This window comes from Streptomyces sp. NPDC031100 (genome assembly GCF_055570785.1).
In genome coordinates, this window is sequence record NZ_JBVIGN010000019.1 from 1 (window position 1) to 111,136 (window position 111,136).

General features: G+C 71.5%; 103 protein-coding genes and 2 pseudogenes (1 of these 105 cut by a window edge). 47 read left to right on the plus strand and 58 right to left on the minus strand.

Going from position 1 to position 111,136, the window contains the following annotated elements; translation table 11 throughout:
- Nucleotides 1-98: 98 nt before the first annotated feature.
- The 5 genes from ACZ5DS_RS38240 to ACZ5DS_RS38260 form a co-directional block, all read right to left on the minus strand.
- The gene (locus ACZ5DS_RS38240; protein ID WP_468248007.1) at nt 99-2,306 is read right to left on the minus strand and encodes a serine/threonine-protein kinase; all 2,208 of its coding nucleotides are present in this window, start codon (nt 2,304-2,306) and stop codon (nt 99-101) included.
- 121 nt (nt 2,307-2,427) lie between these two features.
- Nucleotides 2,428-3,276 (minus strand): oxygenase MpaB family protein, encoded by an 849-nt coding sequence (locus ACZ5DS_RS38245; protein ID WP_468248008.1) that lies wholly within the window; start codon nt 3,274-3,276, stop codon nt 2,428-2,430.
- Nucleotides 3,273-3,782 (minus strand): hypothetical protein, encoded by a 510-nt coding sequence (locus tag ACZ5DS_RS38250; RefSeq protein ID WP_468248009.1) that lies wholly within the window; start codon nt 3,780-3,782, stop codon nt 3,273-3,275. The genes ACZ5DS_RS38245 and ACZ5DS_RS38250 overlap by 4 nt, the downstream gene beginning before the upstream one ends.
- Before the next feature lie 312 nt (nt 3,783-4,094).
- The gene (locus tag ACZ5DS_RS38255) at nt 4,095-4,310 is read right to left on the minus strand and encodes a hypothetical protein (RefSeq protein WP_468248010.1); all 216 of its coding nucleotides are present in this window, start codon (nt 4,308-4,310) and stop codon (nt 4,095-4,097) included.
- Nucleotides 4,311-4,416: 106 nt separating this feature from the next.
- Entirely contained in the window at nt 4,417-5,595 is a 1,179-nt protein-coding gene (locus tag ACZ5DS_RS38260; RefSeq protein ID WP_468248013.1) for an acyl-CoA dehydrogenase family protein, read from the minus strand.
- Between the two features lie 194 nt (nt 5,596-5,789).
- Between ACZ5DS_RS38260 and ACZ5DS_RS38265 the strand changes: the two genes are divergently transcribed.
- Complete coding sequence (locus ACZ5DS_RS38265) at nt 5,790-6,155, plus strand: DUF6479 family protein (protein ID WP_468248015.1); 366 nt, start codon at nt 5,790-5,792, stop codon at nt 6,153-6,155.
- 99 nt (nt 6,156-6,254) lie between these two features.
- On the opposite strand, the gene ACZ5DS_RS38270 is transcribed toward ACZ5DS_RS38265, so the two are convergent.
- Together ACZ5DS_RS38270 and ACZ5DS_RS38275 are read right to left on the minus strand one after the other, a co-directional pair.
- Nucleotides 6,255-6,710, minus strand: coding sequence for an RpiB/LacA/LacB family sugar-phosphate isomerase (locus ACZ5DS_RS38270; RefSeq protein WP_468248016.1), 456 nt, complete (start codon nt 6,708-6,710; stop codon nt 6,255-6,257).
- 153 nt (nt 6,711-6,863) lie between these two features.
- Nucleotides 6,864-7,469 (minus strand): hypothetical protein, encoded by a 606-nt coding sequence (locus ACZ5DS_RS38275; protein WP_468248019.1) that lies wholly within the window; start codon nt 7,467-7,469, stop codon nt 6,864-6,866.
- 735 nt (nt 7,470-8,204) lie between these two features.
- On the opposite strand from ACZ5DS_RS38275, the gene ACZ5DS_RS38280 reads away from it, so the two are divergent.
- The 5 genes from ACZ5DS_RS38280 to ACZ5DS_RS38300 are packed head-to-tail and all read left to right on the plus strand — an operon-like array spanning nt 8,205 to nt 12,759.
- On the plus strand, nt 8,205-8,315 hold the full coding sequence (locus tag ACZ5DS_RS38280; protein WP_107407388.1) for a keywimysin-related RiPP: 111 nt from the start codon (nt 8,205-8,207) through the stop codon (nt 8,313-8,315).
- Between the two features lie 25 nt (nt 8,316-8,340).
- Complete coding sequence (locus ACZ5DS_RS38285) at nt 8,341-10,191, plus strand: lasso peptide isopeptide bond-forming cyclase (RefSeq protein WP_468248022.1); 1,851 nt, start codon at nt 8,341-8,343, stop codon at nt 10,189-10,191.
- Nucleotides 10,192-10,220: 29 nt separating this feature from the next.
- Nucleotides 10,221-10,475: a lasso peptide biosynthesis PqqD family chaperone gene (locus ACZ5DS_RS38290; RefSeq protein ID WP_468248024.1), complete on the plus strand. Its 255-nt coding sequence runs from the start codon at nt 10,221-10,223 to the stop codon at nt 10,473-10,475.
- A complete protein-coding gene (locus tag ACZ5DS_RS38295; RefSeq protein WP_468248026.1) occupies nt 10,472-10,909 on the plus strand; it encodes a lasso peptide biosynthesis B2 protein in 438 nt (145 codons plus the stop codon). The genes ACZ5DS_RS38290 and ACZ5DS_RS38295 overlap by 4 nt, the downstream gene beginning before the upstream one ends.
- Nucleotides 10,906-12,759, plus strand: coding sequence for an ABC transporter ATP-binding protein (locus ACZ5DS_RS38300; protein ID WP_468248028.1), 1,854 nt, complete (start codon nt 10,906-10,908; stop codon nt 12,757-12,759). The genes ACZ5DS_RS38295 and ACZ5DS_RS38300 overlap by 4 nt, the downstream gene beginning before the upstream one ends.
- Before the next feature lie 6 nt (nt 12,760-12,765).
- On the opposite strand, the gene ACZ5DS_RS38305 is transcribed toward ACZ5DS_RS38300, so the two are convergent.
- Both ACZ5DS_RS38305 and ACZ5DS_RS38310 read right to left on the minus strand, forming a co-directional pair.
- Nucleotides 12,766-13,743: a hypothetical protein gene (locus ACZ5DS_RS38305; protein WP_468248031.1), complete on the minus strand. Its 978-nt coding sequence runs from the start codon at nt 13,741-13,743 to the stop codon at nt 12,766-12,768.
- Nucleotides 13,744-14,182: 439 nt separating this feature from the next.
- Nucleotides 14,183-14,950, minus strand: a complete 768-nt coding sequence (locus ACZ5DS_RS38310) for a glucose 1-dehydrogenase (protein WP_468248033.1) — start codon at nt 14,948-14,950, stop codon at nt 14,183-14,185.
- Between the two features lie 183 nt (nt 14,951-15,133).
- On the opposite strand from ACZ5DS_RS38310, the gene ACZ5DS_RS38315 reads away from it, so the two are divergent.
- From ACZ5DS_RS38315 to ACZ5DS_RS38325, 3 genes are read left to right on the plus strand one after another with little or no spacing between them, the layout of a single operon-like run.
- The gene (locus ACZ5DS_RS38315) at nt 15,134-16,273 is read left to right on the plus strand and encodes an LLM class flavin-dependent oxidoreductase (protein ID WP_468248035.1); all 1,140 of its coding nucleotides are present in this window, start codon (nt 15,134-15,136) and stop codon (nt 16,271-16,273) included.
- Nucleotides 16,273-17,019 (plus strand): glucose 1-dehydrogenase, encoded by a 747-nt coding sequence (locus tag ACZ5DS_RS38320; RefSeq protein WP_468248038.1) that lies wholly within the window; start codon nt 16,273-16,275, stop codon nt 17,017-17,019. The genes ACZ5DS_RS38315 and ACZ5DS_RS38320 overlap by 1 nt, the downstream gene beginning before the upstream one ends.
- Nucleotides 17,016-17,963 carry an alpha/beta hydrolase gene (locus ACZ5DS_RS38325; RefSeq protein ID WP_468248040.1) on the plus strand — a complete coding sequence of 316 codons (948 nt, stop codon included), beginning with the start codon at nt 17,016-17,018 and terminating at the stop codon, nt 17,961-17,963. The genes ACZ5DS_RS38320 and ACZ5DS_RS38325 overlap by 4 nt, the downstream gene beginning before the upstream one ends.
- Nucleotides 17,964-18,028: 65 nt before the next feature.
- On the opposite strand, the gene ACZ5DS_RS38330 is transcribed toward ACZ5DS_RS38325, so the two are convergent.
- The 12 genes from ACZ5DS_RS38330 to hsaA (ACZ5DS_RS38385) form a co-directional block, all read right to left on the minus strand.
- Complete coding sequence (locus ACZ5DS_RS38330) at nt 18,029-18,838, minus strand: SDR family NAD(P)-dependent oxidoreductase (RefSeq protein ID WP_468248042.1); 810 nt, start codon at nt 18,836-18,838, stop codon at nt 18,029-18,031.
- Between the two features lie 69 nt (nt 18,839-18,907).
- Entirely contained in the window at nt 18,908-20,575 is a 1,668-nt protein-coding gene (locus tag ACZ5DS_RS38335) for an FAD-dependent oxidoreductase (protein ID WP_468248045.1), read from the minus strand.
- Nucleotides 20,576-20,581: 6 nt separating this feature from the next.
- The gene (locus ACZ5DS_RS38340) at nt 20,582-21,493 is read right to left on the minus strand and encodes a MaoC/PaaZ C-terminal domain-containing protein (protein ID WP_468248047.1); all 912 of its coding nucleotides are present in this window, start codon (nt 21,491-21,493) and stop codon (nt 20,582-20,584) included.
- A 55-nt stretch (nt 21,494-21,548) separates the two neighbouring features.
- A complete protein-coding gene (locus tag ACZ5DS_RS38345) occupies nt 21,549-22,049 on the minus strand; it encodes a flavin reductase family protein (protein WP_468248049.1) in 501 nt (166 codons plus the stop codon).
- The gene (locus ACZ5DS_RS38350) at nt 22,037-22,930 is read right to left on the minus strand and encodes a VOC family protein (RefSeq protein ID WP_468248051.1); all 894 of its coding nucleotides are present in this window, start codon (nt 22,928-22,930) and stop codon (nt 22,037-22,039) included. Before ACZ5DS_RS38350 ends, ACZ5DS_RS38345 begins: the two co-directional genes overlap by 13 nt.
- Before the next feature lie 29 nt (nt 22,931-22,959).
- On the minus strand, nt 22,960-23,820 hold the full coding sequence (hsaD, locus tag ACZ5DS_RS38355) for a 4,5:9,10-diseco-3-hydroxy-5,9,17-trioxoandrosta-1(10),2-diene-4-oate hydrolase (protein ID WP_468248053.1): 861 nt from the start codon (nt 23,818-23,820) through the stop codon (nt 22,960-22,962).
- A gap of 12 nt (nt 23,821-23,832) precedes the next feature.
- Complete coding sequence (gene hsaA / locus ACZ5DS_RS38360; RefSeq protein ID WP_468248055.1) at nt 23,833-24,999, minus strand: 3-hydroxy-9,10-secoandrosta-1,3,5(10)-triene-9,17-dione monooxygenase oxygenase subunit; 1,167 nt, start codon at nt 24,997-24,999, stop codon at nt 23,833-23,835.
- 137 nt (nt 25,000-25,136) lie between these two features.
- Nucleotides 25,137-26,021 (minus strand): SDR family NAD(P)-dependent oxidoreductase, encoded by an 885-nt coding sequence (locus ACZ5DS_RS38365; RefSeq protein WP_468248057.1) that lies wholly within the window; start codon nt 26,019-26,021, stop codon nt 25,137-25,139.
- Nucleotides 26,018-26,902, minus strand: a complete 885-nt coding sequence (locus ACZ5DS_RS38370) for an LLM class F420-dependent oxidoreductase (protein ID WP_468248059.1) — start codon at nt 26,900-26,902, stop codon at nt 26,018-26,020. Before ACZ5DS_RS38370 ends, ACZ5DS_RS38365 begins: the two co-directional genes overlap by 4 nt.
- On the minus strand, nt 26,899-28,464 hold the full coding sequence (locus ACZ5DS_RS38375) for an FAD-binding protein (RefSeq protein ID WP_468248061.1): 1,566 nt from the start codon (nt 28,462-28,464) through the stop codon (nt 26,899-26,901). Before ACZ5DS_RS38375 ends, ACZ5DS_RS38370 begins: the two co-directional genes overlap by 4 nt.
- Before the next feature lie 204 nt (nt 28,465-28,668).
- Entirely contained in the window at nt 28,669-30,288 is a 1,620-nt protein-coding gene (locus tag ACZ5DS_RS38380) for a FadD3 family acyl-CoA ligase (protein WP_468248064.1), read from the minus strand.
- 64 nt (nt 30,289-30,352) lie between these two features.
- The gene (gene hsaA / locus ACZ5DS_RS38385) at nt 30,353-31,522 is read right to left on the minus strand and encodes a 3-hydroxy-9,10-secoandrosta-1,3,5(10)-triene-9,17-dione monooxygenase oxygenase subunit (RefSeq protein ID WP_468248066.1); all 1,170 of its coding nucleotides are present in this window, start codon (nt 31,520-31,522) and stop codon (nt 30,353-30,355) included.
- Between the two features lie 178 nt (nt 31,523-31,700).
- Between hsaA (ACZ5DS_RS38385) and ACZ5DS_RS38390 the strand changes: the two genes are divergently transcribed.
- The gene (locus tag ACZ5DS_RS38390; protein ID WP_468248068.1) at nt 31,701-32,573 is read left to right on the plus strand and encodes an IclR family transcriptional regulator; all 873 of its coding nucleotides are present in this window, start codon (nt 31,701-31,703) and stop codon (nt 32,571-32,573) included.
- Nucleotides 32,574-32,629: 56 nt separating this feature from the next.
- Here ACZ5DS_RS38390 and ACZ5DS_RS38395 read toward each other — a convergent pair whose 3' ends face one another.
- From ACZ5DS_RS38395 to ACZ5DS_RS38435, 9 genes are all read right to left on the minus strand, one after another.
- Nucleotides 32,630-33,406: an SDR family oxidoreductase gene (locus tag ACZ5DS_RS38395; RefSeq protein ID WP_468248070.1), complete on the minus strand. Its 777-nt coding sequence runs from the start codon at nt 33,404-33,406 to the stop codon at nt 32,630-32,632.
- A 13-nt stretch (nt 33,407-33,419) separates the two neighbouring features.
- Nucleotides 33,420-34,490: a 2Fe-2S iron-sulfur cluster-binding protein gene (locus ACZ5DS_RS38400; RefSeq protein WP_468248072.1), complete on the minus strand. Its 1,071-nt coding sequence runs from the start codon at nt 34,488-34,490 to the stop codon at nt 33,420-33,422.
- Complete coding sequence (locus ACZ5DS_RS38405; protein WP_468248074.1) at nt 34,483-34,710, minus strand: hypothetical protein; 228 nt, start codon at nt 34,708-34,710, stop codon at nt 34,483-34,485. The genes ACZ5DS_RS38400 and ACZ5DS_RS38405 overlap by 8 nt, the downstream gene beginning before the upstream one ends.
- A 1-nt stretch (nt 34,711) precedes the next feature.
- Nucleotides 34,712-35,866, minus strand: coding sequence for a Rieske 2Fe-2S domain-containing protein (locus ACZ5DS_RS38410; RefSeq protein ID WP_468248076.1), 1,155 nt, complete (start codon nt 35,864-35,866; stop codon nt 34,712-34,714).
- Between the two features lie 40 nt (nt 35,867-35,906).
- Nucleotides 35,907-36,929 (minus strand): 4-hydroxy-2-oxovalerate aldolase, encoded by a 1,023-nt coding sequence (dmpG, locus tag ACZ5DS_RS38415; RefSeq protein ID WP_468248079.1) that lies wholly within the window; start codon nt 36,927-36,929, stop codon nt 35,907-35,909.
- 12 nt (nt 36,930-36,941) lie between these two features.
- Nucleotides 36,942-37,856 carry an acetaldehyde dehydrogenase (acetylating) gene (locus ACZ5DS_RS38420; RefSeq protein WP_468248080.1) on the minus strand — a complete coding sequence of 305 codons (915 nt, stop codon included), beginning with the start codon at nt 37,854-37,856 and terminating at the stop codon, nt 36,942-36,944.
- 14 nt (nt 37,857-37,870) lie between these two features.
- Nucleotides 37,871-38,653: a 2-keto-4-pentenoate hydratase gene (locus ACZ5DS_RS38425; RefSeq protein ID WP_468248082.1), complete on the minus strand. Its 783-nt coding sequence runs from the start codon at nt 38,651-38,653 to the stop codon at nt 37,871-37,873.
- A gap of 147 nt (nt 38,654-38,800) precedes the next feature.
- Nucleotides 38,801-39,715, minus strand: a complete 915-nt coding sequence (locus tag ACZ5DS_RS38430) for an SDR family oxidoreductase (RefSeq protein WP_468248084.1) — start codon at nt 39,713-39,715, stop codon at nt 38,801-38,803.
- Complete coding sequence (locus tag ACZ5DS_RS38435) at nt 39,712-40,509, minus strand: SDR family oxidoreductase (protein WP_468248086.1); 798 nt, start codon at nt 40,507-40,509, stop codon at nt 39,712-39,714. The genes ACZ5DS_RS38430 and ACZ5DS_RS38435 overlap by 4 nt, the downstream gene beginning before the upstream one ends.
- A 79-nt stretch (nt 40,510-40,588) precedes the next feature.
- Here ACZ5DS_RS38435 and ACZ5DS_RS38440 point away from each other — a divergent pair, with 79 nt between their 5' ends.
- From ACZ5DS_RS38440 to ACZ5DS_RS38455, 4 genes are read left to right on the plus strand one after another with little or no spacing between them, the layout of a single operon-like run.
- Nucleotides 40,589-41,344 carry an enoyl-CoA hydratase family protein gene (locus ACZ5DS_RS38440; protein ID WP_468248089.1) on the plus strand — a complete coding sequence of 252 codons (756 nt, stop codon included), beginning with the start codon at nt 40,589-40,591 and terminating at the stop codon, nt 41,342-41,344.
- Nucleotides 41,341-42,204, plus strand: a complete 864-nt coding sequence (locus tag ACZ5DS_RS38445) for a CoA transferase subunit A (protein ID WP_468248091.1) — start codon at nt 41,341-41,343, stop codon at nt 42,202-42,204. The genes ACZ5DS_RS38440 and ACZ5DS_RS38445 overlap by 4 nt, the downstream gene beginning before the upstream one ends.
- Nucleotides 42,201-42,965 (plus strand): CoA-transferase subunit beta, encoded by a 765-nt coding sequence (locus ACZ5DS_RS38450; RefSeq protein ID WP_468248093.1) that lies wholly within the window; start codon nt 42,201-42,203, stop codon nt 42,963-42,965. The genes ACZ5DS_RS38445 and ACZ5DS_RS38450 overlap by 4 nt, the downstream gene beginning before the upstream one ends.
- An 11-nt stretch (nt 42,966-42,976) precedes the next feature.
- Nucleotides 42,977-44,026 (plus strand): NAD(P)H-dependent flavin oxidoreductase, encoded by a 1,050-nt coding sequence (locus ACZ5DS_RS38455; protein ID WP_468248323.1) that lies wholly within the window; start codon nt 42,977-42,979, stop codon nt 44,024-44,026.
- A gap of 342 nt (nt 44,027-44,368) precedes the next feature.
- Here the strand turns inward: ACZ5DS_RS38455 and ACZ5DS_RS38460 are convergent, their stop codons facing one another.
- The 4 genes from ACZ5DS_RS38460 to ACZ5DS_RS38475 are packed head-to-tail and all read right to left on the minus strand — an operon-like array spanning nt 44,369 to nt 48,145.
- Nucleotides 44,369-45,526: an acetyl-CoA C-acetyltransferase gene (locus tag ACZ5DS_RS38460; RefSeq protein WP_468248096.1), complete on the minus strand. Its 1,158-nt coding sequence runs from the start codon at nt 45,524-45,526 to the stop codon at nt 44,369-44,371.
- A 31-nt stretch (nt 45,527-45,557) separates the two neighbouring features.
- A complete protein-coding gene (locus ACZ5DS_RS38465; RefSeq protein WP_468248326.1) occupies nt 45,558-46,148 on the minus strand; it encodes a TetR/AcrR family transcriptional regulator in 591 nt (196 codons plus the stop codon).
- A gap of 39 nt (nt 46,149-46,187) precedes the next feature.
- Nucleotides 46,188-46,982: an SDR family oxidoreductase gene (locus ACZ5DS_RS38470; RefSeq protein ID WP_468248097.1), complete on the minus strand. Its 795-nt coding sequence runs from the start codon at nt 46,980-46,982 to the stop codon at nt 46,188-46,190.
- Nucleotides 46,979-48,145: an acyl-CoA dehydrogenase family protein gene (locus ACZ5DS_RS38475; protein ID WP_468248100.1), complete on the minus strand. Its 1,167-nt coding sequence runs from the start codon at nt 48,143-48,145 to the stop codon at nt 46,979-46,981. Before ACZ5DS_RS38475 ends, ACZ5DS_RS38470 begins: the two co-directional genes overlap by 4 nt.
- Nucleotides 48,146-48,191: 46 nt before the next feature.
- On the opposite strand from ACZ5DS_RS38475, the gene ACZ5DS_RS38480 reads away from it, so the two are divergent.
- The 5 genes from ACZ5DS_RS38480 to ACZ5DS_RS38500 are packed head-to-tail and all read left to right on the plus strand — an operon-like array spanning nt 48,192 to nt 52,980.
- A complete protein-coding gene (locus ACZ5DS_RS38480) occupies nt 48,192-49,070 on the plus strand; it encodes an enoyl-CoA hydratase (RefSeq protein ID WP_468248102.1) in 879 nt (292 codons plus the stop codon).
- Entirely contained in the window at nt 49,070-50,239 is a 1,170-nt protein-coding gene (locus ACZ5DS_RS38485) for an acyl-CoA dehydrogenase family protein (protein ID WP_468248104.1), read from the plus strand. Before ACZ5DS_RS38480 ends, ACZ5DS_RS38485 begins: the two co-directional genes overlap by 1 nt.
- Nucleotides 50,239-51,228, plus strand: coding sequence for an acyl-CoA dehydrogenase family protein (locus ACZ5DS_RS38490; RefSeq protein WP_468248107.1), 990 nt, complete (start codon nt 50,239-50,241; stop codon nt 51,226-51,228). Before ACZ5DS_RS38485 ends, ACZ5DS_RS38490 begins: the two co-directional genes overlap by 1 nt.
- Before the next feature lie 55 nt (nt 51,229-51,283).
- A complete protein-coding gene (locus tag ACZ5DS_RS38495) occupies nt 51,284-52,357 on the plus strand; it encodes an acyl-CoA dehydrogenase family protein (protein ID WP_468248109.1) in 1,074 nt (357 codons plus the stop codon).
- 44 nt (nt 52,358-52,401) lie between these two features.
- Nucleotides 52,402-52,980 (plus strand): flavin reductase family protein, encoded by a 579-nt coding sequence (locus ACZ5DS_RS38500; protein WP_468248111.1) that lies wholly within the window; start codon nt 52,402-52,404, stop codon nt 52,978-52,980.
- Here ACZ5DS_RS38500 and ACZ5DS_RS38505 read toward each other — a convergent pair.
- The 13 genes from ACZ5DS_RS38505 to ACZ5DS_RS38565 form a co-directional block, all read right to left on the minus strand.
- On the minus strand, nt 52,908-53,501 hold the full coding sequence (locus tag ACZ5DS_RS38505) for a PadR family transcriptional regulator (RefSeq protein ID WP_468248328.1): 594 nt from the start codon (nt 53,499-53,501) through the stop codon (nt 52,908-52,910). The genes ACZ5DS_RS38500 and ACZ5DS_RS38505 overlap by 73 nt on opposite strands.
- Before the next feature lie 247 nt (nt 53,502-53,748).
- Nucleotides 53,749-54,018 carry a 4Fe-4S dicluster domain-containing protein gene (locus ACZ5DS_RS38510; protein WP_468248114.1) on the minus strand — a complete coding sequence of 90 codons (270 nt, stop codon included), beginning with the start codon at nt 54,016-54,018 and terminating at the stop codon, nt 53,749-53,751.
- Between the two features lie 69 nt (nt 54,019-54,087).
- On the minus strand, nt 54,088-55,347 hold the full coding sequence (locus ACZ5DS_RS38515) for an NAD(P)/FAD-dependent oxidoreductase (protein ID WP_468248116.1): 1,260 nt from the start codon (nt 55,345-55,347) through the stop codon (nt 54,088-54,090).
- Between the two features lie 42 nt (nt 55,348-55,389).
- On the minus strand, nt 55,390-56,352 hold the full coding sequence (locus tag ACZ5DS_RS38520; protein ID WP_468248118.1) for a DUF1702 family protein: 963 nt from the start codon (nt 56,350-56,352) through the stop codon (nt 55,390-55,392).
- Nucleotides 56,349-57,356: a DUF1702 family protein gene (locus ACZ5DS_RS38525; RefSeq protein ID WP_468248120.1), complete on the minus strand. Its 1,008-nt coding sequence runs from the start codon at nt 57,354-57,356 to the stop codon at nt 56,349-56,351. The genes ACZ5DS_RS38520 and ACZ5DS_RS38525 overlap by 4 nt, the downstream gene beginning before the upstream one ends.
- A complete protein-coding gene (locus tag ACZ5DS_RS38530; protein ID WP_468248123.1) occupies nt 57,356-58,663 on the minus strand; it encodes a cation:proton antiporter in 1,308 nt (435 codons plus the stop codon). The genes ACZ5DS_RS38525 and ACZ5DS_RS38530 overlap by 1 nt, the downstream gene beginning before the upstream one ends.
- Nucleotides 58,664-58,700: 37 nt before the next feature.
- Entirely contained in the window at nt 58,701-59,624 is a 924-nt protein-coding gene (locus ACZ5DS_RS38535; protein ID WP_468248126.1) for a DUF1702 family protein, read from the minus strand.
- Nucleotides 59,621-60,577, minus strand: coding sequence for a DUF1702 family protein (locus tag ACZ5DS_RS38540; RefSeq protein ID WP_468248128.1), 957 nt, complete (start codon nt 60,575-60,577; stop codon nt 59,621-59,623). The genes ACZ5DS_RS38535 and ACZ5DS_RS38540 overlap by 4 nt, the downstream gene beginning before the upstream one ends.
- 3 nt (nt 60,578-60,580) lie before the next feature.
- A complete protein-coding gene (locus tag ACZ5DS_RS38545) occupies nt 60,581-66,193 on the minus strand; it encodes a type I polyketide synthase (RefSeq protein ID WP_468248130.1) in 5,613 nt (1,870 codons plus the stop codon).
- Nucleotides 66,186-67,070: a thioesterase II family protein gene (locus ACZ5DS_RS38550; protein WP_468248133.1), complete on the minus strand. Its 885-nt coding sequence runs from the start codon at nt 67,068-67,070 to the stop codon at nt 66,186-66,188. Before ACZ5DS_RS38550 ends, ACZ5DS_RS38545 begins: the two co-directional genes overlap by 8 nt.
- Entirely contained in the window at nt 67,067-68,821 is a 1,755-nt protein-coding gene (locus ACZ5DS_RS38555) for an NAD(P)/FAD-dependent oxidoreductase (protein ID WP_468248135.1), read from the minus strand. The genes ACZ5DS_RS38550 and ACZ5DS_RS38555 overlap by 4 nt, the downstream gene beginning before the upstream one ends.
- Nucleotides 68,818-70,512 (minus strand): NAD(P)/FAD-dependent oxidoreductase, encoded by a 1,695-nt coding sequence (locus tag ACZ5DS_RS38560; RefSeq protein WP_468248137.1) that lies wholly within the window; start codon nt 70,510-70,512, stop codon nt 68,818-68,820. The genes ACZ5DS_RS38555 and ACZ5DS_RS38560 overlap by 4 nt, the downstream gene beginning before the upstream one ends.
- Nucleotides 70,505-72,355: an NAD(P)/FAD-dependent oxidoreductase gene (locus ACZ5DS_RS38565; RefSeq protein ID WP_468248139.1), complete on the minus strand. Its 1,851-nt coding sequence runs from the start codon at nt 72,353-72,355 to the stop codon at nt 70,505-70,507. Before ACZ5DS_RS38565 ends, ACZ5DS_RS38560 begins: the two co-directional genes overlap by 8 nt.
- A 258-nt stretch (nt 72,356-72,613) precedes the next feature.
- On the opposite strand from ACZ5DS_RS38565, the gene ACZ5DS_RS38570 reads away from it, so the two are divergent.
- Complete coding sequence (locus ACZ5DS_RS38570) at nt 72,614-72,991, plus strand: nuclear transport factor 2 family protein (protein WP_468248142.1); 378 nt, start codon at nt 72,614-72,616, stop codon at nt 72,989-72,991.
- Nucleotides 72,992-73,038: 47 nt separating this feature from the next.
- Here the strand turns inward: ACZ5DS_RS38570 and ACZ5DS_RS38575 are convergent, their stop codons facing one another.
- The gene (locus ACZ5DS_RS38575; protein WP_468248144.1) at nt 73,039-73,902 is read right to left on the minus strand and encodes an AfsR/SARP family transcriptional regulator; all 864 of its coding nucleotides are present in this window, start codon (nt 73,900-73,902) and stop codon (nt 73,039-73,041) included.
- A 201-nt stretch (nt 73,903-74,103) separates the two neighbouring features.
- On the opposite strand from ACZ5DS_RS38575, the gene ACZ5DS_RS38580 reads away from it, so the two are divergent.
- Nucleotides 74,104-74,949, plus strand: a complete 846-nt coding sequence (locus tag ACZ5DS_RS38580) for a TetR/AcrR family transcriptional regulator (RefSeq protein WP_468248145.1) — start codon at nt 74,104-74,106, stop codon at nt 74,947-74,949.
- A 70-nt stretch (nt 74,950-75,019) separates the two neighbouring features.
- Here ACZ5DS_RS38580 and ACZ5DS_RS38585 read toward each other — a convergent pair whose 3' ends face one another.
- Nucleotides 75,020-75,589, minus strand: coding sequence for an AfsR/SARP family transcriptional regulator (locus tag ACZ5DS_RS38585; RefSeq protein WP_468248148.1), 570 nt, complete (start codon nt 75,587-75,589; stop codon nt 75,020-75,022).
- Nucleotides 75,590-76,274: 685 nt separating this feature from the next.
- Here ACZ5DS_RS38585 and ACZ5DS_RS38590 point away from each other — a divergent pair.
- The 8 genes from ACZ5DS_RS38590 (at nt 76,275) to asnB (ending at nt 83,734) form a co-directional block, all read left to right on the plus strand.
- On the plus strand, nt 76,275-76,703 hold the full coding sequence (locus ACZ5DS_RS38590; protein WP_468248149.1) for a VOC family protein: 429 nt from the start codon (nt 76,275-76,277) through the stop codon (nt 76,701-76,703).
- Nucleotides 76,704-76,720: 17 nt separating this feature from the next.
- On the plus strand, nt 76,721-77,050 hold the full coding sequence (locus ACZ5DS_RS38595) for an SCP2 sterol-binding domain-containing protein (protein ID WP_468248151.1): 330 nt from the start codon (nt 76,721-76,723) through the stop codon (nt 77,048-77,050).
- Between the two features lie 23 nt (nt 77,051-77,073).
- A complete protein-coding gene (locus tag ACZ5DS_RS38600) occupies nt 77,074-77,856 on the plus strand; it encodes a class I SAM-dependent methyltransferase (protein WP_468248153.1) in 783 nt (260 codons plus the stop codon).
- Nucleotides 77,857-77,893: 37 nt separating this feature from the next.
- Nucleotides 77,894-78,226, plus strand: coding sequence for a YciI family protein (locus ACZ5DS_RS38605; protein WP_468248155.1), 333 nt, complete (start codon nt 77,894-77,896; stop codon nt 78,224-78,226).
- A 38-nt stretch (nt 78,227-78,264) separates the two neighbouring features.
- Complete coding sequence (locus tag ACZ5DS_RS38610; protein ID WP_468248157.1) at nt 78,265-80,760, plus strand: DHA2 family efflux MFS transporter permease subunit; 2,496 nt, start codon at nt 78,265-78,267, stop codon at nt 80,758-80,760.
- Nucleotides 80,761-80,774: 14 nt separating this feature from the next.
- Complete coding sequence (locus ACZ5DS_RS38615) at nt 80,775-81,116, plus strand: TfoX/Sxy family protein (protein ID WP_468248160.1); 342 nt, start codon at nt 80,775-80,777, stop codon at nt 81,114-81,116.
- Nucleotides 81,106-81,804, plus strand: coding sequence for a DUF2461 domain-containing protein (locus tag ACZ5DS_RS38620; RefSeq protein WP_468248162.1), 699 nt, complete (start codon nt 81,106-81,108; stop codon nt 81,802-81,804). The genes ACZ5DS_RS38615 and ACZ5DS_RS38620 overlap by 11 nt, the downstream gene beginning before the upstream one ends.
- A gap of 76 nt (nt 81,805-81,880) precedes the next feature.
- A complete protein-coding gene (gene asnB, locus ACZ5DS_RS38625; protein ID WP_468248163.1) occupies nt 81,881-83,734 on the plus strand; it encodes an asparagine synthase (glutamine-hydrolyzing) in 1,854 nt (617 codons plus the stop codon).
- 330 nt (nt 83,735-84,064) lie between these two features.
- Here the strand turns inward: asnB and sigJ are convergent, their stop codons facing one another.
- Nucleotides 84,065-85,015 carry an RNA polymerase sigma factor SigJ gene (gene sigJ, locus ACZ5DS_RS38630; protein ID WP_468248166.1) on the minus strand — a complete coding sequence of 317 codons (951 nt, stop codon included), beginning with the start codon at nt 85,013-85,015 and terminating at the stop codon, nt 84,065-84,067.
- Nucleotides 85,016-85,860: 845 nt separating this feature from the next.
- Between sigJ and ACZ5DS_RS38635 the strand changes: the two genes are divergently transcribed.
- The 3 genes from ACZ5DS_RS38635 to ACZ5DS_RS38645 all read left to right on the plus strand — a co-directional run bounded on the left by ACZ5DS_RS38635 (nt 85,861) and on the right by ACZ5DS_RS38645 (nt 89,859).
- Entirely contained in the window at nt 85,861-86,556 is a 696-nt protein-coding gene (locus ACZ5DS_RS38635; protein WP_468248168.1) for a response regulator, read from the plus strand.
- Nucleotides 86,553-87,827: a sensor histidine kinase gene (locus ACZ5DS_RS38640; protein WP_468248170.1), complete on the plus strand. Its 1,275-nt coding sequence runs from the start codon at nt 86,553-86,555 to the stop codon at nt 87,825-87,827. The genes ACZ5DS_RS38635 and ACZ5DS_RS38640 overlap by 4 nt, the downstream gene beginning before the upstream one ends.
- Before the next feature lie 100 nt (nt 87,828-87,927).
- Entirely contained in the window at nt 87,928-89,859 is a 1,932-nt protein-coding gene (locus tag ACZ5DS_RS38645; RefSeq protein ID WP_468248172.1) for a glycoside hydrolase family 9 protein, read from the plus strand.
- 257 nt (nt 89,860-90,116) lie between these two features.
- On the opposite strand, the gene ACZ5DS_RS38650 is transcribed toward ACZ5DS_RS38645, so the two are convergent.
- The gene (locus ACZ5DS_RS38650) at nt 90,117-90,752 is read right to left on the minus strand and encodes a LysE family translocator (RefSeq protein ID WP_468248330.1); all 636 of its coding nucleotides are present in this window, start codon (nt 90,750-90,752) and stop codon (nt 90,117-90,119) included.
- 165 nt (nt 90,753-90,917) lie between these two features.
- A pseudogene (locus tag ACZ5DS_RS38655) lies at nt 90,918-91,445 on the minus strand (YbaK/EbsC family protein); the annotation flags it as partial.
- Here ACZ5DS_RS38655 and ACZ5DS_RS38660 point away from each other — a divergent pair.
- The 8 genes and pseudogenes from ACZ5DS_RS38660 to ACZ5DS_RS38695 all read left to right on the plus strand — a co-directional run.
- Nucleotides 91,344-91,916: pseudogene (locus tag ACZ5DS_RS38660) on the plus strand (DUF5937 family protein); the annotation flags it as partial. The pseudogenes ACZ5DS_RS38655 and ACZ5DS_RS38660 overlap by 102 nt on opposite strands.
- Before the next feature lie 115 nt (nt 91,917-92,031).
- Nucleotides 92,032-92,430: an ArsR/SmtB family transcription factor gene (locus ACZ5DS_RS38665; RefSeq protein WP_468248174.1), complete on the plus strand. Its 399-nt coding sequence runs from the start codon at nt 92,032-92,034 to the stop codon at nt 92,428-92,430.
- Between the two features lie 17 nt (nt 92,431-92,447).
- Nucleotides 92,448-92,825: a putative quinol monooxygenase gene (locus ACZ5DS_RS38670; RefSeq protein WP_468248176.1), complete on the plus strand. Its 378-nt coding sequence runs from the start codon at nt 92,448-92,450 to the stop codon at nt 92,823-92,825.
- Between the two features lie 117 nt (nt 92,826-92,942).
- Nucleotides 92,943-93,191 carry a SpoIIE family protein phosphatase gene (locus tag ACZ5DS_RS38675; protein WP_468248177.1) on the plus strand — a complete coding sequence of 83 codons (249 nt, stop codon included), beginning with the start codon at nt 92,943-92,945 and terminating at the stop codon, nt 93,189-93,191.
- Complete coding sequence (locus ACZ5DS_RS38680; RefSeq protein ID WP_468248180.1) at nt 93,166-93,591, plus strand: hypothetical protein; 426 nt, start codon at nt 93,166-93,168, stop codon at nt 93,589-93,591. The genes ACZ5DS_RS38675 and ACZ5DS_RS38680 overlap by 26 nt, the downstream gene beginning before the upstream one ends.
- A 350-nt stretch (nt 93,592-93,941) precedes the next feature.
- On the plus strand, nt 93,942-94,934 hold the full coding sequence (gene dhaK / locus ACZ5DS_RS38685) for a dihydroxyacetone kinase subunit DhaK (protein WP_468248182.1): 993 nt from the start codon (nt 93,942-93,944) through the stop codon (nt 94,932-94,934).
- Between the two features lie 46 nt (nt 94,935-94,980).
- Nucleotides 94,981-95,583 (plus strand): dihydroxyacetone kinase subunit DhaL, encoded by a 603-nt coding sequence (gene dhaL / locus ACZ5DS_RS38690; RefSeq protein ID WP_468248184.1) that lies wholly within the window; start codon nt 94,981-94,983, stop codon nt 95,581-95,583.
- 1 nt (nt 95,584) lies between these two features.
- Nucleotides 95,585-95,995, plus strand: a complete 411-nt coding sequence (locus ACZ5DS_RS38695) for a PTS-dependent dihydroxyacetone kinase phosphotransferase subunit DhaM (protein ID WP_468248187.1) — start codon at nt 95,585-95,587, stop codon at nt 95,993-95,995.
- Nucleotides 95,996-96,065: 70 nt separating this feature from the next.
- Here ACZ5DS_RS38695 and ACZ5DS_RS38700 read toward each other — a convergent pair whose 3' ends face one another.
- Nucleotides 96,066-96,761 carry a glycoside hydrolase family 75 protein gene (locus ACZ5DS_RS38700; protein WP_468248189.1) on the minus strand — a complete coding sequence of 232 codons (696 nt, stop codon included), beginning with the start codon at nt 96,759-96,761 and terminating at the stop codon, nt 96,066-96,068.
- Between the two features lie 378 nt (nt 96,762-97,139).
- Between ACZ5DS_RS38700 and ACZ5DS_RS38705 the strand changes: the two genes are divergently transcribed.
- Both ACZ5DS_RS38705 and ACZ5DS_RS38710 read left to right on the plus strand, forming a co-directional pair.
- Nucleotides 97,140-98,120, plus strand: a complete 981-nt coding sequence (locus ACZ5DS_RS38705) for a fibronectin type III domain-containing protein (protein ID WP_468248191.1) — start codon at nt 97,140-97,142, stop codon at nt 98,118-98,120.
- A 195-nt stretch (nt 98,121-98,315) separates the two neighbouring features.
- Entirely contained in the window at nt 98,316-98,855 is a 540-nt protein-coding gene (locus tag ACZ5DS_RS38710; RefSeq protein ID WP_468248194.1) for a hypothetical protein, read from the plus strand.
- 39 nt (nt 98,856-98,894) lie between these two features.
- Here the strand turns inward: ACZ5DS_RS38710 and ACZ5DS_RS38715 are convergent, their stop codons facing one another.
- The 4 genes from ACZ5DS_RS38715 to ACZ5DS_RS38730 form a co-directional block, all read right to left on the minus strand.
- Nucleotides 98,895-99,482 (minus strand): PadR family transcriptional regulator, encoded by a 588-nt coding sequence (locus ACZ5DS_RS38715; protein WP_468248196.1) that lies wholly within the window; start codon nt 99,480-99,482, stop codon nt 98,895-98,897.
- Between the two features lie 30 nt (nt 99,483-99,512).
- Nucleotides 99,513-101,528: an FAD-dependent oxidoreductase gene (locus ACZ5DS_RS38720; RefSeq protein WP_468248199.1), complete on the minus strand. Its 2,016-nt coding sequence runs from the start codon at nt 101,526-101,528 to the stop codon at nt 99,513-99,515.
- A 115-nt stretch (nt 101,529-101,643) separates the two neighbouring features.
- Nucleotides 101,644-102,012 (minus strand): hypothetical protein, encoded by a 369-nt coding sequence (locus ACZ5DS_RS38725; RefSeq protein WP_468248201.1) that lies wholly within the window; start codon nt 102,010-102,012, stop codon nt 101,644-101,646.
- A 125-nt stretch (nt 102,013-102,137) separates the two neighbouring features.
- Nucleotides 102,138-103,025 (minus strand): hypothetical protein, encoded by an 888-nt coding sequence (locus ACZ5DS_RS38730; RefSeq protein ID WP_468248203.1) that lies wholly within the window; start codon nt 103,023-103,025, stop codon nt 102,138-102,140.
- 330 nt (nt 103,026-103,355) lie between these two features.
- Here ACZ5DS_RS38730 and ACZ5DS_RS38735 point away from each other — a divergent pair, with 330 nt between their 5' ends.
- Nucleotides 103,356-105,434: a SpoIIE family protein phosphatase gene (locus ACZ5DS_RS38735; protein ID WP_468248206.1), complete on the plus strand. Its 2,079-nt coding sequence runs from the start codon at nt 103,356-103,358 to the stop codon at nt 105,432-105,434.
- A gap of 1 nt (nt 105,435) precedes the next feature.
- Here the strand turns inward: ACZ5DS_RS38735 and ACZ5DS_RS38740 are convergent, their stop codons facing one another.
- Nucleotides 105,436-106,224 (minus strand): putative protein N(5)-glutamine methyltransferase, encoded by a 789-nt coding sequence (locus ACZ5DS_RS38740; RefSeq protein WP_468248208.1) that lies wholly within the window; start codon nt 106,222-106,224, stop codon nt 105,436-105,438.
- A gap of 340 nt (nt 106,225-106,564) precedes the next feature.
- On the opposite strand from ACZ5DS_RS38740, the gene ACZ5DS_RS38745 reads away from it, so the two are divergent.
- The 4 genes from ACZ5DS_RS38745 to ACZ5DS_RS38760 form a co-directional block, all read left to right on the plus strand.
- A complete protein-coding gene (locus ACZ5DS_RS38745) occupies nt 106,565-107,950 on the plus strand; it encodes a hypothetical protein (RefSeq protein ID WP_468248210.1) in 1,386 nt (461 codons plus the stop codon).
- A gap of 87 nt (nt 107,951-108,037) precedes the next feature.
- On the plus strand, nt 108,038-109,267 hold the full coding sequence (locus tag ACZ5DS_RS38750) for an AAA family ATPase (protein ID WP_468248213.1): 1,230 nt from the start codon (nt 108,038-108,040) through the stop codon (nt 109,265-109,267).
- Nucleotides 109,264-110,514 (plus strand): vWA domain-containing protein, encoded by a 1,251-nt coding sequence (locus ACZ5DS_RS38755; RefSeq protein ID WP_468248215.1) that lies wholly within the window; start codon nt 109,264-109,266, stop codon nt 110,512-110,514. Before ACZ5DS_RS38750 ends, ACZ5DS_RS38755 begins: the two co-directional genes overlap by 4 nt.
- Nucleotides 110,515-110,627: 113 nt before the next feature.
- Nucleotides 110,628-111,136 carry the 5' portion of a DUF6924 domain-containing protein gene (locus tag ACZ5DS_RS38760; protein ID WP_468248217.1) on the plus strand. It continues 310 nt past the right edge of the window, so 509 of the gene's 819 nt are visible here — the first part of the coding sequence; the start codon lies at nt 110,628-110,630; its stop codon lies off the right edge, out of view.

Genomic DNA, 111,136 nt, shown 5'->3' on the forward strand with positions numbered 1-111,136 from the left:
CAACGCGGCTGGGGGTCCCCCCACGCCCTTAAGGCAGTGGGGGAGTGCGTGCCAGACGCCGCGCGCCCGGCCGGGGATATGACACAGGCTCTCAGGGATCAGTGTCCGCCGGACGCCCGCTGCCGGCTCAGGACGGCGACCCTGCGGTACAGCTCCACGGCCTCGGCGCCGCGGCCGAGCTGTTCCAGGCAGTGGGCCTCGTCGTTGCGGCTGGCGAGGGTGTCCGGGTGGTCCAGGCCCAGAACCTGCTCACGCGCGCTCGCCACCCGCCGGTACTCCGTGAGCGCGTCCGTCCAGCGGCCCAGCCAGCCCAGGGCGACGGCGACCTCGCGGCGGCTGACCAGGGTGTCCGGGTGGTCGGGGCCGAGGACCCGCCGGCGCAGCGCGCACACGTCGCGGGCCTCGGCGAGGGCCTCCTCCCAGCGGCCGAGGCGGCCGAGGTTGACGCCGAGGCCGTGGCGGGCGCGCAGGGTCTCGGGGTGGGCGGCGCCCTGGGCGCGGGTGCGGTCCTCGATCAGGTCGCGGTAGAGGAGCAGGGCGTCCGCGCTGCGGCCGAGGCGGCCGAGGCTGATGCCGGCCTCGTAGCGGGCGGCGAGCGTGTCGGGGTGGTCCGGGCCGAGGGTCCGGGCGCGGGCCTCGGCGACCTCGCGGTAGCTGCGCAGCGCCTCCTCCCAGCGCCCCAACTGGCCGAGCGCGTAGGCGACTTCGTAGTGGGTGACCAGGGTGTCGGGGTGGTCGGGGCCGAGCACCCGGGCGCGGGCGGCGGCCACGTCGAGGGCCATGCGGTACGAGTCCTCCAGGCGGCCGAGCCGGCTGAGGTTGAAGGCGAGGTTGTGGCGACAGCGCAGGGTGTCGAGGTGGTCGGGGCCCATGCTGCGCATCCGGGCGGCCAGTACCGCGGTGTAGGCCTGGTGGGCCTCGAAGTGGCGGCCCAACTGCCCCAGTACGTAGGCCGTTTCCTGGCGGGCGGCCAGCGTGTCGGGGTGGTCGGGGCCGAGGACACGTGCTCTGGCCTCGGCGACGCCGGTGTAGGCGCGCAGTGCGTCGGCGGCCCGGCCGGTGCGGCTGAGGGTGAAGGCGGCCTCGTAGCGGCTGGCGAGGGTGTCGGGATGGTCGGGGCCGAGGAGGCCCGCTCGTTCGGCGGCGACGGCGAGATGGACCTCGCGCGCCTCGGCCCAGCGGCCGCGCCGGGCCAGGGCGAGGCCCTCGTGGTGCCGTGCTGCAAGGGCGGCGACGGCGTCGGGAGACGGCCGGGACAGGAGGGCCACCGGGGCGCCGACGGTCCAGGCGCCGGTGAGGGCCGCCCCGGGGTCCGGCGCTACGGTGCGCAGTGCGGAGCCGACCGCCTTGTGGCCGGTGGTCATGCCCCGGGTCCATGCCGGAAGGCGGGTGTCCTGCGGGACCGTCCCCGCGGTCTGCGGCCGCGCCGTCACGACGGTCGGCACGTACGCCGGTGCCCTGCGCCCCGCGGCCAGGCGATGCCCCACCTCGCGGGCATCGTACGGCCGTTCTTCGGGACGCTTGGCCAGCAGGTCGAGGACGATCCGCTCGAGGTGGGCGGGCAGGTCCGGGCGGTGGGTGCGCGGCGGGCGGGGCGGGGTGTCGCGGTGGCCGATGAGGATCGCCCAGGCGTCGTCCAGGTCGAACGGCGGTGCCCCGGTGGCGATCTCGTACAGGACGCAGCCCAGGGAGTACAGGTCGCTGCGCTGGTCGACCTCGGTGCCGCCGATCTGCTCAGGGGACATGTAGTGCGGGGTGCCCATGGCGATGCCGGTGCCGGTCAGCCGGGCGGTGAAGCCTATGTCGTGGCCGAGGCGGGCTATGCCGAAGTCGCAGATCTTCACCGTGCCATCGGTCAGCCGCACGATGTTGGCGGGCTTCAGGTCGCGGTGCACGATGCCCTGTCGGTGGGTGTAGGCGAGGGCGGCGGCGACCTGTTCCGCGATGTCGACCACGTCCTCCACGGGCAGCGGATGCCCCTTGTTGTCCTCCAGGAGCCGGCTCAGGTCGCGTCCGTCCAGCAGCTCCATGACCAGGTAGAGGACGCCGTCGTCCTCGCCGAAGTCGTGGACGACGGTCACGCCCCGGTGCGAGAGCGCGGCGGCCACTCTGGCCTCCCGGCGGAACCGTTCCCGCACGACGCGGGTGAAGGACGGGTCGTGGTGCGGGCCGAGCGGCTTGAGGCACTTGACGGCCACCTGCCGCCCGAGCGACTCGTCGCGGGCCCGCCACACCTCGCCCATCCCGCCCCGCCCGATCAGGTCGAGCAGCCGGTACCGGCTCTGAATCAGCCTGTTCTCCCCCATAGCGCGCCGTCGCCCCCGTCGCCGTCCGCCTCGCCCCCCGGGGGACCCGGCCACGGTGGCGCGGTCGCGCGGAACGCGGCCCGATCCGTGACACACCCCCCTGCTCGTCCAGTATGGCGGTCTATCGCCCCAGTTTGTACGGTGCCGGTCGTGCGCCCGGACCGAGCCTCGCCATGGCCCGCAGGATGTGTTTGGGCGGCAGCTGCCAGCGCAGACGTGCGGGAATGCGGCGCAGCACGGCACCCGTGGCCCGCAGCCGGCGGGTGACGACGGCGGGTGCGGGGGCCGGTCTGCCGTACAGCTCGTGGGCGTACGGAGGCAGGGAGGCGTACGCCAGCTGCGCCACGCGCCGCCACAGCACCTCGCGCGCCGGGACCAGGAGGGGATGCGTCGGCGGGCGGAGCAGGAAGTCGTCCACCGCGCGTGCCTCGGGCCCGGCGGCCAGCTCCGGCCGGACCTTCTCGAAGTACGCGTCCATCGCCCCCCGGTCGGCCGGTACGGCGTCCAGGTCGAGGCCCACCAGGCGGGCGCTGACGCGGTGTTCGGCGAGATACCGGTCGGCCTGGGCGTCGGTGAGGGGGAAGCCGGAGCGGCGCAGAACGTGCAGGTAGGAGTCGATCTCCGCGCAGTGCACCCACAGCAGCAGCTCGGGTTCGTCGATGCCGTAGCGCTCTCCGGTGTCCGGGTCGGTCGCGGTCAGCAGCCGGTGGATCCTCCGCACCCGGGCCCCCGCCCGCTCGGCCGACTCGGCGGTGCCGTACGTCGTCGTGCCGACGAAGTTCGCGGTGCGCAGCAGCCGGCCCCAGGCGTCGCGGCGGAAGTCGGAGTTCTGCAGGACGCCCCGGACGGCACGGGGGTGCAGGGCCTGGAGGTAGAGCGCACGGACGCCGGCGACCCACATCATCGGGTCGCCGTGCATCTGCCAGGTCACCGAGGAGGGGCCGAACAGCCCCGGGTCGGCATCGGTCATGGGGTCACCTCCGCCCTGCGACCACGATGCCACGGCCGCGGAGCGGAGCGATACCGCTTCTCCTTCGTCTTCTCGGCTGAGAAGTGCCGGTCCCTCAGCCGCCGACGAGGGCGACGAGCTTGATGAAGACGAGGTCCGGATCGACGGTGAGATCCACGACTTCGTCGAGGTCCTCGACCTGGCCGGACGGTCCGGCGCACGGTGCGGATCGCGGTCACCAGCTCGGGCGTCGGGAAGTCCTGTGCGGCGCGGACCACCTCGTACAGCAGGGCCTGCGAGGGAAGCGTCTTCGCGGTCGTCGGGGCGAGGGCGACGCCCGGCAGCAGCCGCTCGAACAGCTCCGGCAGCCAGGGCTCGTCGCGCAGCAGCGCCACCCGCAGGGCCTGTCCGAGTGAGGTGATCTCCCGGTCCGTGAACGCCTTGTCCGCCCGATAGGGGATCTCGCCGGCCCGGATCGCGTCGGTGCGGTCGGCCGCCGCTTCCAGCGCGCGGCGGGCGAACGCCACGTAGGCGGCGTTGTCGGCCGACCTGCGCCACGCGTCCGCGAGCGGCGAGACAAACCTGTGGTTCCGGTCGTCTCGAACAGCAGCGCCTGGTCGGCCGGGGTGAGGCCGGCGATGACGGCGATCTCGTCGGCGACGATGGGGCCCACATCAACTCGACGAGTGCCTGGAACATCCGGCGGCACGCGTCGGGCGTATAACGCGGCCGCCGTTCCCTGGCCGCGTCCTCGACCGCGAAGCGGACCGGGCGCCTGTCCCTTGCTTCGACTGTGAACTCTGGGTCGGTCAGCGCGCGCATCAGCCGGGCGGCGGGGTTCATCGGGCATTCCTCTTGATCTGGCGGCTCAGGATCGCGGCCCTGCCCTCCTCGTCCGCGCAGCCCGCGAGCCGCTCGTCGATCTCGGCCCGGGTCGCCGCGCCCGTCGCCCTGAATCGCCGGTGCTCGTGTCCCATGAACCGCCGGAACCCGGTCCGCTGACGTTCCAGAAGGTCGACGAGCCGGTGGACGTGGTCGAGCGCGGCGGACCTCACGTCGTCGAGCGAGTCGTTCCTGCCGGATGCGGCCGCCAAGGTGTCGTACAGCGCCTACGTATGCGGACTCGCCGTTCCTGTGCCACCGAATCGTCGTCGCGGAGGGTCACCGCCGTACGCGCGGCATCCCCAGCCCGATCCACGAGATGATCTCGCGCTGGATCTCGTTGTTGCCGCCGCCGAAGGTGAAGATCACCGCCGAGCGGTAGCCGCGCTCCAGTTCGCCGTGCAGGACGGCGCCCGCGGAGCCCTCCTTGAGCGGGCCGGCGGCGGCGACGGCCTCCATCAGCCAGGCGTAGGCGTCCCGGCGGGCCTCGGAGCCGTAGACCTTGACGGCGGAGGCGTCCTGCGGGGTGAGCGTGCCCTCCTGGACGGCCGTGACCATCTGCCAGTTGAGCAGCTTCATCGCGTCGAGGCGGGTGTGGGTCCGGGCGAGCAGGCGGCGCACCCAGGGCAGGTCGATGACCCGGCGGCCGTCGGCCAGCTTGGTCTCCATCGCCCAGCGCTGCACGTCGTGCAGGGCGCGGATGGCCATGGTGCCGTGGGCGGCCAGGGTGACGCGTTCGTGGTTGAGCTGGTTGGTGATCAGCCGCCAGCCCTGGTTCTCCTCGCCGACCCGGCGGGTGACGGGGACACGGATGTCCTCGTAGTAGCTGGCCGTGGTGTCGTGCGAGGCGAGGGTGTTGATGACGGTGCAGGAGTAGCCGGGGTCGGAGGTCGGCACCAGGAGCATGGTGATGCCCTTGTGGGGCGGGGCCCCGGGGTCCGTGCGCACGGCCAGCCACACCCAGTCCGCGGTGTCGCCGTTCGTGGTCCAGATCTTCTGCCCGTTCACGACGTACTGGTCGCCGTCCCGTACGGCACGTGTCTTCAGGGACGCGAGGTCGGTGCCGGCGTCGGGCTCGCTGTAGCCGATGGCGAAGTCGATCTCGCCGGAGAGGATGCGGGGCAGGAAGTACGCCTTCTGCTCCTCGGTGCCGAACCGCATGAGGGTCGGGCCGACCGTGTTCAGCGCCATCAGCGGCAGCGGTACGCCGGCCTGCGCGGCCTCGTCGAAGAAGATGAACTGCTCCATCGCCGTCATGCCGCGCCCGCCGTACTCCTTCGGCCAGCCCACCCCGAGCCAGCCGTCCGAGCCGAGCCGCCGGACGGTCTCGCGGTAGAACCGCTTCTGCGCGGCCGGGTCGGCGTACCGGGCGTAGGCGTTGTCGGGCACCAGCTCGGCGAAGTAGGCACGCAGTTCGCTGCGCAGTCGCTGCTGCTCGGGCGTGTGGTCGAGGTGCACGGCGCCTCCAGGGTCCCCAAGGGCGGTCCTGACGGCGCACACCGTAGAACGTGTTTCAGAAATAGGGAATGGCGCGTCTACGGGCACGGAAAAAATCCCGCTATTGCGCCACCGTCCGCAGGTGAGTGGTCACCCAGGGTTTCCCGATCTCCCCTGTCTGGTTCGTCCTGGTCTGGGTGGGGTATTCATGTGCCATGAGTACCGCACAGATGCAGCTGGCCGCTGCTAGCGGCCTGATGAGCCTTGTGCTCTTCCTGGTGGCCGTGGGCGTCCTGGCACTGCTCGCCGGCGGCTTCTGGATGAACTCCCGCATCAAGTACCGCGAACCCCCTCGGCCGCGCCCCGAGGAGCAGCCGCACCTGCCACCGGACGGCGCGGTGCACGAGATCCGGGAGAACAGGGAACCCGAGGAGATCCCGCACATTCCCAAGGGCAGTCGCCCGCTCACCCCGTACGAGCTGACCAACATGCACACCCGGCCGAGTGCCAAGAAGGAACGGCTGCGCTGGAGCAAGGGGTCGAGCGGCTCGTTCGGCGGCGGCGGACTGGGTGCCCACTGAGATCCGGCCGTACACCGATCAGCACACGAACACCGAACACCGGACAGACCACGGCGAGCGAACGACCGGACCTGGCCCGCGCCGGGTCGCCGAGCGCATCTAGGAGAGCTTCCTGGCGGCGTCGAGGCGGCCGACGCGGGCCACGTTCTGCACGTCCTCCGGGTCCCGGCTCGGCTCGGCCGCGAACCATGCGTCGAGGATCTCCGTCAGCAGCGGTCCGGAGGTGAGCCGCAGGCTCAGCGCCAGGACGTTGGCGTCGTTCCAGCGCCGCGCCCCCTCGGCCGTGCCGGCGTCCGTGCACAGGGCCGCGCGGACGCCCGGCACCTTGTTCGCGGCGATGGAGGCGCCGGTGCCGGTCCAGCAGCACACCACCGCCTGATCGGCCTCGTTCTCGGCCACGTCCCGGGCGGCCGCCTCCGAGCAGACCGCCCACTGCGGATCGTCACCGGCCCGCAGCGCGCCGTACGCACGCACCTCGTGACCTCGCCGCCGCAGCTCCTCGACGAGCAGCCGGGCCACGGGTTCGTCCATGTCGGAGGAGACGGAGATCCGCATACTTCGGAGCGTAGCGGGTCAGGCCCGTTCTGCGGTGTCCCGGCCACAACCAGGTCCGGAAGGCGACTCCGCCGCCCGAGGGCCGTGCTCTTCGCCGCCGCGGCCCTGACATGCCTGGTCGCGCCCACGAACTGCGGACCCAGTGGTGGTCGATCACCAGCGGTGGTGGTCGACCACCCGGAAACTGGCCAAAATGCCCGTAGGTGTCACGCCGAAGGCGTCCCTGTGGGGCCCTACCGTGGCGAGGGGAACACCGCTGTCGCAGACGGGTCCGTCGAACACGTCGACGGCCTGGCGGCTGTCGTTGCGGATGTTCAAGCTCGTGGCGCTCAGGAGGACCACGGTGATGCAGTCGCCCGGGTGGCTGGAGTATGTCCGCTCGTTGATCTGGATCCGTCCCTCCTCCTCTTCGTGGCCCCTCTCGTGGTGCGCGTTGCCGAAATTGCCGTTGCCCGCAGTGCCGGCAACACCGGCGATGCCCACGACGCCCTCGTTGCCCTTTCCGGGGATACCGGTACCGGTACCGGCGACACCGGTTCCGCCGATGATTCCGGTTCCGGTGCCGGTACCGCCGCCGATTCCGGCTCCGGCTCCGGGTCCGGTAGCGGTTCCGCCACCGATTCCGGCTCCGGTTCCAGAACCGCCGCCGGCACCGGGGAAAGACGGGTTGGGAGTATCCGTTTGCGGGGCGGCGGGCGCCTGGGCGTCCGGCGCGGAGGCGGCCGAAGCGTAGGTGATGCCGCCCGCGGCCAGGGCCACGACGGCCACGGCGGCCGCAGTGACAGCGGTGGACCGGGTCTGCCGCATGCAACTTCTCCCGTCTAAGAGGGGCCGGCCGGGGCAGCCGACGCGAGACTCGACGTACCAACCATCCTCAGAGTCGCCATATCTCGCATATCGGAAGGCTGCCTCCAGGGGGCCGAACGAGGGACCAGGCGCGCCCGCCCGCCCATTCGAATCCGCATCAAATTCCATAGGGAGAAGGAAAGTTACGCAGACGCCAGCCCTCAGACTGATTATCTGATAAATCGTCACCCGTTCGGCAGTGCACAGGTGCGCAAGGTGCTGAGCGGCCGTCAGAGGCGAGATGCCTGCCGGTGACATGTCCGCGGAAAGCTTCGGAGGGGGAGCGACAGGAAAGGGAGCACGCTCACGGGCACGGAGCGCGCCCGGCGGCTCCCACCCGCAGTCGTCGACAGGGGCGTCCGACAGGTGCGGCGAGCAGCTGGCGGGCGGCACGTCAAATCGTTCATTCGAGCGTGCGCCCACCCGGGTCGCAGACCATGCTGTGCTGACAACAGTCAAAACGCGACGGGGCGCACAACCCAAGCAGGTCAGATTGTGCCTATTATCCGACCTTCACCCATGCTCTTGCCTTGGTCTCACGCTCTGCAGCTAGCTAGGTGCTGCGGCCACTTCCTGGCCCAGGCTCCCGACGAGCCATGGCCGTAGGTCAGGGGAAGTGGTCGGGAAACCCGCATGTGAGGAGTAGTCATGAAGAAGGCCTACGAGGCGCCGACGCTCGTCCGGCTCGGTACGTTCCGGAAGGAGACGGGGCTCCTGCAGCGCCACGGCAACGACCGACTGATCCTGAGCAAGAACTGACGATCGACGGTCCCTGACCGACGTCATGACTGAACTGCACGAGAGTGCGGGGACGGGCCCCGGCGACGCGCACTTCGCGGTCTTCCCGGACCGCGCGGACGCGGCCGCCGTGGCCCGCTCCTTCGCCCGCCCCGGAAGCCGGACCCTCGCGCATGCGTCGGGCCGGCCCTGGCTGGTCGGCCACTGGCACGACGAGGACGTCCTCACGGCTGACGCCGGGGGCGCCCGCGTCGCCGTCGTCGGCTGCTGTCCGATCGACGCCGACGACCTGCGGCGCCGGGTCGCACGGCTGCGTGATCTCGCGGAGCTCGACGCCCTGGCCCCATCCCTCCCCGGCAGTTTCCACCTCGTCGGTGCCCTCGACGGGCAGGTCCGGGTCCAGGGCACCGCCTCCGGACTGCGACTCGTCTTCCACGCGGAGATCGACGGTGTGCGGGTGGCCGCGACCCGAGCCGACACGCTCGCCGCCGTCCTGGGCCTCGACCCCGACGTGGAGGAGCTGGCCGTAAGGCTGCTGTGGCCCGCCCCGTATCCGCTGTTCGAGACGTCGATGTGGCGTGCCGTCACCGCCGTTGCTCCGCAGGACGCCGTGGTCGTCGCCGCGGACGGATGTACCGTACGGCACACACGGTGGTGGACGCCGCCGGAGCCGGTCCGGCCGCTCGCCGAAGCGGCACCCCTGATCCGGCAGGCGCTGGAGGAGGCCGTCGGCGCGCGCACCCGTCGGGGCGGAGTGGTGAGCTGCGACCTGTCCGGCGGCCTGGACTCGACCTCCGTCTGCTTCCTCGCCGACCGCTCCCCCGCCCGCGTGGTGGCCAGTACGTGGCCGGGGCGCGATCCGGCGGACAGCGACCTGTCCTGGGCCGAGCGGGCGATGGGGTACCTCCCGGATGTCGAGCACGTGGTCTGGGACGCCGACGCCTCGCCGCTCGTTTACGAGGACCTGCTCGGTATCGACGACCTTCTCGACGAGCCCACCATCGGCGTCATGGACCGCTCCCGGGTCCTGCACCACCTGCCCGGCCTCGCCGCGCGCGGCAGCCGGTTGCACCTGACCGGCATCGGCGGCGACCACGTGGCCTGGTGCTCCGAGGCGTACTACCACCGACTGCTGCGCACCCGTCCGCTGTTCGCTCTGCGCCAGTTGCGTGGGTTCCGGGCGCTGTGGCAGTGGCCGCTCGGCGGCACGGTCCGCGCTCTCGCCGACTCCCGGCCGTACCGGAAGTGGCTCGCCGACAGCGCCGGCCGGCTGCGTGGCCCGTTGCCCCCGTCCGTCACCACGGGTCTCGGCTGGGGCATGGCCCCCCGGCTGTTCGGCTGGGTGACTCCCGAGGCCGAACGGATGGCCCGCCGGGCGCTGCTCCGTGCCGCGGCGACAGCCTCTCCGCTGCATCCGGACCGCGGGCTGCACGCCGACCTGGAGCAGATCCGCTCGTGCACCCGTGTCATCCGGCAGTGGGACCGGATGGCGGCCCGCGCCGGCCTGCCGATGGCCTCGCCCTTCCTCGACGACCGCGTCATCGAGGCGTGTCTCGCCGTACGTCCGGGCGAGCGCGTCACGCCCTGGCGGTACAAGCCCGTGCTGAGCGCCGCGATGCGCGGGATCGTGCCCGAGGACTGCCTGCGGCGGGCCAACAAGGCCTCGGCCGCCATGGACGCCGCCAACGGGCTGCGCGACCACCGCGCCGACCTGCTGGCCCTGTGGGAGGACGCACGGCTGGAGGAGCTGGGCCTGGTGGACGGCGCCGAGCTCCGCCGCCTCGCCCGGCGGCCCGCCTCCCCTGGGCTGTCCGACGCCATCCTGTACTCCACGATCGCCGCCGAGGTGTGGCTGCGCGGACTGGACCGCAGCCGCACCCGTGTCCCCCACCCCTGACCGCATCCCCGCATCAGAAAGGCCCTCACATGCCCCTGCGGTTCGGCGACAGCGTCTCCACGGCCCAGACCGACTACGGCACCGTGCTGCTGGACGAACGGGAAGGCACCTACTGGGAGTTGAACCCGACCGCCACCCTGGTGGTGCGGACACTGCTCGACGGCGGCGAGGAGGCGGACGCGGCCGCCGCCCTGGTCCAGGAGTTCGACATCGACGAGGCGCAGGCCCTGCAGGACGTCGAGGCGCTCGTACGGCAGCTGCGCAGCTCGGGGCTCGCCTCATGACGACGCCCAGCGCGCTGGAGCGGCCCACCGGTGTGCCCCTGGCCCGACGCCTGGGTGCCCGCCTCGTCCTGCTCCCCGCCGTCGCCTTGGCCCTGCTGCCGCCCCGCCGCATCCGCACCGTCCTCGGCCTCCTGCGGCGCGGTGCCGCACCCGCCACCACCGCGCAGGCGCAGAACGCGCGCGACGCCATGTGCGCTGCCAGCCTGCGCTGCGCCGGCCCGAAGGGGTGTCTGCCGCGCTCCCTGGGGGCTGCGCTGCTGTGCCGGCTCGGCGGAACCTGGCCGACCTGGTGCACCGGGGTGCGCGTCGTCCCGCCCTTCACCGCGCACGCCTGGATCGAGGCGGACGGCCGTCCGGTCGGCGAGGGTCTACCGGAGGGCTACTTCGCCCGGCTGGTGGCCGTCGACCCGCTGCCACGCCCGACGGACCGATGACCGACGCGCCGGCTGCGCACGGCGGCCGGACCCCGGTCGCCGAGGGTGACACGTCCACCCGGGTGGCGGTGGCCACGATGTACCGGCTCACCGCCGGGCACCGGAGCGCCATCGCCGTCGCCACCGTGCTGACCCTCGTCGGCTCCGCCCTGGGACTGGCCCAGCCGCTCGTCGCCAAGCACGTCGTGGACGCGAGCGCCCGAGGACAGGTCATCTGGCCGCTGCTGGGGCTCCTGGGCGCGCTGTTCGTCATCGAGGCGGCGACGGGAGCCGCGGGGCGCTTCCTTCTGGAACGGATGGGCGAAGGCGTCGTACGGCAGCTCCGTCACGGGCTGGTGGGACGGCTGCTCCGGCTGGAGATGAGGGAGTACGACCGCCACCGGGGCGGCGACCTCATCTCCCGGGTGACGGCCGACACCACCTTGCTCCGGGAGGTCGTGTCGCAGGCCCTGGTCGATCTGGTGACGGGGAGCCTGGTCGCCGCCGGAGCGATCGCCCTCATGGCGTGGCTCGACCCCCTGCTGCTGCTCCTGGTCGCCGTCACCGTGGCGGCGGCGGCCGTGGTCGTCGCCTCGCTGCTCACGGGTATCCGATCCGCGTCCGCACGCATGCAGGACTCGGTGGGTGCCATCGCCGCGGATCTGGAACGCGCCCTCGGTGCCCTGTCGATGGTCCGTGTGCACCGCGCCGAGGAGCGCGAGGCGGCCGGCATCGGCGCCCGCGTCGATGCCGCCTATGGTGCCGGGGTACGCGCCGCGAAGCTCGCCTCCGTGATGAGCTCCGCCGTCGAACTCGCCGTCCAGGGCTCCTTCCTCGTCGTCCTGGTCGTCGGCGGCCTGCGCGTGGGCGGCCACGCCGGATCCCTCGGTGATCTCGTCGCGTTCCTGCTGTACGCCTCGTACCTGGTCCTGCCGCTGTCCTCCGTCTTCCGTGCGGTGGGCCTCGTACAGCGCGGGATGGGCGCCTACCAGCGCATCGACGAGGCACTCTGCCTGCCTGTGGAGCCCACCGCGCCCCGGATCCCGGGAGACCGCGCACCCACACCGCGGCCGACCGGGCCGCCCGTCACCCGCGAACCGCCCGTCCTCGCCCTGCACGACGTCCGCTTCGGCTACGAGCCGCAGCGGCCGGTCCTCCACGGCGTTTCGTTCGCCGTCCCGCAACGTCGGCAGGTGGCCCTGGTAGGCCGGTCCGGAGCCGGCAAGAGCACGGTGTTCGCCCTGGTGGCGAGGTTCTACGAGCCGGACGCGGGCACGCTGCTCTTCGATGGGCGGCCCGCGGCCGAACTCACCCATGACGCATGCCGCCGGGGCATCGCCGTCGTCGACCAGAACACCCACGTCGTCCACGGCACCTTGCGCGACAACATCACCTACGCCGTGCCCGACGCCACGGAGGCGGAGATCCGGCGCGTCGTCGAACTCGCCCGGCTCGACGAGGTCGTCGACCGGCTGCCCGGCGGCCTGGCCGCTGTCATCGGCGAACGTGGCGGCAACCTCTCCGGCGGCGAACGCCAACGCGTCGCCCTCGCCCGCGCGTTGCTGGCCCGCCCCTCGCTGCTCCTGCTGGACGAACCCACCTCCCACCTCGACGCGATCAACGAAGCGGCGCTCACCACCGTCATGAAGGACGTCGCCCAGGAGTGCGCCCTGCTCGTCATCGCCCACCGGCTGTCCACCGTGCAGCACGCGGACCACATCGTGCTGCTGCAGGACGGCCGCATCGCCGCCGGCGGGCGCCACGAGGAGTTGCTCGCCGACAGTGACCTCTACCGCGAGCTGGCTGCGAGCCAGATGCTCCGGCCCGGCGGGGAGCCCGGAATCGGCAGCCGAGCGCCCACGGACGGTTGAAACGCTCTACGCGGGGCCCGCCATGCTGTCCTTGTCGAGGTGGGGGAGCCGCTCGTGGGCCTCGCGCAGGGCCCGCTCGCGCGCGTACTCCGCCCCCGACTCCACAGGCTTGCCCCAGGCTTCGGGGTGGAGATACGTACCACGCTCCTCCTCCGGCTTGGGCTCCTCCGCCGTGAAGGGGTTGGCCCGTACGAAGCGGTCCCGGCGAACGCCGGTGACCTGCCAGGAGACCTTCGTCTCGGGGCGGTCGGTGGCGATGGTGAAGCGGTTGTCGCGAACCTCTTCGGAGACCATCGCCTGGGCGAAGGCGCCGATGACCGTCAGCTGGTAGCGGAAGTCCTCGTTCAGCTCCTCGAAGTACTCGGGGAGTGGGACGACGGCCGAGCCGTCCGCGTCCGTCACCGCCGTACCGCTGTAGACGTTCAGTTGCTGGTCGGACTCCACGAAGGAATGGCGCAGGTAGCGGTTCTCCGGGTCGAGGGGGTGGTCGATCTGGAAGCCGCCGCCGGCCTTGGAGAGGTAGCCGCTGACGTAGACCGGGCCGCTGAAGTACCCGGCGTACCCCTGGGCCGCTTTGCCCCAGACCCCGATGGCGGCGGTGCCGACGTTCGCCTCCCCGAGGACGCCCACGTTGTCCGTGCCGGTGGCCGCCCCGCACACCGCGGTGACAGCGTGGCCGTCGCGGGTGGTCAGGCCGCGTACACCGAAGGGGCCCTTGGACCAGCCCTCCGTGCCGGTTCCCTCGTCGCTGCCCCCGACCAGCCCGTGGCCGGCGTAACCCCACAGACCCACACAGTTCGGTCCCTGCGGGGCGATGCCGAACGCTCCGACCGCGGACACCCCGGTCGCGGTCGTCTCGGCCATGATCGCGATTTGGCCCGCGGCCGTCACGGCGAGCGTCTCCCTGGGCGCCGAGGACCGCAGCTCGGTCTTGTCCGTCCCGGCATCGTTGGTCGCGCCGAACTTCATGTGTCCTGTAGTCATCGCCGACTCCTCCGTAAGTCCTCCGTCCGCGTCGTCACAGCCATGGAACACGGCCACGCGGGCCGCGTCGCGTGGGAGCGGGCTGATCGGCGTAGGCCGCCGGCAGCCGAGACCGGCGGCGTTTTGAGTACCGCTCCCTCGCCGAACGAATCTGGCTCCGGGGCGTGCTGGTACATCATCTAGCCCGTTCGGACCGCACCGAGTCGCCCGCCTCCTGGCTCTCGCCTTTGCCGGTGGATTTGCGGCGGGCAGTCTCGGCCGTCCGAACGCGTTCGGCGGAGGCCGGGATCGTGCGGATGTCGGAAGCGGCGGCCCGGCTCGGCCAGCATCCGGTGCGTATCACTGGCGCCTCTCCGGAGGAGGGCACCATCTCATTGGGCCGCCCCCCGTGCTGCTCGACTGCATCGAAGTGCGCGCGGACGGCCCAGCGGTCAATCGGTCACCGGTCGAGGAGCCGTGGGACCGTCGGGCCGGTGGTCCATCCGCCGTCGACGGCCAGTTCGGCGCCGGTGATGTACGAGGCGGCGTCCGAGAGCAGAAAGGCGACCGCTTCCGCGATCTCGGGGGCTTCGCCGACGCGGCCCATGGGCGTGTTCGGGTACTTGCCCTCGCCCCGCTCGATGCCGACGTGGGCGGTCATAGGGGTGTAGATCATGCCCGGGTGCACGGAGTTGACGCGGATCTTCGCCGTGCCCAGCTCCACCGCACCCACCTTGGTGAGCCCGCGCACTCCCCACTTGGCTGCCCCGTACCCGGCGGTCATGGGCAGACCCATCAGGCCCGCCGCCGAGGAGACGTTGACGATCGAGCCGCTTCCGCGCTCTTTCATCAGCGGGATCACGGTCCGCATGCCGAGGAAGACACCGGTGAGGTTGATGTCGATCACCCGGCGGAATTCCTCGACCGACTGCTCTTCGAGCAGGTGGGAGCCGCCTGAGATGCCCGCGTTGTTGACCAGCCCGTCGACTCTGCCGAACTCGGCGACCGTGAAGGCCACCACCCGTCGCCAGTCCCGCTCGGAGGTGACGTCGTGCCGGACGAACCGGGCGGCGTCCCCGAGCTTTTCGACGGTGAGCCGGCCTTCGTCCTCCCGCACATCGGCGAGCACCACCCGGGCGCCGGCTTCGACGGCCACCCGGCCGGCCTCCGCGCCGAGCCCCCGCGCCCCACCGGTGATGAGCACCGTCTTGCCCTGAAGATCCGTCATCGACGTCCTCTTCCCTTCTCCTGCAGCCGCTGAGCAATCGGCGCGCGTCGGCTGGAGGACCGTACGTTTCCCCACCCCGGAACGGAACGCCGCTCTCCCACTGAGTGGGAGCGAGGCCCCTTTCCCCACAAGGTATTCCTGCTAGAAGTATTTCTAACCGAAATACGGACCAGGGAGCCCGCCGTGAAGTTTTCGATGATCTTCGAGGCGCAGATCGCCGACCCCACCCCCGAGCGGGAGCGCCGCATACTCCACGACTGCGTCGAACAGGCCGTCCTCGCCGAGGAGATGGGCTTCGACCGGATCTGGGCGGTGGAGCACCACGCGCTGACCCAGTACGCGCACATGAGCGCCTCGGAGGTCTTCCTCACCTGGGTGGCGGCGAAGACCTCCCGCATCCGCATCGGCCATGGCGTGGTCACCCTGCCCTTCGGCTACCAGCACCCCGTCCGGGTCGCCGAACGCGCCGCCATGCTCGACGTGCTGTCCGGCGGCCGCGTCGACATCGGTGCCGGCCGCGGCGCCACCCGGCAGGAGATGTCCATGTACGGGGTCCGGCCCGAGGACACCTACCCGCAGATGGAGGAGGCGCTGCGGATCTTCAGCAACGCCTGGCGCAAGGAGCAGTTCGAGTGGCACGGGTCGATCGACATCGGCCCGGGCGCGATCCTGCCCCGCCCGGTCCAGGACCCGCACCCGCCGCTGTTCATGGCCTGCAGCAAGCACGACACACTCAAGCTCGCCGCCGAACTGGGCGTCGGCGCCCTGGTGCTGGGCTTCGCCGGGGCCGATGACGTGCGGGAGATGCGCAAGATCTACGACGAGTCCATCGCCGCCCGCGACGGCGACCGGTTCGTCTCCACCGAGGTCAACAACCACTTCTCCGCGCTGTGCCCGACCATCGTGCTGGACGACGCCGAGGCGGCGTACCGGATCGGCACGCGCGGACAGCGGTTCTTCGCCGAGTCCATCGCCCACTGGTACGGCAACGGGCCTGCCCCCACCGGATACGGCGAAGACGTCGAGGCAGCAGCCCACGTGGCCGCCATGGAGCGGGACCGCGAGGTCCTGGTCGCCAAGCTGCATGAGGCGGACATCCCTGTCCGGCCGGTCGACACAGGACAGTTCAACGCCCAGCACGCCTACGGCACCGCCGAGACCGCCATCGCCTACGTCGAGCAGCTGCGCCGGATCGGTGTCGACGAGGTCATGTGCCTGATCCAGATGGGCACCGTGCCGCAGGAAGCCTGCATGGAGACCATCCGGCAGTGGGGCGAGAAGGTCATCCCCCACTTCCGCGCTCTCGAGAAGGAGGCCCGGTGATGACCCGGCGCCTCGACGGCAGGACCGTCATCGTCACGGGAGCGGGCCGTGGCCAAGGGGCAGCCGAGGCACGGCTGTTCGTGGAGCACGGTGCACGCGTCGTGCTCACCGACGTGCGGGAGGAGGAGGGCCGCGCGGTCGTCAAGGACCTCGGCGGCCAAGGGGTGTTCGTCGCCCACGACGTGACCGACGCGGCGGGCTGGCGGCAGGTCGTCCAAGCCGGCCTGGAGGCGTTCGGCCGGATCGACGCCCTGGTCAACAACGCGGCGCTGTGGCGCACCGCCCCCATCGAGGAGGACACCGAGGAGAATCTGCGGCGGCTGCTCCAGGTGAACCTCGTCGGCCCGTTCCTGGGCATCCAGGCCGTCGTCCCGGCCTTGCGCGCCACCGGCGACGGCGGTTCGATCGTCAACATCTCCTCCACCGCCGGCCTGGTCGGCATCCCCGGCCACGCCTCCTACGGAGCGACGAAGTTCGGCTTGCGCGGGCTCACCAAGTCAGCGGCCCTGGACCTGGCCCGGTACGGCATCCGGGTCAACTCCGTCCACCCCGGTGCGATCGACACCCCCATGGTCGCGGGCGCGCTCGGCGCGGACGCCGGGGAGCGCGACTGGCCGAACGTGCCGCTGCGCCGGATGGGCCGCCCCGAGGAGGTCGCGGAGCTGGTGCTGTACCTGGTCTCAGACGCCTCGGCCTACGTCACCGGCGCCGAGTTCACCGTCGACGGCGGGCTGACGGCCAAGTGAACGACCCCCTCACCCCACGCGCCCGGAAGCTCGTCGACGCCTTGTCGGCGGGCTTCCCCGATCCCACCGTCGGTCCGATCGAGCCGGCAGCGATCCGGCAGGCCGCCCAGGCCGGCGCCCGGTCACGGCCGGTACGTGAGCTCCCCCGGGTCACCGACCGCTCCGTGCCCGGGCCGGTGGGCGCGCCCGACGTGCCGGTGCGGATCTACGAGCCGGTGGCGGACTCCGGTTCCCCGCTGCCGGTGGTGGTCTTCTTCCACGGCGGCGGCTGGGTGCTGTGCGACCTGGACACCCATGACGGCCTCTGCCGCGAACTGGCCCTCCGCACCGGCGCAGTGGTGGTCTCGGTGGACTACCGCCTCGCTCCGGAGCACCGCTTCCCGTCGGCGGCCCGGGACGCGTACGCCGTCACCGCCTGGGTGTCCGCGCACGCGGCCCGGCTGGGCTGCGATCCCGGCCGGCTGGCCGTCGCGGGCGACAGCAGCGGCGGCAACCTGGCGGCGGCCGTGGCCCTCATGGCACGGGACGGCGGCGGCCCGCGCATCGCGGCGCAACTGCTGGCGTACCCGGTCCTCGACCACCGGATGGAGACCCTCTCGTACACGACGTACGGCACGGGCTTCTTCCACACGACGGCGCACATGCGCTGGTACTGGGAGCAGTACCTGGGCCCTGGTGGGGACGGCTCGCACCCGCACGCCTCCCCCGGCCTCGCTCCCGATCTGGCCGGGCTGCCACCGGCGGTCCTGGTGCTGCCCGAGTGCGATCCGCTGCGCGACGACGCGCTCCGCTACGCACGGCGCCTCGAAGCGGCGGGCACCGCGGCGCGGTTGCGGCTGTGGCCCGGGATGTTCCACGGCTTCCTCGGCCTCGGTGGGCTGCTGCCGGAGGCCGACCAAGCGCTCACCGAGGCGGCACGCGGCCTTCGAGTCGCGCTCGGGTGAGCGGGAATGACGAAGGTCCCGGTCCGGCTCGGCGCCGGACCGGGACCCCCGTGCGTCCGGTGAGGTCACATGTGCGTGCCACCGTCGATGCGGATCTCGGTACCCGTGATGAAGGCGCCGTCCTCGGAGGCCAGCATCGCGACGACGCCCGCCACGGCAGCCGCGTCGGCGAAGCCCGTCCGCGGATCGGCGAAACCCTCCCCCACCAGGGCCGGCCGCAGCTTGGCCAACAGGTCCCAGTCGGTGTCCTCGGGCAGGCCCGGGCCGCGGTTCGGGCCGTCGGCAGCGGAGCCGTCGGTCATCCCGCCGGAGATGCTGCCCGGCGCCACGCACACCGCCCGCAGCCCCTGCCGGCTGTACTCCAGGGCGATGGCGTGCGTGAAGGACTGGATGCCGCCCTTCGTCGCCGCGTACGCCGCCATGTAGGGGTGGGCGAACGACGCCGACGTGGAGCTGAAGTTGACCACCACGCCCTTGCCCGTGGCCAGCAGCGCGGGCAGGGCCTCGCGGGTCACCAGGAAGGTGCCGGTGAGGTTCACCCCGACGATCCGGTTCCAGAACTCCAGCGTGGTCTCGTGGGTGTGCGAAGAGCGCAGGACGCCTGCCGAGTTGACCAGCGCGTCCAGCCCGCCGAGATCCGTCACCGCGGCGGCGACGCCCGCCCGCACCGAGGACTCGTCCGCCACGTCCACGGCCCGGGTGTGCAGCCGGTCCGCGTGGCCGGCGGCCGAGGCGGCCGTCTCCTTCAGCCCGGGCTCCGAGACGTCGACGGCCACGACCGTGCCGCCCTCCTGCAGGATGCGCAGGACGGTCGCCCGGCCGATGCCGGACCCGCCGCCCGTGACCAGAACCCGCCGTCCGTCAAAGCGCTGCATGGGACTTCTCCCTCTCATGAACTCTCATGAACTTTCTTGGACTCCCTTGAACTGCTACGTGCCGCGGGGTCACGCACGTGCGATGTGGTTGACGGCGAGCCAGCTGAAGGTCATGGCGGGCCCGATGGTCGCGCCGGGCCCCGGGTAGGTCTCGCCCATGACCGCGGCCGAGACGTTGCCGGAGGCGTACAGGCCCTCGATCGCCGTCCCGTCCTCCCGCAGCACCCGGCCCGTGGCATCGGTGACCAGACCGCCCTTGGTGCCGATGTCGCCCGGGTGCACCGGGACGGCGTAGTAGGGGCCCTTCTCCAGCGGCGCCAGGTTGGGGTTGGGCAGCGTCGGGTCGCCGTAGTAGCGGTCGTAGACGCTCTCGCCGCGGTGGAAGTCCTCGTCGCGGCCGGCGCGGGCGAAGCCGTTGAAGCGGTTCACGGTGGCGCGCAGTCGCTCCGGCGGCGCGCCGATCCGCGTGGCCAGCTCCTCGATGGAACCCGCCTTCCTGACGAAGCCGCTCTCCAGCCACGGCTTGGGGAACGCCTGGCCCGGAAAGAGGCCCATGAAGAGGTAGCGGGCCTTGGAGGTGGCATCGAGGATCAGCCAGGACGGTACGGTGGTCGCCTCGGGCCTGTCGTGGGCGTACATGGCGTCGACGAACTGGTGGTACGGCGCGGCCTCGTTGACGTAGCGCTCGCCCGCCGAGTCGACGATCACCATGCCGGGGATGCCGCGGTCGGCGACGAGGAAGAACGGCTTGCCCCCGGGCTGCACCGCGGACGGTGCGCCCCACACCTTGTCCATCAGGTCTACGGCGGCGCCGGCGGCCGCACCCAGCTCCAGGGCGTCGCCGGTCTGGCCCTCGGGGGCGGCGCTCCACTCGGCGGAGGTCGGCGACGGCAGGTACTTCTCCCGCAGGTGCTGGTTGTGCGAGAAGCCGCCGGCGGCGAGGACCACGCCGCCGGTCGCCCGGATCGCGAGCTGCCTGCCGTCTCGGAGGACCCGGATGCCGGTGATCCGGCCGCGGTCCTCCACCAGCTCGGTGAGTGGCGTCGACAGCCACAGTTCGCCTCCACGGGCGTCCAGCGAGTGCCGCATCCGGGCGATCAGCGCCTCGCCTAGGGAGAGCAGCTTCTGGCCGGAGAGCAGGGCCTTGACCGCGCGGGCGCCGACCTTGACCGAGGTCCGCCTGCCGGCCCAGGTGCGCCCGACCATGTTCAGATGACGGAAGTCGTGGGAGGTGATGGTGAGCCCGTAGGTGGGCAGTCCGGCCCGGCGCATGGTGGCACGCTGCTCGGGCGGGAGCTTCTTGAAGTCGAAGATCTGCGGTTCGATCGAGCGGCCCTGCGGAAAGCCGCCGAGCGCCTCCGGAAAGTAGTCGGAATAGCCGGGGGTGTAGACGAACTTCACGTCCGTGCGGTCGTGGAACTCCCGTACCATCCGCGGTCCGTGCTCGATGTAGGCGTCCCTGCGGGCGGCGGCGACGCGGTCGCCGACGGTCGCTTGCAGGTAGGCGCGAGCCTTCTCGGGGGTGTCGCCGAGCCCGGCGGCGTCCAGGTGGAAGTTGTTGGGCACCCAGATCGCGCCGCCCGACAGGGCGGTCGTGCCGCCGTAGACGTCGGTCTTCTCCACTACGAGTGCGGTCAGTCCGCGCAGCCGGGCGGTGAGGGCCGCGGCCATCCCGGCGGCCCCGGAGCCGACCACCACCACGTCATACGTGTGGTCCCACCTGTTCGTGTCGTTCATCGCGTGCTACCTCGTCGTATCGTTCGGGCGGGTTCGGGTGGTGACTCGGGCGTCGGTGAGGACCGGTGCGTCGTCGCGTTCGGCGGCCGTGGCCGTCAGCCGGTAGGTGTCGCCGCCCTCGCCCTCGCCGGACGCGGCCCAGATGCGCAGCCGCAGGGTCTCACCGGGGTGGAACACGCCCGCGAAGCGCGTGCGGCATCCCGTGATGCGGGTGGCGTCCCCGCCCAGCAGGCGGTCGGTGACGGCCCTGACCGCCATGCCGAAGGAGCACAGCCCGTGCAGGACGGGGCGGTCGTAGCCTGCGCGGCGGGCGGTGGCGGGGTCGGCGTGCAGCGGGTTCCAGTCCCCGGCGAGCCGGTAGAGCAGCGCCTGTTGGCGGAGCGTCGGGACCTCCAGCACCAGGTCGGGCTCCCGGTCCGGAGCGGGGAGGCGCTCGGAGGGACCGCGGTCCCCGCCGAATCCGCCCTCGCCGTGGACGAAGATCTGGTTGCGCTGGGTGAGGAGCGGCTCGCCGTCCTCGCCGAGAAGGGTCGACTCCTGGACGATGACGGCGGCCTTGCCCTTGTCGTACACCGCGGGCACCCGGGTGACGGTGGTCGCCCGGGCGGCGGCGGGCAGCGGGCGGTGGACGGCGATCTCCTGGCCGCCGTGCAGCACCGCGGCCAGGTCGATGTCCACTCCCGGCATCGCGAAGACCTGGAATCCCACTCCCCCGGTGCCGCCGGCCACCACGCCGAACGTGGGCAGCACCTGCAGGCCCTGCTCGTGTCCTTCGTAGACGTAGCGCAGTTCACCGGGATCGGTCTCGGGGACACCCGCGCCCAGCGCCAGGTGGTACAGCCGCACCGCGCGGTCGTCCCAGACGGCCGGGGCGCGCACCGGCGGGGCGGAGGTCGCCTTCTCGACGTCGATCGGCATGGGGTGCGGGTTCCTTTGCGGTCGGTTCGAGGCTGCGCTCGGCTCGCGGCCGTCCTCAGGGCGCGAACGTGCCGGTGGCGTAGCCGCTGCGGAAGTAGAGCAGCGGCCGCCCGTTCTCCCGGGCGGCGAGGTCGGCCACTTCGCCGGTGACGATGTAGTGGTCGCCGGCCTCGCGGACGTCCGCCAGGCGGCAGTCCACGGTGGCCAGGGCTCCGTCGATCAGCACGGTGCCGTGCGGCGAGGTGCGCCAGGGCACGGCGGCGAACTTCCGCCCGCCGCGGGCGCCGAGCGCCGCGCAGATCTCCTGCTGGTCCTCGGCGAGGATGTTGACGCAGAAGCGGCCCGCCCGCTCGATCCTCGGCCAGCTGGTGGAGGTCCGGCCGACGCTCAGCATGACCAGCGGGGGGTCGAGGGAGAGGGAGGCGAAGGACTGGCAGGCGAACCCGACGGGCTCGTCGCCGTCGAGTGCCGCCACCACGGTGATGCCGCTGGCGAAGCGGCCGAGGACGTCCCGGAAGACAGCCGCGTCGATCCGGGGGCCGTTCAGCCGTTCCACCGGTGGCCCCAGAAACTGTCGGCGGTGATCTCCTTGGCCACCCAGGTGGCGGGGTCCACGAGCAGGCCGTCCCAGCCGTACTCGACCTGGAAGCCGCCGGGCGCCTGGGCGTAGAACGACACCATGCGGTCGTTGGTGTGGCGGCCGAGGGTGGAGGCGATCGGGATGCCCGCGGCGTTCATGCGGTCCAGGCCTCGGCCCACGTCGTCGAGGGTCTCCAGCTCCACCATGAAGTGCACGATGCCGGGGGGCAGCGCCCCGGGGTACAGGCCCAGGCTGTGGTGGCGGCGGTTGGGGCTCAGGAAGTGCATCCAGTGGACGTCCCGCTGTTCCTTGGCGGTCGGGACGGCCTGTGGCGGCAGCTTCATCGAGTCGCGCAGCTGGAAGCCGAGCAGGTTCTCGTAGAAGTCCAGCGCGGGCTCGATGTCCGGCGCCGGCAGCACGACGTGACCGAGGCCGAGGTCCCCGGTGACGAAGCGGTTGCCGTACGGGGTGCCGAGCGGGGTGTGGTCCTGTGCCTGGCCCCAGTAGATCTCCAGCGGGTTGCCGCAGGGGTCCGACACGTGGATCAGGCCCTGGACGCGGCGCTCGGAGAGTTCGGCGGCGTCGGCGGGCTTGACGGCGAAGCCCGCCGCCTCCAGCTCCTGGGCGGCCTGGGCGAGCGCGGCGGCGTTCGCCACCTCCCAGCCCGCCGCCAGCAGCCGGTCGCTCTCGCCCGCGTGGACGGCGATGCGGTACGAGCGGTCGTCCATGCGCAGGCAGAGGGTGTCCTCGGTGGTGCCGGAGGCCTCCACCATGCCGAGGACGTCGAGTGCGTAACGGCGCCAGTCGTCGAGCTTGGTGGTCTCCAGGCGCAGGTAGCCGAGAGCACGGATGTCCATGGTGGAGCACCTCACAGTGGGTGGGTCGGTCAGTGGGAGAAGAAGTCGACGGCGAGGCGGTTGAACTCGTCGGCCCGCTCGGTCTGGGCCCAGTGGCCGCAGTGCGGGAAGACGTGCAGGCGTGCGTTCGGGATGGTCCTGAGGGCGACCAGCGCGCCGTCGAGCGGGTTGACGCGGTCCTCGCGGCCCCAGGTGAGCAGCACCGGGTGGGTGATCCGGTGGGCGTCGCGCCAGAGCATCCAGTCCTCGGCCCAGGCCGGGTCGGCGAAGGAGGCCGCCATCCGGGCGCTGCCCAGGCGGTTGTCGGGGTCGGTGGCCGAGGCCCAGCGCTCCTCGACCAGTTCGTCGGTGACGATCGACTGGTCGTACGCCATGACGCTGAGGAAGGCGCGCAGTTGCTCCTTGGTCGGCTCGGGCGCGGTGTTGAACTCGAAGAGCCGCTTGATGCCCTCGGTGGGGTCCGGAGCGAAGAGGTTGACGGAGACTCCGCCGGGGCCCATCAGCACCAGCTTGGCGACCTTGCCCGGGTGGTTCAGGGCCATGCGGACGGCGGTTCCGCCGCCCAGCGAGTTGCCGATGACGTGGGCCTGGGCGATGCCCAGTTCGTCCATCAGCGCGGCGGTGGCGTCCGCGCTGTAGCTGAAGTAGTCCTTGTCGAGCTCCGGCCTGTCCGAGCGGCCGAAGCAGGGCTGATCGACGAGCAGGGTGCGGAAGTGCTCGGCGAATACGGGGAGGTTGCGGCCGAAGTTGCTCCAGGCGGAGGCGCCGGGACCGCCGCCGTGCAGCATGACGACGACGGGTGCGTCGGCCCGCCCGGCCTCGTGGTAATGCAGGGTGAGACCCGCCGCCTTGACGGTGCGGGAGGTCGACTCGTACGTGAACTCGGTCATCTGCGATGCCTTTCAGGCCATGGAGTCGTGGATGTCCATGCCGAGCGCGCACTGCCCGAACATCACCAGCGCCCGCTCCGGGTCGTTGGCGGCGTGGCCACGGCCGGTATGGGCGTCGCGCCAGGCGCGCTGGACCGGGCTGGGGCCGGTGCGCATGGCGTTGCCGCCGGCGTTCTCCATCAGCAGGTCGATCGCCGCGACCGCGCGCTCGGTGGCGATCACCTGGTCCCGGCGGGTGCGGGTGCGCTGCTCCATCGTGATCTCCTCGCCGCGCTGGGCGTGGGCGTACATCTCGCCGATGTTGCGGGTCAGCTGCAGCCAGCTCGCCTCGATGTCGCCGGCGGCGCGGGCGATGCGCACCTGCGCGAAGGGGTCCTCGGCGACCTTCTGCCCGTAGGAGACGCGGAACCGCTGCTTGGTGGCCTCGATGTAGGACTCGTAGGCGCCCTCGGCGATACCGACGATCGGGGTGGAGATGGTGGTGGTGAACACGCCGGCGTACGGCAGCCGGTACAGCGGCTCGTGGTTGAGCTCGTGTCCGGGCACCTTCAGGGCGGTGACCGGGCCGAAGCTCAGGGCGCGGTGGTCGGGGACGAAGACGTCTTCGACCACGACGTCGTTGCTGCCGGTGCCGCGCAGGCCGACGGTGTCCCAGACGTCGTCGATGCGGTACTCGGAGCGGGGGACGAGGAAGGTCCGCATGTCCACCGGGGTGCCCTCGGCGTCCGGGACGAGGCAGCCGAGCAGGGCCCACTGGGCGTGGTCGCAGCCGGAGGAGAAGTACCAGCGGCCGGAGAGACGGAAGCCGCCGTCGACCGTGGTCGCGGTGCCGGTGGGGGCGTACGAGGAGGCGATGCGGGTCTTGGGGTCCTGGCCCCACACCTCCTGCTGGGCCTGCGGGTCGAACAGGGCGACGTGCCAGGGGTGGACGCCGACCACGGAGGCGACCCACCCGGTGGAGCCGCACGCCTTGGCGATCTCCTTGACCGCCGTGTAGAAGACCAGGGGGTCGGCCGCCCGGCCGCCGAAGGCCTTGGGCTGCAGCAGCTGGAAGAAGCCGGTGTCCTCCAGTTCCTTGACGGAGGTGTCGGGCACGCGGCGCAGCGTCTCGGCCTCGGCCGCCCGCTCGCGGAGGCTGGGGGCGAGGGCGCGGATCGCTGCCAGCACGTCTTCGGCCATGGAGCATCCCCTCTCGGGTTGTGGTGGCGGCGGCGTTCAAGTGCGGCTCCGCCGCGTGGGGACAGGACCGTATGCCGGGCTGTTCCGAAACGAAATACGGTCCTCCCACTGAGCGGGAAGGAACGCGGTTCCCTGGATCAGCGCAGTGGACGGGGCATGTTGGTGAAGCGCTGTTCGTCGCGCCGGAACCAGCCGGGCGCAGCGAGGGTGCCGCCGTCCACCCGCAGGGTGGTGCCGGTGACGAACCTCGACTGCTCCGACAGCAGGAACACCACCGAGTCGCCGTGGTCGCAGGGGTGGCCGAAACGGCCGGCCGGCACCCAACGCCCCACCTGGTCGGCGTACTTCGCGGGTGTACCGGCCCACATCGGGGTCTGCGGGGTGTCCGTCAGGTCGGGCGCGACGGCGTTGACGCGGATGCCGTACTGGCCGGCCTCCGCCGCCAGCGAGGCGGTGAAGTTGATGACGGCGGCCTTGAAGGCGCCGTAGACGGCATTGCCCGGAATGCCGCGCATCCCCTCGACCGAGGTGAGGTTGACGATGCCGCCGCCTCTCCGTTCCGCCATCCCCGGCAGGAACGCCCGGGTCACCCGCAGGATGTGCAGCAGGTTCAGCTCGTACATCCGCTGCCAGTCGGCCTCGTCGCTGGTGAGGAAGGGCCCGGCGGGCCGGTGGTCCCCCACGTTGTTCACCAGGAAATCCGGCTGGCCGGCCGCCCGCTCGAGCCGAGTGACCGTGTCCGGGTCGCGGATGTCGCCGACCACGACGACCGGCTCGACGCCGCTCTCCTCGGCGGCCCGTTCGGCGGTGCGGCGGGCCGCCTCGGCGTCGGCGTCGGCCAGTACCACCTGTGCCCCGTGCCAGGCGAGGGCGCGGACGATGCCCGCCCCGATGCCGGCGCCGCCGCCGGTGACGACGGCCGTACGGCCCCCGAACAGCGGCCGGCCGGCGGCGCGCGGCAGCGCGGAGGGTGCGGGCGGCTCCGGCGGTGGCGGCAGCCCCTCGAACGGGAAAGGCGTCATGGCGTCAGCTCCAGCTTCCGCGCGGCCTCGGACATCTCCTCCAGCAGGGCGTCGACGGTGGTGGCGTGCCGGGAACCGGACAACAGCAGCCGGTGCGCGCCGAGTTCGTGCGCCCACTCGACCTTGTCGGCGGCACGCGGCAGGGTCGCGCCGAGGGTCAACTCCACCTCCGCCGGGTCGCGCCCGGCCGCCCGCGCCTCCTCGCGCATCAGGGAGACGGCGGCCTGAAGCTCCTCGCCGGCCAGCCCCAGTGGCTGGAACCCGTCCCCGCGCCGGCCCGCTCGCCGGGCCGCTGCGGCCGAATGCCCGCCGATGTGCAGCGGGACCCCACGGGCGCGGTGCGGCTTGGGGTAGCTGTGAGCGCCGCGGAGGGTGAAGAACTCCCCGTCGAACGCGACACCTTGGGGGTCCTGGCCGCGCCACAGCTCGCGCATCAGGTCGATCGCCTCGTCGGCGATCCGGCCGCGGCGGCGGAAGTCTCCGCCGCAGGCCTCGACCTCCTCGCGCATCCAGCCCAGGCCCAGGCAGATGCGCAGCCGGCCGCGGCTGAGCCGGTCCAGGGTCGCCAGCCGCTTGGCGAGCACCACCGGGTGGTGGTTGGGCAGGACCAGGACGCCGGTGGCGAGGCCGATGCGGTCGGTCGCGCCCGCCAGGAAGGCGAGCAGCTCCAGCGGGTCGGGGAACGGGCAGGTGTCGGGCAGGTGCAGCTTGCCGTCGGGGGCGTAGGGGTAGCGGCTCTCCGTGTCGCTGATGACCACGGCGTGTTCGACCGCGGTCACGGATTCAAGTCCCAGCTGCTCGGCGTGCCGGGCGATCCGGACCACCTCGTCGGGCTCGGCCGTGATGCCCGGCTCGACGGGGAGCACCAGGGCGAATTTCATCGGCCTCTCCTCTGTTCCGCCAGGTCGGCGGCGGCGAGGTGCCCGAAGACCATGGCGGAGCCGATCGGTACGCCCGGGCCCGGGTAGCAGGGGCCGGACACCGAGGCAGCGGTGTTGCCCGCTGCGTACAGGCCGGGGACCGGGGTGCCGTCCTCGCGCAGCACCCGGGCTCTGGTGTCGGTCCGTACGCCGCCCTTGGTGCCCAGGTCGCCGAGGACGATCTGCACGGCGTGGTACGGCCCCTCCTCGATCGGCACCAGGCAGGGATTGGCGCCCTCGCCCTGGGCGAAGAAGAGGTCGTACGGGTCCTCGCCGCGGTGGAAGTCGGCGTCCACGCCGTCCGCCGCGTAGCCGTTGAAGGTCGCCACCGTGCCGCGCAGCACCCCGGCGTCGACACCGATCCGCTCGGCGAGGCCGTAGAGGGTGTCGGCGGTGCGCCACAGCCCGGCCTCGGTGAGGGTCTTGCGGTCGGCGGGGACGACGGTGATGCCGGGCAGGTCGTCGCCGAACCGTCCGTCGAAGACCCACCAGACCGGGTTGTCGGGGGTGGTTCCCGCCTTGGCCGCGAGCATCTGACGGCCCATCCGGTCGTACGGCAGCGACTCGTTGGCGAACCGGCGGCCGGAGCCGTCGACGAAGATGCCGCCGTGCAGCCCGAGGGTGAAGGCGGCCGAACCGTCGGGGAAGCGTACCGAGGGGCACCACCAGGACTGGTCGAGCAGGCCGGTGACGGCTCCGGCCTCGACGGCGGCGAGCAGCGCCTGGCCGGTGTTGCCGCCGGGGGCGCCCATCGTCCAGTCCGCTCCCGGCAGGCCCTGCCAGTCGCGGCGCAGCTCGGCGTTGGCCTCGAAGCCGCCGGCGGCCAGCAGGACGCCGCGGCGGGCGCGGATCCGCAGGGTGCGGCCGTCGTGGGCGGCCTCGACGCCGACCACGCGACCCTCCTCGGTGACCAGCCGGGTGAGGGCGGTGTGCAGAAGGGTCCGGCCGTTGCCGGTGGATTCCAGTGCCAGCAGCAGCCGGCCGATCAGGGCGCGGCCGTCGGTGAGCGGCCCCTCGGGCGCGGGCAGACCGAGCCGTTCGGCCCACACCGGGGGGCGAACCGCCGCCAGCAGCGGGTGCGGCCCCTCGGGCGCGGGCAGCTCCACGGGGAAGACTCCTCGGCCGGCCTCGAACCGGCCGGGGGCGGCGAAGTAGTCGGGGAAGGGCCGGTGCTCGAAGCGGACGTGCGGGTTGGCCTCGAGGAAGGCGACGGTCTCCGCGGCGCCGTCGAGGTAGGCGTCCTGCAGCTCGTGGTCGGTGGCCTCGCCGACCACCGCGCGGAAGTAGGCGCGGCCGAGGTCGGCGGAGTCCGCCACACCGTCCCGTTCCTGGGCCTGGTTGCCGGGCAGCCACAGGCAGGCGCCGGCATAGGCGGTGGTGCCGCCGAAGTACCCGGTCTTCTCGATGACCAGGGTGTCCAGCCCGCGGGCCGCCGCACCGTACGCGCCGGTGAGCGCGCCGCCGCCGGAGCCGACCACCAGGACGTCGCACTCCTGGTCCCATCTGTTCGGTGTGTTCGCCATCGCGTCCCTCTGTGTGGTGGGGTGCCGGTGTGGGTCACGCGCCGACGCGAGCCCGTAGAACGCGGCCAGGCGCCGCAGGGCAAGGTGATCGTGCGTCGGCTCACCGCCTGCGCGCTGCCGGTCGGCGGGATGACGAGTATGCGCGGGGAGCAGGGGCGGCAACCATCGCGGTTTCCCGGTGAGCGGGATTGCCCCCGGCCGGCGTCAGGACGCCTTCCCCTCCCGTGCGGCCCGCCGCAGCTCCCCCTTGAGGATCTTTCCGCCGGCGTTGCGCGGCAGGTCCGGCACGGCGAGGAAGCGGCGCGGGACCTTGAAGTTGGCCAGCCGTTCCCGGGCCCACGCGGTCAGCTCCGCCGGGTCGGGCTCCGCTCCCAGCGCGGAGACGTAGAAGGCCACGCCGACCTCGCCGAGGCGCTCGTCGGGGGCGCCGACGACCGCGACGTCGGCGATCTGCGCATGGCCGCGGAGGACGTTCTCCACCTCCGCCGGGTAGGCGTTGAAGCCGCCGACGATGTACATGTCCTTCAGCCGGTCGGTGATGGACAGGTAGCCGCGCTCGTCGAGCACGCCGACATCACCGGTGTGCAGCCAGCCGTCCGCGTCGATGGTCGTGGCGGTCGCCTCCGGGTCGTCGAGGTAGCCGCGCATCACGTTGTACCCGCGCACCAGCACCTCGCCCGGTTCACCCGGCTTCCGCCCGGTGCCGTCCACGTCCACCACCCGCACCTCGGTGCCGGGCAGCGCCGGGCCGACGGTGGTGGCCACGGTCTCGGCGTCCGCGTCCGGCGGGCAGACGGCGACCACCCCCGTGGACTCGGTGAGGCCGTAGGCACTGAACACCCTGGAGATGCCCAGCCGTTCGCGGACCTGCCCGATCAGCTCCGGGTGGACGCCGGTGCCTCCGGCCCCGGCGAGACGCAGTGCCGTCAGGTCGTGCTCGCCGCGCCGTGGGTGGTCCAACAGGCCCTGGAAGACGGTGGGCGTGGCCAGCAGCACGCTGACCCGCTCCGTCGCCAGCAGGGGGAGGATCCGGTCGAGGTCGAAGACCGCCTCGGGGACCATGGTGACGCCCTTCAGCAGGCAGGCGATGACGCCTGCCTTGTAGCCGAAGACGTGGAAGAACGGGTTGACGAGCAGGTAGCGGTCCCCCGTGCGCAGGGTGACCGCGCGGGCCCACTCACCGAAGACCCGGATCGTCTGGCCGTGCGTCGTCATCACGCCCTTCGGGCGTCCGGTGGTGCCCGAGGTGAAGAGGATGTCCGCCAGGTCGTCGGGGCGGACCGCGGCGGTGCGGGCGGCCCGTTCGGACTCCGGCACGCGCTCGCCCGCCGCCAGGTAGTCGGCCCAGCCCAGTGTTCCCTCCCCGGGCTGTCCGCGCAGCACCACCGTGCCGCTCAGCCGCCCGAGGTCCTCGCCCGAGTCGCGCAGCATCGCCACGTAGTCGATGCCGAGGAAGCCCCGCTCGGTGAACAGCAGCCGGGCGCCGCTGCGCCGGATGATGTCGGCGGCCTCGGCGGCTTTGTAGCGGGTGTTGAGGGGGACGAGGACGGCTCCGACGGACACGGCGCCGAGCACGGCGGTGATCCACTGTCGGGTGTTCGGCGCCCAGACCGCCACTCGGTCGCCGGGGCCGATGCCGTGGGCGATGGCGGCCCGCGCGGAGGCGGCGATCTCGTCGCGCAGCCGGGCGAAGTTCCAGCGGACCTCACCGTCGACGAGCGCCTCCTGCCGTGCGTACGCCTCCGCGGCGTGGTCGGCGAGCTGGGCGAGGGTGGCGGGGGCCGGTGCGTGCGTCCCTGACGGGTTGTTGAACACGCTAGTCATGCCTCTTTCCGTTGTCCCTGGTCGGGGTTGATGACATGTGGAAGCGACCAGTGGTGAGGTTGAGTCACAGCATGGGGTCGTCGATGCCGATGCCGAGCGCGTCCTTGCCGAAGAGGATGAGCGCACGCTCCACGTCGCCCGCCGCCTGGCCGCGGCCGGTGTGCAGGTCCCGCCAGGCTCGCTGCAGGAGACCGCCGTCGGTGCGCAGGGGGCTGCCGCCGGCGTTCTCCATCAGCAGGTCCACGGCATGGACGGCGCGTTCGGTGGCGAGCACCTGGTCCCGGCGGGCCCGTGCACGCAGGGACGTCGACGGCTTGTGGCCGCTCTCGGCGACGGCGTACAGGTCCGCGATGTTGCGGGTCAGCTGCAGCCAGGCGGCGTCGATGTCGCTCGCGGCGCGGGCGATGCGCACCTGCGCGAACGGGTCCTCGGCGGCCTTCTGCCCGTAGGAGTCGTGCAACCGGTGCTTCGCTGCCTCGACGTAGGACTCGTACGCGCCTTCGGCGATGCCGACGAGCGAGGCCGAGATGGTGGTGGTGAACACGGCGGCGTACGGCAGCCGGTACAGCGGTTCGTCGTTGACCTCGTGGCCCGGGCACGTCAGCGTGGCCATGGGGCCGTAGCCGAGGGTGCGGTGCCCGGGGACGAAGGCGCCGTCGACGACGATGTCGTTGCTGCCGGTGCCCCGCAGGCCGACGGTGTCCCACACGGCGTCCATGCGGTACTCGGAGCGCGGGATCAGGAAGGTCCGCATGTCGACCGGCCGGCCCTCCTCGTCCGTGACGAGGCCGCCGAGCAGGGCCCAGTCGGCGTGGTCGCAGCCGGCGGAGTAGTGCCAGCGACCGGACAGCCGGAAGCCGCCGTCCACCGACGTGACCACCCCGGTGGGGGCGTACGAGGAGCAGATCCGCGCTGTGGGATCGTGACCCCACACCTCCTCCTGCGCCCGCGGATCGAACTGAGCCACATGCCAGGGATGCACGCCGACCACCGAGGCGACCCAGCCGGTCGAGCCGCAGGCCTTGGCGATCTCCTTCACCGCGCTGTAGAAGACGGCCGGATCGGCGGCGAGTCCGCCGTACGCCCTGGGCTGGAGCAGCCGGAAGAAGCCGGCCTCGGCGAGTTCCTCGACGGAGCGGTCGGGCACGCGGCGCAGCGTCTCGGCCTCGGCGGCACGCTTGCGCAGGGCGGGGGCGAGTTCGCGGACCGCTGCGAGCACGTCGTCATCGCGCATGCGCATCCCTCTCGAGTTCCTCCGGTCGTCCGGGCGGTGACGGAAGGGAACGTACGCGTTACTGTTCCGAAACGAAATACCCTCTTCCCAGCAGGTGGGATCCGCTGGCAATCTCCCCGCAATACCGGAGATTACGGCTGCGGCCCGGGGCTGCCGGCTGTCCGTGCGGGAGGTGCCGATGACGGCGCACGCTGTCGAGACGGATGACCCGCCGCTGTCCCTGCTGGAGAAGGCGGCGAAGGTGCTCAGCGCTTTCCAGGGCGCCCAGCCTCGGCTCACCCTGACCGAGGTCGTGCAGCGCTCCGGTCTCCCCCGGTCCTCCGCGCACCGCATTCTCGACCAGCTGGTGCAGTTGCGCTGGCTGGAGCGCGAGGGGCGCGACTACCGGCTGGGCATGGGCATGTTGGAGCTGGGCGCCCTGGCTGCGCACCACAACCGGCTGCGGCGGGCGGCGCTGCCGCATCTGCATGCGCTGCACGAGTCCACGGGCCACCTGGTGCACCTAACGGTGCTCGACGGCGCCGAGGTGGTGTACCTGGAACGGATCGGCGGGTCGGACGACTCCGGTGTGCCGTCGCGGGTGGGCGGGCGGCAGCCGGCGTACTGCACGGCGGCGGGCAAGGCGATCCTGGCCTTCAGCGACGGCGCGCTGGTGGAACAGGTGATCCGGCACGGACTGCGGCCCCGGACGCCGCGCACCCTCACCCGCCCCGAGTCCTTGCGCGGGGAGCTGGCGATGGTGCGGGAGCGCGGGGTCGCCTTCGACCACGAGGAGGGGTACCGGGGCGTCTCCTGCGTGGCCGCACCGCTGCGTGGTGCGGGCAGGGCGATCGCCGCGATCTCGGTGTGCGGCAACGGCGCCCACCGGGAGCTGGAGCGGATCGCACCCGCCGTGCGCGGTTGCGCGCGGTCGGTGTGGCAGGCGATGTTCGGGCCGGGGCAGCGGACGAGGAAGCAGGCGCAGCCGGCCGGGGCGGTCGCCTTGCCCGGTGTGCCGCAGCCCGCGATGGACAACATGATGGCCTGGCTGCGCTTCAGCGAGTGGATGTGACGCCGTCGGCGACCTCGTCCACGCCGGAGCCCGGCGCGTCCCCTCGCTGCGGGTCGTCACCAGGTGCGGTCGCCGCGCAGGACGGCGTCGGCACCGCCGTCGGCGAAGACGACCTGTCCGGTCACATGGGTGTTCTCGGGCGAGGTCAGCCACGCGAGCAAGGGGGCGATCTGCTCGGGGCGGGCGTGGCCGTGCAGCGGCATCGGCACGCTCTGTTCGACGAGCCTGCGCATCCCGGGGTCGTCCAGCAGGGGCCGGGTCATGGGCGTGACGACCACGCCGGGGCCGACGGCGTTGAGCGCGATGCCTGCACCGGCCCAGGCGTCGGTGACGGCCGAGCGGCGGATCCAGCGGGAGATCGCGGCCTTGGAGGAGGAGTAGACGAGGTGCCCTTCGCCGCGGTCGACGGCCGCCCTGGATGCGGCCACCGCCGCCTCCTCGTCCCCGTCGAGCGCGGCGTCCACGATCGCGGCATCCGTCGGGTGCACGGCGTCGATCGAGCCGACGACCAGGGCCCGCGGGTCCTGACCTGCGGCCAGCAGCGGGCGCAGGCCTTCGAGCGTGGCCACGGCGCCGAAGTGGTTGACCTTGATGGTGAGCGGGTCGAAGTGCGCGATCCCCGCGCAGGCGATGACGGCATCGAGGCGGCCGCCGCTCACCTCGCGCGTACGGGCGACGAGTTCCGAGCGGCCTTCGGCGGTGGACAGGTCGGCTGAGATGTCGCTGTCCTCGAGGTCGGCCTCGATGACGGCGTGCCCCTGCGAGCGCAGGAGGGCCGCGGTCGCCTTGCCGATGCCGGAGGCGGCTCCGGTGACGAGATGGGTACGGGGCATTGTCTGTTCCACCTCAGGAGTAGGTGATCTCGACCCGGTCGGTGAGGGGCACGGCCTGGCAGGCCAGGACGTAGCCCTCGGCGGTGTCCTGATCGTCCAGGACGTCGTTGCGGAGCATCTTCACCTCGCCGGCCACGACCCGGCAGGTGCAGGCGCTGCACGCGCCCTCCCGGCAGGAGTACGGGGCGTCCACCCCCGCGGCAAGGAGGATGTCGAGCAGCGGTGTCCGCGACGGCCAGTCGACCGTGTGGGTCTCGCCGTCGAGCTCCACGTGGGCCGTGCTGCCGCCCTCTGCGGACGCGATCTCCGCCACGCGCGGTGCGTCGAAGACGTCTGTACCGAGGGAGAAGAACCGCTCCCGGTGGATCCGGTCGCCCGGCGCGCCGAGCGCGCGCAGCGCCTGCTCGACGGCGTCCGTCATCGGCCCCGGGCCGCAGACGAAGGCCTCACGGTCGGCATACGGCGCGAGCGCGGCGGTCAGCCGGTCCGCGAGGGGCAGGCCCTGGAGCGACTCCAGCCAGTGGATGACCAGCAGCCGGTCCGGGAAGCCTTCGGCCAGCTCGCGCAGTTCGTCGCGGAAGATGACCGAGGACTCGTCACGGTTGGCGTAGAGGAGCGCAAGTCGGCCCTGCCCCCTCGCCAGGGCCGATTTGGCGATCGACAGCACCGGGGTGATGCCGCTTCCCCCGGCGGCGAGCAGCAGGTCGCGGTCGAGGGACTGAGGTGTGAAGGTGCCGGCCGGCGGCAGCACCACCAGCTCGTCCCCCGCCGCCAGGTGGTCGCACACCCAGTTGGATCCGTAGCCGCCGGCCACCCGCTTGACGGTGACCTTCATCGGCTCGCCGGTGTGCGGTGAGCTGGCCAGGGAGTAGCAGCGGGCGACCGCACTTCCGTCCGCCCCGGGCAGCTTCAGGGTGAGGAACTGCCCGGGGCGGTAGGCGAAGCGGTACGCGCTCTCCGGCGGCGCCTGGAGTACCAGGGAGTGCGCGTCGGCCGTCTCGGCGATCACCTCGGTGACGCGCAGCCGGTGCGTACGCAACCCGGACGTCGGCCCGGACGCGGGACCGGACATCGGCTCAGGCATGGGCGACCTCCAGGGTGCCCTCCTCGACCGCGCGGTCGATGCTGTCGCGCAGCCCCCGGCAGGTCCGGATGCGGGCGGTGTTCCCGCCCTCGGCCACCCGGCCGCGGAACTCCGCGCAGACGACCGCCGCTTGTGCGGTCCACTGCACGGAGGTGTGGGCCATGCTGAACTTCTCGCACAGGACCTGGTTGCCGCAGGTCGCGCACTCCACCGGCTGCATGTCAGGCTCCGGTCTCCGTCGCCGCGGTCCGCTCCGCTTCGATGCGGGCGAGGTTCTCCGCGACCTCCGCCTGCCAGGACTCGCCCGCCCGGCTGGTGTCCAGCTCGAACTCGAAGCGGCGTGTCATCTCGTCCTTGACGTCCTCGGCGTCCACGTAGAACTGCTCGTACCAGCGGCGCAGTTGGTAGACCGGCCCGTCCTCCTCGGTCAGCAGCGGGTTGTCGATCCGGGTCTTGTTCTTCCAGATGTCCACGTCCTGCTCGAAACCGGTCTCCAGGCCCGCGGCGGTGAGCCGGGCCGCCTCCGCGGCCTCCTCGTCCGTCATGCCGGGCAGCTTCTTGACGATCGCACCGTACTGGAGCAGGAAGCTGTTCTCGCTGATCGGGTAGTGGCAGTTGATCAGCACCATCTCCATCTCGATGCCCTCGGCCACGGGCGAGAAGAGGTAGTCGATCATGTACGAGGGGCCGTAGTACGAGGCGTCGGAGCGCAGCGGGGTGCTGAGGGTGCCCAGGTTCACGTCCTGACGCGGGGTGCTCTCCATGTACTGGGTGGCGATGTGCCCCTCGAAGACGTTCTTGAAGTACGTCGGGAAGGCGTAGTGGACGTAGTAGAAGTGCGCCATGTCCACGACGTTGTCCACGATCTCGCGGCAGTTGGAGCCCTCGACCCGCAGGGTCTTCCAGGTCCAGTCGCTCCACTCGTCGCTGAAGGCGCCCTCGATCCGCGGGATGGTCACCTCGGCCGGCGGGGGGTTGCCCTGCGGATCGTGCCAGACGAAGAGCTGCTTGTTCTCCTCGAGGGTGGTCCACGAGCGGGTGCGGGCGCGCGGCGGCACCCGGCGCGCGTAGGGGATGTCCGCGCAGCGGCCGCCCGCCGACCAGCGCCAGTCGTGGAACGGGCAGGCGACGGTGTCGCCCTTGATGCTGCCGTGGGCGAGGTTGCCGCCCATGTGCGGGCAGTAGGCGTTCAGGACGTGCAGCGCGCCGTCGTTCTGGCCCTGAAAGACCACCAGCTTGGTGCCGAACGCCTCGACCTCGTGCGGCTTGCCGTCCCTGAAGCTGTCGGCGAGGCCGAGGCAGTGCCAGCCCCGGGCGAAGCGGGCGGGTGGCCGGCCGGCCTCGATGACCCGGACCTCTTCGTCGAGTGCGGTCATCTGTTCCTCCTGTGCAGTGCGGCTCTGTGTGAGGTGCGGCTCACCGCTGCGCGGCGAGTTCCACGGCGATGTCGATGAGCTGGTCCTCCTGGCCGCCGACGAGGCGGCGCTCGCCCGCGCGCAGGAGGATCTCGGCACCCGAGACGCCGTAGCGCTCGGCCTGCCGGTAGGCGTGCTTGAGAAAGCTGGAGTAGACCCCGGCGTGGCCCATCAGCAGGGAGAGCCGGTCGAGCCGGCACTCGTCGTCCATCACCGGGCGGACCACGTCCTCCGCCGCGTCGATGATCTTCAGGACGTCGATGCCGGTGCGGATGCCCATCTTGGCGCAGACCGCGACCAGTGCCTCGACGGCGGTGTTGCCCGCACCCGCGCCGAGGCGGCGGGTCGAACCGTCGATCTGCAGGGCGCCGGCCCTGATGGCCGCGATGGAGTTCCCGGTACCCAGCGCCAGGTTCTCGTGTCCGTGGAAGCCGACCTGGGCGTCGTCGCCGAGCTCGGCCACCAGCGCCTGGACCCGGGCGGTGACGTCGTCCATCACCATGGCCCCGGCCGAGTCGACCACGTACACGCACTGGCAGCCCGCGTCGGCCATGATGCGGCCCTGCCGCGCCAGCTTCTCGGGTGTCGTCGCGTGGGCCATCATCAGGAAGCCCACGGTCTCCAGGCCCCTTTCGCGGGCGAGCCCGAAGTGCTGGACCGAGATGTCGGCCTCGGTGCAGTGGGTGGCGATGCGGCACACGCTCGCGCCGTTCCCGTGGGCGGCCCGGATGTCGTCCTTGACGCCGAGTCCGGGGAGCATCAGGAAGGCGATCTTCGCCTGCCGCGCGGTGTCCACCGCGGTCTTGATCAGCTCCTGCTCGGGGGTCTTGGAGAAGCCGTAGGTGAAGGACGAGCCGCCGAGCCCGTCGCCGTGCGTCACCTCGATCACCGGGACGCCGGCGCCGTCGAGGGCCGCTACGACGGACCGTACGTCCTCGCCCGTGAACTGGTGCCGCTTGGCGTGCGAGCCGTCGCGCAGCGAGGAGTCGGTGATCCGGATGTCGAGGGTGTCCGAGTAGGGCATGCGGGGAGCTCCTTACGCGCCCGGGGCGAGGAGCGCCTTGGCGAGCTCCTCACCGACCTTGGTGGCGGCGGCGGTCATGATGTCGAGGTTTCCGGCGTAGGGCGGCAGGTAGTCGCCCGCGCCCTCCACCTCCAGGAAGATCGCGACGCGCGCCATCCGGCCGTTCTCCGGGCGCGGCTCGTCGAACTGCGGCTCGCTGCGGAGCCGGTAGCCGGGCACGTAGGAGGCGACCTGCTCGGCGATCTCCTTGACGGACTGGGTGATCGCCTCCCGGTCGGCGTCCTCGGGGATCGCGCAGAAGACGGTGTCGCGCATGATGACGGGTGGCTCGGCGGGGTTGAGGATGATGATCGCCTTGCCGCGCTCGGCGCCGCCGATGGTCTCGATGCCGCGGGAGGTGGTGCGGGTGAACTCGTCGATGTTGGCGCGGGTTCCGGGCCCGGCGGAGAGGGAGGCCACCGAGGCGACGATCTCCGCGTACGGCACGGGCACCACGCGGGAGACGGCGTACACCATGGGGATGGTGGCCTGCCCGCCGCAGGTGATCATGTTGACGTTGGGCTTGTCGAGGTGCTCGCGCAGATTGGCGGGCGGCACGACGGCGGGACCGACGGCCGCCGGGGTCAAGTCGACGGCGCGGATGCCGAGTTCGGCGTAGCGCGGTGCGTTGGCCCGGTGGACGTAGGCGGAGGTGGCCTCGAAGACGAGGTCGGGGAGTTCGTCCTGAGCGAGCAGCCGGTCGACACCCTCATGGCTGGTCTCCAGGCCGGCGTCACGGGCGCGGGCGAGGCCCTCGCTGCCGGGGTCGACGCCGATCATCCAGCGCGGCTCGACGAGTTCGGAGCGTTGCAGCTTGTGGAGCAGGTCGGTGCCGATGTTGCCGGATCCGACGATCGCGGCGGTCGCCTTGGTCTTGGTGGGCGTCATGACGCTGCATCACCTCAGATGAACGAGAGGGAGACCGAGCCCAGTCGGCTGAACTCGGCGGTGAAGGTCTGTCCCGCCACCACGTCGACGGCGCGGGTGCAGGAGCCGGGCAGCACCACGTGCCCCTTCTTCAGGGGCACGCCGAAGCGGGCCACGGTGCGGGCGAGCCAGCCGACGGAGACGGCCGGGTCACCGAGCACGGCGTCGCTGCGGCCCTCGGCCAGCAGCTCACCGCCGCTGGTCAGCCGGGCGTCGATCGCCTTCAGGTCCAGCTCGTGTGGGGCGCGGCCCTCGCCGATGACGTATCCGGCGGAGGAGGCGTTGTCCGCGATGGTGTCGGCGATGGTGATCCGCCAGTCGCGGATCCGGCTGTCGATCAACTCCAGTGCGGGCACGACGCGTTCGGTGGCGGCGAGCACATCCGTCCCGGTGCAGCCCTCGCCCGGCAGGTCGTCGCCGAGGACGAAGCCGACCTCGACCTCGATGCGCGGGCAGCAGTAGCGGGAGACGGACACGGGACGGTCCGGGCTCAGCTCCATGTCGTCGAGCAGGTGGCCGTAGTCCGGCTCGTCCACCCCCATCATCTGCTGCATGACGGGGGACGACAGGCCGACCTTGTGGCCGCGCACCTCGGCTCCGGCGGCGACGCGGTGCCGGATGTTGACGAGCTGGATCTCGTACGCGTCCTCGGTGTCGATCTCCGGGAAGATCTCGGTCAGCGGGGCGACCGGCGTCCGGCTGTGCTCGGCGGAGCGCAGGATCTCCGCCGCGCGCTGCCTCAGGGGGTCCGTGAGCATGGGGGTCCTCTGCGGGGCGTTGGGCTGTCCCGGGAGGCTAAGCGCGGGTGTCTGCGAGCAGGGAGCGCGAATTCCCGCTGACCGGGAAACGTGTTCCGGTGACGGCCGGGCGTCCGCTGCGGGCGCCCGGCCTTCTGGGACTTACGGTCACCGTGCCCCGTACACCGGCTGCGGCGGCTCGGAGTCGGCGAGCAGTTTCAGCGCTGTCTCGCCGGCCTCGGCCGGGGTCCAGCGGGCGCCCTTGTCGGCGGTGGGGCCCGGGCGCCAGCCCTCCATCACGGTGATCCGGCCGCCCTCGGCCTCGAAGATCCGGCCGGTCACCCCGGCGCAGGCGGCGGAGCCCAGCCAGACGACGAGGGGGGAGACGTTCTCCGGAGCCATGGCGTCGAAGCCGCCCTCCTCGGGGGCGGCCATGGTGTCGGCGAAGGTCTGCTCGGTCATCCGGGTGCGGGCGGCGGGGGCGAGGGCGTTGACCTGGACGCCGTAGCGGGCCATTTCGGCGGCGGCGACGAGGGTCAGGCCGACGATCCCGGCCTTGGCCGCGGAGTAGTTGCCCTGACCGACGCTGCCCAGCAGCCCGGCTCCGGAGCTGGTGTTGACGACGCGCGCTGCGGGCGTCCGGCCGGCCTTCGCCTCGGTGCGCCAGTGTGCGGCGGCGTGCTTCAGCGGCAGGAAGTGGCCCTTGAGGTGGACGCGTACGACGGCGTCCCAGTCGTCCTCGTCGAGGTTGAGGAGCATGCGGTCGCGCAGGAACCCGGCGTTGTTGACGAGTGTGTCGAGGCGGCCGAAGGCGTCCAGGGCGGTGGCGATGAGCGAGGACGCGCCGTCGGTGGTGGCGATGTCGCCGCCGTGGGCGACGGCCTCCCCACCGAACGCCCTGATCTCCTCGACGACCTGCTGAGCGGGTCCGGCCGCCCCTCCGGTGCCGTCGAGGCCGACGCCGAGGTCGTTGACGACGACCTTGGCGCCCTCGGCGGCGAGGGCGAGGGCGTGTGCGCGGCCGAGCCCGCGCCCGGCGCCGGTGACGACGGCGACGCGTCCGGTGCAGATTCCGCTGGTCATGGCTGTGTCCTTTCGGTGACCTTGTTGACGGTGGCGGCATCGAGGAAGGCCGGGCGCTCCCCGCCGCCGTGGACGAGCAGGCCGGCGCCGCTGATGTACGCGGCGCGGTCGGAGGCGAGGAAGACGCAGGCGTCGCCGACGTCCGAGGGCTCTGCGAGCCTGCCGAGCGGCACGGTGCGGCCGACGGCTTCGATGCCCGCCTCGTCGCCGTAGTGCAGTGGGGACAGCTCGGTGCGGACCATGCCGAGGACCACCGTGTTGACCCGTATCGCCGGGGCCCATTCCACGGCCATGGAGCGGGCGAGGTTCTCCAGGCCCGCCTTGGCCGCTCCGTATGCGGCGGTGCCGGGTGACGGGCGGGTCCCGCTGACGCTGCCGATCATGGTGATCGAACCGCCCGACCCCTGACTCCGCATCAGCTCGTATGCGGCGAGGGAGGCGTTCAGGGGCGCGAGGAGGTTCAGTTCGACCACCCGGGCGTGCCGTTCGGCTCCGCCCTCGCCGAGCGCCCGGAAGGGGGTGCCCCCGGCATTGTTGACGAGGGTGTCCAACCGTCCGTACGCCCCCCGCACTCGCTCGAAGAAGGCGTGGACCGCCGCGGGGTCACGCAGGTCGACGGGGTGGAACTCGGCGGTCCGCCCCGCCGCCCCGACCGGCTCGTCCGGGGGGCGGCGCGCGCAGGTCACGACCTCCGCGCCCGCGGCCAGCAGGGCCCGGGTGATCCCCGCGCCGACCCCCCGTGTTCCGCCGGTGACGACGGCCACGCGTCCGGACAGATCAATGATCGCCGCCATTGGGCACCTCCCGCAGCGAGCGGACCGCTGCTACCTTGCGACCTAACAAATGTTTGGTGGAAAGGTAGCTGATCTGCTCATGGGTGTCTCCACCTCCGTCCCGGAAGCGGGCCTCGCCGTCGTCACCGTGGACTTCCCGCCGGTCAACGCCCTGCCGGTGCAGGGCTGGTACGACCTGGCCGCCGCCGTACGCACCGCCGGGTCCGACCCGAAGGTGCGCTGCGTCGTGCTCACCGCCACGGGCCGCGGCTTCAACGCCGGCGTCGACATCAAGGAGATGCAGCGCACCGAGGGTCATGAGGCGCTCATCGGCGCCAACCGCGGCTGCTTCGAGGCGTTCTCCGCGGTCTACGACTGCGAGGTCCCGGTGGTCGCCGCCGTGCACGGCTTCTGCCTGGGCGGCGGCATCGGCCTGGTGGGGAACGCCGACGCGATCGTGGCGAGCGAGGACGCGACCTTCGGGCTGCCCGAGCTGGACCGCGGTGCGCTGGGCGCGGCCACCCACCTCGCCCGGCTGGTCCCCCAGCACCTGATGCGCGCGCTGTACTACACCTCACGCACCGTCACCGCCGAGGAGCTGCACCGGCACGGCTCGGTCTGGCGGGTGGTCCCGCGTGCCCACCTCATGGACGCGGCCATGGAGTTGGCGCGGGAGATCGCCGCGAAGGACGGTTCCCTCCTCCGCCTCGCCAAGGCCGCGATCAACGGCATCGACCCGGTCGACGTCCGCCGCAGCTACCGCTACGAGCAGGGCTTCACCTTCGAAGCCAATCTCAGCGGCATCGCGGACAAGCACCGTGACGCGTTCGTATCGGCCAAGGAGGACCGGAGTTGAGGGACAAGACGATGACCCCCGAGGAGGTGGTCGGCCGGCTTCGCAGCGGCATGACGATCGGAATCGGCGGCTGGGGCTCGCGGCGCAAGCCGATGGCACTGGTACGGGCGCTAATCCGCTCGGACGTCACCGATCTGACCGTGGTGTCGTACGGCGGCCCGGACGTCGGGCTACTGGCGGCCGCCGGGAAGGTCCGCAAGCTGGTCGCGGCGTTCGCGACCCTCGACTCGATCCCGCTGGAGCCGCACTTCACCGCTGCCCGGCAGCGGGGTGCGTTCGAGCTGGTGGAGCTGGACGAGGCGATGTTCATGTGGGGGCTGACGGCGGCCGTGCACCGGCTGCCGTTCATGCCGATCCGGGCCGGCCTGGCTTCGGACGTGATGCGGGTCAACTCGCGGCTGCGGACGGTCACATCCCCGTACGACGACGGCGAGGAGCTGGCCGCCGTCCCCGCCCTGCGCCTGGACGCCGCGCTCGTCCACCTCAACCGGGCCGATGTCCACGGCAACGGCCAGTACCTCGGCCCCGACCCGTACTTCGACGACCTGTTCTGCGAGGCCGCCGACGCCGCGTACGTCTCCTGCGAGCGGATCGTGGACACCGCCGACCTGCTCAAGGAGGCCGGGCCGCAGACCCTGCTGGTCAAGCGGGCGTTCGTGGACGGCGTCGTCGAGACCCCGAACGGTGCGCACTTCGCCTCCTGCGCCCCGGACTACGACCGCGACGAGGCGTTCCAGCGCGCCTACGCCCAGGCCGCCCGCGACCCGGAGGCCTGGCGGGCCTTCGCCGACCGGTTCCTGTCCGGTGACGAGGAGGCCTACCAGGCCGCGGTGGCGGCGTTCCACAAGGAGGAAGCGTGATCACGACGAAGGCGACGCGGGCCGAGACGTGCGTTCTGGCGTGCGCCGAGGCCTGGCGGGGCGCGGGCGAGGTCCTGGCCAGTCCGATGGGCACGATCCCGGCGATCGGGGCACGACTGGCGAAGCTCACCTTCTCCCCCGAGCTGCTGCTGACCGACGGCGAGGCGCTGCTCATCGGCGACGTCCCGGCGGCCGGCGCCGAGGCGGAGGTGGTGGAGGGCTGGCTGCCGTACCGCCAGCACCTGGCGCTGGTCGCCACCGGGCGGCGGCACGTGATGATGGGCGCGAGCCAGCTCGACCGGCACGGCAACCAGAACATCTCCTGCATCGGCGACTGGGCCCGGCCCACCCGCCAGCTGCTGGGCGTGCGCGGCGCCCCGGTCAACACCCTCAACAACCCGACCAGTTACTGGGTGCCGCGGCATTCGCGACGCGTGTTCGTGGAGCGCGTCGACATGGTCTGCGGCGTCGGCTACGACCGCGCCGCCGCAGCCGGGCCCTCCGCGACCCGCTACCACCGCATCCCGAACGTCATCACCGACCTGGGCGTCTTCGACTTCGAGACCCGGGATCGGACTATGCGGCTGCGCTCCACGCATCCCGGAGTCACGGTCGGGCAGGTCGTCGAGGCCACCGGCTTCCCGCTCACGATCCCCGACGAGGTGCCGTACACCCGCGAGCCCACCGACCAGGAACTGCGCCTGATCCGTGAGGTCATCGACCCCAAGGGGATGCGTGAGCGCGAGGTGCCCTCGGCATGACGGAGATCAGGATCGAGACCCCCCTGACCAAGCTCGTCGGGGTCCGGCACCCCATCGTGCAGACCGGCATGGGGTGGGTGGCCGGACCCCGCCTGGTCTCGGCCGCCGCGGGTGCCGGAGCGCTCGGCGTCCTCGCCTCCGCCACCATGACCACCGCGCAGCTCCGCTCCGCCGTCCGCGAGGTGAAGTCCCGTACGGACGCGCCCTTCGGAGTCAACCTGCGGGCGGACGCCGGGGACGCGGCCGAGCGCGTACAGATCATCATCGACGAGGGGGTGAAGGTCGCCTCCTTCGCACTCGCGCCCTCCCGGGAGCTGATCGCACGGCTCAAGGACGCCGGGGTAGTCGTCATCCCCTCCATCGGCGCCCGGCGGCACGCCGAGAAGGTCGCCGCGTGGGGCGCCGACGCGGTGGTGGTGCAGGGCGGCGAGGGCGGCGGCCACACCGGCACCGTCGCCACCACCGTCCTGCTCCCCCAGATCGTGGACGCCGTGGACATCCCGGTCATCGCGGCCGGCGGCTTCCACGACGGCCGCGGCCTGGTCGCCGCAGTGGCCTACGGTGCCGCCGGGATCGCCATGGGCACCCGGTTCCTGCTCACCTCCGACAGCACCGTCCCCGACGCGGTCAAGGCCCGTTACCTGGCCGCGTCGGTCCAGGACGTCACCGTCACCACCAAGGTCGACGGCCTGCCGCACCGGATGCTGCGCACCGAACTGGTCGACGCCCTCGAGCGCTCGGGACGCACCGCCGCGCTGCTCCGGGCGATCCGCCACGCGGCGGGGTTCAAGAAGCACACCGGCATGAGCTGGGCCGGGATGGTGCGCGACGGCCTGGCCATGAAGCACGGCAAGGAACTGACCTGGAGTCAGGTGCTGCTGGCCGCCAACACGCCCATGCTGCTCAGGGCATCCATGGTCGAGGGCCGCACCGACCTCGGCGTGATGGCCTCCGGCCAGGTCGCGGGACTGATCGACGACCTGCCGTCCTGCGCCGGCCTCGTCGACCGCATCATGTCCGAGGCCCAGGCCACCCTCCGCGCCCTGCCGCCGGCAGGCTGAGCGGCCGCGCCCTGCTCAGCCTCGGGGAGAATCCCCTACCCAAGAAGTCGATCTCATGCGTGCTCCCCGCGTCCGCCGTACGAGCGGAGGGGTGTCACAGGTGCCGGGCGGAAGCTGTTGCGCCAGGAGGGAGCCCAGGGCCGCCTTGCGCGCGCTCGGTCGCACGGTAGCTCGTCACGAAACCGCTCAGCAGACGGTAGATGTCATCGGCGTCCGCGGGGGTGGCCTCGCGGATGGTCATACCGTCTCGTCCGGCGGGAGGTCGGCGATCGGCGCCGTCCTGGCTGCCGGAACGGCGGCCAGGAGCTCTGCCGCTTCGATCTCGATGCTGCTAGCGACCCCTCAGAGGCGCTCGATGATGGTGACGTTCGCCTGGCCGCCGCCTTCGCACATGGTCTGGAGGCCGTAGCGGCCGCCGGTGCGCTCCAGTTCGTGCAGCAGCGTGGTCATGAGCTTGGTGCCGGTGGCGCCCAGGGGGTGTCCGAGGGCGATGGCGCCGCCGTTGACGTTGACCTTCTCCGGGTCGGCGCCGGTCTCCTTCAGCCAGGCCAGCACCACGGAGGCGAAGGCCTCGTTGATCTCGACCAGGTCGATGTCGTCGAGCGTCATCCCGGCCTTCTTCAGGGCGTAGGCCGTGGCCGGTATCGGCGCGGACAGCATCCGGATCGGGTCTTCGCCGCGTACGGACAGGTGGTGGATGCGGGCGCGCGGGGTGAGCCCGTGCTCGCGCACGGCCCGCTCGGAGGCGAGCAGCATCGCCGAGGCGCCGTCGGAGACCTGCGAGGAGACGGCGGCGGTGAGCCGGCCGCCCTCGATCAGCGGCCGCAGGGCCGCCATCTTCTCCAGGCTGGTGTCGCGGCGCGGGCCCTCGTCGCAGGTCGCCTCCCCGAACGGGACGAGTTCGCGGTCGAAGCGGCCCTCGTCGATGGCGCGCAGGGCCCGCTGATGGGAGCGCAGGGCGAACTCCTCCATGTCACGGCGGGAGATGTGCCACTTGGCGGCGATGAGCTCGGCACCGTGGAACTGGTTGACCGGCTGGTCGCCGTAGCGGGCGCGCCAGCCCGCGGAGCCGGCGTACGGGCCCTCGGTCAGCCCCAGCGGCTCGGCCGCCTGGCGGCTGGCGAAGGCGATGGGTATCTGCGACATGTTCTGCACGCCGCCCGCGACCACCAGGTCCTGGGTGCCGGAGAGGACACCTTGGGCGGCGAAGTGCAGGGCCTGCTGGGAGGAGCCGCACTGGCGGTCGACGGTCACGCCGGGGACCTCCTCGGGCAGTCCCGCGGCGAGCCAGCAGGTGCGGGCGATGTCGCCGGCCTGCGGCCCGACGGTGTCCAGGCAGCCGAGGACGACGTCCTCGACGGCGGCCGGGTCGGCGCCCGAGCGCTCCATCAGCGCTTTCAGTGCATGGGCGCCGAGGTCGGCCGGGTGGACGGCCGCGAGCCCGCCGTTCCGCCTGCCGACCGGGGTGCGTACCGCTTCGACGATGTATGCCTCGGGCATGCCTGTTGCTCCTTCTGTGACGTTTCCGGTGTCATTCGCGGACCGCGATGCCCTCCAGCACCATCGACAGGTACTGGCGGGCGATCTCCTCGGGGCTGTGCTGTCCGCCGGGCCGGTACCAGGACGCGGCGACCCACACCGTGTCGCGCACGAAGCGGTAGGTGAGCCTGATGTCCAGGTCGACGCGGAAGGCCTTGGCGGCCACCCCGCGCTCCAGCGTGCCCAGCCACGCCTTCTCGAACCTGGCCTGCGAGTCGGCGAGGTACTGGAAGTGCGGCTGGTCCAGCAGGTGCTTGGACTCCTTCTGGTAGATGGCGACGGCGGCACGGTGCCGGTCGATCTCCCGGAAGGATTCGGTCACGAGCGCCTCGAGCGTCTCCCGGGGGCCGAGCCCGGAAGCGAGCACGGCGTCGTACCGGGCCCACAGCTCGTCCAGGAAAGTGGAGAGGATCTCGTCGAGCATCGACTCCTTGGAGTCGAAGTGGTAGTAGAGGCTGCCCGCCAGCATCCCGGCGGCGTCGGCGATCCTGCGGACGGTGGTGGCGTTGTAGCCCTGCGCGGCGAACACCTCGGCGGCGGTCGCCAGCAGTTCCTCGCGCCGCTCGGGCGTCGCGCTCACCATGGTCTTCTTGCTGTTCTTCGGCACCTGGCCATTCTCGCGTCACGGGTGCTGGCTGCTGACCGACAGGACCTCCCCGGTCAGGTACGAGGAGTAGCCGCTGGCGAGGAAGACGATGACATTGGCCACCTCCCACGGCTCGGCGTAGCGCCCGAACGCCTCGCGGGCGGTCAACTCCGCGAGCAGCTCGGGGGTGGTGACCTTGGCCAGGTGCGGGTGCATGGCCAGGCTCGGTGAGACGGCGTTGACCCGTACGCCGTACTCGGCGGCCTCCAGCGCGGCGCAGCGGGTCAGGGCCATGACCCCGGCCTTGGCGGCGGCGTAGTGTGCCTGGCCCTTCTGCGCGCGCCAGCCGACCACCGAGGCGTTGTTGACGATGACGCCCCCGCCGCCTGCCGCCCTCATCCGGCGCAGGGCGGCGCGGGTGCACCGGAAGGTGCCGTTCAAGGTGACGTCGAGGACCTTCGCCCACTGCTCGTCGGTCATCTCGACGAGGTCGCAGGTGCCGCCGAGGCCGGCGTTGTTCACCACGATGTCGAGCCGGCCGTGGCGCTCCTCGGCGAGCTCGAACAGCGCGCCGACCTGCGTCTCGTCGGTCACGTCGCAGGGCAGCGCGGCCACCCGGTCCGTGCCGAACTCGGCGGCCAGCTCTGCCTCGGACTCCTTGAGCCTGCGGGCATGGGCGTCGGAAAGGACGACGGCGGCGCCCTCCTCCAGCAGCCGCCGGGCAGTCGCCCCGCCGATGCCCGCGCCTGCGGCGGCGGTGATGACGGCGGTGCGGCCGGCGAGCAGACCGTGGCCGGGGACGTACGGCGGGTGCGTGTTCGGCGTAGTCACGGGCGGGCCTCCTTGGGCAGGCCGAGGACGCGCTCGGCGATGATGTTCCGCTGGATCTCGTTCGACCCTGCGTAGACGGTGTCGGAGCGGGAGAAGAGGAACAGCCGCTGCCAGTCGGTCAGGTCGTACGGCTCCCCCGCGGCGAGCATGCCGTCGGCGCCGCAGACGTCCATGGCGAGTTCCCCCAGGTCCCGGTGCCAGGTGGCCCAGAAGATCTTCCCGATCGAGGCTTCGGGGCCCGGGGCCCCGGCCGCGACGCCCTCCAGCATGCGCAGGGCGTTGAACCGGATGGTCTCCAGTCCCACCCAGGCCCGGGCGATGCGGTCGCGGATCAGCGGGTCCGCCGCCGCGCCGTTGCGCTGCGCCAGCCCGATGACCGCCTCCAGCTCGCGGCGGAAGCCGACCTGCTGGCCCAGGGTGGACACCCCGCGCTCGAAGCCGAGGGTGGCCATGGCGACCTTCCACCCCTCCCCCGGCGCCCCGACGATGTGCGACGCCCCCGTGCGGGCCCCGTCGAAGAACACCTCGTTGAACTCCGAGGTGCCGGTCAGCTGGGTGATCGGCCGGATCTCCACACCCGGCTGGTCCAGCGGCACCAGAAGGCAGGACAGCCCCTGGTGCCGGGGGGAGCCGGGCTCGGTGCGGGCGAGGACGAAGCACCAGTCGGACTCGTGCGCGAGCGAGGTCCAGATCTTCTGCCCGGTCACCACCCACTGCGCCCCGTCCCGCTCGGCCCGGGTCCGTACGTTCGCCAGGTCCGACCCGGCGTCCGGCTCGCTGTAGCCCTGGCACCACAGCTCCTCCACCGCAACGATCGGCGGGAGGAACCGCTCGCGCTGTCCGGGGGTACCGAAAGCGATCAGGGTGGGGCCGAGGAGCTGCTCGCCGATGTGGTTCACGCGGGCGGGGGCGTCCGCGAGCGCGTACTCCTCGTGGAAGGCGACCTGCTGCTCCAGGGTCGCGCCCCGGCCGCCGTACTCCTTCGGCCACCCGACGCAGGTCCACCCCGCGGCCGCCATGTGCCGCTCCCAGGCCAGGCGTTCGGCAAAGGCCTCGTGCTCCCGCCCCGGCCCGCCGCGCCCGCGCAGGTCCGCGAACTCACCGGTGAGGTTGGCCCGCAGCCAGGCGCGGATCTCCGTGCGGAACTCCTCGACGCCGCTCATGGCGGTACGTTAACCTACCAAACACTTGTTAGGGAAGGAGGGGTTGATGTCCGCTGCCCACGACGAGGCCCGGGCGACGTCCGACGGCCTGGTGCGCTACGAGAAGCTGGGCCCGGTCGCGACCGTCACCATGAACCGGCCCGACCACCGCAACGCCCAGAACTCCGCGATGACCTACGCCCTGGACCGCGCCTTCTACCGCGCGGCCGGCGACGACGAGGTCAAGGTCGTGATCCTCGCCGGCAGGGGAAGGCACTTCTCCGCCGGGCACGACATCGGCACCCCCGAGCGCGACGCCCACCTGCCGTTCGACCGCACGGCCGGGCTGTGGTGGGACCACTCGGACAAGGCGGGCGCCGAAAGCCGCTTCGCCCGCGAGTCCGAGGTCTACCTGGGCATGTGCCGCCGCTGGCGCGAGCTGCCCAAGCCCGTGATCGCCTCGGTGCAGGGCGCGTGCGTCGCGGGCGGACTGATGCTCGCCTGGGTCTGCGACCTGATCGTCGCCTCCGACGACGCGTTCTTCGCGGACCCCGTGGTGCGGATGGGCATCCCCGGAGTCGAGTACTTCGCCCACCCGTGGGTGATGCCGCCGCGGCTCGCCAAGGAGTTCCTCTACACCGGCGACCGGATGAGCGCCCGGCGGGCCTACGAGATCGGAATGGTCAACCGGGTGGTGCCACGCGAGGAACTGGCCGACCGGACGCTGGAGTTGGCGCAGCGGATCGCCGAGATGCCGCGCATGGGCCTGGCGCTGACCAAGCGCGCGGTCAACCAGGCCGAGGACCTGCAGGGGCTGCACGCCGGGCTGGACTCCGTGTTCGGACTGCACCAGCTCGCCCACGCCCACAATGCCGAGACCGCCAACGACTCCCTCGGTGGCATGGACATCCGCGCCATGAAGGCGGCCGGGACGAAGGAGGCCTGATGGACCTGGACTTCTCCGCCACGGAGGACGCCTTCCGGGCCGAGGCCCGCGCCTGGCTCGCCGCCCACGTCCCGGAGGCCCCGCTGCCCTCCCTGGAGACAGCGGAGGGCTTCGCGGCCCACCGGGAGTGGGAGCGCACGCTGTTCGCCGAGCGCTGGTCGGTGGTCTCCTGGCCCGAGGACTACGGTGGCCGTGCGGCCACCATCTTCGAGTGGCTGATGTTCGAGGAGGAGTACTACGCCGCCGGCGCGCCCGGACGCGTCAGCCAGAACGGCATCAGCCTCCTCGCCCCCACCCTCTTCGAGCACGGCACGGCCGAGCAGCGCGCCCGGATCCTGCCCCCCATGGCGAGCGGTGAGGTGATCTGGGCCCAGGCCTGGTCCGAACCGGAAGCCGGCTCGGACCTCGCCTCCCTGCGCTCCACCGCCGTACGGACCGACGGTGGCTGGCGCTTGAACGGCCAGAAGACCTGGTCGTCTCGGGCCGCCTTCGCCGACCGGGCCTTCGGCCTCTTCCGCAGCGACCCGGACGCCCCGAAGCCCCACCAGGGACTGACATACCTGATGTTCCCGCTGGACGCCGAGGGGGTGACTGTACGGCCCATCGGACGGCTGGACGGCAAGCCCGCGTTCGCCGAGCTGTTCCTCGACGAGGTCTTCGTGCCCGACGAGGACACCATCGGCGAGCCCGGACAGGGCTGGCGGGTGGCGATGAGCACAGCGGGCAACGAGCGGGGGCTCACCCTGCGCAGCCCCGGCCGGTTCACCGCGGCCGCCGACCGCCTCACCGCCCTGTGGCGCGACCGGGCCGACCCCTCCGACACCGCGCTGCGCGACCGGGTGGCCGACGCGGTGATCGGCGCCCGCGCCTACCGGCTGTTCACCTATGCAGGCGCCTCCCGCCTGTCCACGGGGAGAGCGATCGGCGCGGAGTCCAGCCTGAACAAGGTCTTCTGGTCGGAGCTGGACATCGCGCTCCACGAGACCGCCCTCGACCTGCTCGGCCCGTACGGGGAACTCTCCGACGGCGCCCCGGAGGCCCCGGCCCACGGCAGTTGGGCCGAGGGTCACACCTTCTCCCTCGCCGGTCCCATCTACGCCGGGACCAACGAGATCCAGCGCGACATCATCGCCGAGCGGCTGCTCGGCCTGCCGAAGGGACGCCGGTGATGCGGTTCCTCCTCGACGACGAGCAGCGGGAGTTCGGCCGCACCCTGGACGGCCTGCTGGAGGCGGCCCGTACCCCGGCGGTCGTACGGGCCTGGGCGGCCGGGGACACCGCACCCGGCCGCGCCCTGTGGGCCCGCCTGGCCGAGGCCGGCGTCTTCGCCCTCGCCGTGCCGGAGCAGCACGACGGGCTCGGCCCGCTCCCCCTCGAACTCACCGTCGCCTTCTGCGAGCTGGGCCGCCACGCGGTGCCGGGGCCGCTGGTGGAGACGGTGGCCGCAGCCGCTCTTCTCGACCGCCTCGACGACGGTGACGTGACGCGCACATGGCTGCCGCAGATCGCCTCCGGCAAGGCCGTCGTCTCGCTGTGCGCCCCTGGAGCGAGCAGCCCCTACGCCCTGGACGCGGACGCGTCCGACGCCGTGTTCGTCATCGACGGCGACACGCTGCGGGTGGCCGACGGGCACGGGCCGGTCCAGCCGTCCCACGACCCGGCCCGGCGACTGGCCCGGCCACATGGCGGAACGGTCCTGGCCCGGGGGCCCGAGGTGATCGCGGCGGCCGCGCACGCCGCCGAAGTCGCAGGCCTGACCACGGCCGCCCAGGCCCTCGGGCTGGGCCGCACCCTCCTGGCCCGCACCGTCGACCACGTCCGGCAGCGCACCCAGTTCGGGGTCGCCGTCGGGTCCTTCCAGGCGGTCAAGCACCGGCTCGCCGACACGCTCATCGCCCTGGAGTTCGCCCAGCCGCTGCTGCACGCCGCGGCCCTCGCGCTGGCCACAGCAGATCCGGCCGCGGGCCGGGAGATCGCCGCGGCGAAGGTCGCCGCCGGCGAGGCGGCGTACGCGGCGGCCCGCACCGCCCTGCAACTCCACGGCGCCGTCGGATACACCGAGGAGCCCGACCTCTCCCTGTGGATCCGCAAAGCCCGCCCCCTCCGGGACGCATGGGGCACCCCCTCCGCCTGCCGCGCCCGCGTCCTCGCCCCCTGAGCCCGGACCCAGCCTGCGGCACGCCGCACGAAGCCCTACCGAAAGGAGCAGCCGGGTGAGGCTGACGGAGGAACAGCAAGAGCTGCGGGCCGCTGTGCGGTCGCTGCTCGCACACCACGACGGCGCGGCGGCCTGGCGGCCCCTTTCCGAGCAGATCGGCGTGGCGGGACTCGCCGTCCCGGAGGAGTACGGCGGCGCGGGCTGCGGGGCGCGGGAAGTCCACGTGGTCATGGAGGAGTTGGGGCGTGTGCTGTCCCCCGTGCCGTACCTCGGCTCCGCGGTGCTCACGGTGCAGGCGCTGCTCGCGTCCGGCGACCGGGCAGCCTGCTCGCGGCTGCTCCCGCCCCTCGCGCAGGGCCGCACGGTGGGCGCGCTGGCGTGGGCCGAGCGGGGCTCCTGGGACCCCTCGGCGATCCGGGCCGCTGCCGCACCCGGACCCGGCGGGACATGGCGGATCACCGGGGCGAAGGAGCATGTGCTGGACGGGGCCGAGGCCGACCTGCTGCTGGTGGCGGCCCGTACGGCTGCCGGGGTCTCGCTCTTCGACGTGGCCGTGGACGGCGCGGGCGTACGACGCGAAGCGGCCGTCACGATGGACCGGACGCGAGCCCAGGCCCGGGTCGTCCTCGACGGCGCCGAGGGCCGGCTGATCGGTGCGGACGGCCGGGGTGGCGGGGCGCTGGCACACGTCCTGGACCTCGCCTGCACGGCACTGGCCGCCGAGCAGGTCGGCGCGGCCGAGCGCTGCCTCGAGCTGACGGTCGCCTACGCCCGGGAGCGCGTCCAGTTCGGCCGCCCGATCGGTTCCTTCCAGGCGGTGAAGCACCGGCTGGCAGACGCGTACGTGCTGGTGGAGTCGGCGCGTTCGGCGGCGCTCGGCGCGGCCTTCGCCGCCGCGGACGACTCACCGGAGCTGCCCCGCTGCGTGGCCGTCGCCAAGTCCGCCTGCTCGGAAGCGTTCTCCACGGTCGCGGGCGAGATGATCCAGCTGCACGGCGGCATCGGCATCACCTGGGAACACGCCGCCCACCACTACTTCAAACGCGCCCACGGCTCGGGCCGGCTCTTCGGTCCCCCGGCCTGGCACCGCGGCCGGCTGGCCGCCGGCCTGGGCCTCACCGCGGCCTGACTCTTCCCCTTGGCAATATTCCCACCAGGAACATGGAGTGGAGCATGTCCACACTCACCCCCAAGGCCGTTCCCCCGAGGGCCGCACAGGTCGACGACGCGGCGATGCGGGAGGTACTCGGCAGCTTCTGCACCGGGGTCGCGGTGATCACCGCGACACAGCCCGACGGGCGACCCGCCGGAATGGCCGTCCAGTCGTTCTCCTCGGTGTCGCTGGACCCGCCACTGGTGTGCTTCTGCCCGGCCCAGACCTCGTCCACCTGGCCGAAGATCCGCGCGGCCGGGCGCTTCGCCGTCAACATCCTCTCGGCCGACCAGCAACAGCTGTGCCGGCAGTTCGCGGTGACCGGCGGGGACAAGTTCGCCGGGGTCGGCCGGCAGCCCGGCCTGAACGGCGCACCGCTGCTCGACGGGGCGCTCGCGACGATCGAGTGCGACCTGGCGGGGACCTTCCCCGGTGGCGACCACGTGATCGCACTGGGCAGGGTCACCGCACTGGCGTCCGCGGACCGCATCCGGGACACCGAGCCGCTCCTGTACTTCCGCAGGACCTACGGGCGCCTGCGCTCCAGCTCTTCCAGGTCGGCCAGCATCGCGTCGGCGAGGTCCCGCTCCGAGGCGTAGTACCGCTCCGCCCACTTGAGGGTGAGCACGGGATAGGCCCACGCCGCGTCGGCGCGGCCGCCCTCGGCGTCGGCCTCGGCGCGCTGCCGCATGGTCTCGGCATACTCCCGGTGCCGGGCGAGCACGTCGCGCATCTGCTCCGGCTCCAGCAGGTGGCCGAGCCACAGCCGGAGCATGACGCCGTGCTTGAGCACCGGTGGTTCCACCGGTGCCTCGCGCGCCCAGGTGCGGACCGCCTCCGTTCCCGCGTCGGTGATCCGGTAGACCCGCTTGTCGCGGTTGCCGGTCCCCTGCGCGACCATCCGCGAGGTGACGTAGCCGGCGTTCTCCAGCCGCTTGAGCTCGCCGTAGATCTGGCTGAACGAAGGGCTCCAGTAGAAGAAGCGCAGCGACGAGTCCGCCCACTTCTTCAGGTCGTAACCGGACAGCTCCTCACCGAAGGAGAGCAGTCCGAGCACCGCCCAGCTGGTCGCCGGGAGGGCCGGGCGCTCCGCATCGCCACCGCTCTTCGCACCGCTCATCCTCTGCTCAGCCACACCGGCAGTCTACGGAGCCGGTGCGGGCCGTCCCGCCCAGGTCCCGGGGACGGCCACCGCCGGCAGGCGGGCCTGTGACGCCGGCGGCGCCGCGTGCGCTGTATCCGGTGGACCGGCGACCACGGTCCCGTGATGTTCGCTCAGGTCCCCCGTTGGGCGAACACGCACACAGGGGCGGGCAGATCCACTCCCCCATCGGTCTGCCCGCCCCTCGTGAACCTGCTGCGCCCTGTCAGGTTCTGTGGTCCGCGAAGAAGTCATGGTTCACGGCGATGGAGTCCCGCGACTCCTCCGGCACGTCGTCCTCGGGGTAGATCGCTTCCACCGGGCACACCGGTTCGCAGGCACTGCAGTCGATGCACTCGGTCGGATCGATGTAGAGCTGGACGTGTGTGCCGAAGGACGCCTCGTTCGGGCCGGGGTGGATCGCGTCGGCGGGGCACGCCTCCCAGCAGGCGGTGTCCTTGTTCCCGGCGCAGGCTTCGGTGATCACGTAGGCCATGGGCATCTCCACGTGGAAGGGATGGACTGAACGGCGCCGGGCCTCGAGCGCCGTCCGGGGTACGGCGGCTCAGCCGGCGTCGGCGAGTTCCGGCTCGGTGGGAACGTCCGGCCCGGTGAGGCCCATGAGGGCGGACAGGTTCTGCGGGGAGAAGAACTCCGCCCAGGGGACCGTGTTCTGGATGACCCCGAAGAACCGGTTGATGGCGTCCTGGTCGCCCCGCATCGCGGCAAGCACGTCTTGGAACGCGGGGTCGAACGGCTCCATCGCGGCGTGATCCACGATGAAGTCGTAGAGGGGTTTGAGGGCCTCGTTGCGCCGGAACTCGTACGTGCGCAAGGCCGTTTCGAGGGGCATCCGCCCGGAGAACCCGGCGTCGAGGGCCTGGGCGAGCAGCTCGGCGTCCCGGAACGCGTCGGTGATGCCCTGGGCGGTGATCGGATCCTTGTGGACACCGGCGTCACCGACCAGTGCCCACCCGGGGCCGAAGGGCTTGCGGAAGAAGTTGGGCCGGTTTCCCGCTCCCATGTACCGGTGCGCGAGCTTCCCGGCTTCGAGGCGTGCCCCCAGTCCCGGAGCGATGTCGTCGACCGTCTTGCGATATCCGGCGTGCACATCGGCCTTGAAGTCGGCGAAGTCGCGCTCCGGCCGTTCGACGAACACGGCGGCCTGATCGTCGTGGGTGGGAAACGCGATGACGGTGCTGCCGGGGCGGGTGTAGAACTCCAGACCCATGAGTTCCACGTCGTCCCAGTAGGTGTAGTAGCCGAAGGCCTTGGGCGGGACGACGTGGTACTCGGGTGCCGAGACCGTCTGTGCGACGATCGACCGCAGGCCGTCCGCGCCTATGACCATGCGGGCCCGCTCGGTGACGGTCATACCGCTGGCACCTCGTCCGCGGATCCCCACCACCCTGCCGTCCTCGGTGAGCACCTCCCGCACGGAGAAGCCCTCGCGGACATCGGCGCCGGCTGCTGCGGCGGCGTCCACCAGGATCTTGTCGAGGATGGTGCGTTTGGGGGCGTATATGGCGGCGAAGCCGTCGTCGACCGGATAGGGGAAGCCCTCCAGGGTGAAGTGGCCGTACCTGTCGAAGCAGAGATCGAGGACGATGTTGGTCACGGGAGGGCACTGGGAGGCCTCTATCTGGCCGAGCAGGCCCCAGCGCCTGAGCTGGGCGCTGCCCTCGACCGTGATCATGTGGGTCGAGACGGTGTCGCTGGGGAAGGTGGCCCGGTCCAGCAGGAGCACACGGTATCCCTTCCTGGCGAGCAGCATGGCGGTGGGTGCGCCGGACACACGGGCACCGATCACGATGGCGTCGTACACGGCCGATTCCCTTTCCTCGGGGTTCTTCCGGGCGTGAGCGGATCACTCGGTGAGGTCGCTCGACCGGTTCTGTGGCACACCGGCGGCGAGCTTGTCCTCGGTGCGCCTGCGCCAGATCTCGTAGCGTGGTTCGACGCTGATCAGGGGCAGGTCGCGGGCCGCTTCCTCGACGACGGCGGCCGCGTCCTCGCTGCCGCGTCCGCAGAAGACCCGGCACGCGAGGTCGGTGTGCGCGGCCGGGTTGCCCGCGGCGCGGCGTCCCCATGCCGCGGTCGCCGCGCCGCGGGCCAGCTGCGGCCGGCAGGCGGAGGCGTATGCGAGGACCGAGCGCAGTGCGGCCTCGTCGGCGCCGCCGCCGTAGGCCGACGCGAGGCCCACGCCGCTCCACAGGTCCGCGTGCCGCTCGGGCTGGAACCCCGCGACGAGGCGGGTGACGCGGTCCACCACCCCGCCGCTGGAGAACCACAGCGCCCGGCCCACGCCCTGGTCGAAGAACCGGCGGCCGTGCCGGGACAGCCGGGTGGGCACGGCGTGCTGCTCGACGTATCGCCGGCGTTTGAAGAAGGCCTCGTGGAAGCCGTAGCCGTCAGCGGTCACCCAGCCCAGCAGCGGGTCGAGGCCCGCCAGTTGGCTTTCCGGGGTCCGCCTCAGCCGTGCGTAGGCGAGGCCCACGCCGACATAGACCGGGTAGATGTGGGGGGCGCCGGGCCCGGCGACGAAGTCGTCGAGTCGCCGCTTGCGGGGCGTGACGGCGTCCAGTGCCGCCAGCCCCATGCCCGCGCCTTCATAGGCAAACCCTTTCAGCGGAGGTTCCACCGCCTCCAGGCGCGCCGCGAGAACCCGCAGCCGGGGATCCTCGAGTGCCGCGTGATAGCCCTCCATGAGAGAGCACGCCACCGGTGCGAAACGCTCCCATGCCTCCGGGGCGAACCCCGGCCGGGAGAACACCGCCTTGGCGGACGGGATTCCGAACAGCCGCCTCCGGACAGCTCCGGCAGTGGTCATGCGCGGGGCTCCTTCGCTGCCGAGGCGGGGACCGGTGTGCCGAGCCAGGCTGCTCGGATCTCCTGGCGCCACCGTTCGTAGGCGGGTTCGGTGCCCGCCCGGTCGGCGATGCCCGCCCTGCCGACGGGCCGGCCGGCCTCGTGGGCGATGGCGGCGACCGCGGCCGCTCCCCTCCCCCACACGACGTCGCATGCCACTTCCGTGTGAGGGGCGTGTTGCCCGGACTGCTCACGGAAAATGGAGGCGACCGCGGTGCCGGTGGCGAGGTCGGCACGGTGTCGGCCCGCCGCCTGAAGGAGGGTGACGATGGCGTCCCGGTCCATGACTCCCGCGGCGTAGGCGCAGGCCAGGCCGATGCCGCTCCACAGGTCGCCCTGCCGCGGGGCCGGGAAGGCGTGGATGGTGTCGATGATCCGCTGGACATTGGCGCCGGTGGAGAACCACAGGCTGCGCCCCAGACCGTGGTCGAAGGCGCGTGCCGCGTAGCCGCGGATCCGGCGCGGTGTCCGGTGCTGCTCGACGATGTCACGCCAGGAGAAGAAGCCCTCGTAGAAGCCGTAGCCGTCCATCACCAGCCAGCGCAGGAAGGGGTCCTGACGGGCGAGGAAGTGCTGCGGGCTGACGGGGACACGGGGCAGGACGAGTCCGGCGCCGATGTAGACCAGACAGCGGTAGGGCGCGCCGGGCCCGTGGATGAACGCGGGCAGCCGCTTCTTGTACGGGAACAGGCTGTCGAGCAGCATCAGCCCCATGCCGGCGCCTTCGTAGGCGATCCCCCGCAGCCCGGGCGGCACGGCCTCCAGCCGGGGGACGAGGCTCTCGTGCCGTGGGTGGTCCAGCGTCATGTAGAAGCTGTCCACGAGCGTGCGGGCGACCGGTTCGAACGTGAGCCAGGTCTTGTCCATGTCCTCCTGGGCCCCGAAACGTTCGGCCGCCATTTTCGGAAAGGAGTCCGCGGACAGCGGGAAGACCGGCTTGAGCAGCGTTCCGAGAGGCAGGGCCATCATCGGCCTCCCTGTGTCTCGGCGAGGCTCGCGGCAGCCCCGTCGGAGGACAGGACCTCGAACGACGGCTGCGGACGGAACCGGCCGTAGACGTACTCGAACAACGGGGTGGCCATGAGCGTGGTCGCGATGGCCATGAAGACCAGGATGGTGAACAGGGTCGGGGTGATCAGTCCTTCCTGGAGCCCGATATTGAGCAGGATGAGCTCCATGAGGCCCCGCGCGTTCATCAGGCTTCCCAGCGCCAGGGCCTCGCGCTGCGGTTCCTTGTTGAGCCGCGCCGCGAACCAGCAGGCAACTCCCTTGCCCAGTACGGAGATCAGGAGGATCAGCAGCGCGACTCCCCACAGGGTCACGCTGTTGACAAGGCCGATCTGCGTGTTGAGGCCGGAGAACACGAAGAACAGGGGCAGCAGCAGGTGGACGGTGAGCGGCTCGAGGGCGTGGCGGATGCGGTCGGCGAAGACACCGCGCGGCATCGCCGCCCCGAGGATGAACGCCCCGAAGACCGCGTAGATCCCGATGTAGTCGGTGAACCACGCCGCCAGCATGAGGATCATCAGCGTCAGCGTGATGACGGGCGAACTGACCCCGCCCTCCCGCTCGGCCTTGGTTCCCAGGAGGCCGAGCAGCCGCTTGCCGACGGTCAGCATGACGACGCCGTAGGCGATGCCGCCGCCGATGGCCAGGACGGCGACCTGCATGTCGTTCTTGAACACGGCGAGGACGACGGCGAGCAGGCACCAGGAGACCGCGTCGTCCGTGGCTCCGGCCGCCAGTGCGAGGGTGCCCAGTGAGGTCCCGGTCAGCCGGCGTTCGAAGATGATGCGGGCGAGCATCGGGAAGGCGGTGATGGCGATGGCCGCTCCCATGAACAGCATGGCCTGCCAGCTCTTGACGCCGTCGGTGAAGAACGTGTCGCCCTGTCGCACGAGCAGGGCCGCGGCCAGCGCGCCGAGGACGAGGGGCGTGAAGATTCCGGCCAGCGAGATCGAGACGGCACTGGGGATCCGGTGGCGGATCAGGCCGGTGTCGAACTCGAGGCCGACCAGGAACATGTAGAGGACGAGTCCGACCTGGGCGACCACGTAGATCATGGTCATGGACGGGCCGTGCGGGAACAGCTTCTCCTGTACGTCCGGGAACAGCAGTCCCAGCAGGGACGGCCCCAGCAGGACGCCGGCGATCATCTCCCCCACGACCAGCGGCTGCCCCATCCGGCGGACGAGCAGACCGACGAGACGGCAGACCGCGAGAATCGCGGTCAACTCCAGGAAGAAGCGGATGGCGAATTCCGAGTTGGACACTTTCCCTCCCGTTCTCAGCTGGTGGCCACCTGAGTGGTCAGGCGAACTGACGGCGCATGCGTTGGCGCCATATTTCGTAGGCCGGTTCGACCTCGTCGGTCGGGAGATCGACCAGGGCGGTGGCGGCGATGTCCGCCGCCTCGCGGCTGTCGATTCCGCAGATCACCCGGCAGGCGATCTCGTTGTGCTCGGCCGCGTTGCCCACTTGCTGCCGGGCCCTGGCCGCGACGATCACGCCTTCTGCGAGGCGGCCGCGGTAGGCGTCCGCCCGGGCGCGCAGCGCCTCGACCGTCGGCTCGTCGACCCCGCCGGTGTACCCGCAGGCCAGGCCGACGCCGGCCCAGAGGTCGCCCCGGCGTGACTCGGGGAACGCGTCGAGGGTCGCCACGACCCGCTTGACGTCCGCTCCCGAGGCGAACCAGATGCTGCGCCCCAGACCGTGGTCGAAGGCGCTCAGTCCGTAACCGCTGAGGTACTTGGGCATGGCGCGCTCCTGGACGTGCCGGCGGTGGGCGAAGAAGCCCTCGTGGAAGCCGTATCCGTCCAGAACCACCCAGTTGAACACGTCGTCGCGCAGCCGCCGGCGGAACGGTTCGGGATTGCGGCGCAGCCGGGCGAGGCCCATCCCCGCACCGAGGTAGACCGCGAAGATGTACGGGCTCGCGGCACCGTCCACGAAGCGGCGGGTGCGCTGCTTCCACGGCAGCAGGTGATCAAGAGCCGCGAGGCCGACCCCCGCGCCCTCGTAGGCGAACCCGCGAAGCTCCTCGGGGTACGCGTCCAGCTTGCGGACCAACGTAGCCTCTCGGCGGTTGAGGAGCGTCATCTGGCAGCACTCCGTCACCGTGAAGACCACCCTGCTCAGTCGCTCGGCGGCGGCACCGGCGTCCGACGCGGCGGCCGGCAGGTCCGACGGGCTGACCTCGAACAGCGGCCTCAGCGCGGCTCCCAGCACGGTCATGATGCGTCTCCCGTCGCTGAGGAGGCGACGGCGAGGCCCGTCTCCAGGCGTTGCTGCAACGTGTCGTAGGCCGGCGTGGACGGGGTGTCGGGCAGGTCCTCGAAGGCCCGGTCGACGAGGCGCGCGGCCGCCTGGCCGGAGATGCCGCACAGCACCTCGCAGGCCAGCTCGGTGTCGGGTATCGGATTGCCGGCGCGGAGCCGGCCCTTGGCCACGAACGCCGTTCCGACCGCCATCCGGGACGTGTGCCGGCCGGCGGCCGCGCGCAGTGCCTCGACGGTGGCCCGCTCGACGCCGCCGACGTACCCGCAGGCCACGCCGATGCCCAGCCACAGGTCGGCATGCCGGTGTGCCGGGAACGCCGCGATGGTGCGGGAGATCCAGCCGGCGTCGGCCCCCGAGGTGAACCAGATGCTCCGCCCGATGCCCTGGTCGAAGACGCGGCGGGCGAAGGCCGACAGATGCAACGGAACCTGCTGCCGCTCCACGAACCGCCGCTGCTTGAAGAAGCCTTCGTGGAAGCCGTAGCCGTCCATCACCAGCCACCGCAGCGCGGGATCGGACAGGCGCCGCATGAACGGCTCCGGCTTGCGGCGCAGCCTGGCCAGCGCCTCGCCCGCGCCGATGTGGACCATGTAGATGTGCGGGCTCCCGGGGCCCGCCATGTAGGCCTGGAGCCGGGAGCTGCCCGGCAGGAAGCAGTCCAGGCCGGTCAGTCCCATGGCTGCTCCTTCGTAGGCGTATCCGCGCAGTTCCAGAGGTGTCCGGTCGAGGCGAGGGATCAGGTCCTCGAAGCGGCTGCCGTCCAGGACCGCGTGGTAACCGCCGACCGCGGTCCGCACGACGGTCTCGAGGTGCTTCCACGTCGGGGTGTCGCCCCTGCTGAAGGAGGTGGCCTCCGCGTCCGACACGCCCATCACGGCGCGACGCAGTCTGCCAAGCGACAGGGTCATGGTTCATCGCTCCCGTCGGGTTCTCGATGGGTCCTGTTCCAGTTCGTCGAGGAGTCGCTCCAGTTCCTCGGGAGGCACCTCCGCGAGCAGCGCCGCGAGTTCCTCCTCCTGCGGTCCCTCGCCCGGTGTGTCCTGGCCGGTCGCGGCGGTCTCGGCAGGGGCGGACTCGCCGGGCTCCTGCAGCGCGAGAAGCGGCAGGATCCGGGTGGTGAGGTCGAGGACGGTCACCCCCTGGAGCAGGTCCAGGACCGAGACGTCCGCGCGCAGTGTCGCCTCGATGCGGTGCTTGACCTCGACCGCCATCAGCGAGTCGATGCCCAGGTTGCTGAGGTTCTCCTCGTCGCCGAACTCCGCCGGGTCCAGCTTGAGGACCAGTGCGGCGATGTCGTGCAGGTGTGCCGCGAGCACACCCGGGCGGTCCGCGTCGGACGTGCTCCGCAGGGTCGCGAGTACGGCGTCGGCGCCGACCGCGTCGTCCTCGCCCTGGAGGTCGGCCTGCGCCACACCGAGCTCGCCGAACATCGGCGGGAGCTGTCCTTGCATGGACGTCGTCCGGGCGGTCGCCCAGTCGGCCGTGATCGCCACCACGTGTGCCGGGCGCTGGCCGATGAGGCGGCCGAGAATCCTCGTTCCGGCCTCGGGGGTGATCAGCTCGATGCCGCGCCGCGCGTACATCTGCTCCAGGTTGAGCTGCTCCACCATGCCGACCGACCACGGCCCCCAGCCGATGCTCAGGGCGGGGAGGCCCAGGGACCGCCGGTGCTGGGCGAGCGTGTCGAGGAAGGCGTTCGCGGCCGCGTAGTTGGCCTGGCCGGCGGAGGCGATGACGGATCCGACCGAGCCGAACAGGACGAAGAACTCCAGCGGGGTGTCGGCGAACAGGCGGTGCAGGAGCCAACCGCCGTTCAGCTTGGGCCGCATCACGCGCTGGAAGGTGTCCCGGCTCATCCGCAGCATCAGCTCGTCCTCGACGACGCCGGCGGCGTGCACGACTCCCCCGATCGGTGGCCGGCGAAGCCGCTGGTGTTCGGCGAACCATGCGCGCAGCTGCGCCTCGTCGGCGGTGTCGACGGCAGCGCAGTGGACCCGCACCCCGCGGCCTTCCCACCGGAGCAGCTCGTCGACCAGGTCGCGTTGGGCGTGCTCGGGCGGCAGACCGTGCCAGGTTTCGCGCGGGGGAACGGGCGTCCGTCCCATCAGCACGAGGTGGCGTGCACCTCGGTCGGCCAGGAACCGGGCGACCAGGCGTCCGAGCGCACCGGAGCCGCCGGTGACCAGGTAGGTCACGTCGTCGTGCAGGGTCAGTGGGAAGGGTGGGGTGAGGTTCTCGGAACGCGCCAGGCGTGCGACGTACCGCTGCCCGTTCCGGAACGCGATCTGGTCCTCGCCGTGCCGCGCGGTGATCTCGTCGACGAGACGGCGCGCTTCCTCCGCGTCCGGCCCGGCGTCGAGATCGACCATGCCGCCCCACATGCCGGCGAACTCCTGGTGGCCGATCACGCGGCCGATCCCCCACATCGGGGACTGCGGCAGGGCGAGGGGGCGCGGGGCCTCTCCGACCGCCTGCGCCGTACGGGTGACCAGCCACACCCGCGGCAGCAGCTTGGTGACCCCGGCGGAGAGCGCCTGCATCAGGTGCAGGACCGAGAGCACTCCCAGGTCCTGGCCGTCCTGGAGTGCCGCGGCCGGGCTGTCCTCGGTGAACGGCACGTCGAGGCTCCACAGGTGCACGACTCTGCAGATCTCGGTCTCGTGCGCGAGGTTCTGCAGGAGCCGCTGGTAGTGATCGGCGCGGGCGGGGTCGATCACATAGCCGCCGTCCGGGGTCCGGACGGGCTCGGGCACCTCGCCGGGGGACACCGTGACGACGTGGCGCCCGGCCCGGGTCAAGTGCCGGAGCGCCTCGGCGCCGACTCCGCTGGTGCCGGTGAAGAGGAGCCAGGTGCCCGCCGGGTCGTCCTCCGGAGCGTCGCCGGCTCCGTTCGCCGGGTCGTCCTCGGGCGGCGCGGGGCGCCACTGGAGTTCGTAGAGGCTCTGGTCGATGCGTGCGGGGGCCAGGCCGGCCGCGGTGTCGAGGGACTGTGCCCTGAACCCCCGGATGTCGACGAGGACCCTGCCTTGGGCGTCGCACAGGGAGATGTCGCTGACGATGACCCGTGCGTCGGCCTCGGCGACCTCGGCCACCACGTACATCTCGTCGGCCGCGCGGCCGAGAACGGTGATGCTGTCGACGCCCACGGGCAGGTACGGCCCGGACGGCAGGCTCTCGTCCGCTTCCCGTGGCGCGGCGGACGTCAGCAGGACCTGGAAGGCCGCGTCGATCAGGCTGGGGTGGAACCGGTAGGTTCCGAGTTCGCCGCGCACGGGCTCGGGGACGGTGACCCGCCCGACGGTGTGCCGCGGGCCGGTGGCGATCTCCGCGACCGTCCGGAACGCCGGCCCGTACTGGAAGCCCATGTGCTCGACCAGGCCGTAGAACTCGTCACGGGACACGTGGTGTTCGCAGGTGCCGCGTGCCTCGTCCAGGTCCCGTTCGGTGCGGGCCTGTGGCCGTCGGCCGAGCGATGCGGTCGCGTGCAGCGTCCAGGTGCGGTCGCCGCCGGGCGAGGCCGCGTAGCTGGAGATCTCGACCCGGCCCGACTCCTGGTACAGGGTGGTGCGCAGCCTCGGGTCGGCCGTGCCGGGCAGCACGAGGGCCTTGCGCAGTTCCAGGTTCTCAAGGGAGTAGTCGCCCTCGCCGTACACCTCGTGAGCAGCTGCCAGGGCCAGTTCGATGAAGGCGGCGCCGGGAAGCACCGTGTTCCCCTGGACCCGGTGGTCGGCCAGGTAGGGCAGCAACCGTGAGTTGATCTCCCGCTCCCAGGTGGGATGGGTGGCGTTCATGTGCTGCCCGAGCAGGGGGTGGACCTGGGTGTAGTGGCGGTCTTCGCGGGCCTCTGCCGATTCGTTCCAGTAGCTCTTGAGCTGCCACGGGTAGGGCGGCAGGTCGAGCAGGCGTGCGTCCCCGCCGTAGAACACCTCCCAGTTCACCTCGTGGCCGTTGCTGTAGAGGGCACCGAGTGACCCGAGGAGTACGGCGTCGTCGGGTTCGTCACGGCGCAGTGAGGGCACCACGAGCCCCTCCTGCTGCTGTTCCGCGAGCAGTTCCCGCATGGAGCCGGCCAGGACGGGGTGGGGGCCGAGCTCGACGAAGTGGGTGTATCCGTCGGCCAGCAGCTGCCGGAAGGCGGCCGCGAACAGGACGGTCGCGCGGACGTTCTGCCACCAGTAGTGGGCGTCGGCGGTCCGGCCGTCGATGCGGGTGCCGGTCACGGTCGAGTACAGGGGAAGGGTGGCGGAGGCCGGGCGGATGTCGGCCAGTCCCTTTTCCAGGTCCTCCCGCAGGGGGTCCATGTAGTGGCTGTGGTACGGGACCTTGACGGACAGGAACCGGTGGAAGACCCCGAAGGTCTCCAGCTGGGCCGCCATGTCCTGGAGGATCCCGGCATCACCGGCCAGGGTGACCGCGGTCGGGCTGTTGACGGCGGCGACCGAGACCAGGGGGCCCGCGTCGGCCACGGCCTGGTTGAGGGTCTCGGGGGTCATGCCCACCGCGAGCATCCGGCCGGCTCCGGTGGCCCGCTGCTGGAGACTGCTGCGGTAGTAGTTCACCTTGACCGCGTCCTCGAAGCTGAGAACGCCCGCGAGGTACTGTGCGGCGACCTCGCCGGTGCTGTGTCCGACGACGCCGTCGGGCTCGACGCCCCAGGACCGCCACAGCTCGGCCAGGCCCACCTGGACCGCGAAGTTGGCCGGCTGGGCGACCTCCGTCTCGGCCATGCGGGACTCCTCCTCGGGTGCGAGGAGTTCGTCGAGCAGGGACCACCCGGTGTACGTGCTCAGCTCCTGGTCGCAGCGTTCGACGGCGGCACGGAAGACCGGCTCGGTGTCCAGCAGTTGCCGGGCCATGGCCCACCACTGGGGGCCCATGCCCGAACAGACGAAGGCCAGCTTCGGCCGCTCCTTCGCGGGAGCGCGTCCGGCCGCGACGCCCTTGGTCTCGTGCCCCGCGCCGAAGGCGCCGAGTTTCTCTGCGGCCTCGGCCGCGGTGGCGGCGACGATCGCGAGCCGGTGGTCGTGGTGGCTGCGGCGCAGGGCGCGCGTGTACCCGATGTCCCTCAGGTCGTGCGCGGTGTCCGACAGGACGTCGTGCAGGGACTCCGCCATGTCCGCCAGTGCCTCGGGGGCGCGGGCCGACAGCGGAACGAGATACCGTCGTTGATCCTGGGTGCGCGGCGCGGCCGGCTGCTCGACGGGTGGTTCCTGGAGGACCACGTGGGCGTTGGTGCCGCCGAAGCCGAAGGAGTTGACCCCGGCGTGGCGTGAGCCGGGCACCTTCGGCCAGTCGCCCAGCCGTGTCTGGACGTGGAGTTGAAGGTCCTCGAACGCGATGGCCGGGTTGGGTGTGTGATGGTGCAGCTGCCCGGGGATCCGGCCGTTCTTGAGGGAAAGCGCCGCCTTGATCAGACCCGCCACTCCGGCGGCCGCCTCCAGGTGCCCGATGTTGGTCTTGACCGACCCGATCACCAGGCGATGGCCTGCGGGGCGTCCCTCGGCGAAGACCCGGCCGATGGCGCCTGCCTCGACGGGGTCCCCCACCGGAGTTCCGGTCCCGTGCGCCTCGACGTACTGGACTTCGTGCGGCGCGATGCCGGCCTGCCGGCAGGCCGCACGCATCGCCGCTTCCTGGGCGTCTCCGTTGGGGACGGTGATGCCGTTGCTGTGGCCGTCCTGCGAGACGGCCGTCCCCCGGATCAGGGCGTAGACCGGGTCGCGGTCGACGAGCGCCCGCGCCAGGGGCTTGAGCAGGACGACGCCGACGCCCTCGCCGCGCGCGTATCCGTCGGCGGACGCGTCGAAGGCCTTGCAGCGGCCGTCCGGGGACAGGAATCCGCCCTTGGACTCCGCGATGGTCATGTTGGGCGCGATCATGACGTTCACGCCACCCGCCAGGGCCTGCGAGCACTCCCCGTTCCAGATGCTGCGCGCCGCCAGGTGGACCGCGACCAGCGAGCTCGAACAGGCGGTGTCCACGGCGAGGCTCGGCCCCCGGAAGTCGAACGCGTACGACAGCCGGTTGGCCAGCATCGTCATCATCATGCCGGTGGCCGAGTGGGACTGGAGCTCGTAACGGCTGTGCACGCCGTAGTTCTGCAGCAGCTGGTAGTCCAGGGTGAAGCCGCCCATGAAGACGCCCGTGTCGCTGCCGGCGAGGTGGTCGGCCACCTGGCCGCCGTCCTCCAGGGCCTCCCAGGCGGCCTGCAGCAGCAGGCGCTGCTGGGGGTCCAGCCAGATGGCCTCACGCGGAGAGATCCCGAAGAACTGTGCGTCGAACTGATCGATCCGGTCGAGGAATCCTCCCCGCCACGTGCTCGTCTTGCCGAGCTTGGTGGCGTCCGGGTCGTAGAACTTGCCGGCTTCCCAGCGGTCCGGGGGCAGCTCACGGGTGGCGTCGACGCCGTCACACAGCAGGTCCCAGAACTCGGCCGGGGTGGTGGCGCCGCCGGGAAAACGGCAGCCGATTCCTATGATGGCGATGGGTTCTGGCGGCGCGTCGGCCGGCGACCGGTCAGTCATGGCGCCTTTCCCCTTCCGCGGTGCGAGAGGCCGCCCCGAGTTCTCGGGAGAGTTCGGTCAGCAACAGGTCCTGTGAGCTGTGGAGAAAGAAGTGGGAGCCCGGGAGCATGACGAGCCGGAACGGCCCGTCGGCCTGGGCACGCCACCCGTCGAGATCGCTGCGGCTCACGCGCACGTCCTGGTGGCCTCCGAAGACGGTCATGGGCACGCCCAGAGGGTGTTCGTCGCGGTAGTGATAGGTGTCGCAGACTTCCAAGTCGGCCCGGAGCGTGGGCAGAAGGGCCCGCATCAGTTCGGCGTTCTCGAGCACCTGTACGGGCGTTCCCTCTTTGCGGAGCACCGTCTTCAGCACTTCGTCGGGCAGGTGGTGGATCCTGATGTTGGGGTTGGGCAGCTGGGGCGCCCGGAACGCACCGAGGAGCAGCCGGGACGGCAGGGGTGCGCCGGTGCGCCGCAGGCGCCGCGTGAGCTCGAACGCGACGAGCGCGCCCATGCTGTGACCGAAGAAGGCGTACGGCATGTCCAGCCGGGGCAGGACGGCCTCGTACAGGGCCTCGATCAGGGGGTCCAGCCGCCGCAGGGCCGGCTCGGCCACCCGCGACTCCCGGCCCGGAATCTGGGCGGCCCAGATGTCGACACCGGCGGGCAGTCCTTCGCTCCAGCCGCGGAACGCCGAACTGCCGCCACCGGCGTAGGGAAAGCAGAACAGGCGGAGCGTCGGCGCGTCGGCGCAGGAGTACCGGACGAACCACCTGTCGGTGCCCTGGGCGCCGTGCGTCTGGCCGCGCAGGAGTTGGACAAGGCGCGCACGCTTGTCCTGAGGCAGTCGCGCGATGCGCTCGTGCGGGATCGCGCCCTCACCCAGAAGGCTGGTCATCGGCCCTCCCCCGTGCCGACGGTCTCGTCGGCCTGCCGGAGCCGGATCCACCGGTCACTGAGCGGTGTCGAGGCGCGTTCGCGCAGATGGACCTCGACGAGCGACATCAGGGACTGGTCGGCCCGCCATCGCTTCGCCTGCTCCTGCTTGGCCGGGTTCCACGTCTCGGCCTCGAACTCCTCCAGGACCGTCGCCACCAGTTGGCCCGACAGGTGCTCGATGAACTGGATGTTGGCCGCGAACTGCGTGCTCAGGTCCGCTTCCGCGAGGCCGGCCGTCATGCCGATGTGGAGGCGGCTCATGAAGTCGAAGTCGTAGAACCGGACGAAGGGGGCCTGGTCACGCGGTTCGTCGTCTACGGCGCCCCACTCCCGGAAGAAGCGCTGGACCTCGCCGCCGACCGCGCTGAAGCGGGCGAGGCCGGTCACCATGTCGGGGCGGTCCGCCAGGTGCCGCAGCACGTCGTGGAAGTAGAGCAGCCCGGGAACGGCCCAGTACACGGCCGTGTCCCAGATCACCTTGGCGAGCATGACGCGGGCGTTGCCCATCAGCGCGTACTGGTTCTCGTAGATGCTCAGCCAGCCCTCGGCGATCAGCAGGAACACCTGGTTGTGGATCGCGGCGAGTTCCCCGATGTCGTCACCGTCGAGCGCGTGCGTGATCAGGTCGGTGATCAGGCCGTTGCTGATGGCGATCAGGTCCAGCCCCGGGGAGTACAGGGGGTCCAGGAAGACGCCGGCCTCCCCGGCGATGCACCAGCGGTCCTCGGAGAAGACCTGCTCGCAGCTGTAGGCGTAGTCCTTCATGACGCGGAAGTCCTGCAGCTTGTCGCGGTGCTGCCGGATGTGGTCCGCGCACTGCGGCTCGTGCCGTTCGAGCCATTCCATGGCGCGCTCGAACTGGTTGAGGTCCTCGAACGGGTGGAGGTCCGGGTCGGTGACGATGCCCACGCTGGTGGAGCCGGAGGCGAGCCTGATCAGCCAGACCCAGTAGCCCGGCCCCATCAGGTGGTTGGTGGACAGTTCGCGCCGGCCCTCCTCGATCCGGGAGTGCCATGCCGGATCGTCGGACCACTGGTCCACGTCGATGGGGCAGCCGACGCGGAACCAGACGGCGTTGGCCCGGTGACCGACCTTCTTGGCGAGGCCGAGGCGCCGCTTGAGCAGGGATGTGCGGCCGGTGGCGTCGACCACCCACCTCGCATGGATCTGCCGGGTGGCGCCGTCGTCGGTGCGGACCTGGAGCCGGTGGTGTTCGGCCTCGGGCAGCAGGTCCACGCTCTCGGCCTTCGCCCCGGGCAGGAACTGCACGCCGCGCGCGGCGAGTTCCCGCCCCAGGGCGTTCTCCAGGCGGCCGCGGTCGAGCTGGTAGGTGCCGACCGCGCCCGGCGGGCGGACGGAGTGGCCGAGTTCCACGCGGCGGGTGATGTCGTCGTTGCCGTCCTTGGAGAAGAACACGCGCAGCCCGTACTTGTTCAACTGCTGGGACTGCAGGTGCTGTTCCAGTCCCAGGACCTCCCGCAGGTAGTAGCCGGCGATCTCCACCGTGGACTCCCCGACCTTGTGGGCCGCCTCCGGCACCGGGTGTCCCTGGCGCTCCAGCACCACGATCCGGGTGCCGGGGCGTTGCCTGCGCAGGTGCAGGGCCAGGGTCAGCCCGGCGGCTCCGCCGCCGACCACGGCGACGTCGACGACGTCGTCCGGTCCCGTCGCCACGACGTTCCTGTCGTTCATCGCGCCCTTGTCGCTCATGGGGCCACCGCCGTGGTGCGGGTCCCGAGGGTGATCCAGGCGCTGTCGATCGGATCGACCGGGTCGCGCTCCTTGTACCGCTCCACGACTTCCCGCAGCAGCTCGTCGGCGCGCCACTGGGCGATCCGGGCCTTGGCGGCGTCGTCCGCACCGCGCTGCTCCAGGCGCTCGATGACGGTGCTGACCAACTGGCCCGCGATCTGCTCCAGCAGAACCACGTTGCGTCCGAACTGCTCCTCCAGCTGTTCGTCGCCGAGGCCGGCCGCCATGCCGTTGTGCAGGTCGACGATGAAGTCCAGCAGGCTGTAGGGGTCGGCGAACACGTCGGACGCCGGCTCGTTGCTGACGAGGTGCCACTCTTTGAGGAACTGCTGGACGCGGGTGTGCAGAAGCCAGGTGCGCTGGAGGTTGGCGAAGGCCCTCGGGCTCTCGCCGAGGCGGCGGAACGTGTCGTGGAAGAACAGCAGACCGGGCACGGCCCAGTAGATGATCGTGTCCCAGATGACCTTCGCCACCATCACCTGCGGATTGCCCATGACGGGGTACTGGCCCTCGTAGGCGACCAGCCAGATCTCGCTGAGCACCAGGTAGACCTGGTTGTGCGCCACGGTCCGCTCCTGGACGTCCTCGCCCCGGAGGTCCCTGGTGACGAGATCGGTGATGAGGCCGTTGCTGATCGCCATCAGGTCGCCGCCGGAGGAGTAGAGCGGGTCGATCGAGACACCCGCCTCACCGGTCAGGCACCACCGGTCCTCGGAGTACACCTGCTGGCAGCCGTAGGCGTAGTCCTTCATCACCCGGAAGTCCTGGATCTTCCCCTGGTGCCGCCGTACCTCGGCCGCGCACTGCGGCTCATGGTCGGCGAGCCAGTCCAGGGCCCGTTCCAGGGTGTTGAACCCCTCGAAGGAGTGGGCTGCGTCCTCGGCGACGATGCCGATGCTCGTCGACCCCGACGCGAGCGGGATGAGCCAGACCCAGTACCCGGGTCCCATGAGGTGGTTGGTCGACAGCCGGCGCAGGCCGCCGCTGACCCGGCCCCGCCACTGCTCGTCCTCGGACCACTGCTGTACGTCGACTTCGTGGTCGATGCGGAACCAGGAGGCGTTCGCGCGGTGGCCGAGCGCCCTGGCCAGGCCCAGCTTGCGCTTGAGCAGGCCCGCGCGGCCCGTCGCGTCGACGATCCAGCGGGCCCGGAGCGTGTGCTCGTCCGCGCCGTCGAGGACGTGCACGACATGGTCGTCACCGCCGGTGGCGAGTTCCACGTCGCGGACCTTGCAGCGCTGACGGAACGCGACTCCCAGGTCGGCGACGAGTCCGCCGAGCGCGTTCTCCAGTCGGCCGCGGTCGAGCTGGTAGGAGGCGAGGGGGGCTTCGGAGACCTGGCCGTACTCGACGCGTCGGGTGATGTCCTCGTTGCCGGAGTGGGTGAAGAACATCCGCAGGCCGAACTTGTGCAACTGCTCGGTGTCGAGGTGGTCCTCGAGCCCGAGGACGTCACGCAGATAGTGGGCCTGGACCTCGACGCTGGACTCACCGACCTTGTGGGCGGCCTCGGGCACGGGGTGCTGCTGCCGTTCGAGGACCGCGACGCTCAGTTCGGGGGCGGTGCGCTTCAGTTGGAGAGCCAGGGTCAGTCCGGCGATGCCGCCGCCGAGGATCGCGACATCGAAGCGCTCGGAGGTGTCACGCATAGCTGACCTCGCTGCTGTGCTGTTCCATGCTGTCCGCTCCCTTCGGTTCGTGACCTGCGGTGCTTTCCCCCGCGCGGGGCGCGCGCAGGGCGATCCAGCCCTCGCTGGTGGGGTGGCTGCGCCTCTCCCGCCGATGGGTGGCGATCAGGTCGGCGATCAGGGGATCCCGCTGCCAGCTCTGCACCTGGGCGATGACGCGGTCGTCGCCGTACCGGTCGCTGTGGGCGTCGATGACCGCGGTGACCAGCTGGCCGGCCAGTTGGGCGAAGAGCCGGGTGTTGGCGGAGAAGCGCTCGGGGAACCGGCCGCCGGGCAGGTCGTCGGCCATGCCCGCGTGCAGCTTCACCATGAAGTTCAGCGGAGAGTAGAGGTCGACGAACCGGGCCTCGAGACGGGAGTCATCGATCGCCGCCCACTCGCGGAAGAACGCCTGCACCCGGTTGCTGATCTCGGCGAGACGTTCCAGGTCGGCGGCCACGGAGGCGCTGTCGGCCACCGTGCGGAACCCGTCCTGGAAGAAGAGCAGGCCGAAGACCCCCCAGTAGAAGGCGGTGTCCCAGATCACCTTCGAGACCATCACACGGGCGTTGCCCATCAGCGCGTACTGGTTCTCGTAGATGACGCGCCACAGGTCGGTGATGCGCCGGAACAGCGCGTCGTGTACGGACGCCCGGGTGGTGACGTCCTCACCGTCGAGGGACCTGGTCACGAGGTCGGCCACCAGGCCGTTGCTGATGGCGATCAGATCCAGGCCGGGTGAGTAGAGCGGGTCGAGAAAGATCCCGGACTCACCCGTCATGCACCAGCGGGCACGGCCGTCGTAGACCTGGTCGCAGCCGTAGGAGTAGTCCTTCATGACCCGGAAGTCCTGGACCTTGTCGCGGTGTTCCTCCACGGCCCGGGCGCACTGCGGCTCGTGGCGGCGCAGCCAGTCCAGCGCCCGCTCAAAGGTGTTGTACTCGTCGAACGGGTGCGTGCCGGCCTCTGCGACGATGCCGATGCTGATGGCCCCGGAGGGGAGCCGGATGAGCCAGACCCAGTAGCCGGGTCCCATCAGGTGGTTGGTGGACAGCTCGCGCCGGCCCTCCCGGATCCGGGCGTGCCATGCCGGGTCGTCGCTCCACGTGCCGAGGTCGATGGGGTGGCCGATCCGGAACCAGGCTGCGTTGGCCCGGTGCCCCACCTCCTTGCGGAGGCCGAACCGTCGCTGCAGGAAGTGGCTGCGTCCGGTGGCGTCGATCACCCACCGGGCCCGGACGGTGCGCTCCTGGGCGTCCGCGAGCAGTCGGACCTGGTGGGGTGAGCCGTCGGGCGAGAACTCGACCTGGAGCACCTTGCTCCCGGGCAGGAAGTCGACGCCCTCGCGGGAGCAGGCTGCGCCGAGTTCGTTCTCCAGGCGTCCGCGGTCCAGCTGATAGGTGGCCAGCGGAGGAAAGACCGAACTGCCCAGTTCGACGCGCTCGGCGATGTCCGTGTTGTCGTGGTTGCTGAAGAACATGCGCAGACCGAACTTGCGGATCTGCCGCGTCTCCAGGTGTTCGCGCAGCCCGAGGATGTCGCGCAGGTAGTGGGCGGCGATCTCCACGGTCGACTCGCCGACCTTGTGCGTGGCCTCGGGCACGGGGTGCTCCTGCCTCTCGGCGACCAGCACCCGGATGCCCGGCCGCACCCGGTGCAGGTGGAGCGCCAGACTGAGTCCGGCTGCCCCGCCGCCCAGGATCACGGCGTCGTAGTGGTCGGGCGTGGTGGCGCCGTCGACGACGCGCGTCCGCAGCTTTTGCGTCAGCAGAGCCCGCTTCTCGGCGGACAGGTCGGATATCCGATGCCGTGCAGGTTGGGTCATGCGTCCCCCTTCATCCCAAATGACTCTCGGAGAGAGGGATTACGGACGACTTACTTCACATGCAAGCTGAGGGCTTCGATGCCCATCGTCGAGGCGGTCGGAAAGGCACCCGGTTGGTCCTGTACATCGGCCCGCCAGGGGTGAATGTGCGGCTGACGACGTGACCCCGGCGGGCGTTCTCCGGTTGGGCAACCGTCGGCGACGGGAATCCACGAACGGCCGCCGACGGGCTCAACTCGTCACCCAAGGGAAGCTGCCATGACCGAAGCACCCGGACCCGCCCTGGACACCGCCCTCGCCTACCACCGGGCGTGGACCCGTCACGACTTCGACCGCGCCATGACCTACATCGCCGACGACATCGTGTGCGAAGCTCCGGCCGGACGCATTCAGGGCGCCCAGGCCTTTCGGGGCTTCATGGAGCCGTTCACGCACATCCTCACCGGTTCGCATCTGATCGCCGCGTTCGGCGACGACACGACCGCGCTGCTGATGTACGACACCAAGACGCTACCCGTCGAGAGCGCCCCTGGGGCCGAGTGCCTGACCGTCGCAGACGGCACGATCACGCACATGCGGATCATCTTCAACCAGGCGCCCTTCATCGCAGCGGAGAAGGCGTCGACCGGATCCTGACGCTCCATCGGCTCAGGTCCCCGGCACGGATGCCGGGGACAGTCGCCTCATCGGCGCATCGGGCAGGGCGCGGGCGCCGCGGGAGCGTATCCGTGCTCCGACGTATGCATGATCCGTTCTCGCAGCGCCAGGAGACTGCTGCCCGCTGCGGCGCCGAGGTCGCGCTCGAGGGACCGCTGGAACAGGGACAGCTGGCGCAGCGCCTGGGCCGGCCGACCGAGCTGGAGATGGGCCTCGATGACGGTGGTGGCGGCGAGTTCGTTGTACGGATCCAGCCGCAGCTTCTCGTACGCGTACTCCAGAGCCTCGTCCAGCTCTCCTCGTGCCTTGTGGATCTGGATCAGGCGAATCAGGGCCTGCGAGCAGAGGCCCTCGTACTGCCTCCGGTACGGCGCGAGCCATTGCTGCTGGGGCTCCTCGTCCTCGAGGAACCGGCGGACGGTGTAGGCGGCGACGCGGCTGTAGTAGAAGCAGGCACGGCGTGCGTCGCCGTGTGCGTCGTCGGCACGCGCCTGTCCGAAGAGCCGTTCGACTTCGTTTGCGTCGCTCCACCAGCCTTCGTCGGCCTCGAAGCGGTAGAAGTTCGTGCCGCTGCGGTGGATGAAGGATGACGCCTGCCCCGGACGCAGGTCCGGCTCGAGCATCCGCCGCAGGCAGTGCATGCCGACGTGAAAGCCGCTGGCCGCCTTCTCGGGGGCGGTGTCCTGCCACCCGAGGTCGATGAGCTGGTCCATGGACACCGGCTTGCCCGGGTTCAGCAGGAACCACTTGAGCAACAGCAGCGCCTTCTCCCGGCGTTGCCGGCGCTGACCCAGAACCTCTTCGCCCTTGAACACCCGGAAGGGGCCGAACAGATAGGCCCGGTAGGTGGCCCCGTGCTCCCGATCCGTTGGATGGGCCCACTCAGGCACTGGAAGCTGAGCTGTCCCTGATGTCCTACCGTGCACGTCGCCCCCCGTTTAGTTCAATAGCGATCGTGTATGGGTATAGGGTCAGTTACTAGCGTTAACGATGAAGGGTGTTCACGAGGGTTGTCAAGCGTTACCGTGGAACCCACGGGTGCGGCGCATCTGCGCTTCTGCGTGCCCTGACGGCCAACTTGGAGGTGCCGGATGAGCCAGGTCGATCCCGGACGCGTCAAGCAGACGCGTCCGGCGTTGAACCGCCGGGAGCGTCTCCGGCAGTCCACTCTCGAGGAGATCGTCGACGTCGGCCGGTCGCTGTTGCGCGAGGGCCGAGAGGTGACCCTGCGTGCCGTGGCGGCCGAGATGGGCTTCACCGCGCCTGCGCTGTACCGGTACGTCGGCAGCGTGGCCGCGCTCAACGAGCTCCTGTCGCATGACATCTTCACCGAGATCGTCCGCGAGATGGCGGCGGCCGCCGAGCCGTACGGCGACGATGATCCTGCGGCGCAGATGGTGGCGGCCGCCACCGCCTTCCGCTGCTGGGCACTGGATCACATCGACGAGTTCCAGCTGGTGTTCCACACGAACTCGCTCTCAGGGGAGCACGTCGCCCGGTCGGAGGCCGGGCAGACGGTCCACCCGCTCGCGCCGGCCGCCACGGGAAGTGCCGCCGCAGGAGTGCAGATGTTCGCCGAGTTCTTCGGGCAGATCTTCATCAGGCTGTCGCAGCGGCACCCGTTCCCCGTGCCGGCCCGCGAGGATCTCGACGAGGATTTCGTGGCGGTCCACTCTCCGGGCGGGGACGGCAAGCCCGACCTCGTCAGACTCCTGGGACCGGACGGGCTGGGGCTGATCTGGCTGTTCGAACTGGCCTGGGCGCAGCTGTACGGCATCGTGACACTGGAGGTGTTCGGGCACATCCGTCCCCAACTGGTCAAATCCGGAGCACTGTTCACCGCCGTGATGCAGGAGATCGGACGGCGTGCCGGGATGGCGGGTGACTGGGACCGTCTGACCGCGGTCAGCCTGGAAGTACGCGCCCGCCGGGCGTGACGCGGCCCGGGGACCGGGGAACCAGGAGTGCGGCTGCCTGCCGGACGGGCGCGGTTGCGTGCTCGGGCTGTCATCGCGCACGCCTCACCCGCTCCCGTAACGCGAGGAGTTCCGGACTGGGCGCCACCCCGAGATCCTCCTGCAAGGTGCGGACGAACTGCTCCAGCTGCCAGATCGCTCCGGTCAGACTGCCCTGCTCCAGATGGATCTCCACGATGGACGTGGTCGCCTCCTCCGAGTAGGGGTCGCGATCCAGGATTCTCATCGCGCAGGTCAGCGCCTCATACAGGTGGCCGACTTGACGGTGCAGGCGTAACAGCTGGAGCAGGGCCTCCTCGTGCCCACGCTCGTGGGCCGCCCGGAAGGACGTGAAGGCGTCCTGGTACACCTCCTCCGGCAGGAATCCCTGGTCGTAGTAGGCCAGCAACCGCTCATAGCGCGCTATCGCCGCCGTCGTTCTGCCCGCCCGCCGTGCCGCACACGCCGATTTCGACAGCAGCGCGACGTCGTCGACGTCGGTCCACCAGCAATCGGAGGGGTCGAACCAGTAATGGCCGTTCGGATCCGACCGGATGAATCTCGACGGCTGCCGGCTGGCCAACTCGGGCTCCAGGACCCGGCGCAGGGAGTGCTGCGTCACGTGGAGCCTGTTCGCCCGATTTCCCGTACGGCCGGGCCACAGCACCTCCGCGAGCTCGCTGTCCCGGAACTCCTGCCTGGGGTTGAGCAGAAACCACTTGAGCAGCGTGCGTGCACTCGCCCGCCCTCCCCGCGGGTCTCCCAACGGGGCACCTCGGCGATGCACCCGGAACGGGCCGAAGAGCCACGCTTCGTATTCCTTCCGCGCGGATGCGACGGATAACGGCGTCGGCTCAGCCCCCTGTGAGCGATCCATTGTGCCCCCTACCCCGTTGAACACCCGTCGGGCGTTCGACCGATGGTCCCCCTGGCTACACCGTTAAACCACCCGGTGTCGTGGACTTCGTCACCTATGTACCACATCACCACGGGACTCGACCCGCCGGCGAGGCAGCCCTTCCGACCTGACCAGCCGGGGTGTCGGCAGTGCAGCGGGGACTGGCTCCTCAGCAGGCCCACCTGTCCACCGAGACGCGGGGCAGTCACCTGCTGCAGCGTCAGCCAGGCCTGTGCAAGGAAGTGGGCATACGGCGAACGCCGCATGGTTCCTGGTACGCACGCGCACTGGACCGCCTGCATCACCACTTTCGCGACCCGTAAGCAAGGGGTAAGTCGGCGGCACTAGCTTCACCGAGCAGCCCCCAGGGGGCTGCCCCGACAACCACCCCGAGGGAGGGACTGGCACCGTGCTCTCGCATCTGGATGCGGTCACCATCATCGCAAGGGACGTCGACCGGACCAGGGCCTTCTACACCGACCTCCTTGGATTCAGCGTCGTCCCGCAATTCACCGCCCCTGAAGGCGACTTCCTCTGGCTGCGGTCGGAGAGGCGAAGCACCAGCATCATCATCCAGGACGTGGCGACCAGGGCCGACAAGCCGACGCAGGCGGACATTCCCGAGGCCAGCGGAGGGCTGATGCTCGGGTTCGCCGTCGACGACGCCGAGGTGGCCCACAAGACGGCCCAGGAGGGCGGCTACGAGATCCGGACCCCGGTCGTCGACATGGGCTCGGGCCGCACCTTCGGCGTCAAGGACCCCGAGGGCAACTACCTCCAGCTGTTCGATGTCTATCCGCAGGTCAAGGAGATCCAGCGCCAACTCGGCCTGGACTGACCACAAGGAGCCGCTGTATGTCCATGACCGTCGGAGAGCTGTTCGCAGCCCTGGCCACACGGTTCAACACCGAGGCCGCCGCAGGCCTGAACCGGACCCTGCAGTGGAAGATCACCGATGCGGACCCGGGCGTCTGGGCTTTCGAGATCAAGGACGGGCAGGGCCGTCTCATCCCGGGTGGAGTCGACGAGCCCGACACGACCTTCGTCACCAGCAGCGAGACCTGGGTGGCGATCGCGGAGGGCCGCCAGGACGCGATGCGCGCCTTCATGACCGGGAAGCTCAAGGTCAAGGGCGACATGATGCTCGCGATGAAGGTCCCCAAGCTCTTCGAAACCGGCGTCTGAGACCTGCCTGAGGAGTTGACGACGTGCAGAAACCCACTGAACACGAAGCCGATCCCGAGAAGGTCCGCCTGGAGCAGGTCGCGGCCCTCACCGACCCCGCCACCATCCGCTACCTCGAGGAGATCGGCGTCCGCGAGGGGTGGACCTGTGCCGAGGTCGGGGCCGGCGCGGGATCGATCGCCCGATGGCTGTCCAACCGGGTCGGCCACTTCGGCACGGTCCACGCCATCGACATCGAAACCGCCTACATGGACGGGCTGTCCGCACCGAACCTCGAGGTCCGGCAGCAGGACATCACGACGACGCCCCTGGACGAGGGCGCCTACGACCTCGTCCACTCCAAGATCCTCCTGATGCACCTGGCGGACCGGGAGCGGATTCTCGGTGAGTTCGCCAAAGCACTCAAGCCCGGCGGCTACCTCCTGGTCGAAGAGGCGGACATCCGCAGCATTCAGCGTGTCGACCCGCCCTCGCCGCTGCTCACCCGGGCGGCCACCGCCCTGGAGACCTTCTTCTACTTCGGCGGCGCCGATCCCGGGTACGGAATGAAGCTCCTGCCGGCCTTCCGCCGCACCGGGCTCCAGCTCATGGGCACCGACTGCCAGCTCACCGCGGTGCAGGCGGGCAGCCCCGAGATGCAGACGATCGTGCTGAGTCTGGCCAAGCTCGCCCCCGTGATCACCAAGGTCGGCCTCATGGGACAGAAGGAGATCGAGGCCGCCTTCGACCAGCTCCAGCAGCCCTCGGACACGGTCCTCTACACCCCGATCACGGTTTCGGTCTGGGGCCGGCGGACCGAGGACTGACCGCCCTCTTCGGCAGAGCACGGAAAGGACAGCGGCATTGCTGTACGCAGTCATCGCCTATGACAGCACCGAGCCGGGGACGTTCGAGCGGCGGATGCGCGTCCGCCCGGCCCATATGGCCAACGGCGACAAGATGATGGCCGACGGCTCCTTCCTCTTCGGCGGAGGAATCCTGGACGGCGCCGGCAAGATGGCCGGCGGAGTTCTGATAGTCGATTTCGAAACCCGCGACGAGATCGACGACTGGCTCAAGAACGAGCCCTACATCATCAACAAGGTGTGGGACCGCGTAGAGGTCCACCCCTTCCTCGTACCACCGCAGTTCCTCAGCCTCTTCCCGCAGTACCAGGAGCAGCCGGCCGCCGGCTGAGGCCCTTCCTACGCCACACCTCAGGGAGCCCATGCACCATGGAGACAACATCACGCAGCAGCAGGGCGCTCACCCTCCTGGTCACCAGTCTGGGATCGTTCATGGTCCTGCTCGACGGGTCGATCATCTTCGTCGCCCTGGGCGAGATCCAGAAGGATCTCGGCGCGGAGATCTCGCAACTGCAGTGGACCGTCGACGCCTACACGCTGCCGTTCGCCGCGCTGATGCTGATGACCGGCACACTGGGCGACCGGCTCGGCCGTAAACGCGTGTTCCTCACCGGGCTGTTCCTGTTCGTCGCGGGCTCCGCCCTGTGCGGCTTCGCGGACAGCTTCAGTGTGCTGATCGTCGGCCGGGTGCTGCAGGGAATCGGCGCCGCGGCCATCGAAACCGGCAGCCTCTCCCTGCTGGTGTCCACCTTCAGTGACCCGCCGGGACGCGCGAAGGCGATCGGCATCTGGACCGCCGTCTCCGGTGTCGCACTGGCCCTCGGCCCCCTGTTCGGCGGCGTACTGATCGAGTCCTTCAGCTGGCACGCGATCTTCCTGATCAACCTGCCGGTCGGCGTGCTGGCTCTGGTCCTCGGCGTCCGTTGGCTGATCGAGTCGCGGAACCCGCACGCCCTCCATCTCGACATCCCCGGACAGGTCCTCGTGACCGCCGGACTGTTCTGCCTGATCATGGGGCTGATCCAGGCCGAGCGCGAAGGATGGCGCTCGCCCCTGATCATCGGTCTGCTCGTGGCATCCGCGGTGCTGCTCGGGGCGTTCCTGGCCGTGGAGATGCGCAGCCGGGAGCCGATGCTGCCGCTGGATCTCTTCCGCAACCGCACCTTCGCGGTGTCGAGCGTCATCGCCTCCCTGCTGGGGTTCATCATCGTCGGTGCGATGTTCTTCATGGCCCAGTACTTCCAGACCGTGCAGGGACATTCGGCACTGCAGACCGGCCTGCGTCTGCTCCCGCTGACGCTGGGCATCTTCTTCTTCTCACCGCCGGCCAGCACCCTGGCCGGCAAACTCGGGCCGCGCATCCCGATCATCGTCGGCGGGGTGCTGGTGACCGCCGGTTTCCTGCTGCTGACCGGCGTCGAGCCGGCCTCCGGGTTCGGCGCGGTGTGGTGGCGGCTCGCCCTCGTCGGCGGGGGCATCGGCTGCATGTTCGCCCCCCTGACGCTGGCCGTGATGGCCTCGACTCCCCCGGAGCGTGCGGGCCTGGGCTCCTCGATGATCAACACCACCCGCATCGCGGGATTCACCGCCGGTGCCGCGGTGCTCGGGACGGTGGTCGTGTCCGTGTTCAAGGACAGGATCGTCTCCGCTCTGGCCGATCTGGGCGTGAGCGGCGAGGCCGGCCGGCAGCTCGCGGAGCGCATCGGCGGCTCGGGGGCGAACGCCGGCAAGGGGGCCCAGCAGATCGGGAACCTGCCGGTCAGCCGCACCGACTTCACCTCGGCGGTGCAACAGTCCTTCGTCGACGCCAGTCACACGGTGTTCCTCATCTGCGCGGGCTGCACGCTCCTCATCGCCCTGCTCGCCGCGGTGCTGATGACCCGGGGCCGGCTTCCCGACCCGCTTCCTGGGACCGCCGGTGACGTCGGCACGCCGGGGCCGACGGGCGGGGGTGCCGCATCCCCCCAGGAGGGCAAGGGCGCTGGACGACCCGAAGCCGTTCGGCTGCCCTCGGCGCTCGTCGAAACCGCGTGGCTCGCCGAGCACCTGGGACGACCGGGCCTCGTCGTGGTCGACTGCACGGTGAACCTCCGGCCGCTGCCGGAGGGCGGCGTCGATCTCGGCAGTGGCCGGGACGGCTACCACGAGGGGCACATCCCGGGTGCCGTCTTCGCCGATCTCCTCACGGAACTCGCCGACCTCACCGCGCCCAAGCCCTTCGCCATTCCGCCGGCCGAACTGCTGGCCGGTGCCGTCGAGAAGCTCGGCATCAGCAACGGCGACACGGTGGTCCTCTACGACCGGGCGCACACGGCGTTCGCCACCCGGCTCTGGTGGCTGCTGCGCTGGCTCGGCCATGAGAACGCCGCCGTACTCAACGGTGGCTGGAGGAAGTGGGCCGCCGAGGGCCGCCCCGTGAGCACCGACGTCCCGGACGTACGCCGCGGCAGCTTCGTACCGCGGCAGCGTCCCGAGCTGTTCGTCACCCGGGACCAGGTGCAGAAGGCCATCGACGCGCCCGGCGTCCGCCTGGTCAATGCCCTCTCGCCCGAACAGCACGCCGGGCACATCCCGGTGGCCCACGGCCGCATCGGCCACATCCCCTCCAGCGTCAACGTCCCGGCGGCGGCGCTCGTCGACCCGGAGACCGGCTGCTTCCTGCCCGCCCGGCAGCTCGCCGACCGGTTCGAGGCGGTCGGCGCCACGGAGTCCCGGCAGATCATCGCCTACTGCGCCGCGGGGGTCGACGCGACGATTGACGCGTTCGCTCTCACCATGCTGGGAGTGCGCGATGTCGCTCTCTACGATGACGGGCTGGTGGAATGGAGCGGCGACCCCGCGCTGCCCCTGGTCACCACACTCTAGGAGGGCAGTCGAGGATGGCATACGACCTGGAGCTCGCGGACCGCATCCGGGAGGCTCTCGCGAGCGAGAGCCCGGTGCGCGAGGTGAAGATGTTCGGCAGCCTCGCCTTCATGGTCAACGGCAGCATGGCGGCCACGGCCAACTCCGACGGCCGTCTCATGGTCCGCTGCGACCCCGACAAGGCCGAGAAGCTGCTGGAGCGTGAGGGAGCCGACTGGGCGGAGATGCGCGGAAAGCCCATGGGCAAGGGCTGGATCGTCGTCGCTGACTACGGCATCGAATCGGACGAGGCCTTCGACGGCTGGATGGCGGAGGCTCTGGACTACAACAGGAAGGTGAGCGGCAGTGACGACTGAGGAGGGTGCGCACGTCACCCCACCCTTCAACGGGTTCCCGCCCGAACTGTTCACCTTCCTCGAGGGGCTGGAAAAGGACAACTCCAAGGCCTACTGGGAGGCTCACCGGGCCGTCTGGGAGGCGTCCGTGAAGGAGCCGGTGAACCGGCTCATGGCCGATCTGGAGGACGAGTTCGGGCCACTTCGCACCTTCCGGCCCAACCGGGACGTCAGGTTCTCCAAGGACAAGTCGCCGTACAAGACCTGGGTCGGCGTCACCACCAGCGACCGGGCCGTGGGCGGCATCGGTGCCTTCCTCCGGCTCGACGCCGACGGCATGCGGCTGGCCGGCGGCGCCATGGCCCTGGCCCCGGACCAGATCAAGCGGTTCCGCTCCGCCATCGACAACACCGCCTCCGCGGCGGAGTTCGAGACCATCCGGCGGAAGCTGGCCGACCAGGGACTGTCCGTGGAACCGGGCATGCAGCCCGTGCTCACGCGGGTCCCCGCCGGCTATCCCGCGGACCATCCCCGCGGTGAACTGCTGCGCTGGAAGGGCGCGGTGGTGATCAAGGAGTACGAGCGCGCCGACTGGATGCACCAGCCGCAGGCCATCGACGCGGTGCGCGAGATCTGGACGGCCACGACGCCCCTGAAGGAGTGGATCGACACACACGTCGGCGAGAGCGAGACACCGCGCCGCCGCTGATCCGGCGACCAGGCCCACGCGAGCGGGTGGGAGATCGGGAAGAACGGGAAGTCAGCAGACCACGGGAGGACGGCAGATGTGTGGCATAACCGGTTGGGTCTCGTTCGACCGTGACCTCACCCGCGAGCGGGAGACCCTGGACGCGATGACGCAGACAATGGCGTGCCGGGGTCCGGACTCCTCCGGCTCGTGGGTCGGGCGGCACGCCGTCCTCGGTCACCGAAGGCTGGCCGTGATCGATCTGCCCGGCGGAAAGCAGCCGATGACGGTGCAGACGCCGAACGGCGAGGTCGCGCTCGTCTACAGCGGCGAAACCTACAACTTCATCGAATTACGACAGGAGTTGACCCGGCGAGGGGAACGCTTCGAGACCGCCAGTGACACCGAGGTGGTGTTGCGCGGATATCTGCGCTGGGGCGAGGCGCTGGCCGACCGGCTCAACGGCATGTACGCGTTCGCGATCTGGGACGCGCGTGACCAGAAGCTCGTGATGATCCGCGACCGGCTGGGGATCAAGCCGCTCTACTACTACCGCACGCCCGACGGCCTGCTGTTCGGCTCGGAGCCGAAGGCGATCCTGGCCAACCCGCACGCCAAGCGCGTGGTCGACGCGGACGGACTGCGCGAGTCGCTCTCGTACTGCTTCACGCCGGGGCACGCGATCTGGTCGGGCATGCAGCAGGTCGAGCCGGGCACGGTGGTGACGGTCGACGGCGGCGGCCTGCGCGAGCGCACCTATTGGCGCTTGGAGACCCGTCCGCACACCGACGACGTGGAGACCACCGTCGCACGTGTCCGCGAGCTGCTCGACGACACGGTGCGCCGGCAGCTCGTCGCGGACGTGCCGCGCTGCGTGCTGCTGTCCGGTGGACTGGATTCCGGTACGCTCACCGCATTGTCCGCTGCCCACCTGGGCGACGAACGGGTGCGGACTTTCGCGGTCGACTTCATGGACCACGCGGAGAACTTCAAGTCGGACGACCTGCGTGACACCCCGGACGCGCCTTATGTGAAGGCCGTCGCGGAGCATACCGGTTCGGACCATGCCGACATCGTGATCGGCCCGAAGACACTGGCCGACCCAGAGGTCCGACAGGCCGTGATCGGTGCCCGCGACGTGCCGATGACGATGGGCGACATCGACTTCTCTCTCTACCTGCTCTTCAAAGAGATTCGGAAGAGGTCGACCGTAGCGCTGTCCGGCGAGGCGGCGGACGAGATATTCGGCGGGTACAAACATATGCACGTCCCGCAGATTCAGCAGGCTCGCGCGTTTCCGTGGATCGCACTCAACATCGGTGCGTTCGACAAGGACGGCACAGGTGTGAACCCGCAGTTGTGGTCCAGCCTCACACTCGAGGAGTACCGGCAGGACGCGTACACGAGTGCTCTGGGGGACGTCGAGCGGCTCGACTCCGGCGACTCCTTCACCTCCGAGGACGACCTCGAGTACCGCATGCGGATCATGATCCACCTGCACCTGACCCGGTTCATGCGGTATCTGCTCGACCGGAAGGACCGGCTGAGCATGGCGCTCGGGCTCGAAGTCCGGGTGCCGTTCTGCGATCACCGGATCGTCGAGTACGTCTACAACGCACCATGGGCGTTGAAGACCTACGACGGCCGGGAGAAGAGCCTCCTGCGCGGGGCCGTCAAGGACGTGCTGCCCGAGTCGGTCCTCTGGCGGCCGAAGAGTGCCTATCCCTCGACCCAGGACCCTTATTACGCCGAGGAGCTCCAGCGGCAGGCCAAGGAACTGTTGACCGACCGAAGCCACGGAGTCTTCGAGTTGATGAGCCGGCCATGGCTGGAGAGCGCGACCGGGACGGAGTCGGCCGCGATGGACAGGCTGACCCGCCTGGGCCTGGAGCGCACCCTCGACCTCGCCACGTGGCTGGACGTCTACCGTCCGGAACTCAAGCTCCCGTAGTGCGAGGGCCGGCAGGGCTTCTGGTGCGGGCCCGGCGGACCGACTCACATGGGGGACCGTCGTTGCCCGACACCTCCCCGGCACGTGTCCGGACAACACACCTAGAAGGGTTCAGGCACGGATTTCGTGAGGACGATCGACCAGTGGCTGCTGGACGATCTGGAAACTCCACGGAAGCAGCGGCACACCGTGCAGCGCAGCCTGACCAGGCTTCAGCACCAGCTGGGGTGTAGATCGCCCCTCAACCGTGTGGGACTTCGTCCTTCGGCGAAGGCAGGAGGTTGCCAAGGCCGCCGGGGCGACGCGGGGGCGACCCGCGGCGGGGGACGGTCAGGACAGCTGCCACGGCTGGAGCTTGTCCGGGTTGCGCACCGCCCAGATGTGCGTGATCCGGTCGTCCTCGGCGACCTCGAACGCGAACACCGTCTCGATCCGGCCCTCCGACTCGATCACCAGGCCTGGTAGCCCGTTGACGGTGCGCTCGAGGATCGTTCGGGGCGGCGCGAGCCGGGCGATCGTGAGATAGAGCTGGGCGATCTGCTCCGCCCCCTCGATCGGCAGCAGGTGGGCGATGGCGCGGCCACCACCGTCGGAGATCGCGGTGGCGCCCGGGTCGAGCAGGCCGAGCAGGGCCTCGATGTCCTGCGCCTCCCAGGCCGCCTTGAACCGCCGGACGACGCTCGCCTGCCGGGCCGCGTCCGGCCTCGCCTCCGCCCGCGCGGCGATGCGACGGCGGGCCGAGGACGCCAGCTGACGGCACGCCGCCGGGCTGCGGCCGACGATCTCGGCCACCTCGGCGAACGGGTAGCGGAAGATGTCGTGCAGCACGAACGCGACGCGCTCGGCCGGGGTCAACGACTCGAACACGACCAGGAAGGCCATGGTCACCGACTCGTCGAGGGTGATCCGGTCGGCCGGGTCCTGGCCGGCGCCGCCCGCCGCCCCGGCGATCCACTCGGCCGGGTCGGGCAGCGGCTCCGGGATCCACTGCCCGACGTAGGTCTCCCGCCGGATGCGCGCCGAGCCGAGCAGGTTCAGACAGATACGGCTGGCCACCGTCGTCAGCCAGGCGCCCGGGGACTCGACGGCCTCCTGCTGCGCCCGGGACATCGCGTACCAACGGGTGTAGGTCTCCTGGACGACGTCCTCCGCGTCGGCCAGGGACCCGAGCATCCGGTAGGCGAGATTGAGCAGCTGTCGCCGCTCGCTCATGATCGTGCCCAGGCCCGGGTCGTGTTGCTCGTCCGCCTGCCGCTGTGACTGTTCCCACGGGGTGGTCATACGCTCTCCGGCTCCCTCGCTCACCTTCCCTGTCCATTACGACAAATCAGAGCGCCGCGCCCGGAGGGCGTCCGGCCGATCATGCGTGACGACAACCGGGTCCGCGCGCATCGTCCAGGGTCTGGCCGTGTCGGCAACGGCTGGCGGCGGTCAGGAGGAGCCTTTTGCGCAGCAGCGGTGGCTTCGCTCAGCCGAACATGCTGCGTTTGAGCGCCTTCAGGTCGTTGACGCGGCCCTCGACCGGGCCGGATGGCCAGTCGGTGCTCATGCCGGTTGGTCATGATGGTCGCGAAGGTGCGGACGAGGCCGACAGTTGGAGCGGAGCGGCCGGGCACGGTCGCGCAGGGTGCTGTAGCACCAAGCCGACTCACGCCTCCTGGAAGCGGTCGGCCACATGCCCGCCTACGAGCAGGCCCTCGGCGTCGTCCGCCCCGGTGGCGTGCCACCACCGACCTCGAAGGCGTCCCGGCCGGCTACCAGGACATGGCCGACCGCAAGAGCCTGAAGGTCCTCATCAAGCCCTGACCAGGAACGTCGGGAGTGGGGTGCGGCCAGTCCGCACCCCACGGCTGTACCTGGCCGGCTAACTCCAGGTCGGGGAGGCGAGCTTGGATCAGGGCACCGCGGCGGGACTGAAGCAGCACGGGTCCGGAGGCCGGGCACTGTCGCACCCGTGACGGGTACGCGCACCGCGCGCTGACCTCGTACCACGGCATGTCGCCCGCTTCGGCACGTGACGGCGGAAGGAAGGGCGGAAGGGCGCCGGAAAACGGTCGCACACCCGATCTGATCGCGGTGCGATCGCGGGTGATGCCGGTTCCCCGGGGCCGTCTACGCTCGGGGCCATGCGTGTGCTGGTGGTGGAGGATGACCGGGAGCTCGGCCGGGTGGTGCTGTCGGGTCTGCGGTCGGCCGGGTTTGCGGTGGATCTCGCGGAGCGGCTGGCGGAGGCGGATCTCAAGCTCGCTGTCAGTGCCTACGACTGCCTGGTGGTAGACCGGGGGCTGCCCGACGGGGATGGGCTGGCTCTGGTTCGGGGCCTGCGCCGGGCGGGCGTGCGGGTTCCGGTGCTGATGCTCACGGCGATGGATGCCGTGGCGGAGCGAGTGGCCGGGTTCGACGACGGCGCCGACGACTACGTGGTCAAGCCCTTCGCGTTCGCGGAGCTGGCCGCGCGCGTCGGTGCGCTGTGCCGGCGCGCCGAGCAGCCCCGCCCGCCCGTGGCGGTGGTCGGTGACCTCGAAGTGGACCTGGCCCGGCGCCGGGTGCGGCGTTCAGGGGTCCTGCTGACGCTCACCGCCAAGGAGTTCGCGGTTCTGGAGCTGCTCGTGGCCCGGGTCGGGCAGGTGGTGCCGCGTACCGATCTGATCGAGTGCTGCTGGGACGAGATGGCGGAGCCGATGTCGAACGTGGTGGACGTGGTGATCGCGCAGCTGCGTCGCAAGCTCGGCGCCCCGGCGGTGATCAGCACCGTGCGCGGTGTGGGGTTCGTGATCGACGTCGGGGAGGAGCCGGTGGCCGCCGGGCTGGTGGAACAGTGATCGCCGACAGCCCCGCGGCGTCTCGGTTGCGGCGGCTGCGGTGGGCGCTGACCGGCCTGTTCACGTTGACCACCACCGTGTGCCTGGTCGCTCTGGCCGCGGTCGCGGTGGCGATCGACGTCCGTTCGCGCGCCGATGCCCTGGACGGCGATCTCAACCGGCGGGCTACCGCCTTGGCCCGTGCGGTCTACTACGAGCAGGGCGTACTGCACTTGGGACCGCTGCGTGAAGACGACCTGGTCCAGGGCCCGGCCGCGGTGGCGGTGGTGGAGTGGGACGCGGCGGACCACGCGCGGCAGCGCTTCGCCCGTCGCCCCGCACTGCTGCCACGGCCGGCCGGGCTGAGCGAGACCGGTGAGCGGGCCAGACACGACCAGGAGACTGTCGTGGAGCGGGGCACCGCCGCCGACGGACGGACCGTCCGGCTGGCGGCAGCACCCGTGTGGGACGACGACCGGATCGGTGCGGTGGTCGTCGCCGTGGGTGACCCCGCGGCGGGGCAACGCGACCATGACCGGCTCGTGCGGTGGCTCGTCCTCGGCAGTCTGGGGCTTGTGGCCGCGGCGGCCGCTGCCGGTCACCTGTTGTCGGGACGGAGCATGCGTCCCGCGCTGCGGACCCTGGACCAGCAGGAGCAGTTCCTGTCCGAGGCCGCACACGAGCTGCGCACCCCACTGGCCACGCTCAGGCTGGTCACGGAGGCCGGTGCGCGGTCACCAGGTGAGTCCACCAGGGCGCTGGGCGACGCGACGCGGCTGGTGGATCAGATGGGACGGCTGGTAGCCGGCCTGCTGACCCGTGCGCGCGTACAGGTCGGCACGCAGGAGGTGGAGCGGACGGCGCTTCGGCTCGACCAGGTGGTCGAGCAGGTCGTCGACGAACTGCCGGCGTCGGGCGCCGAGGTGACGGTGCGGGCCGAGCCCACGGTCGTGCACGGTGATCCGGAGCTGCTGGCCCAGGCGGTGCGCAATCTGATCGACAACGCCCTCCGGCACGGGGCTGCTCCGGGAGAGCGGGCCCGGGTCGATGTCGTGGTCGCGGAGGGCAGGGTCACCGTGCGCGATCACGGCCCAGGGGTGGCCCTGGCCGCGCGGGAGCGGATCTTCGACCGGCGGGCGGCAGGACCTGGCGGGGGTACGGGGATCGGGCTGGCGATTGTCCGGTGGGTGGCCGATCTGCACTCCGGCACCGCGCGCATCAGCGACGCCCCCGGAGGCGGGGCCGTGGCCGAACTGGTCATCCCGCGGGAATCAGCCGGTCCCCCCGTGTGACGCCGCGACGGCGCATGGGCGATGCGGAGCCGTGCGGGCGATGCGGAGCCGTGCGTCCGCCTCACGATTTCCTCATGATGCCGTCGGCAGCCTGTTCGGCATGTCCGAGCAACGCAATCGCGCGATCATCCTGGCGGCCGCCGGTGTCGCCACCGCCGTCCTCGCTGTCTCCTGCTCGCCGCGGTCCCATCCCGGAGCCGACCCGACCGCCGGTCCGCCCGCCGCCGTGGTCCGCGTCGACCAACTCGGGTACGCACCCGGCGAGACCAAGCACGCCTACTTGATGACGTCCCGCCCCGCCGCCCGGGCGCCCTTCCGGGTGCTCGATGCCTCCGGCAGGGAGGTGCTGTCCGGCACGGCCGGGCCCTCCACGGGGCGATGGAACAGCACCTACGACTCCGTCCACACCCTGGACCTGTCCCGCCTCACGACTCCCGGCGACTACCGGGTGGAGGTCACCGGCTCGTTCCACGCGACCTCGCCGAAGTTCCGTGTGGCGCCCGCCGGCGAGCTGTTCGACAAGGCCGTCCAGGACAACGTCCGCTTCTTCACTGCCCAGCGCGACGGAGCCGATGTCGACCCCGGCGTGCTGCGGCGCAAGCCCTCGCATCTGGCCGACCGGCAGGCCACGGTCTATGACACCCCCGTCTACGGTGAAGACGCCGAGCGACTGCTCGAACCTCTCAAGCCCGTGGGCGGCCCGGTCGACGTCTCCGGCGGCTGGTTCGACGCCGGCGACTTCCTGAAGTTCACGCACACCGCCTCGTACTCCACCGCGAGCCTCCTCCTGGCTCAGCGCACGACCCCGGCCGGCGGTGCGAAGCTGGCCGAGGAGGCCCGCCGAGGGCTGGACTGGCTGGACAAGATGTGGGATGGCTCCTCCGCCACCCTCTACGTCCAGGTCGGCATAGGTGTGGGCGACACCGACGACGGCAGCGGCAAGGTGCGTTCCGATCACGACGTATGGCGGCTGCCCGAGGCCGACGACGCGATGCGGGTCCGGCCCGGCGACCCCGACTACACCATCAAACACCGGCCGGTCTTCCGCGCGGCGCCTCCCGGCGAGCCCATCAGCCCCAATCTCGCAGGGCGGGTAGCCGCGACCTTCGCGCTGGCCGCGCAACTGGACGCGGAAGACGCCCCGGAGCGGGCTCACACGGAACTGGAGAAGGCCGCCAAGATCTACGCACTCGCCGACACCTCACCGAAGGGGCAGCTGGTCACCGCGTTCCCCCACGGCTTCTACCCCGAATCGTCCTGGGAGGACGACATGGAGTTCGGAGCCGCGGAACTGGCCCTGGCCGGCGCGGCCCTGGGCGACGGCCGGACACTGGAATGGTCGCGCCAGGCCGGCCACTGGGCCGAGAAGTACCTGAACTCGGACAACCGCGGCACCCTCGGACTGGGCGACGTCAGCGCCCTGGCACACGCCGATCTCGCGAAGCTGATCGACGACGGCCGGCCGAGCGGCGAGGTCAGCCGCACGCAGCTGGTCGCCGACCTCAAGCGGCAGCTGGACGACGGCAAGGCGCGCGCCGCACGGGATCCCTTCCGAGCGGGTGCCGACTACACGGACTTCGACTCCGTGCCCCACGCCTTCGGCCTGGCCACCACCGCGCTGCTGTACCACCGGATCACCGGCGACTCCCGATACGACAGCTTCGGCACCCAGCAGCGCAACTGGACGCTGGGCGCCAACGCCTGGGGTTCGTCCTTCGTCATCGGCGAAGGATCCACCTTCCCGCACTGCCCGGAGCACCAGGCCGCCAACCTCGCAGGCAGCCTCACGGGCACGGGCGACATCCTCACAGGCGGCGTGGTCAACGGCCCCAACGAGGCGGCCAAGCTCAAGGAACTCAACTCCTTCCCGACCATGCGCCCGTGCCCGACCAGAGGGAACAACCCTTTCTCCGCCTTCGACGGCCGCGGGGGTGGCTACAGGGACCACGTCGGCGCCTGGCAGACCGTCGAAGCCGCCGACGACTTCACGGCCACCGCGTTGCTGACGTTCAGCCTCTCCACAGGGCCGTAGGGCCGGTCCGGTCGGTCGGTGGTCAGCGTCCGACCGGAAAGCCGGGCACCTCTAGGGCTGGAGCACCAGAAGCGTCTCCGGGATCAGCGGACGTCAGCGGCAACACAACAGCACGTCGAGGTAGGGCTGTTGGGCTCTGTTCACGGAATGCGGCAGCACTTGTTCGCGACTTCGGCAGGCATCGCTACCTCGCCTGGAATCGAACAGAGCACGACATCGGGAAGCACCCCGCGGCGGCGCAGTGTGGCAGGAGGAGGTCAGTGGCGGGTGGCGGCGATGGTGATGCCGAGGCCGATGAGGGCGACACCGCCCGCGCCGCCGATCGCCGAGAGGCGACGGTCCGAGCCGGCGAGCCAAGTGCGGGCGGCGGAGGCGCCCAGGCCCCACAGGGTGTCGCAGAACAGGCCGATAGCGGCTGGGACGAGGCCGAGGATCATCATCTGAAGTGGGATGCGGCCGACGTCCTGGTTCACGAACTGGGGCAGGACCGCGGCGAAGAAGACGAGGCCCTTCGGATTGGTGACGCCGACAAGGAGACCGTCCACGATCGTGCGCAGGTCGCTGCGCTTTGCGTCCGCCGTGATCGCCATGTCCGCGCGCAGGCGGGCGCGGTGGCGGAACGCCTGCACACCGAGGTAGATCAGGTAGGCGGCGCCGGCGAGCTTCACTGCTGTGAGGACCGTGGCCGAGTTCTGCACCAGGGTGCCCAGGCCCAAGGCCACGGCCAGCACGAGGGCGTAGCAGCCCAGGAGGTTGCCCAGGACGGTGGCGAGAGCGGTACGGCGGCCGTGGGCGAGAGCGCGCCCCACCACGAAAAGGACGCTGGGGCCGGGAATGGCGATCACGACGAGCGACATCGCCGCGAAGGCCAGAAGGTTCGAGGTGGGCACCATGGGCCGGTTGCTTCCTTGGGTTCGTGCGCGGTGCCGGTTCGGCACGGTGCTGGTGCTGCGCGGTGGTTGCGTTGTCGGGCCGTACCGTTCGCGGGCTCGGGTGCTATCGGTGCAGGTGCGTGACGTGGGCGCGGGGTAGACGTGGGCGCGGGGTAGTCGGGCCAGGACCGCGGGGTGTACTCGGAGGGTGCGGTCGGCGGATCCGGCGCCGCAGTAGACCGGCTGGTCGGACTCGGCGACCGCCGTGTCGATCAGGCACGGCACACCGGGGCGGTGGCTGATCGGCGGGACGCCTCCGGGGGCCAGCCCCTCCTGGCTGAGCAAGTCTTTGCTGGCGGTGCGCAGCCGGGAACGGCTGGTGCCGGCGGCGCCGGCGAGGTCGGCGACGGTGTGCGCGGGGGCGTGCTCGTTGGATGGCGTACGCGCTGCCGTCCGCGTCCAGTACGGCCTGCCACGGCGCGCACCGTCGATGGTCGGGGGGTGCGACGTGTGGTCGGTGTCCATAGAGGGCTCCTGGGGTTGCTTCCAGGAGCCTGGACGACCCGGCAAGATCCGATCAACTGATTGTGAAATCATGCAATCGTGATATCGATGCGCTTCACCGAGACGGCCGCTGAGGATCTCGCGTTCTCCGTCTCCCCGCTGCTCGAAGCGGTCCATTCCTGGCACGTGCTCACCGACCCCGGACACCATGCCCTGCACGTGCCCTGGGTACGCCGCTGCCGCCGGCTCCCCGCGGCGCTGCGCCGGCAGATGCGCGAGCACGGCTTCGTGGTGGCCGACTACATCCCGGCCTTCTTCGAATGCCGGGCGGACGATCACGAGGTCGAGTTCGGCGACCAGCTCTCGGCAGTACGCGCGCTGCCGGCCGAGCAGCTCGCCGCCGAGCTCGCCCAGACCCTCGTCGACACCACCCGCTACGACGGCCGCGACCTGGTCGAGGACACCACCACCCGGGATGCAGCCCTCGCCGAACTGCAGCAGACCGACCCCGGCCGGGCCGCACGGCTGGCCGACGTCCTCACCGACCCCCTGCCGATCCTGGAGGGCGCGCTCACCGCGCTGGAGGACTACTGGAGCGTCGCCTTCGCCCAGGAATGGCAGCACGTCGAACCCACCCTGTACGAGGCCATCGCCAGTGCGGGACAGCGGATCGCCCACCAGGGCGTCTTCCCGATGCTGCGCACCCTGGTGCCGCAGATCCGCATCGACCCCGCACAGCGGACGCTGCCTGGACCGCCCGCACGACCACGACATCGCTGTCACCCCCACCCGCCCGGTGACGTTCACCGCCAGCCACTACGTGTGGCCCCACGTCCGCATCACCTGCGACGCGCCTTGGCCGCTTCGGATCACCTACCCGGCACTGCCCCTCACCCCGGCCTCGGCCCCACGCCCCGCGAGCCAGGAGGAACTCCTCTCCGTGCTACGGGCCCTGGCGGCCGCACCCCGTCTGCAGATCGCCGCCTGTCTTGCCGCCCAGAGCCGCAGCACCCAGGAACTCGCCACCCTCCTCGGCCTGTCGCAATCCGTCGTCTCCCGCCACCTCCAGCAGATGACCCAGGCGGGACTGACTACCACACGCCGTGACGGCTATTACGTCCTCTACTCCCTGGACCCGACCCGCCTCAACCAGACCGCCGCGGCCATCACCGGCCTCACCACACCTCACGACTGACCCAGCCACCCGGGCACGTGGAGCATCGACTGCATCAGGCACCGCGTCGGACCGACACCCACAGCCGCCTTCCCCGCGCAGCCTGCCTGGAAGTCCTCGCGCTCTTGGGAGACATCTACTTGAACGGGGGTCCTGCTTCGAGCTTCGGTCAGGAACAGGCCGACGCCTTCACCCGTCTAGCCCCTCTCGTGCGCGCCGAAGACGGGTGCCTCCAGTACGACCTTCACCGCACCGACGACCGCGACCGGTTCGTGCTGCTGGAGCAGTGGGCCTCTCAGGAAGCCCTCGCTGCCCACGACAACGCTCCTCACATGGTCGAGGCGGACGCGGCCAACAAGGCCTTCCGGGCGGGCCCGGCCGACGTGATCCGGCTGAGCGCCGACCCCGTCGTCTGACAACAACGCGAAAGCCCCGCTGCACCCTGAGGCAGGGATCAGCAGGACTTTCGGGTCATCAGGACAGCAGACAGCGAGCGTCGCAATGCCCTACGTCCCCGCCAATACGGATTGGGCATGCTGCGCAGCGCCCTGTCCGCCGCCGTCCGCGCTCTGCACGAGCCGGCCGGAGCGATGGAGGTACTGGGCGGCCTGCACGCCCGCTCGGTCGAAGGAGCCCTGGCCACCACCGCGGTCAAAGCCGTCATCGACACCCACCGCCAGCACATCACCCACAGCAGCGCCGGTCACTCCCCACTCGTCCTCCTTCTGGACGAGAATAGGAGGGAGGAGCCCAGTGATGGCACGGATGTTCGTCGACGGTGATGACGTGATCGTGCACCTGTCGTGGCCGGAGAAGGTGGCCGCGCGCCGCGGTGATGTGCGCATGCCGCTGACGGCGGTGCGCCGGGTGACGGTCGAACCCGACTGGTGGCGCGCCCTGCGCGGAGTCCCGCGACGCGGCCTCTGGATTCCCGGCGCCCGCTGCATCGGCACGCGCGGCCACCACGCCGGCGTGGACTTCGTGGTCGTACGGCCCGGCAGACCCGTCGTGTGCGTGGAGCTCCGGCCGTCCGCTTCTTTCCGCCTCCTTGCCGTCTCTGTGGCAACCCGTGCGCAGGCCGAGACCACGGCTCGGTCGCTCGCCCGGAGCGCACCGAGGCTCGACACGTCCACGCCTTGTCGACAGCCGCTTCCGGTACCCGAAGAGAACTCTGCGTCCTGACCGCTGTCCGGCCGAGCCTCAACCGCGGCTGCCACCCACCAGATGCAGGCACCGCTTGCCCTCCTGATCCCCATCTGGACCAAGATCTGCTGGTCACCGTCATTGCATTGGCCCTGTCGCGCACACTGCGTAACCGCGCATCGGGACCGTTCGAGCCACAGCTCGGCTCGGTCAGTGGATGCCAAGCGGGAAGCTGCAGCGCACATGACCTTCGCTGCCGCAAGGTCGATACTGATGAGCAAGGCCTACCAGTCGCCCCGAACCGCCAGGCTCAACACATGGCCGCACCCGGCCTGAACAGGAAAAACGTAGGCCAGGGACTCACCTACCAAGCTTCCCAGGAGATAGGCATGAAGATGCTGATCAATGTCCCGGAGACCGTCGTGGCGGATGGGCTGCGGGGTTTGGCGGCCGCGCATCCGGACCTGGCCGTGGACGTGGAGAACCGGGTGGTCGTCCGGCGGGACGCTCCCGTGGCCGGGCAGGTCGCGCTCGTCTCGGGTGGCGGGTCGGGGCACGAGCCGCTGCACGGCGGATTCGTAGGGCCGGGCATGCTCTCGGCGGCCTGCCCCGGAGAGGTGTTCACCTCGCCGGTGCCGGACCAGATGGCGCGGGCCGCAGCCGCCGTCGACAGCGGGGCGGGCGTGCTGTTCGTCGTGAAGAACTACACCGGTGACGTGCTCAACTTCGACATGGCGGCCGAACTCGCCGAGGACGAGGGCATCCAGGTCGCGAAGGTGCTGGTCAACGACGACGTGGCGGTCACCGACAGCCTGTACACGGCCGGCCGGCGCGGCACCGGCGCGACCCTGTTCGTGGAGAAGATCGCGGGGGCCGCCGCGGCCGAGGGGCAGCCGCTGGAGCGCGTCGAGTCCGTCGGGCGCCAGGTGAACGAGAACAGCCGCAGCTTCGGTTTCGCGCTGAGCTCCGTCACCACCCCGGCCAAGGGCACGCCGACCTTCGATCTGCCCTCCGGCGAGCTGGAGTTGGGCATCGGCATCCACGGCGAGCCGGGCCGGGAGCGGCGGGCGATGATGACTTCCGGGGAGATCGCCGACTTCGCGGTGCACGCCCTCCTGGAGGACATGCCCCCGCGCAACCCCGTGCTGGTCCTGGTCAACGGCATGGGCGGCACTCCGCTGCTGGAGCTGTACGGCTTCAACGCCGAGGTGCAGCGGGTGCTCTCCGAGCGGGGCGTGGTGGTGGCCCGCACGCTCGTCGGCAACTACGTCACCTCCCTCGACATGGCGGGCGCCTCGGTCACCCTGTGCCAGGCCGACGAGGAACTGCTGCGGCTGTGGGACGCGCCGGTGAAGACCCCGGCGCTGCGCTGGGGGATGTGATACGGCGGACGAAGCGGGCAACACCCCTACCACGCAAGGAGATCCAGTGCTCGACGCCGATTTCTTCCGCCGTTGGATGACGGCGACCGCCGCGTCGGTGGACCGTGAGGCGGCTCGGCTCACCGACCTCGACGCGGCCATCGGGGACGCCGACCACGGCGGCAACATGCAGCGCGGGTTCACCGCGGTCGTGGCGAGTCTGAAGGAGGAGGCGCCGGAGACACCGGGCGCGGTGCTGGTCCTGGCCGGGCGGCGGCTGATCTCGACGGTCGGCGGGGCGGCCGGGCCGCTGTACGGCACGCTGCTGCGCCGGGCCGGCAAGGCGCTCGGGGACGCCGCCGAGGTCAGCGAGGAGCAGCTGGCCGAGGCGCTGCGGGCGGGCGTGGACGGGGTGATGCAGCTCGGCGGCGCGGCCCCCGGCGACAAGACCATGATCGACGCCCTGGTCCCTGCCCTGGACGCGCTCGGCGACGGCTTCGACGCGGCGCGGTCGGCCGCGGAGGAGGGCGCTGCGGCCACCATTCCGCTGCAGGCGCGCAAGGGCCGGGCCAGCTATCTCGGCGAGCGCAGCATCGGTCACCAGGATCCGGGCGCGACGTCCTCGGCCCTGCTGATCGCGGGACTTGCAGAAGCGGCTTCGGGAGCCTGAGGTGAGTGACCAGAAGCTGGTCGGGATCGTGCTGGTGTCGCACAGCGCGGAGGTCGCGTCCTCCGTGGCCGAACTGGCGAAGGGACTGGCGGGCGGGGCCACCGCGGTGCCGGTCGCTGCGGCGGGCGGCACCGAGGGCGGTGGGCTCGGCACCAGCGCCGAGCTGATCTCCGCGGCGGCGGCCGCGGTGGACCGGGGAGTCGGGGTGGCCGTGCTCACCGACCTCGGCAGTGCGGTGCTCACGGTGAAGGCGCTGCTCGCCGAGGGGGATGAACTCCCGGACGGCGCACGGCTGGTGGACGCGCCGTTCGTCGAGGGTGCGGTCGCCGCGGTCGTGACAGCGGCCACGGGAGCCGGCCTGGACGCGGTGGAGGCGGCGGCCGCGGAGGCGTACAGCTACCGCAAGGTGTGACCGGGCGTTCCAGGGGGCTCCGCCCCCTGGACCCCTTCATGTGCCACTCGGTACGCGGAAATTACGCCTCTCACCGTGCCCGTACGAAGTGCCGGGCCAGCCGCTCGCCCGCCGCCACCGCCGCCTGGTGGTCCTCGATCGGGTTGGCCCGCGCGTCCCTGAAGACGATGTAGGTGACGCCGGAGGGGGCGCCGCCGCCGCGCGGGTCGGGGCGGATGCCGAGGCCTTTGGCGGTGGCGTAGGAGGCCTCGCCGATGAGGTCGCGGGGTCCGGTGTCGCCGACGACCGCGTACTGCACCCGGTCCCGGTAGACGACGATCGCCACGGAGCCGCCACGGATGCCGTACGCCCGGTGATCCCAGTTGGCGCTCGGAGCCGGGACCACGATGTAGGGCAGGGACTCGGCCTTCAGGTGGGCGCCGTCGGCCTGTTGGAAGGCGGTGGCGGGGGTGAAGACGGGGTCGGTGCGGCGGTTGCAGCGCGCGGTGGGCTGTCCGTCGCAGTCGATGTCCAGGTCGGCCTTCCAGAACACCGCCCCACGGGTGCCGCAGACGGGCACGGCCGCCGGGGCGCCCTCGTCGGTGCGGTACCGACGCTTGGAGACCTGGGTGCACGTGCGCACCCGGTCCAGCAGTTCGGCGGCGGTCACGGCTCCCTCGCCGCGGGCCGCAGGAGTGTGCTCGTGGGGGAAGGCGGTGGCGGGAAGCGTCGTCGGGGCGAGCAGGGCGGCGCCGGCCGCGGCCAGCGTCAGCGACTGGACACGCACTCTGGGGGACCCTCTCCTTGGGGACATTCCGGACACCTTGCCCAATGTGGTGCCGGTCTGCGAGCACGGCCACTCCGATGGGGCCGGATGGAGCACGCACCTGACGCCCTGTGAGAGAGCAACAGGGGCCGGGGGCCTGAGCCGACGTCGGTCCAAGCCCCCGGCCGCCCGGGTTCGGCGCGGGTCCGGCGACGACAGCGTTTCCGCGCCACAGGCATGAACTTCCGTGCCTTCTGGGGGAGTTCAGCCCTCGGGAGTCCTCAGCATACGTAACTCCCGCGCATGGTTCACCAACACGGGCCCCTTGCTACGACCGCACCGGCCCGGGCATATTGGTCCGGACCTTTGCCGTGATGCCGTCCCGTGGGAGGCAGAGCCGTGCGACGCGTTCCCCTCCGGCCCGTGCTGGCCTGCGGAGCCCTGGCGCTGGTCGCGTCCTGCGGCTGGAGCGGAGCGGCCGACGACGAAGGCAGGGCGCCCGGCGCTCCGACGGGCGTCACCGCCGCGGCGGGAAGCGCCACCAGCGTGCACGTCATGTGGAACGAGGTGCCGGACGGTCCCGGGATCCGCACCTACGAGGTGTATCGCGGCTCCACGAAAGTCGTGGAAGTACCGGGCTCGCAGCACATGGTGGACGTCACCAGGCTCAGGCCGTCCACCCTGTATGCCTTCACCGTGCGGGCCCGGGACAAGGACGGCCGCCTCGGGCCGCCGAGCCGCGAGGTGCGGGCCAGGACGCCCGCCGTGGTGGCGGCGGACCGCTCGGCCCCGACCCGCCCGCTGCGGCCGACCGGGCGGACGGTGGGCAGCCGGGCGGTCCAGCTGTCCTGGGCCGCCCCCCGGGACGACCGGGGTGTGGTGTCGTACGACGTGTACCAGGGCGGTGCGAAGATCCACAGCGTCGGCGGGAACCAGACCGCGACCGTGGTCACCGGACTGCACCCCGGTTCCCGGTACGTCTTCACCGTGCGGGCGCGGGACGCGGCCGGCAACCTCTCGCCCGCGAGCGCGCCGGTCCGGATCACCACGCCCGGCACCGACGACGGCCGGGACACCGCGCCGACCGGCTTCACCGCCACGACCCACCGGTCCGCCGGGGCGTACTACGTCGATCTGTCCTGGGACCCGCCGCGCATGGACGGGGTGATCACCGAGTACCAGATCCGGCTCGACGGCTCGACGGCCACCTCCCTGGTGTGGGGCGGCGACCCGCCGCGCGGCCGGTCGCACTACAGCTTCTACATCGGCCGGGACGCGGGGGCCGAGCACCGGGTACGGCTGCGGACGCGCCTGCCGGACGGCACCTGGGGCGGCTTCTCGGCGGAGCGGACGGTGACCACGGGTGCGGCGGGCGGCTGACGCTCAGGAGTCCGGTGGGGCGTCGACGGCGGGACGGAATGCCGCCGGCCGGCGGCATTCCGTCACCCGACCGGGCGCGTTCCGGGTGCGGTGCGGCGCGGCGCCACGTTTGCTGCCGTTGAGGCAGCACGGACGTTTCCCCACCCTCGGCGGCGCATCGGACGTACCGCCGACCGTGCCGCCGGAGGCCAGCCCATGCGAAACTCCAGACTTCTTCTCCGCTCCGGCCTGACCCTGGCGGCCGCCGCCGCGCTCCCGACCGCACTCGCCGGGGCATCGGCCGCGGTCTCGGGAATCTCGGTGAGCACCACCGGGTCCACGGTCTCGGTCGTCACCAGCGCCTGCACCCAGAACAACGGGAGCTGGGGCAACGCCTCGCTCCTCAGCAGAGGCCAGGCGAACTTCGCCCAGGGTCGGCAGGTGGCCCTGTCGGGCACGACGGTCAGCCAGTCCGCGGCCTGGTCGGGCGTGAGCCCGGGGACCTACACGGTCGTCGTGGTCTGCTCCAACGGCGTGACCGCGGGCTCCCAGTCCGTCATCGTCTCCTCCCCCAGCGCCCCCACGACGTCGTCGACGTCCAAGGCGGCGCCGTCGCGGGGCGTGATGGGCGGGATGGGCGGCACGGCGCGCGACTACGGCGCGCTCACCCTGGGCGTCGGAGCGGCCCTGGTGACCACCGGCGTCGTCGCCACGGCCTGGTTCCTGCGCCGCCGCTCGAAGCCGTACCGCCTCTGAGCCGGCACCGCCCGGCGTCACGCCACCCGTACGCCGTCGTCAGCCGGACGACCCTTCGTCCGGCTGGTCCGGTCCCTGTGCGGAGGTGTCGCCGGGCAGGTCGGCCAACTCCTTCAGGGCGTGGGTGAGCCACTGGGTCCAGAAGGTCTCCAGGTCGATGCCCGCCCGCAGGACCAGATGGCGCAGCCGGTCCTGCGGGGCGGCCCGGTCCGGCGGGAAGTCGCGCCGCTCGATCTCCTCGTACTCGGCCAACTGCCGCTGGTGCAGGTCGAGATGGCGGCGCAGGTCGGCCTCGAGGCCGGCCGTGCCCACCACCGCGGCGGCACGCAGCCGCAGCAGCAGGACATCGCGCTGCGGCTTGGGGTCCTGGGCGGCGGCGGTCCAGCGGGCCAGCTCGGCGCGGCCCGCGGGCAGAACCTCGTAACTCTTCTTCTGCCCACGGGCCGGCTGCTCGGCCGGCAGGGTGCGGATGTAGCCCTCGGCCTCCAGCTTCCCCAGCTCGCGGTAGATCTGCTGGTGCGTCGCGGACCAGAAGTAGCCGATCGACTTGTCGAACCGGCGGGTCAGTTCCAGACCCGACGACGGCTTCTCCAGCAGGGCGGTGAGGATGGCGTGCGGGAGTGACATGGCCTCATCCTAGGGACGCGCCCACGGCCCCTACAGGGCCGCCGCCAGTTCGGTGCCCTGCTTGATGGCCCGCTTGGCGTCCAGTTCCGCCGCGACGTCGGCGCCGCCGATCAGGTGGGCGCTGCGCCCGGCGGCGACCAGCTCCTCGTACAGGTCGCGGCGCGGCTCCTGGCCGGTGCACAGTACGACGGTGTCGACCTCCAGGACCGTGCTCTCGTCACCAACGGTGATGTGCAGCCCGGCGTCGTCGATCCGGTCGTAGCGCACGCCCGGGACCATGGTCACGCCGCGGTGCTTCAGCTCGGTGCGGTGGATCCAGCCGGTGGTCTTGCCGAGTCCGGCGCCGACCTTGGTGGTCTTGCGCTGGAGCAGGTGGACCGTGCGCGGCGGGGCCGGCCGCTGCGGGGCGGCGAGGCCGCCGGGTGCCGCGTAGTCCATGTCGACGCCCCAGTTCCGGAAGTACGTCTGCGGGTCCTCGCTCGCCTTGTCGCCGCCGTCGGTGAGGTACTCGGCGACGTCGAAGCCGATGCCGCCGGCGCCGAGGACGGCGACGCGGTCGCCGACGGGGGCGCCGTCGCGCAGGACGTCGAGGTAGCCGAGCACGCGCGGGTGGTCGACGCCGGGGATGTCCGGGGTGCGCGGGCTGACGCCGGTGGCGACGACGACCTCGTCGTAGTCGGTCAGGTCCTCGGTCGTGACCCAGGTGTCGAGGCGTACGTCCACGCCGTGCGCGTCGAGCTGGTGGCGGAAGTAGCGCAGCGTCTCGTCGAACTCCTGCTTGCCGGGGACCTTGCGGGCCACGTTCAGCTGGCCGCCGATCTCGCTCGCGGCGTCGAAGAGCACTACGTCATGGCCGCGTTCGGCGGCGCTCACCGCGCAGGCGAGGCCCGCCGGCCCGGCGCCCACGACGGCGACGCGCTTCTTCAGCCGCGTCGGGGAGAGCACCAGTTCCGTCTCGTGGCAAGCACGCGGGTTGACCAGACAGGAGGTGATCTGGCCGCTGAAGGTGTGGTCCAGGCAGGCCTGGTTGCAGCCGATGCAGGTGTTGATGGCCTCCGGCTTCCCGGCGGCGGCCTTGTTGACGAACTCGGGGTCGGCGAGCATCGGGCGGGCCATGGAGACCATGTCGGCGTGGCCCCCGGCGAGCAACTGCTCGGCGATTTCGGGGGTGTTGATGCGGTTGGTGGTCACCAGCGGGACGGACACCTCGCCCATGAGCTTCTTGGTGACCCAGGTGTAGGCGCCGCGCGGCACGGAGGTCGCGATGGTCGGGATGCGCGCCTCGTGCCAGCCGATGCCGGTGTTGATGATCGTCGCCCCGGCGGCCTCGACGGCCTTGGCGAGGGTGACGACCTCCTCCAGGGAGGAGCCGCCCGGGACCAGGTCCAGCATGGAGAGCCGGTAGACGATGATGAAGTCCTCGCCGACGGCCTCGCGCACCCGCCGGACGATCTCGACCGGGAAGCGCATCCGGTTCTCGTACGAGCCGCCCCAGCGGTCCTCGCGCCGGTTGGTCTGGGCGGCGATGAACTCGTTGATGAGGTAGCCCTCGGAGCCCATGATCTCGACGCCGTCGTAGCCGGCCTGCCGGGCGAGGCGCGCGGCGCGGGCGTAGTCGTCGATGGTCCGCTCGACGTCGGCGTCGGTGAGTGCGCGGGGCACGAAGGGGCTGATCGGGGCCTGCAGCGCGCTCGGGGCGACCAGGTCCTGGTGGTAGGCGTACCGGCCGAAGTGCAGGATCTGCATCGCGATCCGGCCGCCCTCGCGGTGCACGGCCTCGGTGATCTCCCGGTGCTGCTCGGCCTCCGCCTCGGTGGTGAGCTTGGCGCCGCCCTCGTACGGCCGCCCCTCCTCGTTGGGCGCGATGCCGCCGGTGACGATGAGCCCGACTCCCCCGCGCGCCCGGGCCGCGTAGAACGCCGCCATCCGCTCGAAGCCTCGCTCGGCCTCCTCCAGACCGACGTGCATGGAGCCCATGAGCACGCGGTTGGGCAGTGTGGTGAATCCCAGGTCGAGCGGGGACATCAGGTGCGGGTAACGGCTCATCGGGCCCTCCGTGCGCGGTGTCGTCGCCTCTGTTGTAGAGGACCCCGACCCCGTTGTGCAACTAGTTGCATAAACGCACGGAGGTGAACCCGATCACTCTGTACCTACTGGTACGTCACCGGCTTTCGAGCAGGACGTGCAGTTCTCTCTCCTGGTCGCCCGAGGCCGAGGACAGGTCGCGCACGGCGAACAGGGAGTTCAGCGTCGTGTGGAGCTGGTTGATCGCCCAGTAGCTGCCCTGGGCGTCGGCCTCGACGGTGGACGAGAGCCGGGCGGGTGGCCTGCAGGTGTGGGCGTCGGTGACTTCGAACGTGCCGAGCCACACCATGGGCCGCGTCTCGTGGATCTGCTGCGGCACGTCCTCGGCGGACCGGTCGGACTCGAAGCACTCGCACAGCGCGTCGAACACGATCCGGGCGTCCTCCTTGCTGCATCCGCTGATCTCGAGGGAGACGGACTCCTCGTGCAGTCGCTCACGGTCCATCGCGATCGCTCCTCTCGTGGCGGTGGCGCGAGCCCGCGGGTTCCCCGCGAACCGCGCCACCTCCCCAGAAAACCACCACTTTCCGGGAATGCACCACCGGTCGCCGCGCCGCAGGCGGCGGCAGCTCAGCCGCGCGCGAACTTGTACGTCTTGCTGTCCGTGAGCACGCAGAAGCCCGGCGAGACGACGATCACGCGCAGGATCCCGGTCCGGCGGTCGTAGTCGACGCCCTCCGTCTCGAAGGTGCCCGAGCAGGAGCTGCGCAGCGGCAGCTGACGCAGGGCCGTGACGTGGCCGGAGACGTCCCCCGAGCCGCCGGGCGCCGCCGACAGGTCGATCTGGAGCAGCGGCTTGGTCATGCCGAAGAGGGAGCCCTCCGGGTCGTCCGAGGAGCACAGCAGGGTCGTCGGGCCGGAGAAGTCGCAGCCCTGGACGTCGCGCACGGCGTGGTCGAGGTTGACCTGGGAGGCCTGCGGGAGGTCGGCCGAGGGCGAGGTGCTCGGGTTGACGCCGGGGGTCGGGAAGACAAGCAGCCGGTTCATGGTGCCCCACTCGCCCGCCAGCATCCACTGGCCGTCCGGGGAGATCGCGTCCCAGGAGCTGTTCAGGGCCTCGCCGGGACTCAGCGTGTGCACGTACTCCGCCCAGGCGCCGCCCGGCGCCTGCACGCGGAACATCTTCGAGTTGCCGGAGTCCTGCTGGTAGGGCTCGATGTAGTAGCCGTTGTACGAGGCGTCGGGATCGCCGACGTGGTTCCAGCCGCGGCTGGAGACGCCGAAGGGGATGGTGCCGATGCCGGTGTACCGGTTCGGGCTGTTCGCCGGGACCTCCACCGAGGCCAGCCCCTGGCTCTCGGTCAGCGGGTCGGCACGGTCGGAGCCGGTCTCGGTCCAGGTGTCGGCGGCGGAGGCCGGAGCGGGTGCGGCGAGGGACACGACAGCGGCGGTGGCCAGGGTGACGAGACCGGCGAGGATGATGTGACAACGTTGCCGGACGGACGGGGACGCGGGCATGGCCGACTCCTCGAACGGGGGTGGGGGCACTCGGTCGGCGGACAGTCTGGCCGTGTCGCGTGGTCATGTACAGACCAATAGGGCAACATGAGCGTGAACTCTCCCGGCCCCGGGTACGGCCCCGCGCGCTCGGGCGTGGCCTGTCACCGGCGGACGGCGGCCGTCCCGCAGGTGCCGGCGCCCCGGTGACTTGGGCAGACGTCCGCCGCTGTGTTGAGAGATGGTGGAGATAGTCGTCGACGGCGTCGGAGAGACGGGCGTGAGCGCGGTAGAACATGGGGACGGCACGGCGACGACGTGCCGTGCGGACGGGTGAAGGCGGTGCAGGGCATGGGTGCAGCCGAGGCACCGGTGACCGAGAGCGGCGAGCCCGCGCGCGGGCCGGTGCGCGCGGGCGGGCTGCTCGACGTGCTGGGCGTCGCGTCGGTGGTCCTGGACACAACGGGCCGCATCGTGCTGTGGAGCCCCCAGGCCGAGGAGCTGTTCGGGTACACCGCGCGGGAGGCGCTGGGCCAGTTCGCGGCCCGGCTGATGGTGCACGAGCGGCACTTCGAGCTCGTCGGCAAGCTGTTCGCCGACGTCATGCGCACCGGCCAGAGCTGGGCCGGCGGCTTCCCGGTCCGCCACAAGGACGGCAGCACCCGGCTGGTGGAGTTCCGCAACATGCGGCTGCTGGACGACCGGGGCGCCGTGTACGCGCTGGGGCTCGCCGCCGACCAGTCGACCGTACGGCGGCTGGAGCAGGACGTGGCGCTGTCCGAGCGGATGGTGAGGCAGTCGCCGATCGGGCTCGCCGTCCTGGACACCGAGCTGCGGTTCGTCTCGGTGAACCCGGCGCTGGAGAAGATCAACGGGGTCCCGGTCGCGCAGCACGTGGGGCGCACGCTCCGCGAGGTGCTGCCGCTGCTGAACCCGGACGCGCTGGAGGGTGCGGCCCGCCGGGTCCTCGACACCGGCGCCCCGCTGATCGACGACTCCGTCGTGGGCCGTACCCCCGCCGATCCGGACCAGGACCACACCTGGTCCCTGTCGCTGTACCGCCTCGAGGACGCGATGGACAACGTTCTCGGTGTGGCGATGTCGCTGGTCGACATCACCGAGCAGCACCGGGCCTCCGTGGAGGCGGAGGCCGCGCGGCGGAGGCTGGCGGTCATCGCCGACGCCTCCGCCCGGATCGGTACGACGCTGGAGCTGGAGCGCACCGCGTGCGAGCTGGCCGAGGTCGCCGCGCCCGAGCTGGCCGACGTGGTCGCCGTGGACCTGCTGGACGCGGTCGTGGAGGGCCGGCCCAGCACGCTCGGCCCCTCGGAGCCCGCGGTGATCCGGGCCCTGGCGCTGCGCGCCGAGCGGGAGTCGGACGCCGTCCGGGCGGCCGACCCGCCCGGCCAGATCGCCCGGTACGCGCCCGACCGCCTGGTCACCGAGTGCGTGCGGACGGGTGAGGCGGTGCTGGTGCGGCACGTGAAGGACGAGGACCTGCCGCGCATCGCCCGCTCCCCCGAGGCGGCCGTGCTGCTGGGCCGGGCGGGTCTGCACTCGTATCTGGCCGTCCCGCTGATCGCGCGCGGCGAGGTGCTGGGCGCCCTCGACCTCAAGCGCACCCGCAATCCGGCGCCTTTCGACGAGGACGACCTCCTGCTGGCCCGGGAGCTGGCGGCCCGCGCGGCCGTGCAGATCGACAACGCCCGCTGGTACCAGAACGCCCGCAACACCGCGCTCACCCTGCAGCGCAGCCTGCTGCCCAGCCATCCGCCGGTGACGACGGGCCTGGAGGTGGCCTCCCGGTACCAGCCGGCGGGCGCCACCAGCGAGGTCGGCGGCGACTGGTTCGACGTCATCCCGCTGGAGGGCGGCCGGACGGCGCTCGTGGTCGGCGACGTGATGGGCAGTGGCATCAGCGCGGCCGCCACGATGGGCCGGCTGCGCACCGCGACGACCACGCTGGCCTCGCTGGGCCTCGACCCGGCGCTGCTGCTGGAGCACCTGGACAAGACGACCTCGGCCCTGGACCACTCCATCGCCACCTGCGTGTACGCCGTCCACGATCCGCATCTGCGCCAGTGCCGGATCGCCAACGCCGGCCACCTGCCTCCGGCCCGGGTCCGCCCCGGCCGCCCGCCGGAGCTGCTCGACCTGCCCACCGGGGTGCCGCTGGGCGTGGGCGGGGTCGAGTTCTCCACCGTGACGGTCGACTTCGAGCCGGGCGACGAGCTGGTGTTCTACACCGACGGGCTGGTCGAGACCCGCTGCCATGCGCTGGACGAGCGCCTGGACTTCCTGCTGTCCCTGCTCGACGACCCCGCCCGCCCCCTGGAGGAGGCCTGCGACCTGCTCCTGCGGACGCTGCACCACCCCGACAACCACGACGACGTGGCCCTGCTCATCGCCCGGGCCCAGGAGCTGTCGTAGGTCACTGCTCCCGTACGCCGATCACCACATGCGCGTACGCCTCCTCGGGCACCGCCAGACGGGCCGTCAGGCCGGCGTCGGTGAAGGCTGCCACGGCGGCGGGGGCCTGGCGTTCGCTGGTCTCGGTCAGGAGGCAGCCGCCGGGCGCCAGCCACTCGGGGGCCCCGGCGGCCACCCGGCGCAGCACGTCCAGGCCGTCCGCGCCGCCGTCGAGGGCGGCCGGCGGCTCGTGGTCGCGGGCCTCGGCGGGGAGGAGCGCCACCTCGGCGCTCGGGACGTAGGGCACGTTGGCCGTGAGGATGCCGACGCGGCCCCGCAGGCCGTTCGGCAGGGCGTCGAACAGGTCGCCCACGTGGACCCGGCCGCCGTACGGGGTGAGATTGCGCTCGGCGCAGCGCACGGCCGCCGGGTCGATGTCGGCGGCGTGCACCTCGACAGCGCCGAGCGCGGCGGCCAGGGCCGCCCCGAGCGCGCCGGAGCCGCAGCACAGGTCGACGACGACCCCTGCGTCCGGGGCCAGCACCAGAGCCTGGTCGACCAGGAACTCGGTACGGCGGCGGGGGACGAAGACGCCCGGTTCCACGGCGATCCGCAGACCGTGGAACTCGGCCCAGCCGAGGACGTGTTCGAGCGGGAGCCCGGCGCTGCGCCGATCCACCATCGCGGCCAGTTCCGCAGGCGTGCGGGCGGTGGACAGGAGCAACTCCGCCTCGTCCTCGGCGAAGACGCACCCGGCGGCGCGCAGCGCGGAGACGACGGTGGTACGGGAGAGAGGGGAAGGAGTGGGCATGGAAGCCGAGGGCCTTTCGGGAACCCGGAGCCGAAGGGCGCTCGCGCGGTCACCGGTGCCGGTGTCCGCGCTGTCACGGAAAGCCGTCACAGACAGCTGTCGCAAGGAGAGAGCACCCCAACTGACACAGCGGTAATGGGTCTCACCTCCTCGGCAGCCTGGGGCCGCGAACCGTTCGCGACCGGACGGCCACCATACACCGGCGTCCCGGATGCGCCGTCGTCCGCGGCCGGTTCGGAAAATCTCCGTGGCACGGCCGGGTGGGGGCCGTTACGATCGCTGCGATGACGACTCACTCTGCTGACAGATCGGGGGTCCCGTCCGCGCAAGGTGAGTGCTGATGCTCACTCAGACCGCGTACGGGGATTCCCGACTTTCCTTGTGGCTGCGCGTGCGCGAGTTCGCCGTGCCGCCGTCCATGATCGAGACCGCGACCGTCCGCCGCCGCGCCGGGGACTGGGCGGGGGCGTGTGCCGCCGCCGGTGTCGATGTCGACCTCGACCTGCGGTGCGTCGCCCGCACCCACGGCCGGGACCTCGCGGCCCGGGTCCGCGCCGACCTCCGCCGTCTCGCTCCCGACCTGCTGCGCTGGCACCTGCCGAGGATCGCGCCCGACGGGCTGCTGCGCCCGGGTCTGACCCTGACCCTGGCCCGGTACGACGGCCACGGGGGCGCCCGGGACCGCCCGGTGCACCTGGTGGTCCGGACCCCGCCGGCCTGGGCGGACGCCGGCCAGCGGATCAGCCTCGCCCTGTGGGGCGGGTCCCGCTCGGACACCGCCGCCCGGCATCCGCATCCGCGCCCCAGCCGGCGCTACCGGCTCGATCTGCACCGGCATCTGTGGGATGCGCGCAGGGCCGGTGAGCTGCGGGTGCGGTCCGGGGCCGACCGGCCGGCGACGGACCCGGAGCCGCCGGGCCTGGCACCGCCGGGACTCGGCTGTGCCGTCGGCCGGTGGGCGGCCGAGGGCGCCCACCTGCTCGGCGCCGAGGGGCGGTCCGCCGGCCCCTTCGTGGTGCGACTCGGCGGGCGCCACCGCCTGGTGCTGGACCTGCTCGCCCCGGGCGACGGCGGGGCACCGCCCGCCCTGCGGGTCGCGGAGTCCCTGCCGGAGGGCGGCATTCCCGCGCTGCCCGTCCTGCCGGACGCGGCGACCTGGCTCCTGCCCGATCTGGAGCTGCTGCGGGCCGGTCTGCTCGCCCCCGACCGGCTGCACCCGCTGGTCGCGTCCGCACTCGCACCGGATCACGTGCCGGCCGGTCCGCCCCGCAGCCCCGAACCGCCGGGGGCACCACGCCACGTTGACTGCCGGGGAGCCCGGCACCGGATCGGTCTGGTGGACGGCGTCCTGGCACCGCTGGACCACGGTCCGGAGGAGATCCGGCGGGAGGAACTGCTCGTCGCGCTCGGCGGACCGCCGCTCCCCTGCCTCCAGGCCATCGACGAGGCGCACCGGCGTCCGGACTGCCTCACGGGTGTCCGCGAGCGCCTGGACCACGGCGACACCGCGGGCGCGCTGGCGGTGGTCGAGGGCCTGCTGGGTCCCGAGGCGCTGCTGCGTGACGGCTCCCTGCGGGACGCGTTGGAGGCGGCCGCGGCGCGGAGGATCACGTACGGGCTCTACCGGGCCGGTCTCATCGGCCCCGGCCACACAACTCCCGACCCGAATCGCCGCACCACCCGGCACCACCGCAGCCGCCCACGCCACGCGACCTTGCCGCGCTGAATTCCCTGAATTCCCTGATTTCCCTGCTCTTTCCACCGACTTCACACCCTCAGGTGATCACCTATGTCTCCATACGCTCCCTCCGCCATGCCCGATGCCACCTCTGAAGCCACTCAACTCGACGTGGCCGCCGACCTGTTGGCCCTCCTGCGGGACGCGAGCACCGAACCCCGCACGGACACCCAGCTGGAGGCGCTGACCCTGGCCGTGGCCGCCGACCTCCCTGTGCTGCTGTGGGGGGAGCCGGGCATCGGCAAGACGGCGGCCCTGACCCAGCTGGCCACGGCCCTCGACCTGCCGCTGACCACGGTGATCGCGAGCGTCCACGAGCCGTCCGACTTCTCGGGCCTGCCCGTCGTAGGGGACGATCCCGCGGAACAGGGTGTGCCTATGGCCCCGCCGGACTGGGCGGTGCGGCTGGTCCGGGCCGGGCGCGGGCTGCTGTTCCTGGACGAGCTGTCCACCGCTCCCCCGGCCGTGCAGGCGGCCCTGCTCCGGCTGGTGCTGGAGCGGCGGATCGGCGCGCTGCAGCTGCCGCCCGGCGTGCGGATCGTGGCCGCGGCCAATCCGCGGTCCTCCGCGGCGGACGGCTGGGAACTGAGCCCGCCTCTCGCCAACCGGTTCGTGCATCTGCAGTGGACGCACGACCACGACGTCGTCGTACGGGGCCTGGGCGGAACCTGGCCACGGGCCGCGCTGCCCCGGCTCGATGCGCGGATGCTTCCGCAGGCCGTGGACTTCGCGCGGCGCGCGGTGTGCGGATTCCTCACCGCGCGCCCGGGGCTCGTGCACCGGTTGCCCAGCGGTGAGACCCGCCGGGGCGGCGCCTGGCCGTCGCCCCGCAGCTGGGAGATGACCCTGCATCTGATCGCGTTCGCGACCGCCGCCGGTTCCTCCCGCGAGGTGCTGTCTCTGCTGGTCCGGGGGACGGTGGGAGACGGACCCGGCCTCGAACTGCTGGCGAGCCTGGACCGGATGGACCTGCCGGATCCGGAGGCGGTGCTCGCCGACCCCGCCGCTGCCGTGCTGCCCGAGCGCGGGGATCTGCGGCAGGCCGTGCTGGACGGCGTGGTGGACGCGGTCCGCAAGCGGCCGGAGCGAGCCCGCTGGGACGCGGCGTGGACGCTGCTGGTCCGCGCGATGGAGAGCGGGGCCCCGGACGTGGTGGTCGTTCCGGCCACCACTCTGGCCTCCCTGCGCCGGGAGGACTGGGACGTACCGGCGGCGATCGAGCGGCTCGCCGGTGTGGTGTCCCTGTCCCGGCGTGCCGACGAAGCCGCGCGGCGGGCCGCGGCCGCCACCGGGCCCCGCCGATGACGGCCGGTGCACCGGGGGCGCTGGACCTCGGCAAGCTCTTCGCCGCCCGGCTGCACGCGGCCCGGGCGCGGCCCTACTTGGCGACGGCTCTGTTCGCGCTGCACACGGTGGAGTCGCGGCAGGTGCCGACGATGGCCGTCGACCGGCACTGGCGGTGCTACGTCTCACCGGCCTTCGTGGACCGGACACCCGTGGAGGATCTGGCCGGGGTGTGGGTGCACGAGGTGGCGCACCTGCTGCGCGACCACCACGGACGCAGCGACCGGGTCGCCCGGGAGCGCGGGCTGACCGGCCTCGGGGAACGGCTGCGGATGAACATCGCGGCGGACCTCGAGATCAACGACGACGTGTACGGCGACGGGCTGGTGCGGCCCGAAGGAGCCGTGACACCCGAGGAACTGGGGCTGTCCGAGGACGAGTTGATGGAGGACTACCTGCGGCAGTTCCGGCTCGGGCCGGGGCTGCAGGCGCTGGCCTGGCTGGACTGCGGCAGCGGCGCCGACGGGCTGGACCGGGAGTGGGACCTGGGGCCCGACGGCGCCCACGGGCTCAGCGAGCAGGAGCGGGACGCGGTGCGCTTCCGGGTGGCGCAGGGCATCAACGGCCGGCCGGGAAGCGCCCCCAAGGGCTGGCAGAGGTGGGCGGAGGAGGTGTTCCATCCGTCGCAGCCCTGGCGGGAGTTGCTGGGAGCGGCGGTCCGCTCGGCGGCCTCGGGGGCGGGTACGGGCGACGACTACAGCTATGGCCGGCCGGCGCGGCGCTCGGCCGGGGTGCCGGGCGCGATCCTGCCGAGTCTGCGGCGCAGGCCCCCTCGGGTCTCGGTGGTCGTCGACACCTCCGGGTCGGTCAGCGACGCCGAACTGGGCAGTGCGCTCCTGGAGGTCGCCGCGATCTCCCGTGCCGTGGGCGGCCGCCGCGATCTGGTCACCGTGGTGTTGTGCGACGCGGCGGCCCAGACCGTGCAGCCGGTGTGCCGGGCCGAAGGGATCGAGCTGGTGGGCGGCGGCGGAACGGACCTGCGCACGGGATTCGCCCGAGCGCTGCGGACGCGGCCGGGACCCGACGTGGTCGTGGTCCTGACGGACGGACAGACACCCTGGCCGAGCACGCGGCCACCGTGCCGGACGGTGGTGGGCCTGTTCCCCCGTCAAGGGCCGGGGCGGCGCGTGAACGAGAACAATCCGGACTACCGGCCGGACTCGCCGCCCGAGTGGGCTCGGGTGGTGACGATCGGGCCGACCTGGTAGCAGAGGATCGAGCCGGGTCCAGGCCGTCGGTGTATCCGGGGCCCATCTCCCCGGGCCACTGCCCGCATGCCACGGCGAACGACCGGTCCGCGCTCGCGCCGTAACGGACGGCAATGCTGTCGTCCCGCCTCGGGGGCGGGGTGCGGCTCCGCCTGGTCGAGGACCGCGGATGGGACTGCCTGCACGGCGGTAACGTACCGGCGCTTGTCCCGGGCGGCGGCCTCGTGCCGTCGGTCGTCGTCCTGGCGGACATCCCTGTGGTGTACGGCGGGGATGGGCCGTTGCTGGTGGACCTGGCGGTGATACCCGGGCGCGGCGTCCGGGTCCCGTCGGCCCGGCTCGGCGAGATCCTGGCCGCTCTGCTGGGCGGCCCGCTCGCGTTCGACGACCTGGTGCGCGGCATGGACAGGTGCGGCAAGTACCAGGGGGACGGTGGCCGGCCGGCCTTCCCCACGCCGACGGTGTCGCCACGCCGGTCCTTCCCGGCACTGCCCTCCACCGCCGCGGCCCTGCTGGTCCGAACCTCCTTCGACGACGAGAGGGGCTGGCGCGCCCTGCTCGACGAGCTGGGCGGGGCCGATGAGGACGGCTGGGTCGGGGCGGACCTGGACCCGGATGAGAT

Coding starts and splice junctions, on each gene's coding strand:
- ACZ5DS_RS38240 (WP_468248007.1), bottom strand. CDS start 2,306: ATGGGGGAGAACAGGCTGATTCAGAGCCGGTACCGGCTGCTCGACCTG.
- ACZ5DS_RS38245 (WP_468248008.1), bottom strand. CDS start 3,276: ATGACCGATGCCGACCCGGGGCTGTTCGGCCCCTCCTCGGTGACCTGG.
- ACZ5DS_RS38265 (WP_468248015.1), top strand. CDS start 5,790: ATGAGTACCGCACAGATGCAGCTGGCCGCTGCTAGCGGCCTGATGAGC.
- ACZ5DS_RS38270 (WP_468248016.1), bottom strand. CDS start 6,710: ATGCGGATCTCCGTCTCCTCCGACATGGACGAACCCGTGGCCCGGCTG.
- ACZ5DS_RS38280 (WP_107407388.1), top strand. CDS start 8,205: ATGAAGAAGGCCTACGAGGCGCCGACGCTCGTCCGGCTCGGTACGTTC.
- ACZ5DS_RS38285 (WP_468248022.1), top strand. CDS start 8,341: ATGACTGAACTGCACGAGAGTGCGGGGACGGGCCCCGGCGACGCGCAC.
- ACZ5DS_RS38290 (WP_468248024.1), top strand. CDS start 10,221: ATGCCCCTGCGGTTCGGCGACAGCGTCTCCACGGCCCAGACCGACTAC.
- ACZ5DS_RS38295 (WP_468248026.1), top strand. CDS start 10,472: ATGACGACGCCCAGCGCGCTGGAGCGGCCCACCGGTGTGCCCCTGGCC.
- ACZ5DS_RS38300 (WP_468248028.1), top strand. CDS start 10,906: ATGACCGACGCGCCGGCTGCGCACGGCGGCCGGACCCCGGTCGCCGAG.
- ACZ5DS_RS38305 (WP_468248031.1), bottom strand. CDS start 13,743: ATGACTACAGGACACATGAAGTTCGGCGCGACCAACGATGCCGGGACG.
- ACZ5DS_RS38310 (WP_468248033.1), bottom strand. CDS start 14,950: ATGACGGATCTTCAGGGCAAGACGGTGCTCATCACCGGTGGGGCGCGG.
- ACZ5DS_RS38320 (WP_468248038.1), top strand. CDS start 16,273: ATGACCCGGCGCCTCGACGGCAGGACCGTCATCGTCACGGGAGCGGGC.
- ACZ5DS_RS38330 (WP_468248042.1), bottom strand. CDS start 18,838: ATGCAGCGCTTTGACGGACGGCGGGTTCTGGTCACGGGCGGCGGGTCC.
- ACZ5DS_RS38335 (WP_468248045.1), bottom strand. CDS start 20,575: ATGAACGACACGAACAGGTGGGACCACACGTATGACGTGGTGGTGGTC.
- ACZ5DS_RS38340 (WP_468248047.1), bottom strand. CDS start 21,493: ATGCCGATCGACGTCGAGAAGGCGACCTCCGCCCCGCCGGTGCGCGCC.
- ACZ5DS_RS38350 (WP_468248051.1), bottom strand. CDS start 22,930: ATGGACATCCGTGCTCTCGGCTACCTGCGCCTGGAGACCACCAAGCTC.
- hsaD (WP_468248053.1), bottom strand. CDS start 23,820: ATGACCGAGTTCACGTACGAGTCGACCTCCCGCACCGTCAAGGCGGCG.
- hsaA (WP_468248055.1), bottom strand. CDS start 24,999: ATGGCCGAAGACGTGCTGGCAGCGATCCGCGCCCTCGCCCCCAGCCTC.
- ACZ5DS_RS38365 (WP_468248057.1), bottom strand. CDS start 26,021: ATGACGCCTTTCCCGTTCGAGGGGCTGCCGCCACCGCCGGAGCCGCCC.
- ACZ5DS_RS38370 (WP_468248059.1), bottom strand. CDS start 26,902: ATGAAATTCGCCCTGGTGCTCCCCGTCGAGCCGGGCATCACGGCCGAG.
- ACZ5DS_RS38375 (WP_468248061.1), bottom strand. CDS start 28,464: ATGGCGAACACACCGAACAGATGGGACCAGGAGTGCGACGTCCTGGTG.
- ACZ5DS_RS38380 (WP_468248064.1), bottom strand. CDS start 30,288: ATGACTAGCGTGTTCAACAACCCGTCAGGGACGCACGCACCGGCCCCC.
- hsaA (WP_468248066.1), bottom strand. CDS start 31,522: ATGCGCGATGACGACGTGCTCGCAGCGGTCCGCGAACTCGCCCCCGCC.
- ACZ5DS_RS38390 (WP_468248068.1), top strand. CDS start 31,701: ATGACGGCGCACGCTGTCGAGACGGATGACCCGCCGCTGTCCCTGCTG.
- ACZ5DS_RS38395 (WP_468248070.1), bottom strand. CDS start 33,406: ATGCCCCGTACCCATCTCGTCACCGGAGCCGCCTCCGGCATCGGCAAG.
- ACZ5DS_RS38400 (WP_468248072.1), bottom strand. CDS start 34,490: ATGCCTGAGCCGATGTCCGGTCCCGCGTCCGGGCCGACGTCCGGGTTG.
- ACZ5DS_RS38405 (WP_468248074.1), bottom strand. CDS start 34,710: ATGCAGCCGGTGGAGTGCGCGACCTGCGGCAACCAGGTCCTGTGCGAG.
- ACZ5DS_RS38410 (WP_468248076.1), bottom strand. CDS start 35,866: ATGACCGCACTCGACGAAGAGGTCCGGGTCATCGAGGCCGGCCGGCCA.
- dmpG (WP_468248079.1), bottom strand. CDS start 36,929: ATGCCCTACTCGGACACCCTCGACATCCGGATCACCGACTCCTCGCTG.
- ACZ5DS_RS38420 (WP_468248080.1), bottom strand. CDS start 37,856: ATGACGCCCACCAAGACCAAGGCGACCGCCGCGATCGTCGGATCCGGC.
- ACZ5DS_RS38425 (WP_468248082.1), bottom strand. CDS start 38,653: ATGCTCACGGACCCCCTGAGGCAGCGCGCGGCGGAGATCCTGCGCTCC.
- ACZ5DS_RS38430 (WP_468248084.1), bottom strand. CDS start 39,715: ATGACCAGCGGAATCTGCACCGGACGCGTCGCCGTCGTCACCGGCGCC.
- ACZ5DS_RS38435 (WP_468248086.1), bottom strand. CDS start 40,509: ATGGCGGCGATCATTGATCTGTCCGGACGCGTGGCCGTCGTCACCGGC.
- ACZ5DS_RS38440 (WP_468248089.1), top strand. CDS start 40,589: ATGGGTGTCTCCACCTCCGTCCCGGAAGCGGGCCTCGCCGTCGTCACC.
- ACZ5DS_RS38460 (WP_468248096.1), bottom strand. CDS start 45,526: ATGCCCGAGGCATACATCGTCGAAGCGGTACGCACCCCGGTCGGCAGG.
- ACZ5DS_RS38465 (WP_468248326.1), bottom strand. CDS start 46,148: ATGGTGAGCGCGACGCCCGAGCGGCGCGAGGAACTGCTGGCGACCGCC.
- ACZ5DS_RS38475 (WP_468248100.1), bottom strand. CDS start 48,145: ATGAGCGGCGTCGAGGAGTTCCGCACGGAGATCCGCGCCTGGCTGCGG.
- ACZ5DS_RS38480 (WP_468248102.1), top strand. CDS start 48,192: ATGTCCGCTGCCCACGACGAGGCCCGGGCGACGTCCGACGGCCTGGTG.
- ACZ5DS_RS38485 (WP_468248104.1), top strand. CDS start 49,070: ATGGACCTGGACTTCTCCGCCACGGAGGACGCCTTCCGGGCCGAGGCC.
- ACZ5DS_RS38490 (WP_468248107.1), top strand. CDS start 50,239: ATGCGGTTCCTCCTCGACGACGAGCAGCGGGAGTTCGGCCGCACCCTG.
- ACZ5DS_RS38500 (WP_468248111.1), top strand. CDS start 52,402: ATGTCCACACTCACCCCCAAGGCCGTTCCCCCGAGGGCCGCACAGGTC.
- ACZ5DS_RS38505 (WP_468248328.1), bottom strand. CDS start 53,501: ATGAGCGGTGCGAAGAGCGGTGGCGATGCGGAGCGCCCGGCCCTCCCG.
- ACZ5DS_RS38510 (WP_468248114.1), bottom strand. CDS start 54,018: ATGGCCTACGTGATCACCGAAGCCTGCGCCGGGAACAAGGACACCGCC.
- ACZ5DS_RS38520 (WP_468248118.1), bottom strand. CDS start 56,352: ATGACCACTGCCGGAGCTGTCCGGAGGCGGCTGTTCGGAATCCCGTCC.
- ACZ5DS_RS38525 (WP_468248120.1), bottom strand. CDS start 57,356: ATGGCCCTGCCTCTCGGAACGCTGCTCAAGCCGGTCTTCCCGCTGTCC.
- ACZ5DS_RS38535 (WP_468248126.1), bottom strand. CDS start 59,624: ATGACCGTGCTGGGAGCCGCGCTGAGGCCGCTGTTCGAGGTCAGCCCG.
- ACZ5DS_RS38540 (WP_468248128.1), bottom strand. CDS start 60,577: ATGACCCTGTCGCTTGGCAGACTGCGTCGCGCCGTGATGGGCGTGTCG.
- ACZ5DS_RS38545 (WP_468248130.1), bottom strand. CDS start 66,193: ATGACTGACCGGTCGCCGGCCGACGCGCCGCCAGAACCCATCGCCATC.
- ACZ5DS_RS38550 (WP_468248133.1), bottom strand. CDS start 67,070: ATGACCAGCCTTCTGGGTGAGGGCGCGATCCCGCACGAGCGCATCGCG.
- ACZ5DS_RS38555 (WP_468248135.1), bottom strand. CDS start 68,821: ATGAGCGACAAGGGCGCGATGAACGACAGGAACGTCGTGGCGACGGGA.
- ACZ5DS_RS38560 (WP_468248137.1), bottom strand. CDS start 70,512: ATGCGTGACACCTCCGAGCGCTTCGATGTCGCGATCCTCGGCGGCGGC.
- ACZ5DS_RS38565 (WP_468248139.1), bottom strand. CDS start 72,355: ATGACCCAACCTGCACGGCATCGGATATCCGACCTGTCCGCCGAGAAG.
- ACZ5DS_RS38570 (WP_468248142.1), top strand. CDS start 72,614: ATGACCGAAGCACCCGGACCCGCCCTGGACACCGCCCTCGCCTACCAC.
- ACZ5DS_RS38580 (WP_468248145.1), top strand. CDS start 74,104: ATGAGCCAGGTCGATCCCGGACGCGTCAAGCAGACGCGTCCGGCGTTG.
- ACZ5DS_RS38595 (WP_468248151.1), top strand. CDS start 76,721: ATGTCCATGACCGTCGGAGAGCTGTTCGCAGCCCTGGCCACACGGTTC.
- ACZ5DS_RS38610 (WP_468248157.1), top strand. CDS start 78,265: ATGGAGACAACATCACGCAGCAGCAGGGCGCTCACCCTCCTGGTCACC.
- ACZ5DS_RS38615 (WP_468248160.1), top strand. CDS start 80,775: ATGGCATACGACCTGGAGCTCGCGGACCGCATCCGGGAGGCTCTCGCG.
- asnB (WP_468248163.1), top strand. CDS start 81,881: ATGTGTGGCATAACCGGTTGGGTCTCGTTCGACCGTGACCTCACCCGC.
- sigJ (WP_468248166.1), bottom strand. CDS start 85,015: ATGACCACCCCGTGGGAACAGTCACAGCGGCAGGCGGACGAGCAACAC.
- ACZ5DS_RS38635 (WP_468248168.1), top strand. CDS start 85,861: ATGCGTGTGCTGGTGGTGGAGGATGACCGGGAGCTCGGCCGGGTGGTG.
- ACZ5DS_RS38645 (WP_468248172.1), top strand. CDS start 87,928: ATGTCCGAGCAACGCAATCGCGCGATCATCCTGGCGGCCGCCGGTGTC.
- ACZ5DS_RS38650 (WP_468248330.1), bottom strand. CDS start 90,752: ATGGTGCCCACCTCGAACCTTCTGGCCTTCGCGGCGATGTCGCTCGTC.
- ACZ5DS_RS38675 (WP_468248177.1), top strand. CDS start 92,943: ATGCTGCGCAGCGCCCTGTCCGCCGCCGTCCGCGCTCTGCACGAGCCG.
- ACZ5DS_RS38680 (WP_468248180.1), top strand. CDS start 93,166: ATGGCACGGATGTTCGTCGACGGTGATGACGTGATCGTGCACCTGTCG.
- dhaK (WP_468248182.1), top strand. CDS start 93,942: ATGAAGATGCTGATCAATGTCCCGGAGACCGTCGTGGCGGATGGGCTG.
- ACZ5DS_RS38710 (WP_468248194.1), top strand. CDS start 98,316: ATGCGAAACTCCAGACTTCTTCTCCGCTCCGGCCTGACCCTGGCGGCC.
- ACZ5DS_RS38715 (WP_468248196.1), bottom strand. CDS start 99,482: ATGTCACTCCCGCACGCCATCCTCACCGCCCTGCTGGAGAAGCCGTCG.
- ACZ5DS_RS38720 (WP_468248199.1), bottom strand. CDS start 101,528: ATGAGCCGTTACCCGCACCTGATGTCCCCGCTCGACCTGGGATTCACC.
- ACZ5DS_RS38725 (WP_468248201.1), bottom strand. CDS start 102,012: ATGGACCGTGAGCGACTGCACGAGGAGTCCGTCTCCCTCGAGATCAGC.
- ACZ5DS_RS38730 (WP_468248203.1), bottom strand. CDS start 103,025: ATGCCCGCGTCCCCGTCCGTCCGGCAACGTTGTCACATCATCCTCGCC.
- ACZ5DS_RS38735 (WP_468248206.1), top strand. CDS start 103,356: ATGGGTGCAGCCGAGGCACCGGTGACCGAGAGCGGCGAGCCCGCGCGC.
- ACZ5DS_RS38740 (WP_468248208.1), bottom strand. CDS start 106,224: ATGCCCACTCCTTCCCCTCTCTCCCGTACCACCGTCGTCTCCGCGCTG.
- ACZ5DS_RS38745 (WP_468248210.1), top strand. CDS start 106,565: ATGCTCACTCAGACCGCGTACGGGGATTCCCGACTTTCCTTGTGGCTG.
- ACZ5DS_RS38750 (WP_468248213.1), top strand. CDS start 108,038: ATGCCCGATGCCACCTCTGAAGCCACTCAACTCGACGTGGCCGCCGAC.
- ACZ5DS_RS38755 (WP_468248215.1), top strand. CDS start 109,264: ATGACGGCCGGTGCACCGGGGGCGCTGGACCTCGGCAAGCTCTTCGCC.